The 112,621-nt window shown below is 73.5% G+C and carries 100 protein-coding genes (2 of these 100 cut by a window edge); 60 read left to right on the forward strand and 40 right to left on the reverse strand.

What is annotated here, in order from left to right; all coding sequences use genetic code 11:
- Positions 1 to 173, reverse strand: the 5' end (the start) of a protein-coding gene (locus ACGFI8_RS13990; protein ID WP_392804205.1) for a tetratricopeptide repeat protein. It extends 1,138 nt beyond the left edge of the window; 173 of the gene's 1,311 nt are visible here — the first part of the coding sequence; the start codon lies at positions 171 to 173; its stop codon lies off the left edge, out of view.
- A 122-nt stretch (positions 174 to 295) separates the two neighbouring features.
- On the opposite strand from ACGFI8_RS13990, the gene ACGFI8_RS13995 reads away from it, so the two are divergent.
- Entirely contained in the window at positions 296 to 985 is a 690-nt protein-coding gene (locus tag ACGFI8_RS13995; RefSeq protein ID WP_392804207.1) for a TetR/AcrR family transcriptional regulator, read from the forward strand.
- 150 nt (positions 986 to 1,135) lie between these two features.
- On the opposite strand, the gene ACGFI8_RS14000 is transcribed toward ACGFI8_RS13995, so the two are convergent.
- On the reverse strand, positions 1,136 to 2,005 hold the full coding sequence (locus ACGFI8_RS14000; RefSeq protein WP_392804209.1) for a helix-turn-helix domain-containing protein: 870 nt from the start codon (positions 2,003 to 2,005) through the stop codon (positions 1,136 to 1,138).
- A gap of 62 nt (positions 2,006 to 2,067) precedes the next feature.
- Entirely contained in the window at positions 2,068 to 2,523 is a 456-nt protein-coding gene (locus ACGFI8_RS14005; RefSeq protein WP_392804211.1) for a hemerythrin domain-containing protein, read from the reverse strand.
- A gap of 651 nt (positions 2,524 to 3,174) precedes the next feature.
- Between ACGFI8_RS14005 and ACGFI8_RS14010 the strand changes: the two genes are divergently transcribed.
- From ACGFI8_RS14010 to ACGFI8_RS14055, 10 genes are all read left to right on the forward strand, one after another.
- A complete protein-coding gene (locus ACGFI8_RS14010) occupies positions 3,175 to 5,877 on the forward strand; it encodes a nitrate- and nitrite sensing domain-containing protein (protein WP_392804213.1) in 2,703 nt (900 codons plus the stop codon).
- Positions 5,878 to 5,934: 57 nt separating this feature from the next.
- Positions 5,935 to 6,327, forward strand: coding sequence for a roadblock/LC7 domain-containing protein (locus ACGFI8_RS14015; protein WP_392804215.1), 393 nt, complete (start codon positions 5,935 to 5,937; stop codon positions 6,325 to 6,327).
- Positions 6,324 to 6,902, forward strand: a complete 579-nt coding sequence (locus ACGFI8_RS14020) for an ATP/GTP-binding protein (RefSeq protein ID WP_392804216.1) — start codon at positions 6,324 to 6,326, stop codon at positions 6,900 to 6,902. Before ACGFI8_RS14015 ends, ACGFI8_RS14020 begins: the two co-directional genes overlap by 4 nt.
- A gap of 19 nt (positions 6,903 to 6,921) precedes the next feature.
- Positions 6,922 to 8,109, forward strand: a complete 1,188-nt coding sequence (locus ACGFI8_RS14025; RefSeq protein ID WP_392804217.1) for an ABC transporter substrate-binding protein — start codon at positions 6,922 to 6,924, stop codon at positions 8,107 to 8,109.
- Between the two features lie 4 nt (positions 8,110 to 8,113).
- On the forward strand, positions 8,114 to 8,980 hold the full coding sequence (locus ACGFI8_RS14030) for a branched-chain amino acid ABC transporter permease (protein ID WP_392804219.1): 867 nt from the start codon (positions 8,114 to 8,116) through the stop codon (positions 8,978 to 8,980).
- On the forward strand, positions 8,977 to 10,032 hold the full coding sequence (locus tag ACGFI8_RS14035) for a branched-chain amino acid ABC transporter permease (protein WP_392804221.1): 1,056 nt from the start codon (positions 8,977 to 8,979) through the stop codon (positions 10,030 to 10,032). Before ACGFI8_RS14030 ends, ACGFI8_RS14035 begins: the two co-directional genes overlap by 4 nt.
- A complete protein-coding gene (locus tag ACGFI8_RS14040; RefSeq protein ID WP_392804223.1) occupies positions 10,029 to 10,730 on the forward strand; it encodes an ABC transporter ATP-binding protein in 702 nt (233 codons plus the stop codon). The genes ACGFI8_RS14035 and ACGFI8_RS14040 overlap by 4 nt, the downstream gene beginning before the upstream one ends.
- Positions 10,727 to 11,428, forward strand: a complete 702-nt coding sequence (locus ACGFI8_RS14045) for an ABC transporter ATP-binding protein (RefSeq protein ID WP_392804224.1) — start codon at positions 10,727 to 10,729, stop codon at positions 11,426 to 11,428. The genes ACGFI8_RS14040 and ACGFI8_RS14045 overlap by 4 nt, the downstream gene beginning before the upstream one ends.
- A 62-nt stretch (positions 11,429 to 11,490) precedes the next feature.
- Positions 11,491 to 12,360: a helix-turn-helix domain-containing protein gene (locus ACGFI8_RS14050; protein ID WP_392804226.1), complete on the forward strand. Its 870-nt coding sequence runs from the start codon at positions 11,491 to 11,493 to the stop codon at positions 12,358 to 12,360.
- Positions 12,357 to 13,259 (forward strand): DMT family transporter, encoded by a 903-nt coding sequence (locus ACGFI8_RS14055; RefSeq protein WP_392804228.1) that lies wholly within the window; start codon positions 12,357 to 12,359, stop codon positions 13,257 to 13,259. The genes ACGFI8_RS14050 and ACGFI8_RS14055 overlap by 4 nt, the downstream gene beginning before the upstream one ends.
- A gap of 72 nt (positions 13,260 to 13,331) precedes the next feature.
- Here ACGFI8_RS14055 and ACGFI8_RS14060 read toward each other — a convergent pair whose 3' ends face one another.
- A complete protein-coding gene (locus tag ACGFI8_RS14060; protein WP_392804230.1) occupies positions 13,332 to 13,976 on the reverse strand; it encodes a hypothetical protein in 645 nt (214 codons plus the stop codon).
- A gap of 164 nt (positions 13,977 to 14,140) precedes the next feature.
- Between ACGFI8_RS14060 and ACGFI8_RS14065 the strand changes: the two genes are divergently transcribed.
- Entirely contained in the window at positions 14,141 to 14,494 is a 354-nt protein-coding gene (locus ACGFI8_RS14065; RefSeq protein WP_392804232.1) for a DUF2795 domain-containing protein, read from the forward strand.
- A gap of 159 nt (positions 14,495 to 14,653) precedes the next feature.
- Here the strand turns inward: ACGFI8_RS14065 and ACGFI8_RS14070 are convergent, their stop codons facing one another.
- Together ACGFI8_RS14070 and ACGFI8_RS14075 are read right to left on the reverse strand one after the other, a co-directional pair.
- Positions 14,654 to 15,220 (reverse strand): PadR family transcriptional regulator, encoded by a 567-nt coding sequence (locus tag ACGFI8_RS14070; protein ID WP_392804233.1) that lies wholly within the window; start codon positions 15,218 to 15,220, stop codon positions 14,654 to 14,656.
- A 96-nt stretch (positions 15,221 to 15,316) separates the two neighbouring features.
- The gene (locus ACGFI8_RS14075; RefSeq protein WP_392804235.1) at positions 15,317 to 16,405 is read right to left on the reverse strand and encodes an S-(hydroxymethyl)mycothiol dehydrogenase; all 1,089 of its coding nucleotides are present in this window, start codon (positions 16,403 to 16,405) and stop codon (positions 15,317 to 15,319) included.
- Positions 16,406 to 16,473: 68 nt separating this feature from the next.
- Here ACGFI8_RS14075 and ACGFI8_RS14080 point away from each other — a divergent pair, with 68 nt between their 5' ends.
- From ACGFI8_RS14080 to ACGFI8_RS14095, 4 genes are all read left to right on the forward strand, one after another.
- Positions 16,474 to 18,105, forward strand: coding sequence for a RecQ family ATP-dependent DNA helicase (locus tag ACGFI8_RS14080; protein ID WP_392804237.1), 1,632 nt, complete (start codon positions 16,474 to 16,476; stop codon positions 18,103 to 18,105).
- Positions 18,106 to 18,452: 347 nt separating this feature from the next.
- The gene (locus ACGFI8_RS14085) at positions 18,453 to 19,454 is read left to right on the forward strand and encodes a glycosyltransferase family 4 protein (protein WP_392804239.1); all 1,002 of its coding nucleotides are present in this window, start codon (positions 18,453 to 18,455) and stop codon (positions 19,452 to 19,454) included.
- 201 nt (positions 19,455 to 19,655) lie between these two features.
- Positions 19,656 to 20,969: a hypothetical protein gene (locus tag ACGFI8_RS14090; protein WP_392804241.1), complete on the forward strand. Its 1,314-nt coding sequence runs from the start codon at positions 19,656 to 19,658 to the stop codon at positions 20,967 to 20,969.
- A gap of 82 nt (positions 20,970 to 21,051) precedes the next feature.
- Positions 21,052 to 21,618 (forward strand): GtrA family protein, encoded by a 567-nt coding sequence (locus ACGFI8_RS14095; RefSeq protein ID WP_392804242.1) that lies wholly within the window; start codon positions 21,052 to 21,054, stop codon positions 21,616 to 21,618.
- Positions 21,619 to 21,870: 252 nt separating this feature from the next.
- Here ACGFI8_RS14095 and ACGFI8_RS14100 read toward each other — a convergent pair whose 3' ends face one another.
- Both ACGFI8_RS14100 and ACGFI8_RS14105 read right to left on the reverse strand, forming a co-directional pair.
- Positions 21,871 to 22,215, reverse strand: a complete 345-nt coding sequence (locus tag ACGFI8_RS14100; protein ID WP_392804244.1) for an STAS domain-containing protein — start codon at positions 22,213 to 22,215, stop codon at positions 21,871 to 21,873.
- Between the two features lie 126 nt (positions 22,216 to 22,341).
- The gene (locus tag ACGFI8_RS14105) at positions 22,342 to 22,947 is read right to left on the reverse strand and encodes a hypothetical protein (RefSeq protein WP_392804246.1); all 606 of its coding nucleotides are present in this window, start codon (positions 22,945 to 22,947) and stop codon (positions 22,342 to 22,344) included.
- Between the two features lie 187 nt (positions 22,948 to 23,134).
- On the opposite strand from ACGFI8_RS14105, the gene ACGFI8_RS14110 reads away from it, so the two are divergent.
- Positions 23,135 to 23,605, forward strand: coding sequence for an SSI family serine proteinase inhibitor (locus ACGFI8_RS14110; RefSeq protein WP_392804248.1), 471 nt, complete (start codon positions 23,135 to 23,137; stop codon positions 23,603 to 23,605).
- On the opposite strand, the gene ACGFI8_RS14115 is transcribed toward ACGFI8_RS14110, so the two are convergent.
- Entirely contained in the window at positions 23,595 to 24,989 is a 1,395-nt protein-coding gene (locus ACGFI8_RS14115; protein ID WP_392804250.1) for a DUF1501 domain-containing protein, read from the reverse strand. The two genes, ACGFI8_RS14110 and ACGFI8_RS14115, sit on opposite strands and share 11 nt — an antisense overlap.
- A 5-nt stretch (positions 24,990 to 24,994) precedes the next feature.
- The gene (locus tag ACGFI8_RS14120) at positions 24,995 to 26,923 is read right to left on the reverse strand and encodes a DUF1800 domain-containing protein (protein ID WP_392804252.1); all 1,929 of its coding nucleotides are present in this window, start codon (positions 26,921 to 26,923) and stop codon (positions 24,995 to 24,997) included.
- Positions 26,924 to 27,145: 222 nt separating this feature from the next.
- Between ACGFI8_RS14120 and ACGFI8_RS14125 the strand changes: the two genes are divergently transcribed.
- Together ACGFI8_RS14125 and ACGFI8_RS14130 are read left to right on the forward strand one after the other, a co-directional pair.
- The gene (locus ACGFI8_RS14125; protein WP_392804254.1) at positions 27,146 to 29,095 is read left to right on the forward strand and encodes a nitrate- and nitrite sensing domain-containing protein; all 1,950 of its coding nucleotides are present in this window, start codon (positions 27,146 to 27,148) and stop codon (positions 29,093 to 29,095) included.
- A complete protein-coding gene (locus ACGFI8_RS14130) occupies positions 29,092 to 29,484 on the forward strand; it encodes a roadblock/LC7 domain-containing protein (RefSeq protein WP_392804256.1) in 393 nt (130 codons plus the stop codon). Before ACGFI8_RS14125 ends, ACGFI8_RS14130 begins: the two co-directional genes overlap by 4 nt.
- A gap of 171 nt (positions 29,485 to 29,655) precedes the next feature.
- Here ACGFI8_RS14130 and ACGFI8_RS14135 read toward each other — a convergent pair whose 3' ends face one another.
- Both ACGFI8_RS14135 and ACGFI8_RS14140 read right to left on the reverse strand, forming a co-directional pair.
- A complete protein-coding gene (locus tag ACGFI8_RS14135) occupies positions 29,656 to 30,663 on the reverse strand; it encodes a YihY/virulence factor BrkB family protein (RefSeq protein WP_392804257.1) in 1,008 nt (335 codons plus the stop codon).
- 60 nt (positions 30,664 to 30,723) lie between these two features.
- Positions 30,724 to 31,119: a response regulator gene (locus ACGFI8_RS14140; protein WP_392804259.1), complete on the reverse strand. Its 396-nt coding sequence runs from the start codon at positions 31,117 to 31,119 to the stop codon at positions 30,724 to 30,726.
- A 43-nt stretch (positions 31,120 to 31,162) separates the two neighbouring features.
- On the opposite strand from ACGFI8_RS14140, the gene ACGFI8_RS14145 reads away from it, so the two are divergent.
- From ACGFI8_RS14145 to ACGFI8_RS14155, 3 genes are all read left to right on the forward strand, one after another.
- Positions 31,163 to 33,022 (forward strand): aldo/keto reductase, encoded by a 1,860-nt coding sequence (locus ACGFI8_RS14145; protein WP_392804261.1) that lies wholly within the window; start codon positions 31,163 to 31,165, stop codon positions 33,020 to 33,022.
- Between the two features lie 218 nt (positions 33,023 to 33,240).
- Positions 33,241 to 35,103 (forward strand): anthranilate synthase family protein, encoded by a 1,863-nt coding sequence (locus tag ACGFI8_RS14150; protein ID WP_392804263.1) that lies wholly within the window; start codon positions 33,241 to 33,243, stop codon positions 35,101 to 35,103.
- Between the two features lie 122 nt (positions 35,104 to 35,225).
- A complete protein-coding gene (locus tag ACGFI8_RS14155; RefSeq protein WP_392804265.1) occupies positions 35,226 to 36,437 on the forward strand; it encodes an MFS transporter in 1,212 nt (403 codons plus the stop codon).
- 94 nt (positions 36,438 to 36,531) lie between these two features.
- On the opposite strand, the gene ACGFI8_RS14160 is transcribed toward ACGFI8_RS14155, so the two are convergent.
- Both ACGFI8_RS14160 and ACGFI8_RS14165 read right to left on the reverse strand, forming a co-directional pair.
- On the reverse strand, positions 36,532 to 38,076 hold the full coding sequence (locus ACGFI8_RS14160) for an MFS transporter (protein ID WP_392804266.1): 1,545 nt from the start codon (positions 38,074 to 38,076) through the stop codon (positions 36,532 to 36,534).
- A gap of 102 nt (positions 38,077 to 38,178) precedes the next feature.
- Complete coding sequence (locus ACGFI8_RS14165) at positions 38,179 to 38,748, reverse strand: TetR/AcrR family transcriptional regulator (RefSeq protein WP_392804268.1); 570 nt, start codon at positions 38,746 to 38,748, stop codon at positions 38,179 to 38,181.
- Between the two features lie 229 nt (positions 38,749 to 38,977).
- On the opposite strand from ACGFI8_RS14165, the gene ACGFI8_RS14170 reads away from it, so the two are divergent.
- Entirely contained in the window at positions 38,978 to 39,817 is an 840-nt protein-coding gene (locus tag ACGFI8_RS14170; protein WP_392805359.1) for a hypothetical protein, read from the forward strand.
- On the opposite strand, the gene ACGFI8_RS14175 is transcribed toward ACGFI8_RS14170, so the two are convergent.
- The 9 genes from ACGFI8_RS14175 to ACGFI8_RS14215 all read right to left on the reverse strand — a co-directional run bounded on the left by ACGFI8_RS14175 (position 39,792) and on the right by ACGFI8_RS14215 (position 48,935).
- The gene (locus ACGFI8_RS14175) at positions 39,792 to 40,076 is read right to left on the reverse strand and encodes a GNAT family N-acetyltransferase (protein ID WP_392804270.1); all 285 of its coding nucleotides are present in this window, start codon (positions 40,074 to 40,076) and stop codon (positions 39,792 to 39,794) included. The genes ACGFI8_RS14170 and ACGFI8_RS14175 overlap by 26 nt on opposite strands.
- Positions 40,077 to 41,057 carry a pirin family protein gene (locus ACGFI8_RS14180; RefSeq protein ID WP_392804272.1) on the reverse strand — a complete coding sequence of 327 codons (981 nt, stop codon included), beginning with the start codon at positions 41,055 to 41,057 and terminating at the stop codon, positions 40,077 to 40,079.
- 628 nt (positions 41,058 to 41,685) lie between these two features.
- Positions 41,686 to 42,732 carry a LacI family DNA-binding transcriptional regulator gene (locus ACGFI8_RS14185; RefSeq protein WP_392804273.1) on the reverse strand — a complete coding sequence of 349 codons (1,047 nt, stop codon included), beginning with the start codon at positions 42,730 to 42,732 and terminating at the stop codon, positions 41,686 to 41,688.
- 48 nt (positions 42,733 to 42,780) lie between these two features.
- Complete coding sequence (locus tag ACGFI8_RS14190; RefSeq protein ID WP_392804275.1) at positions 42,781 to 43,026, reverse strand: hypothetical protein; 246 nt, start codon at positions 43,024 to 43,026, stop codon at positions 42,781 to 42,783.
- Positions 43,027 to 43,119: 93 nt separating this feature from the next.
- The gene (locus tag ACGFI8_RS14195; RefSeq protein ID WP_392804277.1) at positions 43,120 to 43,698 is read right to left on the reverse strand and encodes a hypothetical protein; all 579 of its coding nucleotides are present in this window, start codon (positions 43,696 to 43,698) and stop codon (positions 43,120 to 43,122) included.
- The gene (locus ACGFI8_RS14200; RefSeq protein WP_392804279.1) at positions 43,695 to 45,689 is read right to left on the reverse strand and encodes an RICIN domain-containing protein; all 1,995 of its coding nucleotides are present in this window, start codon (positions 45,687 to 45,689) and stop codon (positions 43,695 to 43,697) included. The genes ACGFI8_RS14195 and ACGFI8_RS14200 overlap by 4 nt, the downstream gene beginning before the upstream one ends.
- 276 nt (positions 45,690 to 45,965) lie before the next feature.
- Entirely contained in the window at positions 45,966 to 47,360 is a 1,395-nt protein-coding gene (locus ACGFI8_RS14205) for a sensor histidine kinase (protein ID WP_392804281.1), read from the reverse strand.
- A gap of 38 nt (positions 47,361 to 47,398) precedes the next feature.
- Positions 47,399 to 48,085 (reverse strand): response regulator transcription factor, encoded by a 687-nt coding sequence (locus tag ACGFI8_RS14210; protein WP_344620299.1) that lies wholly within the window; start codon positions 48,083 to 48,085, stop codon positions 47,399 to 47,401.
- 346 nt (positions 48,086 to 48,431) lie between these two features.
- Positions 48,432 to 48,935: a helix-turn-helix domain-containing protein gene (locus tag ACGFI8_RS14215; RefSeq protein WP_392804283.1), complete on the reverse strand. Its 504-nt coding sequence runs from the start codon at positions 48,933 to 48,935 to the stop codon at positions 48,432 to 48,434.
- A 118-nt stretch (positions 48,936 to 49,053) separates the two neighbouring features.
- On the opposite strand from ACGFI8_RS14215, the gene ACGFI8_RS14220 reads away from it, so the two are divergent.
- Genes ACGFI8_RS14220 through ACGFI8_RS14235 form a run of 4 tightly spaced genes read left to right on the forward strand, consistent with a single transcriptional unit; the run spans position 49,054 to position 52,551 of the window.
- A complete protein-coding gene (locus ACGFI8_RS14220; RefSeq protein WP_392804285.1) occupies positions 49,054 to 49,818 on the forward strand; it encodes a crotonase/enoyl-CoA hydratase family protein in 765 nt (254 codons plus the stop codon).
- Positions 49,819 to 49,823: 5 nt separating this feature from the next.
- Positions 49,824 to 50,786 carry a threonine/serine dehydratase gene (locus ACGFI8_RS14225; RefSeq protein WP_392804287.1) on the forward strand — a complete coding sequence of 321 codons (963 nt, stop codon included), beginning with the start codon at positions 49,824 to 49,826 and terminating at the stop codon, positions 50,784 to 50,786.
- A 30-nt stretch (positions 50,787 to 50,816) separates the two neighbouring features.
- Positions 50,817 to 51,362 carry a QsdR family transcriptional regulator gene (locus ACGFI8_RS14230; protein ID WP_392804289.1) on the forward strand — a complete coding sequence of 182 codons (546 nt, stop codon included), beginning with the start codon at positions 50,817 to 50,819 and terminating at the stop codon, positions 51,360 to 51,362.
- 4 nt (positions 51,363 to 51,366) lie between these two features.
- Positions 51,367 to 52,551 carry an FAD-dependent oxidoreductase gene (locus tag ACGFI8_RS14235; RefSeq protein WP_392804291.1) on the forward strand — a complete coding sequence of 395 codons (1,185 nt, stop codon included), beginning with the start codon at positions 51,367 to 51,369 and terminating at the stop codon, positions 52,549 to 52,551.
- Between the two features lie 38 nt (positions 52,552 to 52,589).
- Here ACGFI8_RS14235 and ACGFI8_RS14240 read toward each other — a convergent pair whose 3' ends face one another.
- Both ACGFI8_RS14240 and ACGFI8_RS14245 read right to left on the reverse strand, forming a co-directional pair.
- Positions 52,590 to 52,790: a hypothetical protein gene (locus ACGFI8_RS14240; RefSeq protein ID WP_392804292.1), complete on the reverse strand. Its 201-nt coding sequence runs from the start codon at positions 52,788 to 52,790 to the stop codon at positions 52,590 to 52,592.
- A 58-nt stretch (positions 52,791 to 52,848) separates the two neighbouring features.
- The gene (locus tag ACGFI8_RS14245; protein ID WP_392804294.1) at positions 52,849 to 53,541 is read right to left on the reverse strand and encodes an ArsR/SmtB family transcription factor; all 693 of its coding nucleotides are present in this window, start codon (positions 53,539 to 53,541) and stop codon (positions 52,849 to 52,851) included.
- Between the two features lie 65 nt (positions 53,542 to 53,606).
- On the opposite strand from ACGFI8_RS14245, the gene ACGFI8_RS14250 reads away from it, so the two are divergent.
- Together ACGFI8_RS14250 and ACGFI8_RS14255 are read left to right on the forward strand one after the other, a co-directional pair.
- A complete protein-coding gene (locus ACGFI8_RS14250; RefSeq protein ID WP_392804296.1) occupies positions 53,607 to 54,230 on the forward strand; it encodes a hypothetical protein in 624 nt (207 codons plus the stop codon).
- Positions 54,227 to 54,949, forward strand: a complete 723-nt coding sequence (locus ACGFI8_RS14255; protein WP_392804298.1) for an isocitrate lyase/phosphoenolpyruvate mutase family protein — start codon at positions 54,227 to 54,229, stop codon at positions 54,947 to 54,949. Before ACGFI8_RS14250 ends, ACGFI8_RS14255 begins: the two co-directional genes overlap by 4 nt.
- On the opposite strand, the gene ACGFI8_RS14260 is transcribed toward ACGFI8_RS14255, so the two are convergent.
- On the reverse strand, positions 54,939 to 55,955 hold the full coding sequence (locus ACGFI8_RS14260; RefSeq protein ID WP_392804300.1) for a LacI family DNA-binding transcriptional regulator: 1,017 nt from the start codon (positions 55,953 to 55,955) through the stop codon (positions 54,939 to 54,941). The two genes, ACGFI8_RS14255 and ACGFI8_RS14260, sit on opposite strands and share 11 nt — an antisense overlap.
- A 79-nt stretch (positions 55,956 to 56,034) precedes the next feature.
- Here ACGFI8_RS14260 and ACGFI8_RS14265 point away from each other — a divergent pair, with 79 nt between their 5' ends.
- From ACGFI8_RS14265 to ACGFI8_RS14275, 3 genes are read left to right on the forward strand one after another with little or no spacing between them, the layout of a single operon-like run.
- The gene (locus ACGFI8_RS14265) at positions 56,035 to 56,733 is read left to right on the forward strand and encodes a cupin domain-containing protein (protein WP_392804302.1); all 699 of its coding nucleotides are present in this window, start codon (positions 56,035 to 56,037) and stop codon (positions 56,731 to 56,733) included.
- A gap of 8 nt (positions 56,734 to 56,741) precedes the next feature.
- The gene (locus ACGFI8_RS14270; protein ID WP_392804304.1) at positions 56,742 to 57,893 is read left to right on the forward strand and encodes a Gfo/Idh/MocA family protein; all 1,152 of its coding nucleotides are present in this window, start codon (positions 56,742 to 56,744) and stop codon (positions 57,891 to 57,893) included.
- Positions 57,894 to 57,919: 26 nt separating this feature from the next.
- A complete protein-coding gene (locus tag ACGFI8_RS14275; RefSeq protein WP_392805361.1) occupies positions 57,920 to 58,723 on the forward strand; it encodes a sugar phosphate isomerase/epimerase family protein in 804 nt (267 codons plus the stop codon).
- Positions 58,724 to 58,726: 3 nt separating this feature from the next.
- Here ACGFI8_RS14275 and ACGFI8_RS14280 read toward each other — a convergent pair whose 3' ends face one another.
- From ACGFI8_RS14280 to ACGFI8_RS14290, 3 genes are all read right to left on the reverse strand, one after another.
- Entirely contained in the window at positions 58,727 to 60,136 is a 1,410-nt protein-coding gene (locus tag ACGFI8_RS14280) for a serine/threonine-protein kinase (protein WP_392804306.1), read from the reverse strand.
- Between the two features lie 317 nt (positions 60,137 to 60,453).
- Positions 60,454 to 60,918, reverse strand: a complete 465-nt coding sequence (locus ACGFI8_RS14285; RefSeq protein WP_392804308.1) for a MarR family winged helix-turn-helix transcriptional regulator — start codon at positions 60,916 to 60,918, stop codon at positions 60,454 to 60,456.
- Between the two features lie 666 nt (positions 60,919 to 61,584).
- Positions 61,585 to 62,352, reverse strand: coding sequence for a DUF72 domain-containing protein (locus ACGFI8_RS14290; RefSeq protein WP_392804309.1), 768 nt, complete (start codon positions 62,350 to 62,352; stop codon positions 61,585 to 61,587).
- 195 nt (positions 62,353 to 62,547) lie between these two features.
- Here ACGFI8_RS14290 and ACGFI8_RS14295 point away from each other — a divergent pair, with 195 nt between their 5' ends.
- From ACGFI8_RS14295 to ACGFI8_RS14375, 17 genes are all read left to right on the forward strand, one after another.
- Entirely contained in the window at positions 62,548 to 62,673 is a 126-nt protein-coding gene (locus ACGFI8_RS14295; protein WP_392804311.1) for a hypothetical protein, read from the forward strand.
- Positions 62,674 to 63,102: 429 nt separating this feature from the next.
- Positions 63,103 to 65,871 (forward strand): ATP-binding protein, encoded by a 2,769-nt coding sequence (locus tag ACGFI8_RS14300; protein WP_392804313.1) that lies wholly within the window; start codon positions 63,103 to 63,105, stop codon positions 65,869 to 65,871.
- A 581-nt stretch (positions 65,872 to 66,452) separates the two neighbouring features.
- Complete coding sequence (locus ACGFI8_RS14305; protein WP_392804315.1) at positions 66,453 to 66,707, forward strand: DUF6412 domain-containing protein; 255 nt, start codon at positions 66,453 to 66,455, stop codon at positions 66,705 to 66,707.
- 696 nt (positions 66,708 to 67,403) lie between these two features.
- Positions 67,404 to 68,348: a membrane protein insertase YidC gene (gene yidC / locus ACGFI8_RS14310; protein WP_392804317.1), complete on the forward strand. Its 945-nt coding sequence runs from the start codon at positions 67,404 to 67,406 to the stop codon at positions 68,346 to 68,348.
- A gap of 172 nt (positions 68,349 to 68,520) precedes the next feature.
- Positions 68,521 to 69,654, forward strand: a complete 1,134-nt coding sequence (locus ACGFI8_RS14315) for an inositol-3-phosphate synthase (protein WP_392804319.1) — start codon at positions 68,521 to 68,523, stop codon at positions 69,652 to 69,654.
- Between the two features lie 125 nt (positions 69,655 to 69,779).
- Complete coding sequence (locus ACGFI8_RS14320; RefSeq protein ID WP_392804321.1) at positions 69,780 to 70,571, forward strand: SCO3242 family prenyltransferase; 792 nt, start codon at positions 69,780 to 69,782, stop codon at positions 70,569 to 70,571.
- A complete protein-coding gene (locus ACGFI8_RS14325; protein WP_392804323.1) occupies positions 70,568 to 71,434 on the forward strand; it encodes a sugar phosphate isomerase/epimerase family protein in 867 nt (288 codons plus the stop codon). Before ACGFI8_RS14320 ends, ACGFI8_RS14325 begins: the two co-directional genes overlap by 4 nt.
- Positions 71,431 to 72,051, forward strand: coding sequence for an EboA domain-containing protein (locus ACGFI8_RS14330; protein ID WP_392804325.1), 621 nt, complete (start codon positions 71,431 to 71,433; stop codon positions 72,049 to 72,051). Before ACGFI8_RS14325 ends, ACGFI8_RS14330 begins: the two co-directional genes overlap by 4 nt.
- The gene (locus tag ACGFI8_RS14335) at positions 72,051 to 72,902 is read left to right on the forward strand and encodes a TatD family hydrolase (protein WP_392804327.1); all 852 of its coding nucleotides are present in this window, start codon (positions 72,051 to 72,053) and stop codon (positions 72,900 to 72,902) included. Before ACGFI8_RS14330 ends, ACGFI8_RS14335 begins: the two co-directional genes overlap by 1 nt.
- Complete coding sequence (gene eboE / locus ACGFI8_RS14340; protein ID WP_392804329.1) at positions 72,902 to 74,056, forward strand: metabolite traffic protein EboE; 1,155 nt, start codon at positions 72,902 to 72,904, stop codon at positions 74,054 to 74,056. Before ACGFI8_RS14335 ends, eboE begins: the two co-directional genes overlap by 1 nt.
- 29 nt (positions 74,057 to 74,085) lie before the next feature.
- Entirely contained in the window at positions 74,086 to 75,462 is a 1,377-nt protein-coding gene (locus tag ACGFI8_RS14345; protein ID WP_392804331.1) for an alkaline phosphatase family protein, read from the forward strand.
- Positions 75,463 to 75,605: 143 nt separating this feature from the next.
- The gene (locus ACGFI8_RS14350) at positions 75,606 to 76,562 is read left to right on the forward strand and encodes an ABC transporter ATP-binding protein (protein ID WP_392804333.1); all 957 of its coding nucleotides are present in this window, start codon (positions 75,606 to 75,608) and stop codon (positions 76,560 to 76,562) included.
- Positions 76,546 to 77,403 carry an ABC transporter permease gene (locus tag ACGFI8_RS14355; RefSeq protein WP_392804335.1) on the forward strand — a complete coding sequence of 286 codons (858 nt, stop codon included), beginning with the start codon at positions 76,546 to 76,548 and terminating at the stop codon, positions 77,401 to 77,403. The genes ACGFI8_RS14350 and ACGFI8_RS14355 overlap by 17 nt, the downstream gene beginning before the upstream one ends.
- 1 nt (position 77,404) lies before the next feature.
- Complete coding sequence (locus ACGFI8_RS14360) at positions 77,405 to 78,319, forward strand: ABC transporter ATP-binding protein (protein ID WP_392804336.1); 915 nt, start codon at positions 77,405 to 77,407, stop codon at positions 78,317 to 78,319.
- Entirely contained in the window at positions 78,316 to 79,029 is a 714-nt protein-coding gene (locus tag ACGFI8_RS14365; protein ID WP_392804338.1) for an ABC transporter permease, read from the forward strand. Before ACGFI8_RS14360 ends, ACGFI8_RS14365 begins: the two co-directional genes overlap by 4 nt.
- Positions 79,030 to 79,184: 155 nt before the next feature.
- Complete coding sequence (locus ACGFI8_RS14370; RefSeq protein WP_392804340.1) at positions 79,185 to 82,040, forward strand: BTAD domain-containing putative transcriptional regulator; 2,856 nt, start codon at positions 79,185 to 79,187, stop codon at positions 82,038 to 82,040.
- A 68-nt stretch (positions 82,041 to 82,108) separates the two neighbouring features.
- Positions 82,109 to 83,542, forward strand: a complete 1,434-nt coding sequence (locus ACGFI8_RS14375; protein WP_392804342.1) for an MFS transporter — start codon at positions 82,109 to 82,111, stop codon at positions 83,540 to 83,542.
- Here ACGFI8_RS14375 and ACGFI8_RS14380 read toward each other — a convergent pair.
- The 3 genes from ACGFI8_RS14380 to ACGFI8_RS14390 all read right to left on the reverse strand — a co-directional run bounded on the left by ACGFI8_RS14380 (position 83,502) and on the right by ACGFI8_RS14390 (position 87,952).
- Positions 83,502 to 85,625: a transglycosylase domain-containing protein gene (locus ACGFI8_RS14380; RefSeq protein WP_392804344.1), complete on the reverse strand. Its 2,124-nt coding sequence runs from the start codon at positions 85,623 to 85,625 to the stop codon at positions 83,502 to 83,504. The genes ACGFI8_RS14375 and ACGFI8_RS14380 overlap by 41 nt on opposite strands.
- 246 nt (positions 85,626 to 85,871) lie before the next feature.
- On the reverse strand, positions 85,872 to 86,627 hold the full coding sequence (locus ACGFI8_RS14385; RefSeq protein ID WP_392804346.1) for a 3-ketoacyl-ACP reductase: 756 nt from the start codon (positions 86,625 to 86,627) through the stop codon (positions 85,872 to 85,874).
- Positions 86,624 to 87,952, reverse strand: a complete 1,329-nt coding sequence (locus ACGFI8_RS14390) for a hypothetical protein (RefSeq protein WP_392804348.1) — start codon at positions 87,950 to 87,952, stop codon at positions 86,624 to 86,626. Before ACGFI8_RS14390 ends, ACGFI8_RS14385 begins: the two co-directional genes overlap by 4 nt.
- Before the next feature lie 88 nt (positions 87,953 to 88,040).
- On the opposite strand from ACGFI8_RS14390, the gene ACGFI8_RS14395 reads away from it, so the two are divergent.
- Both ACGFI8_RS14395 and ACGFI8_RS14400 read left to right on the forward strand, forming a co-directional pair.
- Positions 88,041 to 88,406 (forward strand): hypothetical protein, encoded by a 366-nt coding sequence (locus ACGFI8_RS14395; protein WP_392804350.1) that lies wholly within the window; start codon positions 88,041 to 88,043, stop codon positions 88,404 to 88,406.
- A 106-nt stretch (positions 88,407 to 88,512) separates the two neighbouring features.
- Complete coding sequence (locus ACGFI8_RS14400; protein WP_392804352.1) at positions 88,513 to 89,454, forward strand: hypothetical protein; 942 nt, start codon at positions 88,513 to 88,515, stop codon at positions 89,452 to 89,454.
- Positions 89,455 to 89,476: 22 nt separating this feature from the next.
- Here the strand turns inward: ACGFI8_RS14400 and ACGFI8_RS14405 are convergent, their stop codons facing one another.
- The 4 genes from ACGFI8_RS14405 to ACGFI8_RS14420 are packed head-to-tail and all read right to left on the reverse strand — an operon-like array spanning position 89,477 to position 91,980.
- The gene (locus ACGFI8_RS14405; protein ID WP_392804354.1) at positions 89,477 to 90,406 is read right to left on the reverse strand and encodes a DUF2334 domain-containing protein; all 930 of its coding nucleotides are present in this window, start codon (positions 90,404 to 90,406) and stop codon (positions 89,477 to 89,479) included.
- Entirely contained in the window at positions 90,352 to 90,588 is a 237-nt protein-coding gene (locus ACGFI8_RS14410; protein ID WP_392804356.1) for a hypothetical protein, read from the reverse strand. Before ACGFI8_RS14410 ends, ACGFI8_RS14405 begins: the two co-directional genes overlap by 55 nt.
- Before the next feature lie 10 nt (positions 90,589 to 90,598).
- Complete coding sequence (locus ACGFI8_RS14415) at positions 90,599 to 91,243, reverse strand: UDP-N-acetylglucosamine 2-epimerase (protein ID WP_392804358.1); 645 nt, start codon at positions 91,241 to 91,243, stop codon at positions 90,599 to 90,601.
- Positions 91,162 to 91,980 (reverse strand): serine/threonine-protein kinase, encoded by an 819-nt coding sequence (locus ACGFI8_RS14420; protein ID WP_392804360.1) that lies wholly within the window; start codon positions 91,978 to 91,980, stop codon positions 91,162 to 91,164. The genes ACGFI8_RS14415 and ACGFI8_RS14420 overlap by 82 nt, the downstream gene beginning before the upstream one ends.
- Positions 91,981 to 92,151: 171 nt before the next feature.
- Between ACGFI8_RS14420 and ACGFI8_RS14425 the strand changes: the two genes are divergently transcribed.
- Together ACGFI8_RS14425 and ACGFI8_RS14430 are read left to right on the forward strand one after the other, a co-directional pair.
- Positions 92,152 to 93,156, forward strand: a complete 1,005-nt coding sequence (locus ACGFI8_RS14425) for a LacI family DNA-binding transcriptional regulator (RefSeq protein WP_392804362.1) — start codon at positions 92,152 to 92,154, stop codon at positions 93,154 to 93,156.
- A gap of 1 nt (position 93,157) precedes the next feature.
- On the forward strand, positions 93,158 to 94,534 hold the full coding sequence (locus ACGFI8_RS14430; RefSeq protein WP_392804364.1) for a protein kinase: 1,377 nt from the start codon (positions 93,158 to 93,160) through the stop codon (positions 94,532 to 94,534).
- Positions 94,535 to 94,551: 17 nt separating this feature from the next.
- On the opposite strand, the gene ACGFI8_RS14435 is transcribed toward ACGFI8_RS14430, so the two are convergent.
- Complete coding sequence (locus tag ACGFI8_RS14435; protein ID WP_392804366.1) at positions 94,552 to 97,656, reverse strand: LuxR C-terminal-related transcriptional regulator; 3,105 nt, start codon at positions 97,654 to 97,656, stop codon at positions 94,552 to 94,554.
- A 63-nt stretch (positions 97,657 to 97,719) separates the two neighbouring features.
- Here ACGFI8_RS14435 and ACGFI8_RS14440 point away from each other — a divergent pair, with 63 nt between their 5' ends.
- The gene (locus ACGFI8_RS14440; protein ID WP_392804367.1) at positions 97,720 to 98,565 is read left to right on the forward strand and encodes a PP2C family protein-serine/threonine phosphatase; all 846 of its coding nucleotides are present in this window, start codon (positions 97,720 to 97,722) and stop codon (positions 98,563 to 98,565) included.
- On the opposite strand, the gene ACGFI8_RS14445 is transcribed toward ACGFI8_RS14440, so the two are convergent.
- Positions 98,540 to 99,658: an FAD-dependent oxidoreductase gene (locus tag ACGFI8_RS14445; protein WP_392804369.1), complete on the reverse strand. Its 1,119-nt coding sequence runs from the start codon at positions 99,656 to 99,658 to the stop codon at positions 98,540 to 98,542. The genes ACGFI8_RS14440 and ACGFI8_RS14445 overlap by 26 nt on opposite strands.
- 64 nt (positions 99,659 to 99,722) lie before the next feature.
- Here ACGFI8_RS14445 and ACGFI8_RS14450 point away from each other — a divergent pair, with 64 nt between their 5' ends.
- Together ACGFI8_RS14450 and ACGFI8_RS14455 are read left to right on the forward strand one after the other, a co-directional pair.
- Complete coding sequence (locus tag ACGFI8_RS14450) at positions 99,723 to 100,232, forward strand: TetR/AcrR family transcriptional regulator (RefSeq protein ID WP_392804371.1); 510 nt, start codon at positions 99,723 to 99,725, stop codon at positions 100,230 to 100,232.
- A 71-nt stretch (positions 100,233 to 100,303) separates the two neighbouring features.
- The gene (locus tag ACGFI8_RS14455; protein WP_392804373.1) at positions 100,304 to 102,946 is read left to right on the forward strand and encodes a putative bifunctional diguanylate cyclase/phosphodiesterase; all 2,643 of its coding nucleotides are present in this window, start codon (positions 100,304 to 100,306) and stop codon (positions 102,944 to 102,946) included.
- Between the two features lie 4 nt (positions 102,947 to 102,950).
- On the opposite strand, the gene ACGFI8_RS14460 is transcribed toward ACGFI8_RS14455, so the two are convergent.
- Entirely contained in the window at positions 102,951 to 105,605 is a 2,655-nt protein-coding gene (locus ACGFI8_RS14460) for a glucosidase (RefSeq protein ID WP_392804375.1), read from the reverse strand.
- 154 nt (positions 105,606 to 105,759) lie between these two features.
- On the opposite strand from ACGFI8_RS14460, the gene ACGFI8_RS14465 reads away from it, so the two are divergent.
- From ACGFI8_RS14465 to ACGFI8_RS14480, 4 genes are all read left to right on the forward strand, one after another.
- Entirely contained in the window at positions 105,760 to 107,676 is a 1,917-nt protein-coding gene (locus tag ACGFI8_RS14465; protein ID WP_392804377.1) for an amylo-alpha-1,6-glucosidase, read from the forward strand.
- A gap of 217 nt (positions 107,677 to 107,893) precedes the next feature.
- Positions 107,894 to 109,153, forward strand: coding sequence for a glycosyltransferase family 4 protein (locus ACGFI8_RS14470; protein ID WP_392805363.1), 1,260 nt, complete (start codon positions 107,894 to 107,896; stop codon positions 109,151 to 109,153).
- A 157-nt stretch (positions 109,154 to 109,310) separates the two neighbouring features.
- A complete protein-coding gene (locus ACGFI8_RS14475; RefSeq protein ID WP_392804379.1) occupies positions 109,311 to 110,957 on the forward strand; it encodes a protein kinase in 1,647 nt (548 codons plus the stop codon).
- A 125-nt stretch (positions 110,958 to 111,082) separates the two neighbouring features.
- The gene (locus tag ACGFI8_RS14480) at positions 111,083 to 111,976 is read left to right on the forward strand and encodes a Gfo/Idh/MocA family protein (protein WP_392804381.1); all 894 of its coding nucleotides are present in this window, start codon (positions 111,083 to 111,085) and stop codon (positions 111,974 to 111,976) included.
- 63 nt (positions 111,977 to 112,039) lie between these two features.
- Here ACGFI8_RS14480 and ACGFI8_RS14485 read toward each other — a convergent pair whose 3' ends face one another.
- Positions 112,040 to 112,621 carry the 3' portion of an SCO7613 C-terminal domain-containing membrane protein gene (locus ACGFI8_RS14485; RefSeq protein ID WP_392804383.1) on the reverse strand. It continues 3,303 nt past the right edge of the window, so only the last 582 of its 3,885 coding nucleotides appear in the window; the start codon falls outside the window, past its right edge — the gene reads right to left on this strand; its stop codon occupies positions 112,040 to 112,042.

The raw sequence follows: 112,621 nt of genomic DNA on the forward strand, positions 1-112,621 counted from the left end.
TATCGCGCCAGCTGGCCCATCGCGGCCAGCACGTCAGGATCGTCCGGCCCGAGCGTCGAGGCCGCGGCGGCGAGCGCCCGGCCGAGCAGCGCCAGCGCTCCCCGTTTGTCCCCCTGGGCGGCGATTGCCCGGGCACCTTGCACGGCGTTGGCCAACCGGGGGGACGAGGACACGCGGATACTGTGCCCTGTCCACCTCCCGGGCGCCACCCGGTGACGGGCGGACATTCCGTGACCGGGCCGTGACCGCCGTGCTTCGCCAGGCCGGGTTCGGTCTCCCGATCGATAATTGGCGGATGGCGAAAGAATCGCTGAGCCCGCTGCCCGGCGCGCGGGAGGGCCGCGATCCGTCCCGGGCCATCAAGCGCGGCCCCAGCCGCGTGCCGCCCGAGGTCGTCGCGGCCAACCAGCGCGAGCGGCTCTTCGACGCGCTCGTGCACACGGTGGCCGAGAAGGGGTACGCCAACGCGACGGTCAGCGACATCTGCCGGGCCGCCGGCGTGACCCGCCCGGCCTTCTACGCCCTCTTCGCCGGCAAGGACGACGCGCTCATCGCGACCTACCGGCACGGCACCGACCTGCTGCTCAAGCTCATGGAGGACGCCTACCGCGCCGAGGCCCGTTGGCGCGACGGCGCCCGGGCCGCGCTCCGCGTGATGCTGCAGGTGCTGGCCGAGCTGCCGGCCTTCGCCACGATGGCGGTCGTGGAGATCGACGCCGCCGGCCCGCACGGGCGCGGGGAGCGGGCCCGGCTGCTGCGCCGGTTCGACCGCTTCTTCGCCGAGGCCCCGCGCGGTGCCGACCTGCCGATGCCGGAGGAGCTCGTGGAGACGATCATCGGCGGGATCTACGCGACGGTGTACCGCTACGTCGCCGCGGGCAAGGTCGACCGGCTCCCGGCGCTGTTGCCGACGCTGTCGTACTTCACGCTGGTGCCCTTCGTCGGGCCCGAGGAGGCGGCGCTGGAGCTGGGCACGCGCGGATAAATCCGGCCACTCCGCGGCCAGATTTATCCGATATTTCGTGTAAGTCAGTTTGGGCGGCATCTGTCGACGGATACGCCGCTGCCCGAATTTGTTCGCCATGCATGGAAAACCCAGCGCATCGCCGTAGCCCGCGCTTCCGCGGCAGCGAGGTCAGGCGGTGCGCGGGGTCAACCGGCCGGGCAGGGCCGAGCGCTGGTGCGGCACCCGCGGCGCGGGGGAGCGGTGCAGCGCGGCCCGGAACGTGCCGGGCGACTGGCCCGTCTCGCGGGCGAAGAAGCGGCCGAAGTTCGTCGGCTCCTCGAAGCCCAGCTGCCGCCCCACGTCGGCGGCCGGCAGCCCGCTCGTGGCCAGCAGGCGCTTGGCCTCCAGCGCCACCCGCTCGTCGATGAGCTGCTTGGCGCTGCGGCCGGTGACCGCGAGGCTGGCCCTGGTGAGCGTCCGCACGGAGCAGCGCAGCTGGTCGGCGTAGTCCTCGACGCGCCGATGCCGCACCTCGCGCTCCAGTTCGGCGCGCAGCAGGCCGATGAGCAGGTCGGCCGGCCCGCGCCGGGGTGCGGGCGCCAGCGCCGCGATGCGCATGAGCAGCACCGCCACCGAGTGGGCCAGCAGCGTCTCGCCGAACGGGGTGCCGCCGTAGCGGACCTGGTCGACGCCGATCTGCGCGATCTCGGCGACGATGGCATCCTCGTCCTCGCCCGCGGGCTGCCAGCACGCCGCCGCCAACGGGTCGGCGACGAGCTCCGGCAGCGGCAGCTCGGGCAGGATGGCCGGCGAGAACGTCAGCACGGTCGCGTCGAAGCCGGCCTGCCCGCCGAACTGGTGCACCTGGCCCGGGCGGCCCCACAGCAGGGTGCCGGGGCGGCAGGCGTACGTCACGAAGTCCAGCGCGTGCGTGCCCTGCCCGGCGCTGACCAGGATCACGACGTGGTCCACCGTCCGCACGGTGGAGCGCCCGACCGGCAGGTCGCTGAGTCGCGCCGCGCCGACGGGATCACCGGTAAGGCCGCCGAAACTGACCATGACCAGCTCGACTGTACCGAAGGCGGGCCAATCGGCAACCGCTGGAACGGCCGGCACCGGGCCTACACCCGGATGCCCGCCACCGCCAGCTCGGCGATGCGGACCTCCTCGAACGCGGCGCCCACCTGCGCGAGCCGCTCCTCGCTCAGCGCCTCGCGCAGCAGGGGCAGCAGCTCGTCCTCCTCGTGCTCCACGTGCCGCGCGACAGTCGCGATGAAGTCCTCGAGGCGGTCGTCGAAGCTCGGCCCCTGGGGCGAGATGCGCTGCAGGTCGTGCAGCAGCCGCTCGGCCTCGTGGTGCTCATCGGCGCTGGTGCGGACCTCCTCGCGGGCGTGCGCGTCGAGGCCGGCCAGCACGGGGTACACCTTCTGCTCCTCCGCGTGGCTGTGCGCGGTGAGGCGGGCGGCGCACTCGTCCAGCAGCAGCTGGCGGTCGCCGTGGCGGGAGCGCAGGCGCTCGAAGAGCTGCTCCATGATCCGGTGGTCGTTCATGATGAGTGTGACGGCGTCGGAAGCCATGGTTTCCTCCTAGGTGCGTCCCTTCCACGGTCCCGCGTCGCGGGGAGCGGCGCGGCCGAATGACGAAACGGATCGCCCGGGGTTCGCCGGGAGTGCGCTCGATGGTCGTGGTGGCCGGCGCCGCGGCCGGGATCGCCCCAACCCTTGCGGACGAATGCCCTGATCCGGACCAGTTTGCCGAGTCCACCGCGGTGCCGGCCCGGCTCGGCTTCGGCGGCCGCCCGTGCACCGGACCTCGGGTAGTTGGCGCGGGCGGCTGAGGTATTTGCCATAGCCTGAACATTGTCGGAAGGAGATATTTTTTCCGGACAATGGGTGACCGGTCGTAATCTTTACGCTCCATTCCGTGTTGTTACAGCAACGTAAAGTTCGCGTCGCGTCAAAGTTTCCAGCATCGGGAGATGTCAGTCGAAAATCCCGCGAGTACAGCCGTTTGGGTCCGTACGGGTTGGCTGACAACTGGGCGAACGGATGAGTGGGAAACAGGCGATCGTCGCTGGATCACGTACGTCGGTATTGACACGGATCGGCCGAGCTGTGATTGTGCACAACGTCGATGCGAGAGCCGGGACATTCGGTGTCAAGAGCACCTGCCGGCTCGGTCCGCGTCCGACGCGCATTGTCAATCTCGGATGCCTGCGGGGACTTTTCGTGACCCAAAGCCAGAGCTCGCTGCCCGTGCCCGCCCAACGGCAGGGTCGCGACCCGCGGCAGAGCCCCGAGCGCCGGCCTACTCGCCACACCGCCGCGCTCGCCCGTCGCGAGCAGCCGCCGCCCCCGCCGCGCCGCGGCGGACAGGAGCGGCGCGGGCAACGCGCCGGCCGGCGCATCGTCGACCAGCTCCGCCTCATCGTCGCCGTCCCGCTCGTCGCCGTCGTCGTCTTCGCCGGCGTCGCGTTCGTCTCCACCATCCAGGAGGTGAACCGGGCGCGCACCCTGCAGGACCTCGCCGCGCTCGCCACCAACGCCGGTGGCCTCGCCCACGCGCTGCAGCGCGAGCGGGCCGCCGCCGTCAACGTCGTGCTCAGGGACGACCCGACGCTGACGGACGCCTTCCAGCAGCAGGCGATGCTGACCGACGACGCGGCACACGTCTACCAGCAGCGCCGCCACAGCCTCTCCGGCGGCGGCGACTCGGAGACGCTCTCGCGCATCGACACCGGTGTCAACGCCCTCGCCGGGCTGCGCGAGCAGGTCCGCAACGACAAGCGGGCCTCGGTGTCCGCCATCGCGTTCAGCTACCGCATCGTCATCGCCGACCTGCTGGCCTACCGCGAGTCGGTGGCCCGCTCCGGCGCCCCGACCGACCTCGCCGACGAGATCCGCGCCGCGGCCGCGCTCTCCCGCGCCGCCGAGGCCGTCGGCCAGCAGCAGGCCGCCGTGCTGCGGGCGATCGCCGCCGGGGAGCTCACGCCCGCGCTGCAGCAGGAGATCACCGCGACCCGCACGAGCTTCATCGAGGCGACGGTCTCGTTCAACCTGCTCGCCCCGGCGGAGTGGCGCACCTGGTACGAGCAGGCGGGCATGGGCGACCAGGTCGTCGCCGCGCAGCGCCTGCAGGACCAGGTCGGGCGCACCGCGACCGGCTCGCCGATCGCGCTGGACTCGGCCGGCTGGATCAACGCGATGTCCGGCTGGGAGGGCCTGCTGTATCAGGTCGAGCAGCAGGTCGACGAGAGCGTCGAGCAGTCCGTCGCCGTGGTCCACGACGACCAGATGACCCAAGCCGCGCTGCAGACCGCCGGAGTGGCGGTCGTGCTGCTCGTCGCGATCGTGCTCACCGGTTTCGTCGCCCGGCGCCTCACCCGGCGGCTGCGGTACCTGCAGGACGCCGCCCGGACCGTCGCCTACGAGCAGCTGCCCTCCGTCGTGGCGGAGCTGCGCGCCGCCGCGCCCGGCACGGTCGACCCCGACGAGGTCGCCGACCGGGCGTCCTCGACCCTGGTGGTCGCCGGTTCCGACGAGGTCGCGGACGTGGCCCAGGCCTTCCGGGCGGTTCACCGCGAGGCGGTCCGGATCGCCGGTGAGCAGGCCGTCATGCGCTCCAACGTCGCCGAGATCTTCGTCCACCTGTCCCGCCGCGAGCAGCGACTGGTCGACGCGGTCCTGGCCCAGGTCGACAAGGTCGAGCGGGACGAGACCGACCCCGACCGGCTGCAGGACCTGTACCAGCTGGACCACCTGGCCACCCGGATGGCCCGGATCAACCTGAGCCTGCTGGTGCTGGGCGGCTCCGGCGCCGCCCGCGTGCGGCGCGAGGACGCGCCGCTGGGCAAGGTCCTGCAGGCCGCCATCTCCCAGATCGAGCACTACGTGCGGGTCCGCTTCGGCAGCGTCGACGACGACGTGGCGGTCGTCGCCGAAGCGGTCGACGAGATCGTGCACCTGCTCGCCGAGCTGCTGGACAACGCGACCGGGTACTCGCCGCCGGAGTCGGAGGTCTGGGTCACCGGCCGGGCGCTGGGCGACCGGGTCATCGTGCAGATCGTGGACACCGGCGTCGGCCTGTCCGCGGCGCGGCGGGAACAGCTCAACGAGCTGCTGGCGCACCCGCCCGCGATCGACATCGCCGCCGTGCGCGCCATGGGTCTCACCGTGGTCGGGCACATCGCCGCGCGGTACCACATCGGGGTCCAGCTGCGCGCCGGCCAGCACACCGGGACGCTGGCCGAGATCGTCATCCCGAAGGACGTGTTCCGGCCGATCATGGCCTCGGAGCGAGGGCCGCAGCTGCCGGTGACGGTCACCGCCGAGCACGCCGGCAACGGCGCCCGCCCGGCCAACGACCTGTTCACGCCGCAGCGGCCCGCCGAGCCCAGCCTGTTCGAGGTGCCGGCGCAGCAGTGGCCGACGCAGGAGCTGTCGACGGTATCGCCGGGGCAGCCCGCCTATCAGGCCCAGGCGGCCTATCCGGCCCAGCCCGCCCACCAGGCGGCCCCGCCCGGGCCCGGCATGTGGCCGCCGCTGCCCGAGCCGGAGGTGCCGGCGATCCTGGCCGCGGCCGCCACCGACGACGCGATCGAACTGCCGATCTTCCAGTCGGTCAACGGCTGGTTCCGGACCGAGACGCCGCCCGGCCTCGAGACGAGCAACGAGGCGACGAACTGGGAGTCCGGCGCCGACGCCGGATGGCAGGCCGCTGCCGCGGCCGCCACGCCGGAGGTGAGTTCCACGACCTCCGTGGGCCTGCCGGTCCGCGCGGCAGGGCGCCACCTCGTGCCGGGCGCGGCCGAGCCGGCCACCCGGCCCGGCGTTCCTGTCCAGACGAGCGCGCCGAAGCGCGATCCCTCGCGGGTCGCCGCGGCCATGTCGGCGTACGCACGCGGCGTCGCGAACCGACGCCCGCAAGGCTGAGCCTGGCTTGGGGGGAACCGTTGGATGTACCTGCAACAGCTGGAGAGGACCACGTCTGTGACCGACCCGAGTAATCTCGGTTGGCTGCTGGATAGCTTCGCGAGCCGCACCCCCGATGTCAGCCATGCGCTGGCGATCTCGACCGACGGCCTCGTGCTGGCCCACACCCGGGCGTTGCCCCGGGACCGGGCCGACCAGCTCGCCGCCACCGGTAGTGGTCTCGTCGCGCTCCTCGCCGGCGCCGCCCGCTTCTTCGACGCCGGCCAGGTCATCTCCAACGTGACCCAGCTTGACGGCGGTTTCATGTTCTGCATGGCGTTCAGCGACGGCGCGTCGATGCTCGTGCTGGCCTCGCCCAACGCCGACGTCGGCAAGGTCTCGTACGAGATGACCGAGCTGGCCAACCGCATCGGTGACGCGCTGACCCCGGCCGTACGGGGCCCGGCGTGACCGATCCGTACCGGCGTGGGCGCCCGACCGCAGTCAAGATCATCATTGCGGGCGGCTTCGGTGCGGGCAAGACCACACTCGTCGGCGCGATCTCCGAGATCCCGCCGGTGACGACCGAGGCCGTGATGACCGCCGCCAGCCTCGAGCACGACGACGCCACCCTGGTGCCGAACAAGGGCAGCACCACGGTGGCGATGGACTTCGGCCGCATCACGCTCTACTCCGACCTCGTCCTGTACCTCTTCGGCACCCCGGGCCAGAAGCGGTTCTGGTTCATGTGGGACGAGTTGTGCCGGGGCGCGATCGGCGCGGTCGTCATCGCCGACACCCGGCGCCTGGCGGACTGCTTCGGCGCCATCGACTACTTCGAGAACCGCCGCCTGCCCTACGTCGTCGCCGTCAACAATTTCGAAGGCGCGGCGCGTTACCACATCGAGGACATCCGCGACGCGCTGGCCGTTCACCGCAGCGTCCCGATGCTCGACGCCGACGTTCGGTCGAGGGCGTCGGCCAAGGAGATCCTCGTCGCCGTGACCGAGCACGCCCTCGCGCAGCGCGCCGGCGCTCGCCGATAAAACCCCCTCAAGGAGAACAATGTCCCTGCAACGACGTTTGGTCAGCATCGCGCTGGCCACCGGCCTGGTGCTCGCGGGCGCCGGGTGCGCCAAGGACGACGCGAAGTCCGACAGCGCCGGTGCGGCGTCCACCCTCAAGATCGGTTTCCTCGGCTCGCTGAGCGGCACCTACCAGGCGGTCGGCACCGACCTGAAGAAGGGTCTCGACCTCTACCTCAAGTTGCACGACAACAAGCTCGGCGGGCACCCGATCGACCTCAAGGTCGGTGACGAGGGCGACGGCGCGCAGACCGCGGTCCCGGCCGCGACCAAGCTCATCAAGGACGAGGGCGTCGTCGCCGTGACCGGCATCGTCGGCGGTGGCTCCGTCGCCGCCGTGGCGCCGCTGCTGAGCGAGGCGAAGATCCCGCTGATCGGCTCCAACGGCCGCCCCGAGCTCAAGGACTTCAGCGGCGTGTGGACGACGAGCTTCATGTCCTCCGACCCGGGCCAGGGTATCGCCCAGTACATCAAGGACAAGGTCGACGGCCCGGTCTTCGCGATCGGCCCGGACTACCAGGGTGGCTACGACGAGGTCGGCGGCTTCACCAACGAGTTCACCAAGATCGGCGGCACGCTGGCCAACCCCAACGGCAAGACGCTGTGGACGCCGTTCCCGCAGACGGCCAACTTCCTGCCGTACTTCAGCCAGATCAAGTCCAGCGGCGCCAAGGCGGTCTACACGTTCTACGCCGGTAAGGCCGCGATCGACTTCGTGAAGCAGTACAAGCAGTCCGACGTGAAGGACCTCCCGCTGTACGGCGCGTTCATCACCGAGGGCTCGGTGCTGCAGGCCGAGGGCGACGCCGCCAAGGACGTCTTCACCGTCTGCAACTACTCGCCCGACCTCGACAACGAGGAGAACCGCAAGTTCGTCGCCGCGTGGCGCCAGGCCTACCCGGACGCGACCCCGACCACGTACGCGATGGCGTCCTACGACGCCGCGGCCGTGCTCGACCGGGCCATCGGCGCGGCCGGGGCCAACCCGACCGCGCAGTCGATCAACGAGCAGATCGCCAAGCTGGGCCAGATCTCCAGCCCGCGCGGGCAGTGGCAGTTCGGCAAGAACCACGCGCCCATCCAGAAGTGGTACCTGCGTCAGGTCCGCAGCGACGGCCGCGCGCTGGCCAACGTGCTGGTGCAGGACCTCGCGACGGTCGGCGCCTAGTCCGTTGGACGACTACCTGATCCCGGCGGTCGACGGCGTGGCCTACGGCCTGTTGCTGTTCGTCGTCGCCGCCGGGCTCACCCTCGCCTTCGGCGTGGGTGACGTGCTCAACCTGGCGCACGGGACGCTGTACGCGTTCGGTGCGTATGCCGCCGCTGAGATCAGCGACGGCAGCTGGGGCTCGCTCGCGCTCGCGGCGCTCGTCGGCGCCGCGACCGCGGGGGCCGGCGGCGCGCTGCTGTCGGTCATGCTCGTGCCGCTCGGCGGCCGCGGGCACCTCGCGCAGGCGCTGCTCACGTTCGGCGTCGCGCTGGTGGCCGGCGACCGGCTCATCGCGCTGTTCGGCAAGGACGACCTCGGCGTGACCGTGCCGGCCGCGCTCGACCGGACCGTACACCTGGCCGGGCACAGCTACCCGGGGTACCGGCTGGCGCTGATCGGCGTCGCCGCGCTCATCGCCGCCGGGCTCGCGCTGCTGGTGGCCCGGACCCGGGTCGGCGGCCTGGTGCGCGCCACCGTCGACGACCGGGACATGGTCGCCATGCTCGGCGTCTCCCCGTTCGCGGTGCGCACCGGCGTCCTTGCCGGCGCGGGCGCCCTGGCCGGCCTCGCCGGCGCGCTCGGCGCCCCGATCATCGGCCCGGGCCCGCGCACCGCCGACACGGTACTGATGCTGTCGCTCGTCGTGGTGGTGCTCGGCGGCATGGGCTCGATCGTCGGCGCCCTCGTGGCGGCCATCGCGGTCGGCGAGATCCAGACCGTCGGCGTCGCCAACTTCCCGACCGTTGCCCCGTTCGCGCTCTTCGGCGCGATGGCGATCGCGCTCGCCGCGCGGGCCCGGGGCCTGCTGCCGTCGGGGCGATCCGCATGAAATGGATCCTGTACGTCGCGACGGCGGCCCTGCTGGCGCTGCTGGTCTCGTTCGCGTGGACGCTGAACGAGTACGCGAACCAGATGCTCGCCCGGATCCTCATCGTGGGCCTGCTCGCGGTGAGCGTCGCGCTCCTGACCGGCGTGGCCGGCCTGCCCACGCTGGGCCAGACCGCGCCGTATCTGGTCGGCGCGTACACCACCGCCATCCTCGTGCGCAACGACGTCGATCTCGGTATCGTGCAGCTGCTCTGCGCGGCCGCGGCCGGCGCGCTCTTCGCGCTGCTCACCGCGCCGCTCGTGGTGTACGCCCGCGGTGTCGTGGTCCTTATGATCACCCTCGCGCTCGGCGAGCTGACCATGACGGTCGCCGGGCGCTGGAAGTCCGTCACCCACGGCACCGACGGCATGCTCGCGCTCGGCAAGGTGGTACCGCTGCCGGGCCTGGCCGCCCTGGACACGGACGGCGCGGTGTACCTCTACACCCTCGCCGTGGTGACCGTCATCGTCGTCGCGCTGCTGTTCGCGCTGCGCTCGCCCGCGGGCGCCCTGCTGCGGGCCACCCGCGACGACGCGCGCCGGATGCGGGCCAGCGGGCACCCGGTCGCCGGATACCTCACGGCCGCCTACGTCGTCGCGGGCGCCCTGGCCGGCGTGGCCGGCGCCCTGCTGGTGACCGTGCAGTCGTACATCTCCCCGAGCGACGGCGGCTTCGACGTGGCCGCGCTGATCCTCCTGGCGGTCGTCATCGGCGGCGCCACGTCCATGGTCGGCGCCCTGGTCGGCGCGGGCCTGGTGGTGGCCACCCGGGACTGGCTGGCGGGCGCCGGCCACGCGCCGCTGCTGCTGGGCTGCCTGTTCATCATCTGCGTGTACCTGCTGCCCAACGGCCTGCTCGGCGACCGCGCGGCGCTGTCGGCGCTGTCCCGGCTCCGCCCGCGCCGGCCCGCGCCGCCGCCCGCGGCACCTCCGCCCCGCGGCGCGCCCGACGACGCGGCCACCGTCTCCCGGCAGAGCTCCGAGCAGATCTCCGAGCAGGGGGCGGCGCGATGATCCTGCGAGTGGAGGGCCTCGGCCGCCGCTACGGCGACCTGGCCGCCCTCGACGGCGTCGGCCTGCAGCTCGCGCCCGGCGAGCGGCGGGCCCTGATCGGCCCGAACGGCGCCGGCAAGACGACGCTGCTCAGCCTCGTCGCCGGCGCGCTGCGCCCGACCGCCGGGCGGATCCATTTCGCCGGGCGCGACGTCACCCGACTGTCCCCGGCCCGCCGGGCGCGGCTGGGCATCGGCCGTACCCACCAGCACCCGGCCGTCTGGCCGACGCTGTCCGCCCTCGACAACGTGCTCGTCGCGGCCCGCCGGCCGTGGGGCCGGCTGCGCGCGGGCGCCCGCGACCGCCTCGCCGCGGTCGGTCTCGCCGACCTGGCTGGCGTGAAGGCCGGCGCGCTGTCGCACGGCCAGCGCCGGCAGCTGGAGCTCGCGATGGCGCTGGCCGGCGAGCCGTCGCTGCTGCTGCTCGACGAGCCGGCCGCGGGCCTCGCCCCGCCGGAGGTCGAACTGCTGGCCGGGCTGCTCGCCGAACTGCCGGACGGGGTCGCCGTGCTGCTGGTGGAGCACCACCTGGACCTGGTGTACGGGTTCGCCGACCACGTGACGGTGCTGCACTCCGGCCGCCACGTCCACACCGGCACGGTGGCCGAGACGCGGCGCTCGCCCGAGGTCGCCGCCGCCTACGCGGGGGTGAAGCCATGACGCTCACGGTGGAGGGGCTGCAGGCCGGCTACGGCGGCGGGACGGTGCTGCACGGCGTCGACCTCACGGTGCCGGCCGGCACGGCCCTGGCCGTGCTGGGGCGCAACGGGGCCGGCAAGACCACGCTCGTGCACACCGTCTGCGGGCTGCTCCGGCCCAAGGGCGGCAGCGTCCGCCTCGACGGCGAGGAGCTCGCGGGGCGGCCCGCGCACCGGGTGGCCCGCGCCGGGGTGGCGCTGGTGCCGCAGGGCCGGCGGGTGTTCCCGAGCCTGACCGTCGCCGAGCACCTGCGGCTGTCACGGCGACGGGGGGAGTGGACGGTACCGCGCGTCCTGGAGCTCCTGCCCCGCCTCGGCGAGCGCCGGCGCAACCGTGGCGACCAGCTCTCCGGCGGCGAGGCGCAGATGCTCGCCATCGCCCGGGCGTTGCTGACCCAGCCGCGGCTGCTGCTGCTCGACGAGCCGTGCGAGGGGCTGGCGGTCGGCCTGGCCGAGCGGGTCCGCGCGGTCGTCGCCGAGCTGGCCCGCGGCGGGCTCACCGTGCTGCTCGTGGAGCAGCAGCCGGAGCACGCCCTGGCCGTGGCGGACCGGGTCGCCCTGCTCGCCGACGGGGTCGTCGCCGCCACGCACACCGCGGACGAGCTGCGCGCCGACCCGTCGCTGACCGACCACGTGCTGCGGGTCGCCGCCCACGCCTGATGCGCCGCCCGTGACCTGGTAGACGTTTTCGGCGAGGCTCCCGCCGGGCTAGGTTGGGGCACATGGGCGAGTCGGCGGAGTGGACGCGGTTCGACGACGGCCGCCACGCTCTGGACCTGCTGACCGCGAGCTACCGGCGGCACCAGTTCACCCGGCACAGCCACGCCACCTACGCGATCGGCGTCGTCACCTGCGGCGAGGAGCAGTTCCACTACCGCGGCGAGCTGCGCCGGGCCGGCGTGGGCAGCCTCGCCATCCTCGAGCCGGGCGAGCCGCACGACGGCATGGCCGCGGGCCCCGAGGGCTGGGCCTACCGGGTGCTGTACCCCACCGAGGCCATGCTCTTCGACGGCCACACCGAGCGCGCCGGGTTTCACGAGCCGATCGTCGAGGACCCGCACACCGTGCACCTGATCCGCACCGCGCACGAGGAGCTCACCGCCGGCCTCGACCCGCTCGCCGCGCACTCCCGGCTCGTCTGGGCGTTCGAGGCCGTGATCCAGCGGCACGGCGCGCGCACGCGGTCACCGGGCGCCGCGAGCCTGCGGCCCGGCGCCCCGCGCGCCTCCGACGCCGCGGCCGCGCGCAAGGTTGCCGAGATCCGCGACCGGCTGCTGGCCGACCTGCGGTGCGCCCCGAGCCTGCGCGAGCTCGCCGCCGGCGTGGAGCTGTCCCCGTTTCACCTGCTGCGCGTGTTCCGCGAGGCGACTGGCTTCCCGCCGCACGCCTGGCTGGTGCTCGAGCGGGTCTGCCACGCCCGGCACCTGCTCGCCGCGGGCCGCACCCCGGCCGAGGTGGCCGGCGCCGTCGGCTTCGCCGACCAGGCCCACCTGACCCGCTGGTTCAAGCGGGTGACGGGCGTCACCCCGGCCGCATTCCGCAACAGCGTTCAAGACGCCGCCCGCCAGCCGGCCGTGAAATCGGGGGCATGAGTCGTCGTGGCTGGATCCTCTTCGGCGCCATGTGCGTGGTGTGGGGGATCCCCTATCTGCTGATCAAGGTCGCGGTTCGCGAGATCGGCCCCGCCGAGCTGGTCTTCCTGCGCACCGCCATGGGCGCCGTCCTGCTGCTGCCGATCGCCCTCGCCCGCCGCGAGCTACGCGCGTCGCTGCGCCCCTGGCTGCCGCTGCTCGTGTACACCGTCGTGGAGATCGGCCTGCCCTGGCTGCTGCTCTCCGACGCCGAACGGCACGTCGACAGCTCCTTCACCGGCCTGGTCATCGCCGGCGTACCGCTCGTCGCCGCCGTCCTGGCCCGGCTGACCAACCGCGACGAGCGGCTCACCGCCGGCCGCGTCGGCGGCCTGCTGATCGGCTTCGCCGGCGTCGCCGTGCTGCTGGGCTTCCACGCGGGCGCCGGCGGCCTCACTGCGATGCTCGAGCTCGGCGGGGTCGTCGTGTGCTACGCCATCGGCCCGCTCATCATCGAGCGCTGGCTGTCCGACGTGCCCCGCTACGGCGTCGCGGCCGCGTCCCTGGTGGTCGGCGCGCTGATGTTCGCCCCGGTCGCGGTGCCCGGCCTGCCGGACCTGGCCCGGCACGTGACCCTGCGCCCGGCGCTGGCCGCGCTCGCCCTGGCCGTCATCTGCACGGCGCTGGCGTTCGTGCTGTTCTTCGCGCTCATCGCCGAGGTCGGCGGGGTGCGCGCCACGGTCATCACGTTCGTCAACCCGGCGGTCGCGGTGCTGCTCGGCGCGCTCGTGCTCGGCGAGGACGTGACACCCCTGACCGGCGTGGCGTTCGCCCTGATCCTGGCGGGCTCGGTCCTCTCGACACGGCGCCGGGCCCCGGCCCCGGAGCCCGCCCCGGCGGAACCGGTGGCCGCGGGATGATGCGACGGATAAGTCCGGACACTTCGTGATCCGGACTTATCCGACTTATACCTTGTTTCGGTTATGTCGGCGTCACCAGTCCTTCATCCAGGGCAGCCGGGCGTCGAGCCAGTCCTTGAGGCGCGCGACCTGGTCGGTGTGGCTGTCGAGCCAGCTGACCTGCCCGGTCATCGCGAGGATGGCGAAGACGACGGCCGTACCGCTGAACAGCACGCCCAGCGTCCCCAGCCCGCGCCCGGCCACGTTGGGCCGCACGCCGGCGATGATGCCGCCGAACGAGAACAGCAGGCCGAGCGCGCCGACGGCGATCGCCCACGGCGCGAGCAGCCCGGTCAGCGCGACCGCGACGCCGGCGACGCCGAGCATTAGGCCGCACGTCGCGAGCAGGCTGACCCGGGCGGGCGCCTGGCGGACCGGCGCCGGCCGGGTGACCGCCTCGGCGTCCGGCTTCGTGACGGGCGGCGCGGGCGGGCTGATCGGCTCGCGGTCGATGGTGGGGCGCATGGCGGTCGCGCCGCGGTCACCGGCACCGTCGCGGTCGCGGGCAGCGATCCGCTCGGTTCGTTCGCCGCTCCCGTCGCGCTTGCGGTCGGCCGTCCGCTCGGTTCGTTTCCCGTCACGGTCACGGTTGCGGTCGGCCGTCCGCTCGGTCTTGTCGCCGTCGCCGTCGCGATCGGTCACGCCGCGACCGCCGAACAGCTGCCCGATGCGTGCCACTGTGTGCTCACCTCCTGCGAATCGCCCGGGCCGGCACGCCGGGGGGTTCGGAGTGCGGTGTATCGGGCTGATGGCCAACTGCCTACCCAGGCGCGTGGGTTCTCAATCGGAGGGTGAGCCGTTTGGGGGAGCTTTGGTCGGGTACCTCCGCTTTCATGGATGTCATGCAGCGAGGAAACACCAAGCACGGGGCGGTCCTTGACGACCGGCTGCGGCGCGAGGCGGAGCTGGAGGCCCGTCAGGTCGACCTGGGTGGCGAGGGCGCGCGCCCGGGCGGCGCGCCGCTCGGCATGACCGCCGACGAGGTGGACGCGCGCAGCAACCTGGGCCGGTACATCCCGAAGGCGAGCCTGCCGGGCGACCGCGACGACCTCATCGCCGGCGCGTCCGAGATGAACGCGCCGGACGAGGTGCTGGATGCCCTGGAGGCGCTCCCGGAGCGCGTGGTGTTCGAGACCGTCAACCAGGTCTGGGCGGCGCTGGGCGGCCGGAACGAGGATCCGGCGCGGCGGCCGTAGCCTGCCCCGGGCCGGCCTCGGTCCCGGGCGGCGCCGGCGGCGGCGCCGGGCGAATGGTCCACCAACGCATGGCGGGTTCCTTCTGCGCGGCCGGTCCCGGGGCCGCACGCCCCGGGACCGCGTCTGTGGATTTCGAGTCGCCGATCCTTTGCTCGGCCGTCAGTCGGCCAGGATGGCGTACAGCTTCCGGCGGGTCTCGCTCAGCACCTCGAGCGCCTGTGCGCGCTGCTCGCTCGTGCCGTTGAAACCGACCTGCCGCAGCGCGTCCATGATCCCGAACGCGGCGTCGCGGAACTCCTGCGCCTGCGAGACGTTCTCGTCGCCGTACTCCTGCCAGGGCGCGTTCTGCGCCGCGGCCTCGGCCTCGGGCCGTCCGGTCTCGGTGAGCACGAACCGCTTGCGCCCCCCGCTCTCCTCGGCGGCGATGAGCCCCTCGTCCTCGAGCATCTGCAGGGTCGGGTAAACCGACCCGGGGCTGGGCCGCCAGATGCCGCCCGTGCGCTGCTCGATCTCCTGGATCATCTCGTAGCCGTGCATGGGCCGCTCGTGCAGCAGCGCGAGAACGGCCTGGCGCACGTTCGGCCGGCCGCCGCGGGAGCGCCCCCGGCCGGGCCCGTGCCCGTGATGACCCCAGCCGCGCCCGCCCCCGGGCGGAAACGGCGGGATGAAGCTGCCGAACCCGCGTTGCCACGCCCCGGCGTCGAAGAACCCCTGTCGCGACCTCATGATCGCATCCCCCATTCGTCGAACCATCGTTTGATAGTTCGACGATATATCGGGAACCTATCGCCGACAAGCCCTTCCGATAGTCGGCGCGTGCTGTCAGCTCAGGACGATGACCGAGCGGAGCACCTCGCCGCGCTCCATCTTGTGGAATGCCTCCTCCACGTCGCCGAGGTCGCCGGTCTCCGTCACGAACTTCTCCAGTGGCAGGCGGCCCTGCAGGTACAGGTCGATGAGCGTGGGGAAGTCGCGGCTGGGCAGGCAGTCGCCGTACCAGCTGGACTTGAGCGCGCCGCCGCGGCCGAAGACCTCCAGGAACGGCAGCGTCAGCCGCATCTCCGGGCGGGGCACGCCGACGAGCACGAGCGTGCCGGCCAGGTCGCGGGCGTAGAACGCCTGCTCGTACACCTGCGGAAGGCCCACCGCCTCGATGACCACGTCGGCGCCGAAGCCGCCGGTCAGGGCGCGGATCGCCTCGACCGGGTCGGTCTCGCGGGAGTTGACCACGTGGGTGGCGCCGAAGTCGCTGGCCCAGGCCAGCTTGCGCACGTCTACGTCGACGCCGATGATCGTGGTCGCGCCGGCCAGGTGCGCGCCGGCGATGGCCGCGTTGCCGACGCCGCCGCAGCCGAAGACGGCCACGGAGTCGCCGCGGGTGACGTTGCCGGTGTTCACGGCGGCGCCGATGCCGGCCATCACGCCGCAGCCGAGCAGGCCGGCGACCGTGGCGGGGGCCTGCGGGTCGACCTTGGTGCACTGGCCGGCGGCGACCAGCGTGTGCCTGAGGAACGCGCCGATGCCCAGGGCGGGGGAGAGCGGGGTCCCGTCGCCGAGCGTCATCTTCTGCTTCGCGTTGTGGGTGTTGAAGCAGTACCACGGGCGCCCGCGCAGGCACGCCCGGCACTGGCCGCACACGGCGCGCCAGTTGAGGATCACGAAGTCGCCGGGGGCCACCTCCGTGACGCCCGGGCCGACGGACTCCACGATGCCCGCCGCCTCGTGGCCGAGCAGGAACGGGAAGTCGTCGCTGATACCGCCCTCGCGGTAGTGCAGGTCGGTGTGGCAGACGCCGCACGCCTGGACCTCGACCCGGGCCTCGCCGGGGCCGGGCTCGGGTACGACAACGGTCTCGAGGCTGACTGGGCGGCCCTTGCCCAGTGCGACCACGCCTTGCGTCTCGATAGGCATACCTGCCGTACTACCAGACGATGGGCCGATGCGGGCCCGGCGCGGCTGAGGATGATAGGAAGGCGCGCATGACGACGGACGATCTGCGCCGAATCGCGCTCGAACGCTTCGGCTGGGAGCGGCTGCGCGACGAGCAGCTGCGCGCGATGGAGGCGCTCATGGCCGGGCGCGACGCGCTGGCCGTGCTGCCCACCGGGGCCGGCAAGTCCGCGATCTACCAGGTGCCGGCGCCCCTGCTGCCCGGGCCGACCATCGTCGTGTCGCCGCTGCTGGCGCTGCAGCAGGACCAGATCGCCTCGCTGACCGCCCGCCACCACGAGTCGCTGGTCGCGGTGCGGCTGTCCTCCGCGGAGGGCCGCGGCGAGCGCGAGGAGGCGCTGGAGGCGCTGCGGGCCGGCGACGCCGAGTTCGTCTTCCTGACCCCCGAGCAGTTCGCCGACCCGGCTCGGGTGGCGCAGATCAAGGCGCTCAGGCCGAGCCTGGTCGCGGTCGACGAGGCGCACTGCGTCTCGGCGTGGGGCCACGACTTCCGCCCCGACTACCTGCAGCTGGGGCAGTTCATCCGCGAGCTGGGCCGCCCGCCGATCGTCGCGCTGACCGCGACCGCCTCGCCGCCGGTGCGCGAGGACATCATCGAGCGGCTCGGGATGCGCGACCCAGAGGTCGTGGTGACCGGCCTGGACCGGCCCAACCTGTACCTCGAGTCGGTGCACTGCCCGGACGAGGAGACCCGCTGGCGGCGCCTCGTCGCCCGGCTGCGCGAGTCGACGCCGCCCGGGATCGTGTACGCCCCGACCCGCCGCGCCACCGAGGAGCTCACCGAGCGCCTGGAGCGGGAGGGCTTCGACGCCGTCGCGTACCACGGCGGCATGAGCACCGGCGAGCGCGAGCGCGCCCACGAGGCGTTCCTCGCCGACGAGGTACCGATCATGGTGGCCACCACGGCATTCGGCATGGGCATCGACAAGCCGAACATCCGCTGGGTCAACCACGTGTCCCTGCCCGACTCGCCCGACTCCTACCTGCAGGAGATCGGCCGCGCGGGCCGCGACGGCAAGCCGGCGACCGTGCTGCTGCTGCACCGCACCGAGGACAGCGGCCTGCGCAAGTTCTTCACCAACGTCTCCGTCGACCGCGAGGAGGTCGCGTCCCTGGCCGCGCTGCTGCGCGCCGCGGACAAGCCGCTGACCCGCGACGAGCTCGAGGAGCGCACGGGGCTGGGCAACCGCCGGCTGGGCCAGCTGCTGACGCTGCTGGAGGAGGTCGGCGGCGCGCGCATGCTCACCGGCGGGCGGGTGAAGGCGCCGCACTGGGCCCCGACCCCGGCGCGGGCGGCCGAGCTCGCCGACGCGCAGGCCGAGCGGCAGCAGACCGTGTCCCGCTCGCGGCTGGACATGATGCGCAACTTCGCCGAGACCGAGCAGTGCCGCGGCCGGACGCTGCTGGCGTACTTCGGCGAGCACCTCGAGGGCACCTGCGGCCACTGCGACAACTGCTCCGACGGCAGCGCCGCCGCCGGCCTGGCCGCTGCCGCGGACGCGCCCTTCCCGGTGCACAGCGAGGTCCGCCACGGCGAGTGGGGCAAGGGCGTCGTGCTGTCCTACGCCGGGGAGCAGATGACGGTGCTGTTCGAGCAGGTGGGGTACAAGACCCTGTCCGTGCCGGTGGTCAGGCAGCACCGGCTGCTGCGGAAGGCGTAGCCCCGCGCAGCACGCCGCCGGAGGCGGTCAGCACCTCGTCCAGGTCCGCCGCGGGCAGCGGCCGGGAGAAGTGGTACCCCTGCGCCTGGGGCAGTCCAGCTGCCGCAGCCGCTCCGCCTGCTCCGGCGTCTCCCAGGTGCCCGGCCCGGTCCACGCGGGCCGCGGTCGCACGGTGCCGAGCCCGAGGGCCGCGTACCAGCGCCATGCGGCCATCGAACTCCCCGGGAAGTCGCTGAATCGGCTGACTCCTTATCGGCAGCCCGGCCGCGGAATTGAGCCCGGCACCGTGATGGGAGGGGACATGATGGGAGGGGATTCGCGCGATGGCGCGCGGGTAGGGGGCTCAGATGAAGGTCGCACTGCTCGGCCCGATCGCCTGGCGCACGCCGCCGCGGGCGTACGGGCCGTGGGAACAGGTCGTGTCCCTGCTCGCCGAGGGGCTCGTGGCCCGCGGCGTGGACGTCACCCTCTTCGCCAGCCTCGACTCGATCACCTCCGCCCGCCTCGACGGCGTCGTGGCGCGCCCGTACAACGAGGACGCGAGCTACGACGGCCGGGTCTGGGAGGCCATCCACATCGCGCACTGCTACTCCCGCAGCGGCGAGTACGACCTGGTGCACAACAACCTCGACTGGCTGCCGCTGGCGATGAGCGAGTTCTGCCGCACCCGGCTGCTCACCACCGTGCACGGCTTCTGCTCGCCGGCGATCCTGCCGGCCTACCAGCGGGCCCGCTCGGCCTACGTGTCCATCTCCGACGCCGACCGCGGCCCGGGTCTCGACTACGCGGCGACCATCTACCACGGCATCGACGCGCGGCAGTTCCCGTTCCGCGCCGAGCCGGGGGAGTCGCTGGTCGCATTCGGCCGCATCCACCCCGACAAGGGCACCGCGGAGGCGATCCGGATCGCCCGCGCGGCCGGTCGGCGGCTGCTCATCTGCGGGCCGGTGCACGACGAGCGGTACCACGCCGAGGAGGTCATGCCGCACGTCGACGGCGAGCAGATCGTCTACGCCGGCAACATCGGCCCCGCGCGGCGCGCCGAGGTCCTCGGCGGCGCGGCCGCGCTGCTGCACCCGATCGGGTTCGCCGAGCCGTTCGGGCTGTCCGTGGTGGAGGCGATGGCCTGCGGTACGCCCGTGCTCGCCTATCCCCTGGGCTCGATGCCCGAGGTCGTCGATCAGGGCGTCACCGGCTACCTCGTGGCGAACGCCGCGGAGGCGGCCGGCGCGCTCGACGACGCGCTCAAGCTCGACCGCGCCCGGGTGCGCGCCCGCGCGCTCGAACGCTTCTCCGCCGAGCGCATGGTGGACGACTATCTGCGGCTGTACCGGCGAATCGTCGGCTGAATCCCTCAAGGCCCCTGGCGGGCGGCCGAACCTTCACAGTGTGCGGCGCCCGCGGCTTCTGACGCGGCAACGCGAACGGCTCGGCTCCGGCAGCGACGTGGCAGGCTGCCGGAGCCGAGGCCACGCGTTCCGTTTCCTTGCGTGATCGAAGGCTGGCGTTGCGTCATCGACATCCCTAAGCTCGCAGGGCGGAGGGATACTGTGAGTGCTGTCGATGTCACTGACCGGCTGGACGAAGTCGGGCGCCGCATCGTGGAGTGGGACTTCCCGGGCGCCCGCGCCGCGGTCCAGCAGCTGCTGGACGAGCCCGGCCTCGCCGACGACGATCGGCTCACCGCCCGGCGCCTGCTCGCCGAGGTGCTGCGCGAGCTGGGCGAGCTCGACGCGGCGTACGACCTGGCCGACGCCGTCGCCGTGCAGGCGGAGCGGCGCTACGGCCCGGCGCACCGCGCGACCGTGCACGCCGTCGCGGTGCTGGCCGCGGTGCGGCACGACTACGACGAGTGGGACGAGGCCGAGCGGCTCTACCACCGGGTGCTGGACAGCGGCATCGACGAGGAGGGCGCCGAGCCGGTGTGCCGCGCGGTGCGCCTGGCCCGGGTCAACCTGGCGCTGCTGCAGCGCGACCGCGGCGAGACGGCGCTCGCGCTGAGCATGCTCAACGCCGCGTATGTCGTACACCGCCGCGAGTACGGCGCGGAGGACCTCGACACCATCCGGATCGCGGCGGAGCTGGCCGCGCTGCAGCACGCCGGGGGCGACGTCGCCGCGGCCCGGCGCCTGTTCACGCTGGCGCACGCCGCGGCGCGGGCGCGCCTGGGCACGCGGCACCCGCTCACCAAGGCCGTCGAGTGGGAGCTGGCGGCCGTCGAGCCGCCGATGCCCTCCGCACCGGTGTCGTCACCACCCGTCAGGGATCCGGCGCCGGCGGTCGCCGGTCCGGTCGCCGATCCGGCCGTTCCCGAGCCGTCCGAACCTCCGCAGCCCCCGCAGCCTCCGCCGCCCGATTCGCAGCCTCCGCGGCGGCTGCGGTCCGCGTGGCCGCTGCTGTCCGTGGTGGTCGTCGTCCTGGGTGCGGCGGTACTCGCCGGGCTTCTCCTGTGGCACCGGCCCGCCCGGGCGCCGTCGCCGCAGGCCGCGACCTCCCCGGCGGCCGTCGGCGCCGCGCTGTCCGCGCCGGCGGCGACCCTGTCGGCGGCGGTCGCCTCGCCGCCGTCGTCCTCCGCAGCCGGCGCCCCGCCGGCGTCAGCGGCCGCCGCCGTGGTGCGCGATCTGCGGCTGCGGGACGGCCGCACGGAACTCATCGTCACCTGGGCGGCGCTGCCGGTGACCGTGGTCGTCGCGCTGTCCCGCGCCGAGGCGCCCACCGCGGTGGTCACCACCGTGCCGCCGGGCACCGCGCGGTATGTGATCCGCGACGTGGACCCGGGCGTGCCGTACTGCGTCGTCGTGGGCCCCGTCGACGAGGCGGTCGCGGTCACGCCCGCTACGTCGGTGTGCACGGGTGATCGCTGAGCGTTCCGTCCGACCGCCACCCGCCGGTTTTCCGCGACAGGGGTGGGCATATCGCAAGGTTCGCCGGGTATAGTCCGGCCCGATGCGTCTTACAGACCGGACCCTCAACTGGCTGCCCAATCCCCTGGCAGCGCTATTGCGCAAGCATCGCGAGACGGTGAAGTTCGTCATCGTCGGCGGCCTCTGCTACGTGGTCAGCCTGGTCTTCAACTACGCGCTGCGCCTGACGGTGCTCGGGGCGAAGCCGGTCACCGCGCTGACGATCGCCAATATCATCGCGACGGTGGTGTCCTATTTCCTCAACCGCGAGTGGTCCTTCCGCACCCGCGGCGGCCGGCGTCGCCACCACGAGATGCTGCTGTACACCGTGGTGAACGGCATCGGCGTGGCCGTGAACTCGGCGCCGCTGTGGATCGCGCAATACACCTTCGGCCTGCACTACCCGAACGTGAGCCACGCGGTCGAGGAGATCTCCGACTTCGTCTTCGGCATGATCATCGGCGTGGCCCTCGCGATGGTCTTCCGCCTGTGGGCCTACCGGGTGTGGGTCTTCCCGCACGACGACGTGCGCCCCGCCCCGAAGCGCTACGAGGTCCCGACCCAGGCCGCGGTCCCGGCCCCGGTGGCGACCGACTCGACCAGCGCCTGACCCGTCCGCGCCCGCGCACCCTCGGCGCGCCGTGAAACTTTCCCGAGGACCCCCGCTCTCAAGCCCTACGGCAACCGGTCCGAACCTCCAACTGGTCCGCCCTCCGATCCGGCGCTACGCGCCGGATCTTTCGCCTGTGGGGCGAAATTTCGGGTATGTCGGCTTTGGGGGAATGCCGCTCGCTGGGCGCATCGGGGCCCAGGCCCGGGGGTAGTTGGTTCGGATCTTTGCTGCGGCAGTGCGACAGAACACTCAGAACACGGTGTGGTTGGTGTCGTGCTCGGCCGGGGTGCCGAGCATCTCGTGGACGCCGGCGATGCGCAGCTGGCGGTGGACGAAGGGGCTGGCCCGCGAGACCACCATGCGCACGCCCTCGGTGCCGCACTCGCGCTGCGCGCCTACCAGGGCTCCGACCGCGGCCGAGTCCAGGAACGTGATCAGGCCGAGGTCCACTCGCAGCACCCCCGGGCGACGCTCGGTGGCGGCGGAGACGATCTCCTGACGCAGCGTGGCCGCGTTGCCGTGATCGACCTCGCCCCGCACGGTGAGCACCGTCGATCCGTCCATCATGACGTTGGTCGTCACCGACATGGTCATGGTGTTTCCCAGCTCGTCACGCGAACAGCATAAGAGCACTTCGGGCGGGGCGCAGCGGGCAGTGTGTCCAGGTTCACCGGTGGGTGCACGCAGTGTGCGTGCGCGTCCGCCCGTGCGCGGGGAGGGCTATGCCGCGCCCGGTGGCGGGCCGCCGGGGATGTGGTCGGGGCAGTGCAGGCGCAGCTCGCGGTAGCCGAACGGGGCGTCGACGAACCAGCAGTGGTGCGGGGTGTCCGTGCCCGGGTGGCGGTATCCGTCGAAGAAGCGGCATGACAGGCACATCCGGGTGACCGGGATGCTGCCCTGCTGCTGCATCAGGCCGATCTTCGCGGTGACCATGCGCAGCAGGCGCGCCTGCTGGTTGTCGGTCAGGGTTTCCACCTCGGACAGCAGCTCGTCGGCCCAGTTGGCCGGGGCCGGCGTGGTGGACAGGCCGCGGTCGGTGGCGGCGACGCGCATGTCGCGTGCGGCGTACGACGGGGCGGGGCGCATCTCGACCAGGCCCTCCGCGATCAGCGGGGAGAGCAGCGCCATCGCCACGGCGACCGAGGAGCCCAGGTCGCCGGCCAGGTCGGAGAGGCGGTATTCGCGGTCGCGGCGGCCCAGTAGCAGCATCACCTGGCGGTGGGCCGGGGGGAGGCCGTGGTCGGGCTCCGGGCCGTCGGTGGGGGCCATCACGGCCACCCTGAGCAGCCCGGCGACGAGCTTCTGGGCCCGCACATCCTGCGTCACGGGGCACCTCCCAACAAGGAGTGTCGTGTATGCACCCTAATCCCGCACATCGATCAACGGGGTGCGCGGCGCGACAGAATTCGACGCACGGTGTACCGGGTAAAGTGCATTTATCAGAAAAATCCGGCAAATCGCGGCAAAGTGGCGTAGGCTCTGCGAGCCAGGAGAGGTGCGACGGGGGTTACGGATGGGTGCGACACGGTTGGCCGCGGCGGCGACGGTGCTGCTGGCGGCGGTCGGTGCGGTGGAGGTGGCGGCCCCGGGCGCCGCGCTGGCGGCCGACGTGCGCGCGACGCGACCACCGATGACCGCCACCACCGACGCCGCAATGGCACGAGACGGATCGGCGACGGGGACGCAGCTCGTGCTCACCGTTGCCAAGGGCGACTCGAGCCGGCCCGCGCAGCGCCGTGCCGTGCTGACCTGCCAGCCCGCCGGCGGCAGCCACCGTCAGGCCTACGACGCGTGCACGGAGCTGGCCAAGGCGGGCGGCAAGTTCGACCGCCTGCAGCTCAACGGCGGGGTCTGCACGTTGCAGTGGGACCCGGTGACGGTGACCGCGACCGGGCGGTGGAAGGGGCGCAAGGTCGCGTACCGCCACACGTTCGGCAACGCGTGCACGCTGTCGACGACGACGGGAGCCGTGTTCAGCCTTTGAAGACGCCCAGCGTCTTGAAGTCGTGGTTGGGGAAGATGGCCGTGGGGTCGCCGACGTCGAACCGCTTCTTGAGCATCTCGGCCAGAATGTCGCGGTAGTCGTTGGCGCCCGCCACGTCGCCCTGGTCGAGGGCTGACGGGGCCAGGCCCGGCCAGTTGCCGTGCACCTTGCCGCCGTTGAGGCCGCCGCCGAAGAGCAGCATCGCGTTGCCGTGGCCGTGGTCGACGCCGACGTTGCCGTTCTCCTGCACGCGGCGGCCGAACTCGCTCATCGTGATGACGGTCGTGCTCTCCAGCAGCGGGCCGATGTCGGTGCAGAACGCGCCGATCGCGTCGGAGAGGTTGGTCAGCGAGTTCTTCATGTCGCCGCCGTCGACGCGGCCCAGGTTGGTGTGCATGTCCCAGCCGCCGACGTCGAGGGCGGCGACGCGCAGGCCGACGCCGGCCTTGAGCAGCTGGGCGATGTCCTTGAGCCGGTCGGCGAGGCCGCCGCCGGGGTACTGCACGCCCTCGGCCGGCCGGTACTGCGTCGTGGCGAGCTTCTGCGCCGTGCTGATGGCCTGCAGCGTGCTCCCCGCCGTGGCGGCGAGCGGGTGGTCCAGCCCGGTGTACAGCGTCTTGAGCGCGTCCATCGTCTGCGAGCGCATGCTGTCGTTGTCGATGCGGAAGTCCCGCATGCCGTTGAGCACGATCGCCTGCTCGCCGCCGACGAGCGAGCGGGGCAGCGCCGAGCCCTGCGCGATGGCGCGGAACGTCGTGCCGGGGCCCATCTGCGCGAGCACCCGGTCGAGCCAGCCGGTGCGCACCGCGACCGAGGCGGCGCCGCGCTCCAGCGCGTCCTGCGCCTGGAAGTGGCTGCGGCTGGCGTCGGGCGAGGCGACGGCGTGGACCGCGGCCATCTTGCCGGACTGCCAGAGCGGGTAGAGGGAGGTCATCGCCGGGTTGAGGCCGAAGCCGCGCCCTGCCGGCATCATCGCCGCCATCGGTACCGCGATGTTGGGCCGCATCTGCTTGTAGTTCGGGTCGTCACCGGGCGCGACGACGGACAGCCCGTCCATCCCGCCGCGCAGGAAGATGACGATGAGCGTGTTCTTGTTGTCCTCGGGGGCGGCGAACGAGACGCGGCTGGTCACCAGCTGCGTGCCGAGCGCGGCGACGCCGACGAAGCCCGCGCCCTGCACGAGCCGGCGGCGGGTGAAGCCCTTGCTCCACTTGTCGCGCTCGGCGGCGAGCTCGTCGGTGACCTGCTCCGCGTGCACGCGGATGGCGGCCTCGCACAGGTTGGGGCCGTGCCGGCGCAGCTCGTCGAGGTCGGCCGGCCGCCGCTCGCCGGGCGGCAGGCCCTCGGAGAGGCCCCCACCGGTACGGTCGGAAAAGTCGCTCATGTGGCTCACCGCAGCGCGTGGTAGACGGAGTCGAGGATCAGCGGCGCCAGCAGGGGCAGCTTGCCGCCGAGGTTGTTGTCGGTGACGCGGGTGTCGGCCTTGGCGCCCAGAAACTTGATGAGCGCGTCCTTTTCGGGCTGCTGCATCGGCTGGAAGACCAGCCGGTTGGCCAGCACGTCGAGATACGTGCCGAGCGTCGCGGCCGGCTGCGTGACCAGCGTGTCGGCCTTGGGGTTGTCCAGGCCCCTCCACTGCCCCTGGACGAATGCCCGGTGCGCGTTCCAGGTCTCCAGCATGCCGGCGGCCGAGCTCCACGCCGTGGCCACGTCGGGGTAGCCGTCCGGCGGCCCCCAGCCCAGCGGCGGCTGGCCGAGCTTGTTGGTGAAGTTGTAGAGGTCCTCGAGCGCCTTGGCGGTGTCGGAGCCGGGTTTGGTGCCGACCACCCGCGCCGTGGCCACGAAGTTCTCCAGCGGCCGGCGCGTTTTGAGGCCGGTGGCGATCCAGAACTCCAGCGACCGGAACAGCATCTTGAGTACCGGCACGATCGCCGAGCCGCTCTCCTGGTAGGTCTTGGCCAGCCGGTCCACGAGCCCCTGCGGCGGGGTGTCGCACACGAACCGCACGCAGAGCTTGCGGGCCACGTAGCGCGCGGTCGACGGGTGGGTGGCCAGGTACAGCAGGTAGGCGTCGCCGACGGCCAGGCCGTCCTTGGCGGACTTGTTGGCGTGCTGGAACCCCAGCACCTTCACCGCGCCCGTCCAGTGCTTGTTCTGGTCATACCGGAACGTGCCGTCGCGCGTCGCCGTGCGCCCGGTCATCAGGTAGGCCGAGTTGCGCACGTCCTTCTCGTTGTACCCGCCGTCGATGCCGACGGTGTGCAGCTCCAGCAGCTCGCGCCCGTAGTTCTCGTTGACGTTGCGCTTGTCGGAGGAGGTGTTGTCGAGGTACCGCATCATAGCCGGATCGCGCGCGGACGCGATGAGCATGTCGGAGAACTTGCCCAGCGCGTGCTGGCGGATGACGCCCACGTCGTACGGCCCGCGCACGTCCCAGCCGCCGTCGAACGGGCTGGTCACGTTGAGGTGGTTGTTCCAGAAGTCGACCATCACCTCGAACAGCTGCCGGCCGCTCCACATCTGCCGGGCGAGCACGGCGCGGGTCAGCTCGTACATCGGCTTGTTGTCGCCGTCCTTGACGGCGGCGCGGATGTCCGCGGTCGACATCGTCGCGGTCGGCACGGCCTTCAGCGCCGCGTCGGCCACCGGGTCCTCGATCTTGTCGGGCTCCAGCTGCTGGTCGATCCAGGCGTCGATGCCGACCTGCTTCACCAGCGCGACGTCGGCCGCGGTCGGCCCGAAGGTGGCGCGGCGCAGCAGGTGCAGCACCGGGTCGCGGTTGAGCGGCGTGGGGAAGCGCGGGGTGGCGCGCATTGCGGCGACGGCGGCGGCCGAGGGGGTGTCGGCGGTGCCGGAGGCGCCCAGGTCGTTGAGGTCGCCCTGGCCGCTGGTGTAGCTCGAGTCGCGGTTGGAGAACGAGCCCGCGTCGCGCGGCGAGACGTTGCCGCCGCCGCTGCCGGTCTTGACGAAGTCATCGGTTTCGGCCGCCGGCGCGCCGAGCACCGCCGCCGCGCCGGAGCCGAGCGCGCCGAGGGCGACGGCGCCGCCGCCGAGGGCCATGAGCGCCTGGCGGCGGTTGCGCGTCAGCTCGTGCAGGGCGGGCCGGCCGGTGCGCAGCCACGCGGGCGCCGGGCCGCCGGCCTTGCGGCGGGCGGCGGGCGCGCCCAGGGCGGGCCCCTCGCCGGTGTCGTCGGCGACGGCCCGCGGGGACTGCAGCACCCGGGGCATCGGGAACTCGCCGGTGTAGTCCGAGAAGAACGCGCCCTTCACCTTCTTGGGCGCGTCGCCCGGGTCATCCGAGAAGAGCCGTTCTGGCACGCATGGAAATCTAGTGAGCCGGTGATCGCCCCTCAAGCCGGGCGGTGCGAGGACCTTTCAACTTTGCCTTTCTTCTTGCTTAAGCCAGCGACCTTCTTCGCGAAACCGTGCAAAACCGGCGCGCTCGCCGCGATCGATGCCGGTTACCGGAAGTCATCTCTTCCGCACAGAGTGCTCAAGGTGTACGTATAAGTGACCGGCCGAGGGCAGGGGGTAACGATTGTGATCGATCCTGCGCTCGTCCGCCGGCGCCGCCTCGCCGATCGTTCCGTTGCCGCCAAGGTCGGCCTCGTGCTGCTCGTCCCGCTGCTCGGCCTGCTCGGGCTGGCCGGCATCGCCGCCTACGGGTACACCAGGCAGGACGAGCTGACCGTCGACCTGCGCGCCGCGGTCGCGGCCGGCGTTGCCGCCGACCGGGCCGCCGCCGAGCTGAGCGGGGAGCGGTACGCCGCCGCCGGGCTCCTGCTGTCCGGCACCGACCTGGACCACGACATGGCCCGCGCCGCGCTCGACGCCCGCGTCGCGGCGGCCGACCCGGCGGTGGGCGCGCTGCGCGCCGAGGCCGCGCGCGCCGGGCTGCTCACCCCGGCCCTCTCCGCCGACCTGGACGGGCTCGGGTCGCTGCGCGCCGGGGCGACCGCGGGCGCGCAGGAGGTCGCGGCGGGGGAGTACCTCATGCAGTACACCCAAATCGTGAGCGACCTCGTGCGGCTGCGGCAGGTCGTCGCCGGGTCCGCCGGCCCCGGGGCGGTGACCGACGCCGCCCGCGCGTCGGGCTGGCTCGCCGTGGCCCGCGAGGAGCTGGCCCAGGTGCAGCTGCTCGACCTGCGCGGGGCCGACACGCCGGCCCGGCGGGAGAGCCTCGCCGAGCATCGGGCCGCCCACCTCGAGGCGCTGCGCCGCTTCGCCGACGTGGCCCCGCAGGCGTGGCGGGACCGCCTGAGCCTGGTGCCCTCCGGCCTCGGCGGCGACGCCCAGCCCGCCCTCGACGCCCTCACCGCGCTCTCCGCCGACGCCGGCGCCGACGAGACCGCGCTGGCCGCCGCCGCCCGCGACGCGCAGCAGCGCACGATCGTCGCGGGCCTGGCCCTGCTGCTCGCCGTCGTGGCCGGCTCCGTCGCCCTGGCGGCGCGGGTCGTGCCGGACTCGTCGAGGCGGCGCTCCGCGGAGGTACCGCCGCAGACCGCCCCCGGCGGCACGACGGCCGCGCTCGCCGGCCTGCTCGCCGGCCGGGCCCGGCGCAACCAGCGCCTGGCCGACACCCTGCTGCAGCGCCTCGACGCCGCCGAGCGCGACGAGGCCGACCCCGACCGCCTGGCGCAGCTCTTCGCCTTCGACCACCTCGCGACCCAGATGCGCCACGACAACCAGAGCCTGCTCGTGCTCGCCGGCGCCGACACCGCCCCCGGCCGCCGCGAGCCGGTGACGCTGCTGGACCTGCTGCGCGCCGCGCAGTCGCGGATCGAGGACTACCGGCGCATCGAGTACGGCCGGATCGCCCCCGATGTGCGGATCGTCCCCGAGGCCGTCGACGACGTCGCGCACCTGCTCGCCGAGCTGTTCGACAACGCCGTCCGCAACGGCCCGCCCGACCGCCCGGTGCTCGTCGAGGGCCGCCGGGCCGGCGAGGTCGTCGTCGTGGAGGTCACCGACCGCGGCCCGGGCCTCGACCCGCCGAGCCTCTCGGAGCTCAACGCCCGGCTCGCCGGCCTCGACCCCTCGCGCGACGGTCTTGGTTCCGCGCGCGCGTCGGACGCTGTCGGCGCGCCCCGCACCGGCTTCATGGTCGTGGCCCGCCTCGCGGCCCGGCACGGCCTCGCGGTGACCCTGCAGGTCCCGCCGTCCGGCGAGGGCCTGTGCGCGGAGGTGCAGTTGCCCGCCGAGCTCCTCCTCGCCGACGCTCCCGGTGTCGAGGATCCCCCGGCGGTACGCCTCCTTGCCCCGCGACCGATCGAGCGCAGGCCCGCGCTGCCCGGTGCCGAGCCGGTCGACGTCCCGCACCCGCGCTCGACCCTCGCCCCGATCTTCCCGGGTCCCGCACGGACCCCGGACGGCCCTACGGTGGACGTCGAGCCCGAGGCCGTCCGGGATCTTCTGACCGGCTACCAGCACGCGCGCACCCAGCACCCGGTGAGCGCGGCCACCAATACGGAAGGACGTCCTTCGGCATGACATCGACCACGGGGCTGGACTGGCTGCTGAGCGGCTTCACGCAGCGGGTCGTCGGCGTACGGCACACGGTCGCCGTCTCGGGCGACGGCCTGCTCGTGGCCTCGTCGAACGAGCTGCCCCCGGAGCGGGCCGACCAACTCGCCGCGATGGTGGCCGGGGTGGTGTCGCTGGCGCAGGGCCTGTCGGCGTGCACCGAGGCCGGCCCGGTGCTGCGCACGATCGTGGAGATGGGCCGCAGCCTGCTGTTCGTGATGGCGCTCGGCGAGGGCGACACCCTGGCGTGCCTGGCCGCGATGGTGCAGCCCGGCTGCGACGTGGGCCAGGTGGCGTTCGAGATGTCCGGCCTGGTGGACCAGGTGGGCGCCGCGCTGACCCCGTCCACGCGCTGACGCCGGGCCCGGCTTCGCGGCCGCTCGGCCGCTGTTCCCGTCACGTCACGACGCCTGGCGGCCTGCGCACTGTTCGCCACGAGCCAGTTGGCGATCGCGGATTTTTCGCCTGTCAGGGTATAAATCCGAAAAGTCCGGACACGAAGTGTCTGGACTTTTCGTCGTGGCCGCTCAGGTCAGCCCTATGTCGTGCCCGTCCTTCACGTGGCTGTCGTCGCGCAGCGGGACGTACGGCTCCTCGGCCGGGCGCTGGCCGGCCGCGATCGCGCGGCCGCGCTCCAGTTCGGCGTCGAACTCCGCGCCCAGCAGGATCGCGATGTTGGAGATCCACAGCCAGACGAGGAAGGCGATGATGCCGCCCAGTGTGCCGTACGTCTTGTTGTAGGAACTGAAGTTCGACACGTAGATCGCGAAGCCGGCCGATGCGATCAGCCAGATGACCACCGCCAGGGCACCGCCGGGGGTGATCCAGCGGAAGCCGTGCTGGCGGGCGTTCGGCGACGCCCAGTACAGGATGGCCAGGATCAGCATCGCGACGAGCAGCAGCGCGGGCCACTTGACGATGTCGAAGACGTCCACCGCCTGTTTCGACAGGCCGATCCAGCCGCCCGCCTCCTCCGCGAACCGGCCCGTGAAGACGATGCTGAGCGCGGCGAAGGAGATGAGGGTGCCGACCGCGATCGTGATGCCCAGGCGGATCGGCAGCACCTTCCAGATGGGGCGGCCCTCCGGCACGTCGTAGATGGCGTTCGACGCGCGCATGAACGCCCCGACGTACCCCGACGCCGTCCACACCGCGCCGAGCAGGCCGACGACGGCGAGCAGGCCCGCCGAGTGCGAGCCCCTCTTGAGCTCGTCGACGGCGCCGCTGACCGGGCCCGCGATCGAGGCCGGGAACAGCTGCTGCGCGTTCTTGAGCACCGCGTCCTGCGTGGTGTCCGTGAGCAGCAACCCGGAGACCGACAGCAGCACCAGGATGCCCGGGAAGATGGACAGCACCCCGTAGTAGGTCAGCGCGGCGGCCCAGTCGGTGAGGTTGTCGTTGTTGAACTCCTTGACCGTCCGCTTGAGCACGTCGATCCAGGACCGCTTGCTCAGGTCGCGCGGGCGGTCGGGACCGCCGTGGACCGGGTCGTCGGGGGATGGGGCCGAGGAGTCCGGAGGGTCTGCTGAAGTCATCGCGCCACCTCGCGTCCGCCGGGTCGGTCTAGGGACCCTATGCCCCCGGACCGCTGCCGGTTAACGTTCCGGCGCGACCCTTCCGGCCCGGATCAGCGCCGTCTGCACGGTGTCGACCAGTTCGGTGGCCCGGAACGGCTTGGCGATGACGGAGGCATCCGGCCCGAGCTCGATAACGGCGGCGTCGAAGTACGGCAGCCCGGACATGTACATGATCATCGCGTCGGGGCTGCTGGCGCGCACCGCCTCGGCGACCTGCACGCCGGAGCCGTCGTTGAGCTTCAGGTCGGTGATCGCCAGGTCGATGCCGCCGGGGTACTCGGCGCAGCACCGCTGCGCCCCCGCGAGCCCGGACGCGGTCAGCACCTCGGCGCCGGCGCGGCTGAGCACCCTGCGAACGATCTCGCACAGATCCGGCTCGTCGTCGACGACCAGGATGCGCAGGTGCTCGAGCATGCCCCCACGATATGCCGCATATGGGGTGCTAGCGTGCCGTTCCATGAACGGCGGAGGGCGCTCGCTCGCGGACCTCGTGCGGCTGGAGCGCCCGCCGGCGCCGACCCCGGCCAGCCGCCGCCTGCGCCGGCTGGTGCTGGTGACCGCCCTGGCCACGGTGGCGGTCGACGTGATCAACCTGCGCTACTCGGCCGAGGCCGGCTTCGCCCTCGGGGTGCGCACGTTCTGGGCCGTCCTGCGCGCGATCGGCTTCCTGTTCCTCGTGCGCGAGGTCCGCTTCGGGCGGCTGACGGCGCGGCCGCTGGGCCTCATCCTCGCCGTGACGACGGTATTCGCCTCGGCCCGGCTGGTCCAGCCGAAGGCGGGCGCGCTGCTGCCCCCCGCGCCGGTCATCCTGGGGCTGCTCGTCGTCACCGCGCTGTGCGCGGCGGTGGCGTGGCAGCTGTTCCGCTCGCCCGGCGTCGACGAGCACCTGACCCGGCGCCGGCCGAAGCGGGTCGTGCCGCCGTGGGTGCTGACGGCCCGGGTGGCCGCGCTGTCGTACTCCGCGCTGATGTTCGTCCCGTGCCTGGTCGCGCTCGGCTCGCTGTTCGACGCGCCGCGCCTGCGGCCGGAGCTCTCCGTGCCGCTGGTGGTGTCGTGGTTCGTCCTCGCCGTCGCGATCGGGCTGGTGGCGGGCATCATCAGCTTCGTCGCGCTGTTCGGCCACGGCTGGGCCCGCCTGCTGCTGGGGATGATCTCCGCGTTCGTACTGCTGGTGCAGCCCACCCTGTGCTGGCTGCTGCTCGGCGCCGACGGCCTGATCCGCGACGGCGCGCCCATGGTGCTCACCGCGCTCGTCTGCCTCTACGGCCTTCGCCAGGTCGCGGGTTTCGCCCTCGGCGTAGGCCGGCGGTGGCCGTCGGTGCCGAGTTTCAAGGGGCACAGTGGAGGCATGCGAACGAGAAACCTCGGTGCACTGACCACATCCGCGCTCGGCCTCGGCTGCATGGGGATGAGCGAGTTCTACGGCCCCGGCGACGACGCCGAGTCCATCGCCACCATCCACCGCGCCCTCGACCTGGGGGTGACGCTGCTGGACACCGCCGACATGTACGGCCCCTTCACCAACGAGCGGCTCGTCGGCCGCGCGATCGCCGGTCGGCGCGACGAGGTGGTGCTCGCCACGAAGTTCGGCATCCAGCGCGAGGGCGGCACGCGGCGGATCAACGGCAGTCCGCAGTACGTCCGGCAGGCCCTCGACGCGTCGCTGGAACGGCTCGGCGTCGACCACATCGACCTGTACTACCAGCACCGCGTCGACCCGTCGGTGCCGATCGAGGAGACCTGGGGCGCGCTGTCCGAGGCCGTCGCCGCCGGCAAGGTGCGCCACCTCGGCATCTCCGAGGCGGCCCCGGCGACCGTGCGCCGCGCGCACGCCGTGCACCCGGTGACCGCCGGGCAGTACGAGTACTCGCTGTGGAGCCGCGACCCCGACGACGAGATCCTCCCGCTGTTCCGCGAGCTCGGCGTCGGCCTGGTCGCCTACAGCCCGCTCGGCCGCGGCTTCCTCAGCGGCGAGATCACCAGCCCCGACCAGTTCGCGCCCGACGACTTCCGGGCCAGCAACCCGCGCTTCCAGGGCGAGAACTTCCGCAAGAACCTTGACCTCGTCGCCGAGGTCGGGAAGCTGGCCGAGGCCAAGGGGGTCACCCCGGCGCAGCTCGCGCTCGCCTGGGTGCTCGCCCAGGGCGACGACGTGGTACCGATCCCGGGCACCAAGCGGCGCAGATACCTGGAGCAGAACGTCGCGGCGCTGGACGTCCAGCTCACCGCCGACGACCTCGCCACGATCGAGAAGCTCTCCATCGGCCGCGACGTCGCCGGCGCCCGCTACGCCGAGATGGGCTCATTGAACAAGTAATCGGAAATCCCCGTCGGCGTCTTGGCGCCGGCGGGGGATCCCACGTACGCTCTGCTGCGTGTCCACGCGAATGAACAGCATGTGGTGGCCCGCCTGACCAGGCGGCCCACTTCCGCGTGACACCAAAACCGCGGCCGCCCACGAGGCGGCCGTTCTGCTTTCCCGGGCACGACCGGGGCCGCCTCGCGAGCGCGGCACCCGAACCCGAAGGGGAAGCCATGCTGATCGACCCGAAGGCCCCGTTCGCCCTCCTGCGCCGCGAGGGTCGCGACGCCGTCGAGATGCTCACCGGCCCGGTGTCCACGGTGGACACCCTGGCCGCCGTCCCGGACAACTGCCTCGCGCTCGTGCCGTTCCGCCAGGTCCGCGAGCGCGGCTTCGACTGCGTCGACGACGGCACGCCGCTGTCCGTGCTGCGCATCGAGCGGCGCCGCGAGCTGGCCGTCGCCGACGTCCTCGCCGCGCTGCCCGAGACGCCGATCGCGCTGTCCGGCGCCGGCTTCGACGTGGACGACGAGGAGTACGCGTCCATCGTGGACACCGTGCTGCGCGAGGAGATCGGGCGCGGCGAGGGCTCGAACTTCGTCATCCACCGCACGTTCGAGGCCGACCTCGGCGGCGACCCGGTCGCGGCCGCGCTCACCGTATTCCGCCGGCTGCTCACCCGGGAGCGTGGCGCGTACTGGACGTTCGTCGTGCACACCGGCGAGCGCACCCTTGTCGGGGCCACGCCCGAGCGGCACGTCAGCGTCGACGACGGGCTCGTGATGATGAACCCGATCAGCGGCACGCTGCGCGGCACGCCGACGAAGGCGGGCGTGCTCGAGTTCCTCGCCGACCGCAAGGAGATCGACGAGTTGTCGATGGTGCTCGACGAGGAGCTCAAGATGATGGCCACCGTCGCCGACCTCGGCGGCCAGGTCATCGGCCCGTACCTCAAGGAGATGGCGCACCTCGTGCACACCGAGTACCTGTTGGCCGGCCGCGGCTCGCTGGACGTGCGCGACGTGCTGCGCGAGACCATGTTCGCGCCCACGGTTGTCGGCAGCCCGATTGAGAACGCCTGCCGGGTCGTCGCCCGGCACGAGCGGCGCGGCCGCGGCTACTACGGCGCGGTCCTCGCCCTCGTCGGCCGCGACGCGCAGGGGCGGCAGACGCTGGACGCGCCGATCCTCATCCGCACCGCCGACATCGACCACAATGGACGGTTGCGGGTGCCGGTGGGCGCCACGCTGGTGCGCCACTCCACGCCCGCCGGCGAGGTGCTCGAGACCCACACCAAAGCGGCCGCGGTACTGCGGGCGCTCGGCCTCGGCCCGCAGTCGCCCACGGCGGAGGCCGCCGCGGCGGGCACGCCCGACGTGCGGCTCGCCGCCGACCCCGAGGTGCAGGCCGCGCTCGTCGCGCGCAACGCGACGCTGGCGCCGTTCTGGCTGCAGCCGCGCGACGGGCTCACCGCCGACCCGGCACTCGCGGGCCGGCGCGCGCTCGTGGTGGACGCCGAGGACACCTTCACCGGCATGCTCGTCCATCAGCTGCGGGTGCTGGGGCTGTCGACAACGCTCGTGCGGTACGACGGCGACATCGAGACCGGCGGGTTCGATCTGGTCGTGCCGGGGCCCGGCCCGGGCGACCCGCGGCGGCTGGACGACCCGAAGATCGCGCGCATGCACGGCATCGTCGCGGGCCTGCTGGACTCGGGCACGCCGATGCTCGCCATCTGCCTGAGCCACCAGCTGCTCGCCGGGCTGCTGGGCCTGCCGCTGCGGCGCAGGGCGTCGCCGTACCAGGGCATGCAGCGCGACGTCGACCTCTTCGGCCGCCCGGCGAAGGTCGGTTTCTACTCGACGTTCACCGCGTCATATCACCGTGGGCACGGCGGCCCGGCGCTCGACACGCCGTATGGCCCGGTCGAGGTCGCCCGGGATCCGGCCAACGGCGACGTCCATGCGCTGCGCGGGCGGACCTTCGCCGGCCTGCAGTTCCACCCCGAGTCCGTGCTCAGCCAGGACGGCATCGGCGTGCTGCGCGAGCTGCTGACCGTACTGCTCGACGCCCCGGTGGGTACCGCATCGGAATGAACATCGCGCGCTCGCCGGGCCTGACGGGGCCCGGCGAGCGTCGTATGGTCCTCTTGCGTTCCGCCGCGCGCTCGACAATGCTTCCGAAACAAATTCACTTCTCTTCATCGAGGAGCCGGCCAGTGGATCAGCGTGACCGCCGGGCACGTGTCGCCGTCGCCGGCGCCTACTTCGTCCAGGGCTTCTGCTTCGCGGGCCTCCTCACGCAGGTCGCCACGCTGCAGAAGAAGTTCGGCTTCGACGACACCCAGCTCTCCCTGGTACTGCTGGCCGTGCCCGTCGTCGCCGGCATCGGCAGCGTGGTGGCGGGCCTGCTCAGCGCCCGGCTCGGCAGCTCACGGGTGCTCCGCGCGGGCGGCCCGGGCGTGTGCCTGGCGATCACCCTCACCGGCTTCGCCGCGCAGCGGTGGCAGCTCTACGTCGCGCTGGCCCTCGTCGGCTTCATGCTCGGCCTCGTCGACGCGACCATGAACATGCAGGGCGTCGGCGTCGAGCGCCGCTACCGCCGCCCGGTGCTCAACTCCTTCCACGCCGTGTGGAGCGCCGGCGCGATCCTCGGCGCCCTGGCGACCTCCGGCACCGCGCACCTCGGCTGGTCGGTCGGCGCGTCGCTGGGCACGGTCGCCGCCGCGGGCGTCGTGCTGGCCCTGCTCGCGGGCCCCGGCCAGCTGCGCCGCGCCGAGGAGGCCCTGGAGATGCCGGCCGCCACCCAGGCCGCCGCCGAGGCCCAGATCCCGTGGCGCCCGATCATCCTGGTCGGCGTCGCGATGATGCTCATGTTCATCGCCGACTCGGCCGTGTCGAACTGGAGCTCCGTCTTCATCGAGAAGGCCCTGCACGCGAGCACGAGCGTGGCCGCGCTGGGCCTGGCCGCGTATCAGACCACCATGCTCCTGGGCCGCACCGCCGGCGACCGCCTGGTGAGCCGCTTCAGCCCAACCGCCGCCGTCTCGGTCGGCGGCGTGGTCGGCGGCCTGGGCCTGGTCCTGGTGGCCGCCTCCGGGACCCCGGCGCTGAGCATCGCGGGCTTCGCGGTCGTGGGCCTGGGCCTGTCGCTGGTCGTACCGCAGTCGTTCTCGGCCGCCGGCCGCCTGGACCCGGCCGGCACGGGCATCGCGATCGCCCGCGTCAACCTCTTCAACTACGTGGGCTTCGTGGTGGGCGCCGGCCTGATCGGCGCGACGGCGGAGAGCCTGTCGCTGCGCTGGGCGTTCGTGGTCCCGGCCGTGCTGGTCGCGGGCATCGTGGTGCTGGCGCCGGCCTTCCGCACCCACGCCCCCGAGCCATCCGCCCCGTCCCCGGCGTCGTCGGCAGAGACCGCCCCGGCCGGCTGACAACCGCTGGGCCGTTTTGCGATGGTGGCAGAGGACCGCCCGGGCGGGTGCCCGGGCGGCCCTCTGTGGTGGGTTCGCCTTGTGGAGGGTGGCCTCAGCCGAAGTGGACCGGGGCGGCCTCGGACGGTGACGTGGCCGACGACGTGGTGCGGTCGGTCGTGGTGTTGCGGATCAGCGTGATGACCACGATCGTCGCCACGGCCAGCAGGACGGCGCTCGCCGTGAAGGCCACGTTGTATCCGTGGATCGCGGCGTGGGCCTGCAGGAGCTGGGCGCCGGCCGGGCCGCCCGAGGCGGCCTCGACCGCGTGGCCGGTCACGTAGCCGGTGACGGCCGTGGTGAAGATGGTGTTGAGCAGCGCCGTGCCCAGCGAGCCGCCGACCTGCTGGGTCGTGTTGACCATGGCGCTGGCCACGCCGGCGTCGTGATTGGCCACGCCGGACAGCGCCAGGCTGCTCAGCGGGACGAAGACCAGGCCCATGCCGAGGCTCATCGCGATGAACGACGGCAGGATGTCCGTCGCGTACGACGAGTCGAGGTCGAGCCGGGTCAGGTAGATCATCGACGCGGTGGCCAGGACGCCGCCGACGGCCATCAGCAGCTTCGGGCCGGTGCGCGGCAGCAGCCGGGAGGCGATGACCGCGGCCGCGACGATGCCGCCCGAGAAGGGCATGTAGGCCACGCCGCTCTTCATCGCCGACCAGCCCAGCGTCTGCTGCAGGTAGAACGTCATGAACAGGAACATGCCGAGCATGCCCGCGCCGAGCAGGATCGAGACCAGGTAGGACGCGCCGCGGTTACGGTCGAACAGCACGCGCAGCGGCAGTAGCGGGTGGGCGGTGCGCGACTCCCAGACTCCGAATGCGCCCAGCAGCACGACCGCCGAGGCCAGCCAGGTGATGGTGACGGCCGAGCTCCAGCCGTCGGTGGCCGCCTTGGTGAAGCCGTAGACCAGGGCCACCTGGCCCGCGGTCGCCAGAACCGCACCCGGGATGTCGTAGCGGGTGTCGCCCTGCGCCTTGCTCTCGCGCACCAGCGGGACGGCCGCGGCGAACGCGAGGATCGCGATCGGGATGTTGACCAGCAGGCACCACCGCCAGTCCGCGTATTCGGTCAGCACGCCGCCGGCCAGCAGACCGATGGCCGCACCGCCGCCGGAGATGCCGCCGAACACGCCGAACGCCTTCGCGCGCTCCCTTGCCTCGGTGAACGTCACCGTGATCAGGGAGAGTGCGGCCGGGGCGAGCAGGGCGCCGAAGAGGCCCTGCAGGCCGCGGGCGGCGAACAGGGTGCCTGCGTTGACCGCGGCGCCGCCCAGCGCCGAGGCGCCGGCGAAGCCCAGCAGGCCGATGAGGAAGGTGCGCTTGCGGCCGAAGTAGTCGGCGATGCGCCCGCCGAGCAGCAGCAGGCCGCCGAAGGTGAGCGTGTAGGCGGTGACGATCCACTGCCGGTCGGCGGTGGAGATGTCGAGCGCCTGCTGGGCCGAGGGCAGCGCGATGTTCACGATCGTGGCGTCGAGCACCACCATGAGCTGCGCGACCGCGATGACGGCGAGGGCGAGCCAGCGCCGGGGATCAGGGGGTGCGAAAGAAGATGATTTCAGCGATATGTCGGGTGCGACGACAGCGTCGTTCGCCATGTGCCAGCCTCCAGGGCAAGGGGAACCTCCCGTCCGCACACTACGGACGGGGTACGACACTTTTCTGACTCGCTCGGATGCCGCCGGGTGACAGGCGCGGCGTCAGCAGCCCTGTCGCAGGATCGGCAGTAGGACGCCGTCGACCAGCCGCGCGACGAAGGCGTCGTCGAACGGGCCGGTCTGCCACAGCCGCCGGCTCATCACCATGGCGTGCAGCACCTCGTGCAGCAGCTCGGCGCTGGCCCCCTCGGGCAGCTCGCCGCGCTCGACCGCACGTTTGATCATGGACTCGTACATGTCGTGCTTGGTCTCGTAGACGCAGCGGTACATGACCTCGGACAGCTCCGCGTTGTGCGTGGCCGCCGTCAGAAGCCCCGTGATGATCGCCCCGTCCGCCCCGTCGGCCACCTTGCACACGGTGGTCAGCTGGGCATACAGGTCGCCGCGCAGCGAGCCGGTGTCGGGCGGCTCGGCGCGCCCGCCGTAGCGGTGCTCGATCGCCTCCATCACCAGCTCGGGTTTGCTGGGCCAACCCCGGTAGATGGTCGCCTTGCTGGCGCGGGCCCGCGCCGCCACGGCGTCCATCGACATCCGGTCGTAGCCCACCTCGCTGAGCAGCTCGAAGACCGCTTCGCAGATCGCCTCGCGACGGTCCGGCTTGGTCGTCGCCATGGTGACCTCCTCCGCGGCAGGTGTACGGAACCGTTCCGTCTCGAAACTAGCGCGGCCTGCGACGCGAAACGAAACGGTTCCGTACACCTTCTCTGTGAGGGGCGCCACACCGTGAGGCGTACCCGGTGCTGTAAGAAGTTGCACTCCACGGAGCAGGATTCGGCGGTACTGCCCGGGCCCGCTCCGTCCTATGGTCAGGTTCATGAATGAGCTGTCGACCGAGCGGTACATGTGGTCGCTCTACGAGCCCGTGCACGCCATCACCTACTTCGCCCCGCAGGCACGGCAGGCGTTCGAGGCGGCGGGCCTGCGCGGGTTCTGGCGCGCGTACTTCGCCGGCCGCAGCGCACCGCTCGGCGCCGTCGGCGCCGCGCCGGTCATCGCCGCGTTCTACGGCTTCGCCCCCAGCATGGTCACCCGGGCCCTGCCCGACGTCTGGACCCTCGTCACCCCGCAGGCGGCGCTGGAGGCCCGCCGATCGGGCGCGCGCCAGGTGCTTGCCGGCGCCGCCGAGGGCCTGGAGGGCGTCGAGGAGGCCGCCGCCCTGCTCAAGCGGGCCGCTCAGGAGACCGAGTTGTACGGCCGGGTGCTCGGCGCCGCCAACGCCGCGCTCCCGTGGCCGGAGGACCCGCTCGACGTGCTGTGGCAGGCCGCCACCGTGCTGCGCGAGCACCGCGGCGACGGGCACGTCGCCGCGCTGCTGGTCGAGGGCATCGAGGGCTGCGAGTCGATGGTCTGGCGGATCGCGGTGAACGAGGGGCGCGGGCGCGAGATGGGGCAGACGGGCCGCGGCTGGAGCGACGAGGAGTGGGACGCCGCCCGCCGGCGGCTTCGCCAGCGGGGCTTCCTCGACGGCGAGGGCGGGGCGACGGAGAAGGCGATTTCGGCGTACCGCACGATCGAGGAAATCACCGATCAGCTGGCCGCCCGCCCGTGGCAGGCGCTCGGACCCGGCGCGACCGAGCGGTGCGCCCAGCTGCTCCGCCCGATCGCGGCCCGGGTCTTCGAGGTCCTGCCGTACTACCCGAACTGGATCGGGCTGCCTACGCCAGCTCGGGATGCTTCTTGAGATAGGCGGCGATGAACGGGCACTGCGCGACGATCCCCAGCTCCCGCTCCTTGGCCAGGGTCAGCGCCCCGCCGGCCAGCCGGCTGCCCACGCCCTTGCCCTCGAACTGCGGCTCGACCTCGGTGTGCGTGAAGACGATCCGCTCCGGCTCGCCGGCGTCGGCGGGGTGCAGGCGGTAATACGCCGCCCCCGCCGCCTCGCCGTCGACCCGGATCTCGAACCGGTGCCGATCGGCGTTGTCAACGACCTCGAAGTCCACTTAGGACGCCTCTCCCCGAACGTCCGCGTGCGCCGCGGGGATGCTGCCGAGCCGGCCGGCCTGGTAGTCCTCGAACGCCTGCATGACCTCGGCCTTGGTGTTCATGACGAACGGACCATACGCCACGACGGGCTCCCGGATCGGCTGTCCGCCCAGGAACAGGACGTCCATCGTCGGGTGGCGCGGGTCCTGCTTCGCGTCGGCGGTCACCGTGATGGTGTCGCCCTCGCCGAAGACGGCCAGCTGACCGAGCTCGACCGGGCGGCCCTTCACGCCGACGGTACCCCGGCCGGCCAGCGTGTACGCGAGCGCGTTGAAGTCCTTGCGCCACGGCAGCGTCAGCGAGGCGCCGGGGGAGACGGTGGCGTGGATCAGGGTGATCGGCGTGTAGGTGACGCCGGGCCCCGCGTGCCCGTCCAGCTCGCCGGCGATGACCCGCAGCAGCGACCCGCCGTCGGGAGACGTCAGCAGGGAGACCTGGCCGCCGCGGATGTCCTGGTATCGCGGTGCGGCGAACTTGTCCGCCCGGGGCAGGTTCACCCACAGCTGGAACCCGTGGAACAGGCCGCCGCTCACCACCAGGTGCTCGGGCGGGGTCTCGATGTGCAGGATCCCGCTGCCGGCCGTCATCCACTGGGTGTCACCGTTGGTGATGACGCCCCCGCCGCCGTTGGAGTCGTGGTGGACGAACTCGCCGTCGATGATGTACGTGACGGTTTCGAAGCCGCGGTGCGGGTGCCACGGAGTGCCCTTGGGCTCGCCCGGCGCGTACTCCACCTCGCCCATCTGGTCCATGTGGATGAACGGGTCGAGGGCGCGCAGGTCCACCCCGGCGAAGGCGCGCCGGACCGGGAAGCCCTCGCCCTCGTACCCCTTCGGCGCCGTGGTCACGGAGACCACGGGTCGGGGCCGCGCCACGACGGGGTCGGGCGTGGACACGCGCGGCAGCGCGAGAACGTTTTCGACGGTGATCGCGGGCATTGGACCCTCCAGCGGTGCGATGTCGGCTGAACTTGTCGCCTGCTGCAACGGTACTTGCCTCGCAAGTATTCCGCAAGTCAACAATCTCCCCGGTCGGCGAGGCGGCGGCGAAGCGCGCGAAAAATCCAGACGCTTCGCGTCCGGATTTTTCGGACTTATACCGCGCCAGGCGAAAAATCCGTTAAGTCGTGACGCCGCCAGGCGTCGTGACTTAACGGCACCGCGTCCACCAGTGCCGCACCGCGCTTACCGGCACCGTCGGGGCGGCGCGGCAGCGGAATGTCCCCGTGATCATGCGCAACGGCGATCGTGACGCGCAGGATTTCCGTGATCCACTGTTGCCTGCTGGGGACTGTGTAAATAGTGGCTGTGATAGCAGCCATCTTTTACACGTGATCAACGGAGCGAGCGTGCCGCCCTGCGTGCCGTTTCGCTCCGTGATCATTCCGCGCGGGGCGTGGCAGTCAGTCTCGCCGCAATCGCCCGGCAGGCGACAAATGCTGAAATGTCGGATAAATCTGGCGCGCCAGCGCCGGATTTATCCGGAACTCAGGCTGGAACTCGGGCCGGAAACTCCGGCCGGGATTCGGCGGGGAGTCAGCCGAGATCCGAGGTGGCGCGGAGCGGGTCAGGCGCGCGGAGGTGCGGTGCTCGCGCGGACGATCAGCTCTGCCGGCAGGCACAGGTGCTCCGCCGGGCCCGGCGTCCCCGCCTTCGCCGCCTCGATGGCCTGGGTCAGCGCCGCCGCGGCGGCGTGGCCCTTCGCGTGGATGTCCTGGCGCACGGTCGTGAGCGGCGGGCGCATCCGGGCCGCCGCCGGGCTGTCGTCGAAGCCGACCACCGACAGGTCCTCCGGCACGCTCAGGCCCGCGTCCACCGCCGCCGACACGACGCCCTGGGCCAGGGCGTCCGAGAAGCACAGGATCGCCGTCGGGGGCTCGGGGGCGGACAGCAGCAGGCGGGCCGCCTGGTAGCCGGCCTCGGGGTCGCCGTGCGGCTCGCGGGCGATCGCGGGAGAGACGCCGGCCGGGGTCAGCGCGTCCAGCCAGCCGGACAGGCGCTGCGAGCCGACGTAGCCGTCGATCATGTCGCCGGGGCTGACCATGCCGTGGCGGCCGCGGACGCCGGAGGTGACGATGCCGACGCGGCGGTGGCCGAGGTCGACGAGGTGCTGGGCGGCGGCGCGCGCGCCCGCGCGGTCGGCGACGTTGACGGCCGGCACGCCGTCGGCCGGGACCTGGTCGATGAAGACGAGCGGCATCTTGCGGCGCAGCAGCCAGTCCATGGCCGTGGATTCGGGGTCGCAGGAGTACACCAGCGCGCCGTCCATCGCCACGTCGCGCGCCGGGACGACGCCGCCCGCGGTGTTCGTGCTCAGCAGCGTCAGGCCCAGGCCGGTCGGGGCGAGCTCGTCGGCGATCGCGCCGAGGAAGGTGGTGGCGACCTCGTCGGCGAAGGCGCCGCTCAGCGACTCGGTGAGCAGGATGCCCACGGCGCCGGAGCTGCCCCGGGCCAGGGCCCTGGCGGCGGGGTCGGGCCCGACGTAGCCGAGCTCGTCCGCGACCGCCAGGATCCGGTCGCGCAGCGTGGGCGAGAGCTGGTCCGGGCGGGAGAACGCATTGGAGACCGTCATCCGGCTCACCCCGACCCGGTCGGCGATCGTCTGCAGGGTCACCCTCCCCACCGCAATGCCTCCCATGTCGTCGGTTCTCCCCTCGAGACCTTAACGCGCCAGCTCTGAGTGCAGCGCCGGGGCGGGGGCGACCGCCTCCGCCGCGCGGCGCAGGGTCGCGGCCAGGGCCGTTCGCGTGCGGTACCCCCGCGGCGGGCGCACCGGCGCGTCGTGGTCGACGACCGGGGCGTTCGGCAGGGCGCTCGCGTACTCGAACCTCTCGCCGTTCCAGCTGCCGCCGAACTCCTCCGACAGCGCCGACTGCGACACGACCATGGCGAACGGGAACGTGCTCATCGGGATCTCCTCCGTCTGTACCGGTATAGGGCCTATACCGGTACAGTAGGCCTAACCGCTGTACCGGTCAAGTCTATATCGGTAAAGAGACAGTTAACGACGGACGCGGGCCGGGCGGAAGAAGATCGCGAGGAGTGCGGCGGTGGCCAGGGCGGCGCCCACGACGTACCACACCCAGGTGAACGACGGCGGAGGATTCGACGCGGCGGCCGGGGCGGGCGGGACGGCGGCCGGCGGCGGCGCGCAGGTCGTCTCGTCCGGCGCCGGGCTCGCGCCGTCCGCCGCGACGCGCACGATCCCCTCGCAGCGGCCGATCGCCGGGGTACCCATGTCGGCCACGACCGTCCACTCGCCCGGTGCGAGGGTGCCGGAGTACGTCAGCGCGTCCCCGTTGCGCTTCAGCGGCGCCGGGCCGACCCGCTGGCCGGTGCTCGACGTCGCCAGCATCGTCATGCCGATCGGCTCGGTGACCGGGTGGCCGTCCTGCCAGACCGCGGTCAGCCAGACCGAGCCGCGGCCGTCGCCGTGCAGCGTGAGCACGACGCCGCCGTGCGCGCGGGCGTCCTCGGCGAAGCCGAAGACCGCCACCGCGACCGCGATCACCGTCACCGCCAGGCACGCCGCGGCCCGGCGCCACAAGGACACCGGGCCGAGGTACGTGGGAATCGTCATGCCTTCTGCGGGACCCAGCTCTGGTACTTCGCCCCGCTGGCCTTCTGCAGCACCAGCAGGCGGCTGCCGAAGTACTCGTTGTTGCTCACGCCCACGACGAGCCCGCCGGGGGAGGCGAGCGCGACGCCGTCCGCGGTCTGCTGCACCGTCCAGTGCATCGCGGTGGCACAGTCGGCCTGGACCAGCGTCGCGCCGGCGGCGTCCCGGTTACCCGTCGTGCTCAGGCACTGGTTCGTCGCCTTCGAGCGAACCAGGAACGCGTTGCCGGCCGCCTCGAGCTTCCACTGCTGGTTCGCGCCGCCGTGCCGGCCGTACAGGATGATCGGCGTGCCGGCCGCGCTGCGGGCGCCGAAGACGTCGGCCACCCCGCCGGTCAGGCTGTTGCCGAAGACCATCCAGGCGCCGGCGGCCGGGCTCGCCGCGGCTGCGGTGTGCACCGTGAGCGTGCCGGTCCAGGGGGTCAGGGTGCCGTTCTGCGAGAGCGAAATCGCGATCCGGTAGTCGGTGTCGGGGCGCAGGCCGACGATCCGGACGCCGGTGGAGCCGACCCGGCCGATGGATCGGCCGTTGAGCACGACGGCGTAGCGGCTGCCGGCCGCGGCCGCGTCCCAGGACAGACGAACGGAGGTCGCGTCGAGCGCACTGGTCCGCAACTCCTTCAGGCCGCCCGTGGAGGTCTTCGTCGGCGTGGGCGTCGGCGTGGTTGTCGGCGTAGGCGTCGCGCTCGAGCGGGACGGGGACGGCTGCGGCGACGCGGTGGTCCGCGACGGCGTGGGCGAGGCGGTGGTTCTCGCCGGCGTGGGCGAGGCCGTCGGCGACGGCGGCGGGGGCGTCGAGCCGTCGCTGCCGGCGATCAGGAACTGGTTGTTGGCCACGTTCCAGTTGGTCGCGAGGTAGCTGCCCGGGCTCGGGTTGGTGTTGTAGTAGTCGTCGTGGTTGCAGTCCAGGCGCTCGTCGTGGGCCCGGTCGGCGCACTTCACGCTGGTCTTGAGCCCGCCCGAGTCGTTGTAGCACATGATGTCGTACTCATCGAGGCAGTGCCCGGCCTTGCTCGAGTTCGGTGCGTTGTTGTTCACGGCGCCGAGGTTGTGGCCCAGTTCGTGCGCGGCGACGCTCGCCGCCCAGCAGCCGGAGTCGCTGCGGCCGTAGCCGGGGCCGCCGTTGCTGCGGTTGCCCGCGCCCGGCTGGGTGTCCCCGGCGAAGGTGCCGATCCCGCAGTACACCTTCGACTCCCCGAAGATCATGTACTTGCGGTCGGTGCGGTTGTACCCGAGCGCCTTGAGGCCGCTGATCGTCGCGTCGAACGTGTCCAGCCCGCCGGCCGGCAGCTCGACCTCGCGCACGTCGACCTTGCAGTCCGCGGTGGTCACGAACCGCACATGCCGCTCGCCGCCGGTCTCCTGGGCACTGGCGTTGTAGATCGTGTCGACGCCGGCCGACCAGGTGCGGAAGGACTCGAGGTACTGGCTGAAGCGGCTGGCGGTGCCGGCGTCGCGCACGTAGAGCACCTGGACGCGCTTGCCGGTGACGCCGTCGCCGTCGCAGGCCACACCGCTTGAGCCGATGGTGACCGCGGCGGTACCGGCGGCGGCCGCGTCCGGCACCACGGCGTACCCGCCGTCGGCGCCCTCGGCCACGCCGTCGTCGGCGAGGACCGTCTGCTCCTGCGGCGCCGCGGCGGCGTCGGTGTCCGGCACCGACTGCTGCGTCGCGGCGGCGACCGGCCGCACGTCGGCGTGCACGCTCAGCCCGGGCGGCGGCACGTCCGGGCCGTGACTGCACTGGTCGCGCTCCGTCAGCACGTATCCGCCGACGCAGGGCTCGCCCTTCTTCGCCGGCGTCAGGCCCTGGTACACCAGGCCGAGCTCGGGATTGTCGGCCGGGACACGGCTGATCGCCGTGGGCCCGCGCTCCTTGAACAGGGACTGGACTGCGCCAGGGCCGGCGATCGCCGCGCCCGCGCCGAGCAGGACGACGGCGGCGGTCGTCATGACACGGCGCATCAGGCGGGACTTTTCGGGTCGCGCTTGCACGCTCGGTTCCTCCGGGAGGGGAAGGGCGCGCGGCGAGGGCCGGCACAGGGCAGAGGTACCGCCCTCGCCGCGCGCGGGACGCCGGCCTCTGAGGGTGGCAAGGCGGGTGATGCCGGGCGTCCACGTGGGAACGCGTTGACCATAGCCATCTGCCGGGTGTCCGTTCCAGCCGGAACGGCCCAGTTAAGCCACATCTAATCGAGACTTGTTGCGGCGCTATGCGCGCCCGTCCGCCTAGGCCTTCCCGCGCCGCGAACGGCGTTCGTTGGGCTCCCGCGACAGCCGCCCGACAAGCCACCGGCTCGGCGGCGGCGCCTCCTTCGGGGCGGGGTCGGCGTCGGCCATGACGATCACCACGCTGGCCCCGCCGAGGGCGCCGGTGCCGATGTTGACGGTGCCGTTGCCCGCGACCGCGACGCGGCGCACGATGTCCAGCCCGAGGCCGGTCGAGCCCTGGTCGCTCTCGCCGCGCTGCAGGGCCCGCTCCGGGTCGGGGATGCCGGGGCCGCCGTCCTCGACGCGCAGCACCACGTAGCCGTCCTCGCGCCGGGTCACCGCCACCTCGAACGGCACGCCCTGCGGTGTGTACCGGATGACGTTGCCGATCAGCGCGTCCAGCGCCGCGGCCAGCTCGCTCTTGGGCACCGTGACCGGGGCCGGCTGGTCGACGCCGACCGCCTTGCACTCGCGCTCCTGGTCGCCGGCGACCGCCGACCAGAACATCATCCGGTCCCGCACGACCTCGGCCACGTCGCAGCCCTCCTCGCCGGTCGAGGCGGCGGCGCCGTCGGCCCGCTCGCCGCGGTCCGGGGTGGGGGAGTGCGCGTCGATCGGCTCGCGCATCGCCCGGATCAGCTTGTCGATCTCGACCTCGAGCGCGGCGATCGCGTCGCGGATGCGCTCGGCGTCCTGGGAGTCGTCGAGCGTCTCCGCGTCCAGCCGCAGCGCGGTCAGCGGGGTGCGCAGCCGGTGCGACAGGTCGGCGACCAGCTCGCGCTCGTTGGACAGCAGTGCCATGATCCGGTCGGCCATGACGTTGAGCGCGAAGCTCGCCTCGGACAGCTCCCGGGGGCCCTGCGGATCGATGCGTACGTCGAGGTATCCCTCGCTGAGCGCGCCCGCCGCCCCGGCCAGCTGCCGCGCCGACAGGATGATTCTGGCCGCCAGCCGGTCGGCGACCCAGACGGAGGCGATGATCAGTCCGACCGCGACCGCGGCGAGCGCCCACCAGGCGCCGTCGACCCCGTTCTCCAGCTCGGAGTCCGGGATGAACACCTCGACCACGGCGGTGCGCCCGGAGCCGAGGTCGACCGGCTCCAGGTACGACTGGCCGCCGGGCACGTCGGCGATGACCGGCGCGGCCTGGTCGGCGGCGTGGCTGAGGTCGCCGGGCGCGGCGTGGCCGGTGCCGATCTCGGTGCCGTCGTCGCCGAGGTTGTGCACGGCCACGCGCGTGACCGCGGGGCCGCCGGTGCTGGCGATCGCCCGCTCGATGCTCAGGGGGTCGGTGGTCACGGTGAGTACCGCCACGACCACGGCGGTCTGGCGTTCGGCGTCGGCGAGCGCGCGCTCGCGGGCGAGCTGCTGGACGACGAGACCCAGCGGGATCAGGAAGGCGAGCGCCACCATCGTGGTGACCGCCGCGGAGACGTAGGCGAGGGTGCGCCTCAGTCCGGCGCTGCGAACCTGAAGCCCACGCCCCGCACGGTGTGCAGGTATCTGGGCGCTGACGCGCTCTCGCCAAGTTTCCGGCGTAGCCAGTACAGATGCACGTCGATCGTCTGGTCCTCGCCCACTGAGGGTTGCCGCCATACCTCCTCCAACAGCTCACGGCGTGAGACCACCCGGCCGGGACGGGCGGCGAGGTACGCCAGCAGGTCGAACTCCTTGCGGGTGAGGGTCAGCGGCTCGCCGTGCAGGTATGCCTGGCGCTGGCCGATGTCCACCCGCAAGCCTCCCACCTCGATGGCGGTGGGCTCCTCGCGGCTCGCCCGTCCGGTGCGGCGCAGCACGGAGGTCATCCGGGCGTCCAGGTGGGCCGAGGTGAACGGCTTGATCATGTAGTCGTCGGCGCCCGCCTTGAGCAGCCGGACGATCTCCGCCTCGTCGTCGCGGGCGGTGGCGATGATGATGGGCGTGTCCGCGATGCCGCGCAGCATGCGCAGCGCGTCGGCGCCGTCCAGGTCGGGCAGCCCGAGGTCGAGCACGACCAGGTCGGGGGTCTCGGCGGCGAAGCGGCGCAGCGCCTCCAGGGCCGTGCCGACCGCGTGCACCGTGTGACCCCGGTCGGTCAGGGAGCGCAGCAGGGCGCCCCGCACGACGTGGTCGTCCTCAACCAGCAGCACCGTGGCCATGCGAAGAAGGTACTGCCTGTGGCAAGCCGGAGCCCCGCCGGTCGATGGACGAATCCGACATATCCGTTCTTTCGCCAATCTTTCGCCAACGATCATCGCCCGTTCGCCGCAACTTCCAGGCGACCGGGTACTGATCGGTACCAGGTCGGCGTGGCCATGGTTGCTCATCGCCGGCGCCGCCGTCGCGGCCGACGCCCATGTCCGGGTTGCTGACGATCTTCCACTGCGCGGAGAAGCGGCGCGCGCCTCGAATGACACCGCCGACCCGGCGGGTGTCAGAGATACGTGCCGATCCAGGCGTGCAATCGCGACCGCAACGCCGGCGGGACGTCCAGCTGCCGGCGTTTCATGCCGCCCGCTCCGCTCTCCACCAGGCGCCGAAGGCCGCGAGCACGGCGTGCCGTTCCGTCTCCGGCAGGGCGCCGGCGAACGGCGAGTTCTGCCGGAGCTCCACCGCTTCCGGGGTTAGGGCGGTGAGCGTTTCCAGCACTGGCTCCAGTCCCCTACGGAAGAGCTCGCGCCAGCGGTCCAGCCACGTGGCGGTCATCCCGTCGGGGTGGACGGTCCGCAGCTTCTGTAGGTTGGCCAGCGCCTTCGCCATGACCTCCTCAGGATGCGCGACGAGGCGCCCGGCTACGGCGCGGTGCAACCACAGCGCCTTCAGCTGGTCCCGCGTCATGGACGGCTGCAATATCGCGTCGATGTCGGCGCGGCGGATCCGCCGATGCGTGCCGACCCTGAGGAACGGCAGCCGGCCCTGCTCGCAGAGGTCGACCACGTGCTGGCGCGACGACCGGAGCAACAACGCCGCCTCACCGGTCGTCAGCAGATCGTCACGCTGGCCCGCCACCGTTCAAGCGTGACGTACAACCACCAAAAACACAACACCCGCGCCACCTGGGCCCTCGCCGCGGGCCGAGGTCTCCCTCCCGAACTGTGCCGTCGCCGTGCGGACGACACTGGTCGGCATGACCGTTCGAGTTGAGCGTCGCGACGCGGTGTGGACCGTCGTGCTGGACCGGCCCGAGACCCGCAACGCCGTTGACCGGCCGACGGCCGAGGCCCTCGCGGCGGCGTTCCGGGCCTTCGACGCCGACCCCGCCGCGGCCGTCGCCGTGCTCTGGGGTGCCGGGGGCACCTTCTGCTCCGGCGCCGACCTCAAGGCGGTCGCCGACGGGCGCGGCAACCGCGTCGAGCCCGACGGCGACGGGCCGCTCGGGCCGACCCGGATGCGGCTGGGCAAGCCGGTGATCGCGGCCGTGTCCGGGCACGCCGTCGCCGGTGGCCTGGAGCTGGCGATCTGGTGCGACCTGCGGGTCGTGGAGGAGGACGCGGTCTTCGGCGTGTACTGCCGGCGCTGGGGCGTCCCGCTCGTCGACGGCGGCACGGTACGGCTGCCCCGGCTGATCGGCGCCGGCCGGGCCCTCGACCTCATCCTCACCGGCCGGCCCGTCGATGCCGCCGAGGCGCACCACATCGGCCTCGCCGACCGTGTCGTGCCCGTCGGCACCGCGCGCGCCGCGGCCGAGGAACTCGCCGCGGGGCTGGCCGCCCTGCCCCAGGCCTGCCTGCGCAACGACCGCCTGTCGGTGTACGACTCCCTCGGCCGCGGCGTCGAGGAGGGCCTCGCGATCGAGTACGGCTACGGCGCGGACTCCCTGGCCCGCGGCGCGCGCGAGGGCGCGGCCCGGTTCGCGGCCGGCGAGGGGCGCCACGGCGCCGGACTAGGGTGATCGGCGTGGTGAACAGGACTGACATCGAGGCGGCCGCGGCGCGCATCGGCGGCTACATCCGGCACACCCCGGCGTATGAGGTGCGCCCGGGCCTGTGGTTCAAGCTGGAATTGCTACAGCACAGCGGGTCGTTCAAGGCCCGCGGCGCGTTCAACCGGATCCTCGCCGCGGCCGAGGCGGGCGCGCTGCCCGAGGCCGGGGTCGTGGTCGCGTCCGGCGGCAACGCCGGGCTCGGCGTCGCCTATGCGGCCGCCCGGCTCGGGGTCCGAGCCGAGGTCTTCGTGCCGCTGACCGCCCCCGCGACAAAGGTGGCGAAACTGCGCGAGTACGGGGCCGAGGTGCACCAGCACGGCCGGGAGTACGCCGAGGCCAACGCCGCGTCGGCGATCCGGGTCGCCGAGACCGGCGCGCTGTTCGTGCACGCCTACGACCAGCCCGAGATCGTCGCCGGGCAGGGCACCCTCGGGCTGGAGCTGCCGGCCGCCGACACGGTGATCGTCGCGGTGGGCGGCGGCGGGCTCGTCGGGGGGATCGCGGCCGCGGCCGGCGACCGGGCGCGGATCGTGGCCGTCGAGCCGGCCGGCGCCCCCACCCTGCACGCCGCGCTCGCCGCCGGCCGGCCGGTGGACGTGCCGGTCGACAGCGTCGCCGCGGACTCTCTCGGTGCCCGCCGGATCGGCACGATCGCGTTCGATATCGCCGTACACCACCGGGTGGAAAGCCTGCTCGTGCCCGACGAGGCGATCGTCGAGGCCCGCCGCCGGCTGTGGCACGAGCACCGCCTGGCCGTTGAGCACGGCGCCGCGGTGGCCTTCGCCGGGCTCGACCTCGTCGAGGACCCCGGCACGGCCGTGGTCGTGCTGTGCGGTGCGAACACCGACCCCGCGACCCTGTACGCCGAGCGGGCTCATGCCGTCACCTCCGCTGCGCTCCGGCAGCGGCACGAGCTGAACCTGCGCTCCCAATGAGCGGCCCCTCCGCTCCGCTCCGGACCGCTCATGCCGCCGGATGAGGTCTTCGACGCGGCGCTGCGGCGGTTCCTCGCCCAGCAGCGCGTCGACATGCGCCTCCTCGCCGCCGAGCTGGGTATCGGGCGGGCCACGCTGTACCGCCGGGCGGGCGCGCGCGACCAGGTGCTCGGCCACGTGCTGTGGTACCTCACGGAACGCAATCTTGAGCGTGCGGTCCGTCACGCCGACGGGCTGCGCGGGCCCGACCGGATCGTCGCCGTCATCGGCCACTTCCTCAACGCGGTGAAGGACCAGCCGAGCCTGCGCCACTTCCTGGCCGCCGAGCCCGAGGCGGCGCTGCGCATTCTCACCTCGAAGCGGGGCGTGGTGCAGGGCCGCGTGGTAGACCATCTGGAGGGGCTGCTCACCGAGGAGATCGAGGCCGGCGCGTTCGCTCCGCGGCTGGACGCGCGCACGCTCGCGTTTGTCCTCGTGCGGATCGGGGAGAGCTTCCTGTACGCGGACGCGATCGCCGACGGTGAGCCCGACGTCGAGCAGGCCCTGCAGGTGATCGGAAGGCTGTTGGAGGGCTGAACCGATGATCGTCAAGGCCGACGTGTGCATCGTGGGCGGCGGGCCGGCCGGGCTGGTCCTGGCGCTGCTGCTGGGTCGCCGGGGCGTGGACGCCGTGGTGCTGGAGAAGCACGAGACGTTTCTGCGCGACTTCCGCGGCGACACCGTGCACCCCTCGACGCTGCAGCTCATGGACGAGCTCGGCCTCGGCGAGGAGCTGGAGCGCCTGCCGCACCGGATCCTGCGCCAGATCCAGATCACGTACGACGGCGGGACGTTCCGGCCGGTCGACTTCGCGCGGCTGCGGGCGCCGTATCCGTACGTCATGATGCTGCCCCAGTCGGACTTCCTGGAGCTGCTGGCCGAGCACGGCAACTTCGCGCTCTACCGCGGCGCCGACGTCGTCGGGGTGCGCCGCCGGGACCGCCGGGTGGTCGGGGTGACCGCCCGGACCGCGGAGGGCCCGGTCGAGGTGGACGCCCCGCTGACCGTCGCCTGCGACGGGAGGCATTCGACGGTACGCCGGGAGCTCGGCCTCAAGTCGAAGGTCTTCGGCGCGCCGATGGACGTGCTGTGGTTCCGGCTGCCCCGCGAGCCCGGCGACCCCGAGGGCCTGGCCGGCCGGGTCGACGAGGGGCGCCTGTTCATCGGCATCGACCGCGGCGACTACTGGCAGATGGGCTTCGTCGTGCCCAAGGGCGGCGACGAGCAGGTCCGCGCGGCCGGCCTGCCCGCCTTCCGGGCCGCGATCGCGGACAGCGTGCCCTACCTGGCCGGCCGCGTCGCCGAAATCCAGGACTGGGACCGGGTGCGGACGCTGACCGTACGGATGGACCGGCTCTTCCGCTGGCACGTGCCCGGCGCCCTGCTGATCGGCGATGCGGCGCACGCGATGTCGCCGGTCGGCGGCGTGGGCATCAACCTGGCGATCCAGGACGCGGTCGCCGCGGCCCGTGTCATCGGCGCGGCGTTCGAGCAGGGCCGCCCGCCGACGGAGCGGGAGCTGGCGACGGTACAGCGGCGCCGGTCGCTGCCGACGGCCGGCACCCAGCTGGTCCAGCGCGCCCTGCAGCGGGCCATGCTGACCCGGGCGCTGACCGGGCACCCGACGACCCCGCCGCTGCCGGTGCGCCTGCTGGACCGCTACCCGGCGCTGGGCGCGATCCCGGCCCGGGTCATCGGCGTCGGTCTTCGCCCCGAGCACGTCTGAGCGGGTCCCCGGGCGCCAGGGCGGTCAGCGGCGGGCGGTCAGCGGCGGGCGTAGCGGCGTCGGCGGTACGAGCCGAAGCGGCCGGCCGTCCAGGTGCCGGCGCCGGCCAGGTGCAGGGCGATGCACAGGAAGCCGGCCAGGCTCAGCGTTCCGGCGTCGAGGATCGGGCCGGTGCCGGCGCCGAGCAGGTCGATCAGCAGGGCGACCGCGAACAGGATCGCGGCGATCACAGCGAACACGTCAGCCTCCGGGGGAGCAGCGATGCGTTGAGCGCTGTCTACCCAACGGCGCCAAAAGCTAATCGATGCCCAGCAGGTCGTGGAGGCCGGCGAGGCCCGCCGGGGTGACCTTCACGGCCCGGCCGGTGCCGATGCGCACCACCCAGCGCTGCGCCATGAACCGCTCGCACAGCCGGGCGCCGGCCACGCCCGCGAGGTGGGGGCGGCGCTCGGTCCAGTCCAGGCAGCCGCGGGCGAGCGGGCGGCGCTGGCGCCGCAGCCCCGCCGGGTCGATGCCGGCCTCGGCGGTCAGCCAGGCCAGGCCCCGGTCGGTCAGCGCGAAGCCGGCGCGCTGGTCGAGCAGGCCGCGCGCGGTCATCGCGTCGGTCACCGCGACGCCGAGCTCACCGGCGAGGTGGTCGTAGCAGGTCCGGGCGCGCTTCATGGCCGCGGCCGCGGTCGCCTGGCGCAGCCCGTGGGCCGGCGTGCGGGCCGGCGTGAGGTGCGCGGAGAGGTCCTCGATGAGGTGCGCGGCGGAGGCGTCGGCGAGCCTGACGTACCGGTGGCGGCCCTGACGCTCCTCGGCGAGCAGCCCGCCGCCGATCAGCTGGTGCAGGTGCTCGGTCGCGGTGGAGCGCGCGACGCCGGCGTGCGCGGCCAGCTCGCCCGCGGTCCACGCGCGCCCGTCGAGCAGCGCCAGGCACATCGCGGCCCGCGTCTCGTCGGCGAGCAGGTTCGCCAGCGAGGCCAGGCCGGCGGCGTCCGTGGTCATGCCTCCATCGTTCCCCCTAGACGGTTCGGCCTCCACCGAACGGTCGCGGCCGTAGTGTCGGCGGTATGCGAACCGTCACCGCCGAGGTGCTGTCCGACCTCGCCTACCGCGTGCCCGAGGCCGTGCCCGCCGGGCCCGCCGCCACCGGCATCGGCTGGCTGCGCGGCGCCGTGAGCCGGTTCTGCAACGGCGGCGAGCACGAGCGCCGCCGCGCGCTCGTCGCCGGCCTGCTCGCCGGGCTCGACGCCGAGGCGCTGCGCGCCCCGTACGACGGGCATCCGGTGGCGCGCCTGGCCCGCGAGCTCGGCGTCGCGGAGGCGGTCCTGGGGCCGGTGACCGACGACGTGCGGATCGCGGCGTCGGCGTACCAGACGGGAGACGCTTGCGCCGACCCCGCTGTCGACCGGCTCGTCGCCGCGTTCGGCGGCGCCTACGACGAGCGCACCGCCGCACACATCGCGCTGCTGGTGCAGGCCTGCGACGCGACCGCGGCGCTGATCTCGCGGTCCCGCACCCGGCCGATCGCCGACGTGCTGCGCGACGACCCGCCGGTGCCGTCGACGCGGCGGGTGGCCCCCGACGGCGAGGTCGTGCTCGTCTCGCTGGCCGGCGCCCCGTTCGGGGCCGGGCCGCGCGCCTGCCCCGGCCGGGAGCATGCCCTGGCGCTCGTGGAAGGAGCCTCGCGATGACGCCGTTCGCCGCCCTGCACCGGCCGGGCGATCCGCTGCTGCTGCCGAACGTGTGGGACGTGGCCGGCGCCCGGGCGCTCGCCGCGGCCGGGTTCGCCGCGGTCGGCACCACCAGCCTCGGCGTGGCCGCGAGCCACGGCCTGCCCGACGGCGAGGACGCCGCCGTACCGGAGACCCTGCGGCTGGTGGCGCGCCTGGCGCCGCTGGGGCTGCACGTCTCGGCCGACATCGAGCGCGGCTCGGTCGCCGCCGCCGTGACGGCCGCCGAGGCCGGGGCCGTGGGCGTCAACGTCGAGGACGCGATGTGCGATCCGGAGGTACACGCGGCGCTGATCCGGGGCGTCAAGCGGGAGGCGCCGGAGCTGTTCGTGAACGCGCGCACGGACACGCACTGGCTGCGCCCCGGCGACCTGCCGGAGGCGCTGCGCCGCGCGCGGCGCTACCAGGACGCCGGCGCGGACGGCATCTTCGTGCCGGGTGTGTCCGATGCATCGGAAATATCGGCTCTTGTCGAGGCGCTGGACGTGCCGCTGAATGTGCTGGCGCAGGCCGGCGGTCCGGTGCTGCCCGAACTCGCGGGGCTGGGCGTGGCGCGGGTCAGCATGGGCTCGCTGCTGTTCCGCGCCGCGCTCGCCGCCGCCGTCGAGACCGCCGAGGCGGTACGCCGGGCAGAGCCCGTCCGCGCCGGCCTGCCCTCGTACCAGGACGTCAACGGCTGATCGCCGGCCGGCTGCTGGCCCGGCGCACCAGCACGGCCGGGACCGGCTCGGTGCGCGAGGCCTCGCCCATGTCGAGGGCGAGGGACATCGCGCGGGCGCCCATCTCGGCCAGCGGCAGCCGCACGGTGCTCAGCGCCGGCGTGACGTCGCGGGCGATCGGCATGTCGTCGAACCCGATCAGCGAGATCCGCTCCGGTACCGCGATCCCGCGCTCCCGCAGCGTGCTCAGCGCGCCGACCGCCATCGAGTCGTTGAGCGCCACGATCGCGGTCAGGTCGGGGGAGGCGTCCAGCAGCGCGGCGGTGGCCTCGGCGCCGCCGTCGCGGTCGAACCCGGCGTACGCGATGCGCCGCGCCGGCACCGTCCGGCCGAACTCGCGGGCCGCGCGGCGCAGCCCGGCGAGGCGGTCCGTGGTCGTGGTCAGCACCTGTGGGCCGGCGATCACCCCGACCTTGCGGTGCCCGCCGCCGAACAGCTCGGCGCCGGCGAGGTACCCGCCCTCCTCGTTGGCCGGCATGACCGCGTCGCCGGGCAACTCGTGCCGGCCGATGACGCTGACCCGGCCGCCGGTGCGGGTGTACGCGGCGAGCTTGCCCTTGAGCGCCTTGGTGAACGCCGCGTCGTGGTAGCCCGAGCCGGCCAGCACGATCGCGGCGACCTGCTGGGCGCGCAGCAGCTCCACGTACTCCAGCTCGCGCGCCGGGTCGCGGTAGCTGTTGCAGATGATCACGAGTCGGCCGTGCGCGGTCGCCACCTGCTGCAGCCCGCGGGTGATCTCGGCGAAGTACGGGTCGGAGACGTCGTGCACGATCACGCCCACCGCGGTGCGCTGCGCCCGCGCCAGCAGCTGGGCGTGCGCGTTCGGCACGTACTGCAGCTCGTCGACGGCCCGCAGCACCCGCGCGCGGAGCTCGTCGGTGACCAGCTTCGTGCTGCCGCTGATGATCCGGGATGCGGTGGCCGGTGACACGCCCGCACGGCGGGCGACGTCGGCGAGCGTCGCCATCGTGCACTCCTCTCCATTGACCCGCGCTCAGCGTACCGGCTAGCCTCAGGAAAGCGGTTTCCTGAATCCGGGGGTTGCCATGAAGTCCCATCTGCCCGGCGCTGTCGGCGTGTCGCGGCTGTCGGTGTACGACACCACCGCGCCCGACGGGCTGCACGGGGGCACGCCGCACATGCACCTGACGTGCTCGGAGGGCTACGTCGTGCTGGCCGGCTCGGGGCACGTCCAGACGCTGTCGGGGGAGGGGTACCGCGAGACCTCGCTGACACCGGGGACGGTCGCCTGGTTCCGGCCGGGCACCATCCACCGGCTCGTCAACGACGGCGGCCTGCAGCTGGTCGTGCTGATGCAGAACAGCGGCCTGCCCGAGGCCGGCGACGCGGTGCTGACCTTCCCGGCCGACATCCTCGGCGACCCGGAGGTGTACCGCACGGCGGCCACGCTGCCCGGCGGGCCGGACCCGGCGCCCGCCTACCGCCGCCGCGACCTGGCCGTCACCGGGTTCCTGGCGATGCGCGCGGCCGGACCCGGGGCGTTCGAGGACTTCTGCCGTGCCGCCGCCGCGCTCGTCGCACCCCGGCTGGCGGACTGGCGGCGGCGCTGGGAGGCCGGCGCGCTCGACGCCGCGCTGGAGACCGGGCGGCAGCTGGACGCCCTGGAGAAATCGGAGATCTCGTACCTGGCGCACGGCGGCGTGTCCGTGCTGACCGAGCCCACCGAGCGGGGCAAGCACGGCATGTGCGGCCTGCTCGAGACCTACGTCCCGGCTTCGGCCTGAGGAGACCCGTGAACCGCCTTCCGATCGGCATCGTGCTCAACGGCGTGACCGGCCGCATGGGATACCGCCAGCATCTGGTCCGCTCGCTGCTGGCCATCCGTTCCGACGGTGGCCTGCCCGCCGCCGACGGCCGGCGGATCTGGCCCGAACCGGTACTGGTCGGGCGCAATGCCGCCAAGCTGCAGGAGATCGCCGAGCGGCACGGCCTCACCGACTGGACGACCGACCTCGACGCCGCGCTCGCCCGCGACGACGTGCGGATCTACTTCGACGCGCAGGTGACCCAGCAGCGCGAGAAGGCGATCCGCGCCGCGATCGAGGCCGGCAAGCACATCTACACCGAGAAGCCCCTCGCCGACGACACCGCCGCCGCCGTCGACCTGTGCCGGACCGCGCGCGCCGCCGGCGTCAAGCACGGCGTGGTACAGGACAAGCTCTTCCTGCCCGGCCTGCGCAAGCTGCGGCGCCTCATCGAGGGCGGTTTCTTCGGCCGCATTCTGTCGGTGCGCGGCGAGTTCGGCTACTGGGTCTTCGAGGGCGACTGGCAGGCCGCGCAGCGCCCGTCGTGGAACTACCGGGCCGCCGACGGCGGCGGGATCGTCGTCGACATGTTCCCGCACTGGCAGTACGTGCTGGAGCGCCTCTTCGGCCCGATCCGCTCGGTGCAGGCGACGGTGGCCACCCACATCCCGTCGCGCGTGGACGAGAACGGCGTCGTCTACGACGCGACCGCCGACGACGCCGCGTACGGCACGTTCGAGCTCGAGGGCGGCATCATCGCGCAGATCAACTCGAGCTGGGCCGTCCGCGTGCACCGCGACGAGCTCGTGGAGTTTCAGGTCGACGGCACGCACGGCAGCGCGGTGGCGGGCCTGCGCGAGTGCCGCATCCAGCACCGCGGCGCCACCCCGAAGCCGGTCTGGAACCCGGACCTGCCGGCGACCGAGCGCTTCCGCGAGCAGTGGCAGCTCGTGCCCGACAACGAGACGTTCGACAACGGCTTCAAGGTCCAGTGGGAGCGGTACCTCCACCACGTCGTCGACGGCACCGCGTTCCCGTGGGACTTCGCGGCCGGCGCGCGGGGCGTGCAGCTGGCCGAGCTCGGCCTGGAGTCGGCCCGCACCGGCCGGCGCATCGCGATCCCGGCCCTCGATCTGTGAATCGGCCGGGAGGCCCTGTGAGCGACCTGTCGCGGTTCTCGCTGAACCAGGCGACCACCAAGCGATGGCCGATGGAGGACACGGTCAAGGGCTGCGTCGCGGCCGGCGTGCCCGGCGTCGGGCTGTGGCGCGACCAGGTCGCCGCGTACGGCGTTGAGCGCACCGCCGGCCTCGTCCGCGCCGCCGGGCTCGACGTCACCACGCTGTGCCGGGGCGGCTTCTTCACCGCCGAGGACTGGCGCGACGACAACCTGCGCGCCATCGACGAGGCCGTCGCGCTCGGCGCGCCGGTGCTCGTGCTGGTCAGCGGCGGCCTGCCGGAGGGCAGCCGGGACGTCGACGGGGCGCGGCGGCGCATCGCCGACGCGATCGGCGAGCTCGTGCCGCACGCCCGCGCGGCCGGGGTACGACTGGCGATCGAACCTCTGCATCCGATGTTCGCGTCGGACCGTTGCGTGATCGCCACGCTCGGCAACGCCCTCGACATCGCCGAGCCCTACCCGGCGCAGACCGTCGGCGTCGCCGTCGACACCTACCACCTGTGGTGGGACGACCAGGTCTGGGCGCAGCTGGCCCGGGCCGGTGCGGCCGGGCGGATCGCGTGCTTCCAGGTCGCCGACTGGATCACCCCGCTGCCGGCGGGGGTGCTGCTCGGCCGCGGGCTGCCGGGCACCGGCTGCGTGGAGCTGCGCCGGTTCCGCGAGGCCGTCGACGCGGCCGGCTACGCCGGGCCGATCGAGGTCGAGGTGTTCCACGAGGACGTCTGGTCACGTCCCGGTGAGGAAGTGCTCCAGGAGACCATTCGCCGGTACCTGGAGCACGTCGCCTGACCGCTACTGGCTGATCGGCAGCGCGTCCACGCCCGCGGCCGGCGGGGCGATGGTCTCCGTCGTCGGCGGCGTGGTCGTCGGCGGCGCGGTGGTCTCCGTCGGCGGCGGGTCCGCCGTCGTCGTGGCCGGAGTGGTGATCGGCGTGCTCGGCAGCATCGTCGGCGTCACCACGGTGCCGTAGGTCGTCTGGGTGGGGGCCGGCGTCTGCGCCGCGTTGGTCGGGTTGCCGATCAGCGTCTGCGTCGGGCCGCCGCCCGGCCGGCCGCCGCCGCCCACGGTCGCTTGCGGGCCGGGCTGCGGGGACAGGTTGGTGGTGACCTGGTCGCCGCCCGTGGTGCCGTGGTGGTTGTCGGTGCCGGGGCTGCCACCCCTCAGGTCCGCGGTCGTCTCGGCGGCCGCGAAGACCAGGGCCAGCGCCATCGGTACCGCGATCGCCATCGACGTCACGCGCCGGCGCGACATCTGCGACGCGCCGCGCAGCCAGCGGCGCTGCACCGGGACCGTGACGGCCTCGAGGTCGTCGATCGCGAGGCCGAGCAGCAGCTGGCGGGCGTCGGGGCGGTCGGCCGGGTCGCGGCTCAGCGCGGCGGCGACGAGGTCGCGCACCGGGTCGGGCACGCCGCTGAGGTCGGGGTCGCCCTCGAGGATCTTCCAGGCGCGGGCGGCCGCCTCCTCCCCGCCATACGGGTGGCGGCCGGTGGCAGCGAACGCGACCAGGCAGCCCCAGCCGAAGATGTCCATCGCCGCCGTGGGCTCCTCGGCGCGCAGCTGCTCGGGGGAGGCCCAGCCGAGGCTGCCGACGATGTTGCCGGTGCCGGTGATGTCGCTGGCGGCGTCGAGCGCCCGGGCGATGCCGAAGTCGATGATCCGGACGCCGCCGAGCGTGACCATGAGGTTGCTGGGCTTCAGATCCCGATGTACGAGACCGACGTTGTGAATCGCGGCGAGCGAGGCCGCGACGCCGAGCGCCACGCTGTGCAGCATCGCCGGGTCGAGCGGGCCGTCGTCGGCGACGAGCCGGGACAGCGGGATGCCCTCCAGGTATTCGGTGACGAGGTAGGGACGCTCCTCGTACACGCCGGAGTCGAGCACCCGCGCCGTGCAGAACCCCGGCACCCGCTGCGCGGCGCGCACCTCGCCGGCGAAGCGCACCCGGAAGCGGGGGTCGCGGGCCAGGTGGGCGTGGACCAGCTTGACCGCCACCCGGGTGCCCTCCGGGGACTGCGCCAGATAGACCGTGCCCATGCCGCCGACGCCGAGCTGGCCGAGCAGCCGGTAGTCGTCGATGCGGACCGGGTCGTTCGGGGTGAGGTCGCCCACGATGGCGCGCCTGGCGGGCGCGGCCGAGCGCAGCGGCGGCAGGTCCGGCGTGCCGGACTCGCCGGCGTCGTCGCGCTTGCCTGCCTCGGTCATCGGGGTCCTTCCACGGTCTTTCGTCGCTGCCAGGGGTGTGCGGTGCGTCCGGAGCGGCCCGGGGTGCTGTTCACGTGCAGTCTGGCCCTTTCACCCCGAGATGAAAAGACCGCGCTGGATGCAACCCTCGTGCCCGTTCGGACACCATTGTGCGCCGCAGCACGCCCTCGTCGCTGCCCCGACAGTAGTCCAGGAAACGCCGTTCGTCCGCGCCGGAGGTCACACCTGTTATGGCACTGTTCTGGTCTTCTACCAACGACCGGGGTGCCGAGAAATGACGCTTCTCCCCTTAACGGGGCCATTTGGACAATGCGCGGCTAGCGTGATCGCTCCAGGTGATCGACGAGTCCACGCAACGCAGCCGTGACCAGGGCGAGCTGGGCCGGCTCCAGGTAGGACAGCGCGAACGCCTCGGCGGTCTGTGACTCCGGCAGCAGCTCGCGGATCAGCCGGTGCCCCTTCCGCGTGAGCTGCAGCAGCACCAGGCGTCCGTCGTCGGGGTGGTTGGTGCGCCGCATCAGGCCGCGCCCGGACAGCGTGTCGACCACGCCCGTGAGCGTCGCCTTCGAGATGCCGGCCTGCTCGGCGACGTGCCGGGTCTCGATCCGCCGCGCCGCCCAGACCGTGCGGAGCACCACGAAGCCGGTCCAGGTGAGCTGCCGCGGCCGGAGCACCTCCTGCTCGACGTGCTGCCGCACGGCGTTGGCGGCGCGGTGCAGGTGCAGCACGGCCTCGGTCGCCCCGGTGAACGCGCCGCCGTCCCGGCCCACGGTTGCGGTCACCGTGTCGTGCGCCGTCGTGCGCGAGCCGACACAACCCCGTGCTTGCCCATATGGGCGGCCCCCCTCCGGTCCCACATCGAACACACAGAATATCGGGAACGTGCCGGTTCCGTTGTCCCTTGATCACGCTGAGCGATCTCCCGGCGACCCTCCGGGTGCATGCTTTGTGGCATTCACCGCCTTTGTCCGGCGGTTCTGCCGGATATCCGATGAATTGGAACTTCTTATGGTCTTGGGAGACCGGTCGGCGTGCGTCCGAGGTTCCGGTCGCACCTCCACTGCAGGAGAGTCGGGGTCCGGCCCGCCTGATACATCGGTCCCGCCCGGCACGGCGTGGGTCGCGTTGCCCGACGCGCCGTCGGGCGCGCGGAGGTCGCGGCCGCCGTCAGCGGCACCGTCGCCACGGTCGAGAATTTGGACACCCGCACCCACGCCTGGTCGGCGGGGCGCCTCCGCCGGTTCTGCCGGTGGTTCTGCCGCCGTTCCTGCCGGTTCGCGGTAGCGCTCCGTAGCGGGCATCCCCTCGGCGCGCGGGCGTCGCGGTGGCGGTCAGCGTGACCGGTCGTCGGGGCCGCGGCTGAGCAGGCGGCGGCGTTGCCACACCAGGAACGTGAGGAACGCGGCGATCAGGAAGACCACGCAGCAGAACTTGGCCACGGTCGAAGACTACGACCACTGCGGCAGCCGGGCCGGGGCGCGGCCGACCGTGAGCCCTCGCCGCTCGGCCAGGTGGGCGAAGGCCACGGCGTCGGCGACGGCCGCGCAGCCTTGGTCGTTGTTGAAGTACACATAGGTGGAATGCTCTTGGAACGCCTCGGCGAGGCGGGCGGTCCAGGTGTCCAGTGCCGCGCGGCCGTATCGGGGCCAGGGGGTGCCGCGGCCCTCGTGCAGGCGCAGGTAGCCCCAGCCGGCGGTGCGCCACAGCGGGGACTGCGGGCGGCCCTTGCGGTCCGACCAGCACAGCGCGGCGTCGTGTGACTGCAGTACGTCACGAACCTCGCCGTTCCACCAGGAGTCGTGGCGCGGCTCGACGGCCACGCGGACCTCGCGCGGGAAGGCGTCCAGGGTGGCGTCGAGCGCGGCCGGGTCGGCCGGCAGCGTCGGCGGCAGCTGCAGCAGGATCGGCCCGAGCTTGCGGCCCAGGCCGGCGGCCCGCTCGAGCAGGCGGGCGACCGGCTCCCGCGGCTCGTGCAGGCGCTTGATGTGGGTGAGGTACCGGCTTGCCTTGACCGTGACCACGAAGTCCGCGGTCGTGCGCGTGCGCCAGTCCTCGAACGTGGCGCGCTCGGGCAGCCGGTAGAACGCGTTGTTCACCTCGACGGTGTCGAACGCCGCCGCGTAGTGCTCCAGCCACAGACGGTGCGGCACATCGGGCGGGTAGAAGCGGCCGCGCCAGTCCTTGTACTGCCAGCCGGAGGTCCCGATGCGCATCATGTATCGACCCGTTCCCCGGCGAGGGCGGCCGTAACCTGCGGCGATGCGGGATGACTAGATGGGCCTAGGGATACGTAGACGCGTCGGGGTGGCCGACTACGTATGTCGGCCCGGCTGGATTACGTAAGCGATACCGATGGGACGCGGACCTTACTTCGACAGGATGGGTGCACAAGGTTGGAAGGGGATCTGGAGATGAACGTTCACGACGGTCTGCTCACCGAGCTCGTCCGCCAGCGCCGGCTGCACATGCTCGACGAGGCCAAGCACTGGTCAAGCCGCGTGAAGCTACGGCGCCGCAGCGACGGCGTAGCCACCTGACCGGCGAGACCCGCACGACCCGAGCCGCGGGGGAGTACAGCCTCGGTGCGCCGCGCGGACCACACCCCTCCTGGTGGTCCGCACGGCACGCCGGGGCTGTGCTGGTTTCCGGGGTCGTCGGCCGTCCGGGCATGACTAGTCAGCGGCGCGATGACTAGACCGGCCCGGGCGCCGAAGATACGTAACAGGTGCGGATGGCACGGGCTCCTTACCGCGACAGGATTGGGTCACAAGCACGGAATCACCAGGCCGAGGAGTCGAGATGATGCACCCCGTTTTCCTGCACAGCCAGCTCAAGCACCGTCAGCAGGGCCTGCTCGGCCTCGAGCTGCGCGACCGGGCCGCCGTTCGCGACGAGCGTCGTCCGTGGTGGCGCAGGTCGCGTCCGTCACAGCCGGTGCACCGGCCTCCCGCCGGTAGGCTGGTTGCGTGCGGGCCAGCCGTAGCGGAATGAGCCAGGTGATGGTCGGCCGCGACGACGAGCTGCGCCGGTTACGCCGCCTCGTCGACGGGTCCGAGCCTTCCATCGCCATGCTCGGCGGGGAGCCGGGCATCGGCAAGAGTCGTCTGGTCCAGGAACTGATCGCGGGGCTGCCCGAGACGGTTCCGGTGCTCGACGGGCAGGCCGATCCCGGCACCCTCAGCCGCCCCTTCGAGGTCCTGCTCGACGCGATCGACAGCTGTCGCCGCTCCGAGGGCCTCGAACCGGAGCCGCTGCGGATCGTCACCGACGCGTCCCGCTCGATGATCGACCGGATCCAGGCCGGCCTGGAGATCGTGCGGCGGCTGACGACGCCCGGTTCGTCGATCGTGGTGTTCGAGGACCTGCACTGGGCCGACTCGGAGAGCGTCGCGCTGTTCGAGCGGATCGCCGAGCTTCCCGGCAGCCGGCTGCTCATCGGCACCTACCGGCCCGACGAGGTCACCCGGCGGCACCCGCTCGCCGACCTGCTGACCCGGCTCGAGCGGCGATACACGGTGACCAACGTGCGGCTTGAGCGGCTCAGCCTCGCCGACACGTCGATGTTCATCAAGTCCGCCACCGGCCGCCCGCCCGCCTACCGCACCGCGCTGTCCCTGCACAACCGCACCGGCGGCAACCCGTTCTTCCTCGAGGAGCTGCTCAAGGCCAACGGCGACGGCGACCTCGACACCCTGTGCGACCGGCCGCTGCCGTGGAACGTGGCCGAGGCGCTGCGCCGGCAGCTCGACGACCTCGACGACGCCGAGAAGCGCATCGTCGAGGCCGCCGCCGTGCTCGGCCGCAAGGTCCCGTTCGACCTGCTCGCCGCCGTCACCGGCTTCGACGAGAACGAGCTCATCGACGGCCTGCGTGCCCTGGTGCGCCGCGGCCTGATGGTCGAGACCGGCGACGACGAGTTCAGCTTCCGGCACGCCCTGACCCGCGAGGCGCTCGTCGACGAGATGCTCGCCAGGCAGCGGCGCCGCCTGCACGAGCTCGCCCTGGAGACGCTGCTGTCCACCGGCAGCAGGGACTACGCGCTCGTCGCACACCACGCCCGGGGCGCCGGCCGCTATCTCGACATGGTCGAGGCCGCCCGCCGAGGGTTGCACGTCTACATGGCGATGGGCTCGCCGTACCAGGCGCTGCAGCTGGCCGAGATGGGCCTCGACGAGCTGCCCGACGACGTCGAGCTGCTGTCCTGCGGCGCGCGGGCCGCGTGGCTCGCCGGGCTGCTCGACGACGCGCAGGAGCTCGGCCGCCGGTGGCTCGACGCCGCCGCCACCCGCGAGGAGCGCGCCGACGCCCTGCGCCTGCTGGTGCGGCTCAGCTGGGAGATCGGCAGCAGCACCAGCATGCAGGAGCGCGCCGCGCAGCTGCGGGCCGAGATCGCGCATCTCGACGACGGGCCGGCGAAGGCGCATGCGTTCGCGGCGATCGCCCAGGCGTACATGCTGCACGACGACACCGAGCGGGCCGTCGCGTGGGCCGACATGGCGATCTCCCTCGGCGAGGAGCTCGGCCTGCCCGGGGTCTGGCTCGCCGGCAAGGTCGAGAAGGGCTCCGCCCTCGTCAACGTCGCGGCCGGCGTCGAGGACGGCATCAAGCTGCTCAACGAGGCCGCGAAGGAGGCCGAGGACGCCGGCGAGTGGCTGCTGGCCGCCCGGTCGCTCAACAACCTCTACAACCTGCTGCCCGGCGGGCCCGCCGACTGGGCCGCGGCGCTCGAGCGGATGCGCACGTTCGCGGAGCGGGCCGGGTTCGAGTCGCTGGCCGTCGCCGCATACTTCCAGGGCCGCGCCCGGCTCGCCGTCCAGGAGGGCAACCTCGGCGTCGCCATCGCCGAACTGGAGGCCGCCCGGCGCCGCGACCGGGGCCTGCTGCGCACCCGCAACGGCAGCGACTACCACGGCGTGCTCTTCGCCGGCCTGCTGCTGGAGGCCGGCGAGCTCGACAAGGCCGACATCGTCCTCCGCGGCCTCATCGAGCAGTCCAGCGACGCCTACACGATGCTCACCCAGACCTCGGTCCCCGGCCTGCAGTTCCACCTCGCCTGCCGCCTCGGCCGCGCCGACCAGGCCCGCGAGCTGCTGCGCACCGTCCTCGACGCGGTCCGCGTCACCGGCGTCACCGGCCGCGATTTCGCACACGACCTGATCTCCGCCGGCCTGTCCGCGAGCCTGACCGCCGACGAGCTGCGCCCGCTCGCGGCCGCCATCGACGACCCGCTGTTCGACGACGCGTACCGCTGGCTCGCCGACGCCCAGATCGCCGAGGCCGCCGGCGACACCGCCGACGCGCTGCGCCTCTACCGCGCCGCCGTCGCCGAGCCCACCATGCTGCTGCCCGCCCAGCGCGGCACCGGCCACCTCGGCGCCGCCCGCTGCCTGCTCGCCCTGGGCGACCCGGAGGCGGCCCGCGACCAGGTCCGCGCCGCCGAACCGCACCTGGCCCGCTGGGCCGGCTGGCGCGTGGCCGAGCTGACCGGCCTGCGCGGCCGCCTGGGCCTGGCCGCCCCGGCCACCGCGGGCTCCGGCGACCAGGCCCTCACCCCGCGCGAGCGCGAGGTCGCCGTCCTGCTGGCCGAGGGCCTCACCAACGCCGAGCTCGCCCGCCGCCTGTACATCTCACCCCGCACCGCCGCCGTCCACGTATCGAACATCCTCAACAAGCTCAACCTGGAGTCCCGCACCCAGATCGCCGCCTGGGTGAGGTCGCGCGCCACAACTTCCTGACCGCGCCCGCCGCAGCCGCCTCTCGAGCCCAGACCGCAGCCCGCGGCCTTGTGGCTTGGGGCCCGCGGCCGGGGGCTTGGGGCCGGGAGCCGATTGCAGCCCCGGCCTGGCCGAGAGCGGGTCCGTGGCCGGAGCCGGGCTGCGGCAGGGGCGGGTCGTGGCGGGAGGGAAGCCACGTCCGAGGCGCCGACGCGGCCGTCGACCTCGATCACCCGGTGGCAGGGGCGGGTCGTGGCGGGACAGGGAAGCCACTCCCGAGGCGCCGACGCGGCCGTCGACCTCGATCACCCGGTGGCAGGGGCGGGTCGTGGCGGGACAGGGAAGCCACGGGAGTCGTCGTGCGGCGGGGTTGGCTTGCGGCGGGCCTGGCTTGGTTGGCTTGCGGCGGCGTTGTCCTGCGGTGGCAGCTGGCTTGCGGTGGGAGTCGCTTGCAGCGGGGCTGCGGCGATCCGGGCGGCGACGGGTCGGGCGGCGGCTGGGCTGGCGATGGGGCCTGGGCTGCGACCGGGCAGGTGATTGTCGACGGCCCGGATGGATGCGGACGGCGCGGGGGGTTGCCCGGGCCGCGTAGCATCGGATGCATGTCGTGGTCACTGACCACCCTGTTCGCCGCGTGGGCCTCGGTCGTCACGCCGGCCGACGTCGTCGCCGTTGCGACGGCGGTGCTGGCCGCGCTCGCCGTCGTCCTCGCCGCGAGGCTTGTCGCCGGGGCGCCGGCCGCGCCCGCACGGCTGCGTGCCGTTCCGGCGCGCGCCCGTGCCGCCCGTGGCCACTCGATCCGCTCGGTCGACCCCGACGCGGCCGGTCGGCCGCGTCCTCGCGCCCCCGGAGTCTGACCCGCCGCGCGGTGGGGAACCGCGCCGTGCAGGTGCCGAACCGCGCCGCGCGGGTGTCGAACCGCGCCGCGCCGCGCGGGTGCCGAACCGCGCACCTGCCATGCCGCACCGCACCGCAACACGTGCCTTGCGATGCCGCAATGCCATGTGCGGGTTTCGCACCTTGACGTGCGGCTACTGCGATGGACGTGCGGGTTTCGCACCTTGACGTGCGGCGACCGCGATGGACGTGCGGGTTTCGCACCTTGACGTGCGGCGACCGCGATGGACGTGCGGGTTTCGCAGTGGACGTGCACGTGCTGCCGCGTGCGGGTTTCGCGACGGGCGTGATGGTGCCGCGGTGCCGCGTGTCCGGCGCGAGGTGACGTGCGGTGCGCGGCGTTGCCCCAACGCGCAAGAGATGCGTCTGTCCGGGAGCGGCCGCCAATTGGGCCGTTGGCATCGCGAGAAGCCAGGTCCGGGCGGCGCCGGCCGGGCCTGCGATCTGTGCCGACCGGCCGCCACGTTCTCCATGATCACGGAGCGGAAATGTACTAAGGAGCAGCACGTTCACTCCATGATCACGGAAAAGGCGAACTTCGTTGCCGGCTTCTTGACCGTGCGCTGATCCGTCCGCGCGCAGGTCGGGGTCGGGCTCATCAAACGCGCCGTCGGGGTGCGTCCGGTTGTTTCGTTGACCGAGAAGGGTCACGTTCCGTGGTTCATCATGTTCTCATCGTGCTGGCTGGGGTGCTCGGGTCTGTGCCGGCCGCCATTGTCGTTGCCACCCTCCTGTTGCGGGCCCTGTTGCTGCCGCTCAGTTTGCGTGCCTACCGTGCCGAGCGGGTTCGGGCCCGGCTTGCGCCGCGGATCGCCGAACTGCGCGAGCGGCACTCGCACGAGCCTGTCGTACTCGCCGAGAAGACCGCCGCGCTGATGCGAGGTGAAGGGTCCGGACCTTTTGCGGGGTTGCTGCCGTCGCTCGCCCAGGCGCCGTTCGTCTGGCTGTTGTACCGGGAGTTCACCGGGACCGCCATGCACGGGCACACGCTGCTCGGTGCCGAGCTCACCGCCCGGCTCGTCGGGCATCCGGCGCTCGTGGCCGGGTGGCTCGTCGTGGCCGCGCTCGCCGGGATCGCGCTGTGGAACGTGCGGCAGTTGCCCGAGGGGTCGCCCAGGTTCGTCCGGGCGCTGTCGTTCGGGACCGTCCTCTTCGCGCCGTTTGTGCCGCTCGCCGCCGGGCTCTACCTCGTCACCACCGGCGTCTGGACGGCTGCGGAGCGGTGGGTGCTCCGCCGGGCGCCGGCCGGGGAGCCGGGACGGCAAACCGACGGAGCCGGGCGGAAAGCCGACGGGCCGGGGCCGAACGCGGGCGGTCCGAGGCGAAAGGACGGCGGGAGTGGGCGGAGTGTTGCGGAGCCGGGGCGCAAGGGCGAGGAGAACGGGCGCGGTGTAGCGGCGCCGGGGCGCAAGGGCGAGGAGAGCGGGCGGGGTGTAGCGGAGCCGGGGCGGAAGGGTGGTGGGGAGAGCGGGCTGAGTGTCGCGGAGCCGGGGCGGCGGAAAGGCGGCGAGAACAGGCGGAAGAGGGGCGGGAGCGGGGGGAACGCCGCGGCGTTGGGGCGCGGAGGCGGGGACAGGGGGCGGGGAAGTCGGCGACGATGACCAGACTTTAGGAGTACTACGCCAAAGTTTTTTTGGTTTGGATAAAAGTTCGGTTGCCTATGGCGGAAGGCGGGGGAAGGGATCTAGGCTCGTAATCCAGCGACAATCGGCGATGTCGCCCCCACCATGAACTCCCTATCGTCACACGATTCCTCACCACTAGGAGGAGCCCGTGCGTACGGGTGTGTGGCTGGTTGGCGCGCGCGGATCCGTCGCCGTCACCAGCATCGTCGGCGCTGCGGCGCTGCGGGCCGGGCTGACCGAGCCGGTCGGATGCGTCACCGAGCATCCCGCCCTGTGTGGCGGGGCGTTACCCGGGTTTGCCGACCTCGTGTTCGGCGGCCATGACCTCGCCACGACCGGGCTGCTCAAGCGGGCCGAGGCGCTGGCCGCCGCCGGTGTCGTGCCGGCGCGGCTGGTCGCCGCGCTCCACGGTGAACTGGCCGCGGCGGACGAGGAGATCCGGCCGCTGCCGCACGCCGGGACCCAGAGCGGCGTCGCCGAGGCGATCGTGGCCGACCTGGCCGCGTTCCGCGAGCGGCACGGGCTGGAGCGCGTGGTCGTCGTCAACGTGGCGTCCACCGAGGCGGCCCCGGCCCCGCACCCGGCGCACGCCTCGCTGGAGGCGCTGCGCGAGGCGTTGCAGACCCCGGATGTCGTACTCCCACCGAGCTCCCTCGCCGCGTACGCCGCCCTGACCGCCGGCTGTGCGTACGTCGACTTCACCCCGTCGACGGGCGCCCGCCTGCCGGCGCTGCACGAGCTGGCGGAGCGGCAGCGCCTGCCGTACGCGGGCCACGACGGCAAGACCGGCGAGACCCTGCTCAAGTCGGCGCTCGCCCCGATGTTCGCGATGCGCCGGCTCAGCGTGCGATCCTGGTCGGGCATCAACCTGCTCGGCGGCGGCGACGGCGCCACGCTCTCCGAGCCGGCGGCCAACGCGGCCAAGTCGGCGAGCAAGCAGCGCGTGCTCGGCGAGACCCTCGGATACGTCCCGGACGGGCACACCCGCATCGAGTACGTGCCGGACATCGGCGACTTCAAGACCGCCTGGGACCTGGTCACGTTCGCCGGGTTCCTCGGCACGTCGATGCGCATGGAGTTCACCTGGCACGGCTGCGACTCCGCGCTCGCCGCCCCGCTGGTGCTCGACCTCGCCCGGCTGACGGCCGCCGCGCACCGCAGCGGCCGGGTGGGGCCGCTGCCCGAGCTGGCCTTCTTCTTCAAGGACCCGCTCGGCGACGTCGAGCACGGCCTGGCCGCCCAGTTCGAGGCCCTCGTCGCCTTCACGGCGAGCCTGCGATGAGCGGCGCCGCAGGCGGCATTCCGGAAATGTCCGGAAAATCAGATTTGGTCCGGACTCGTGCCGCGCGGTCGCATCCGAGCTGGCGGGACCTCGCGGAGCTGGTTCGGGCGCCCGCGGCGTTGTCGGTGCCCGGCGACGTCATCGCGGGGGCCGCGGCGGCGGGGCGACTCGGGCCGCGCACAGCCGGGCTCGCCGGGGCCGGCGTGCTGCTGTACTGGGCCGGCATGGCCGCCAACGACTGGGCCGACCGGGAGGTCGACGCCGTCGAGCGGCCCGAGCGGCCGATCCCGTCCGGGCGGATCCGGCCGGAGACCGCGCTCGGCCTGGCCGCTGGTCTCACCGCGGCCGGGGTCGCCGCCGCCGGACTCGCCGGCGGGCGGCGGGCGCTCGCCGTCGCGGTGCCGCTGGCCGGGGCGGTGTGGGCGTACGACCTGGGGCTCAAGGCCACCCCCGCGGGGCCGGCCGCGATGGCCGCCTGCCGGGCCCTCGACGTGCTGCTGGGCGCGGCCGGCGGGCGGCTGCGCCGGGCCGCGTGGCCCGCGGCGACGGTCTTCGCCCACACGTACACGGTGACCGCTCTGTCCCGGTCGGAGGTGGAGGGGGCCACGCCCGCGCTGCCGGCCGCCACGCTCGCCGGGACCGCGGCGGTCGCGGCCTCGGCGGCGATCGGCGCGCGGGCGCCGGTGCCGGCGGCGCTCGCCGCGCTGTACGCGCTGCGGTACGGGGCGCCGCAGGTCGCCGCCATCCGCAACCCCGACGCGGCCCGGGTGCGGGCGTCGGTGGGCGCCGGGATCCTCAACCTGCCCGCCCTGCAGGGCGCGCTGACCGCCAGGGCGGGACGGCCGCTGGCCGGGATCGCCGTCGCCGCAGCGGCCCCGCTGGCCCGCCTGCTCTCGCGGAGGGTGTCGCCGACATGAACAACGGTCTGCGGTTCGGGTACGGGACGAACGGCTTCAGCAACCACCGGCTCGACGACGCGCTCGACGTCATCGCCGGTCTCGGGTACGAGGGCGTCGCGCTCACCCTCGACCACCACCACCTGGACCCGTTCGACGCGCACCTGTCCCGGCACGTGCGCGCCGTGGCGAACCGGCTGGGCGAGCTCGGCCTCGGCGTGGTGATCGAGACCGGCGCGCGGTACCTGCTGGACAAGTGGCACAAGCACGCCCCGACGCTGCAGGACGACGAGCCGGGGCCGCGGCTGGAGTTCCTGCGCCGCGCCGTGCGCATCGGCGCCGACCTCGGCGCGGAGGCGGTCAGCTTCTGGGCCGGGGTGCGCCCGCCCGGGCTCGATCCGGACGAGGCCTGGCGCCGGCTGGTGGGCGGCTGCGCCGAGGTCCTCGCCGCGGCCGACGGCGCGGAGACGATGCTCGGCTTCGAGCCGGAGCCGGGCATGCTGGTCGAGTCGATCGCCGACTGGGAGCGGCTGCGGGCCGACCTCGGCGCGCCTGTGCAATTCGGGCTGACCCTCGACATCGGCCACTGCCGGTGCCTGGAGCCGGTGCCTGCCGACGAGTGCGTGCGCCGCGCGGCCGGCTCGCTGGTCAACGTGCAGATCGACGACATGCGCCGGGGCGTGCACGAGCACCTCGAGTTCGGCGCGGGCGAGGTCGACTTCCCGCCCGTGCTGCGCGCGCTGGCCGACATCGACTACGGCGGCCTCGTCGCCGTCGAGCTGCCCCGCCACAGCCACGCCGCGCCGAGCGTGGCCCGCGACTCGCTGGCGTTCCTGCGCGCCGCCGAGCAGCGGTCGCTGGAACGCTTCCAGGAGGTGTCATGAGGACCGAGGACCTGCACGCGGACCTGATCGCCGAGCTCGCCGACACCGTCTGGCTGGACACCGCGCTGGAGACCGTGGCGCGGCAGCCGGCGGCGATCGCGCGGCTGTTCCCCGCGGCCGGGCGCCGGTGCGGCCGCTGGATGCTGCGCGACCACGGCCGGACCCCGCCCGGCTGGAGCGTCGACGACGCCGCCCGCGTACTGCTGCTGGCCCGGCTGCCGCGCGAGTCGGCCGCCACCGAGGCGGAGCCGCTGTACCGCTACGGCGACGCCGCCGAGAAGCGCGCCGTGCTGCGCGCCCTGCCGCTGCTGGACCTGCCCCCGGCCGTCGTGCGACCGCTGCTGCTGGACGCGCTGCGCACCAACGACACCCGGCTCGTCGCCGCCGCGCTCGGCCCGGCCGCCCGGCACCTGGACGCCGCCGCCTGGCGTCAGGGCGTGCTCAAGGCCGTCTTCATGCAGCTGCCGCTGTGCGATGTCGCCGACCTCGACGAGCGCGCGGACGCCGAGCTCGCCACCATGCTCGGCGGCCTGGCGCAGGAGCGTGCGGCCGCCGGGCGAACCATGGCCGCGGACGCGACCGAGCTGCTGCACCGACTTCAGGAGAGGGTCTCGTGATGCGCATCTTCGACCCCCACATCCACATGACGTCCCGGACCACCGACGACTACGAGCGGATGGCCGCCGCCGGGGTGCGCGCGCTGGTCGAGCCCGCGTTCTGGCTGGGCCAGCCGCGCACCAGCGTCGGCTCGTTCACCGACTACTTCGACTCGCTCGTCGGCTGGGAGCCGTTCCGGGCCGGCCAGTTCGGCATCCGTCACCACGCCACGATCGCGCTCAACCCGAAGGAGGCCAACGACCCGCGCTGCCGCGAGGTGCTCGGCGTGCTGCCGCGATACCTGGAGAAGGACGGCGTGGTCGCGGTCGGCGAGATCGGGTACGACTCGATGACCCCGGAGGAGGACGAGGTGTTCGCCGCGCAGCTCGCCCTCGCCGTCGAGCATGAGCTGCCCGCGCTGGTGCACACCCCGCACCGGGACAAGGCCCGCGGCACCGAGCGCACCCTCGCCGTCGTGCGCGAGTCCGGCATCGACCCGGGCCTGGTCGCCGTGGACCACCTCAACGAGGTCACCGTCGGCGCGGTCGCCGGCAGCGGCTGCTGGATGGGCTTCTCCATCTACCCCGACACGAAGATGACCGCCGCCCGGATGGTGCACATCCTGCGCGAGTACGGCCTGGAGCGGATGCTGGTGAACTCCGCCGCCGACTGGGGGCGCTCGGATCCGTTGCTGACCCGGCGTACCGGCGAGGAGATGCTGGCGGCCGGGTTCTCCGACGACGACGTGGACCGGGTGCTGTGGCGCAACCCGGTGGAGTTCTACGGCCAGTCCAAGCGCCTCGACCTGGAACATCAGGCGCAGGCCGAGGCCACGTTCGAGGGCAACTCGATCAAACGCGGGGGCTCCTGATGCGGCTGCGGCACCCCGACGGGCAGGTGGTGCACCTGGCGTACGGGACCAACGTCCACCCGGCTGAGGACCTGCGCGGGATCGTCGCTCAGCTCGACACGTACGCGACGCCGATGCGCGAGCGGCTCGGCACGGACGTGCTCGGCCTCGGGCTGTGGCTCGGCGCCGGGGTGGCCGCCGAGCTCGCCGCCGATCCGGCCCTGCGCCGCCGGCTGCGCCGCGAGCTCGACGCCCGCGGCCTGGAGGTGGTGACCCTCAACGGCTTCCCGTACCGCGAGTTCCACGCCCCGGTCGTCAAGCGCGCCGTGTACCTGCCGGACTGGGCCGACCCGGCCCGGCTGCGCTACACCCTCGACCTGGCGCGGATCCTGGTCGACCTGCTGCCCGCCGACGCGGCGCGCGGCTCGATCTCCACGCTGCCGCTGGGCTGGCGCGAGCCCTGGGACGGCCGGCAGGTCGCCCGGGTCTGGCGCGCGCTGGACGCCCTGGCCCAGGGGCTCGCGGCGCTGGAGGTGCTCACCGGCCGTACCGTCCGCGTCGCCTTCGAACCGGAGCCCGGCTGCGTCATCGAGAACACGCTGCAGGCCACCGTGCACCTGTCCCGGGTGGACCGGCAGTGGGTGGGCGTCTGCGTCGACCTGGCGCACCTGGCGTGCGCGTGGGAGGACCCGGTCGCCGCGGTGCAGCGCCTCGCCCGCGCCGGGCTGCCGGTGGTGAAGATCCAGGTCTCGGCCGCGCTGGAGGTCACCGACCCGGACGGCGCCCGCGACGTCGTCGAGCGCTACGCCGAGCCGAAGTTCCTGCACCAGACCCGCACCGCCGGCTGCCGGCACGCGTTCGACGACCTCGACGAGGCGCTCGAGGCGCGGGCCGACGGGCCGTGGCGGGTCCACTACCACGTGCCGCTGCACGCCGCGCCCGAGCCGCCGCTGCGTTCGACCACCGGCGTGCTGCGAGCCGGCCTCGGCGCGCTCGTGGGCGGTCCGGTCGCCTCCTGCGACCACCTCGAGGTGGAGACGTACACCTGGAACGTCCTGCCCCCGGCGCAGCGCCCGGCCGGCCCCCAGGCCCTCGCCGACGGCATGGCCGCCGAGCTCGCCTACGCCCGGGACACCCTGCAGGACCTCGGCCTCAAGACCCTGGAGCGCAAATGAGCGGTACGGAGCGAAGCGGAGGTGTCGGCATGAGCAAGCCGCTGGTGGTACTGGACGTCGTCGGGCTGACCCCGCGGCTGCTGCCGCACATGCCCAACCTGTCGCGGCTGGGCGCCGCCGTGCCGCTCGAACCCGTGCTGCCCGCCGTCACCTGCTCGGTGCAGTCGACGTTCCTGACCGGCGAGACGCCGGCCGGGCACGGCATCGTCGGCAACGGCTGGTACTTCCGCGACCTCGGCGAGGTGCTGCTGTGGCGGCAGCACAACGCGCTCGTCGGCGGCGACAAGCTGTGGCACGCCGCCCGCCGCGCCGAGCCCGGCTACACGGTGGCGAACGTCTGCTGGTGGTACGCGATGGGCGCCGACGTCGACTGGACCGTCACCCCGCGGCCGATCTACTACGCCGACGGTCGCAAGGAGCCCGACTGCTACACCTACCCGCCGGCGCTGCATGACGAGCTCACCGCCCGGCTCGGCCCGTTCCCGCTGTTCACGTACTGGGGGCCGAACGCCGGCCTCGCGTCCTCGGCGTGGATCGCGCGGGCCGCGCAGCAGATCATGGCCGACAAGAACCCCGACCTGACCCTGGTGTACCTGCCGCACCTGGACTACGACCTGCAGCGCTACGGCCCGTCGGACCCCCGCGCGGCGGCCGCCGCGGCCGAGCTCGACGCGGTCCTGGGACCGCTGCTCGACGCGGCGCGGGCGCGCGGGGCGACGACGGTGGTGCTGTCGGAGTACGGCATCACGGAGGCGAGCCGGCCCGTCGACGTCAACCGGCTGCTGCGCGCCGAGGGGCTGCTCAACGTCCACACCCAGGACGGGATGGAGTACCTCGACCCGTGGACGTCGCGCGCGTTCGCCGTCGCCGACCACCAGATCGCGCACGTCTACGTGCGCGATGCGCAAGACGTCGCCGTGGTGCGCAAGCTGTGTGCCGCGCTGCCCGGCGTCGGCGAGGTGCTGGACGAGGCCGGCAAGGCCCGCCACGGCCTGGACCACGAGCGCTCCGGCGAGCTCGTGCTGCTCGCCGAGCCCGACGCCTGGTTCACGTACTACTACTGGCTCGACGACGCCCGGCGCCCCGACTTCGCCAACCTCGTGGAGATCCACCGCAAGCCCGGCTACGACCCCGCCGAGCTGTTCTTCGACCCGGCCGGGCCGGGGGCGGCGAAGGGTCGCGCCGGCCTCGCGCTGCTGCGCAAGAAGATCGGCATGCGGTACCTCATGAGCGTCGTCGGCCTGGACGCCGGTGCGCGGGCCGTGCGCGGGTCGCACGGGCTGTTGCCGGCGGCGGACGAGGACGGGCCGGTGTGGCTGTGCGACGACCCCGCGGTCGCGCCCGAGCGGGTCCGGGCCACCGAGGTCAGGTCGCTGCTGCTGGGGCTGGCCGGGCTGGCGGGGTGACGGCGGGGGTGAGGCCGGGGGTGACGCGCCGGGGTCGACCCGGAGCCGAAACCTGAGAAAAATCACAGGTAGAACCCCTAAGGAACCGCTCTCAGGTGCGTTCCGGATGGCCCAGGGGGTGCACGGTCCGTAGTCTCGGCGTCGTGACACTCATCGAGACGCGTGCGCTGACGAAGCGCTACGGGGGTGGCGTCACCGCCCTGTCGGATCTGACCCTGGCCGTACAGCCGGGGGTCATCGGGCTCGTCGGGGCCAACGGCGCCGGAAAGTCAACCTTCATCAAGATCATGCTCGGCCTGCTGGCGCCGACCTCCGGCGAGCTGCGGGTTCTCGGGCTCGACCCGACGGTCCGCGCGGAGGAGGTGCGCGCCCGCGTCGGGTACATGCCGGAGCATGACTGCCTGCCGACCGAGGTGTCCGCCGCGGAGTTCGTGACGCACCTGGCGCGCATGAGCGGCCTGCCCGCCACCGCGGCCCGCGAGCGCGCCTCCGAGGCGCTGCGCCATGTCGGGCTCTACGAGGAGCGGTACCGTCAGATCGGCGGCTACTCGACCGGCATGAAGCAGCGGGTCAAGCTGGCCCAGGCCCTCGCGCACGACCCCGACCTGCTGCTGCTCGACGAGCCGACCAACGGCCTCGACCCGGCCGGCCGCGACGCGATGCTGGAGCTGGTGCACCGCATCGGCACCGAGTTCGGCATCTCGATCGTCGTGTGCTCCCACCTGCTCGGCGAGGTCGAGCGCATCTGCGACTCGATCATCGCCATCGACGGCGGGCGGCTGCTGCGCTCCGCGACGGTCGAGGACATGACCACCAGCCGCGACGTGCTCACCGTCGAGGTCAGCGAGGGCGTCGAGCAGCTCACCGCGCGCCTGGCGGAGCTGGGCATCCCGGCCACCCGCGACGGCGCCGCGCTCAGCGTGCCGCTGGACGGCGAGGACGTGTACGACCGGATCCTGATCGCGGTCGCCGAGCTCGACCTGCCGCTGCACCGGCTCGACCAGCGCCGCCACCGGGTCGCCGAGCTCTTCCAGCCCCCGACCGTCACCGCACCCGCGCTCAGCGTTGTTCAGGAGGCCGGCCGTGGCGCCGCAGACTAGTGTCATCCACGACATCGGCTACCAGCGGTACACGGGGCCGCGCCTGGGCCGGTGGTATGCCAACCGCTCCCTCTACGAGCACAGCGTGCGCAGCGCGTTCGGCATCGGCCGGGGCGCCAAGGCGAAGTTCTTTCCCTGGATGATCATCGGCATCGTGCTGCTCGTCGCCGTGGTCGTCATCTCGATCCGGTCGCTCAGCGACCAGACGCTGATGAGCTACCGGCAGTACGCCGACAATCTGAGCTACCCGGTGATGCTGTTCCTGGCGATCGTCGCGCCCGAGCTGGTCTCCCGCGACCTGCGCGACCGCACGCTGCCGCTGTATTTCTCCCGGCCGCTGGCCCGCACCGACTACGCGCTGTCGAAGTACGCGGCGCTCGCCACCGCCGTGTTCCTGCTGCTGGCCGTGCCCCAGCTGCTCATCTACCTCGGCGCCGTGTTCACCCGCACCGACGGCTTCCACGGCGCCTGGGACGAGCTCGGCGACCTCGGCCCGGGCCTCGGCGCCGCGCTCGTGCGCGCCCTGGTCCTCGCCTCGCTCTCGCTGCTGATCGCCTCGCTGACCGGCAAGCGCGCGTTCGCCGCGGCGTTCATCGTCGGCGCCTTCATCCTGACCGCGCCGATCGTCGTCATCCTCGGCGTGCTGGGCGTCGGGAGCCTGGCGTTCCTGGCCAACCCGATGTCCCTCCTGCTCGGCCTGGAGCAGTGGATGTTCGGCGCGGCGAGCGGCAATGCGCTGCCGATCGGCGACTTCGGCCCGGTGTACGGCCTCGGCGCGCTGATCCTGCTCGGCGGCTCCGTCGGGCTCCTGCTGCTGCGTTACCGGAAGGTGGCCGCCTGAGATGAGCACCGTCGACCTGCAGCACGTTTCGCGGTGGTACGGCAACGTGGTGGCCGTCAACGACGTCACCATGACCCTCGGGCCGGGCGTCACCGGCCTGCTGGGCCCGAACGGGGCCGGCAAGACCACCCTGCTGCACATGATGTCCGGGTTCCTCGCCCCGTCGCGGGGCACGCTCACCGTCGACGGCGCGCCGACGTGGCGCAACCCCGACGTGTATCGCACCCTCGGCCTGGTCAGCGAGCGCGAGTCCGTGCACGGGTTCCTCACCGGCAAGGAGTTCGTGCTCGCCAGCGCCAAGCTGTTCCGCCTGGCCAACCCCGAGGAGGCCGCCCGCCGGGCGCTCGCCCTCGTGGAGATGGAGCCGGCCCAGGACCGGCGGATCGACACGTACAGCAAGGGCATGCGCCAGCGCATCCGGGTCGCCGCCGCCCTGGTCCACGAGCCGAGCGTGCTGCTGCTCGACGAGCCCTTCAACGGCATGGACCCGCGGCAGCGCTTCCACATGATGGACCTGCTGCACAAGATGGGCGACGACGGGCGGACCGTCCTGTTCTCCTCGCACATCCTGGAGGAGGTCGAGCAGGTCTCCGGCACCGTCCAGGTCATGGTCGCCGGCCGGCTCGCCGCCTCCGGCGAGTTCCGCACCATCCGGCGGCTGATGACCAACCGCCCGCACGTGTTCACCATCCGTTCCAGCGACGACCGGCGCCTCGCGGTCGCGCTCATGGCCCAGGACTCGGTCGCCGGCGTCGACATCGACGCGACCGGCCTGCAGGTCCGCGCGTCCGACTACGGCACGTTCACCCGGGTCCTGCCGCGCATCGCGCTCAAGGAGGGCGTGCGGGTGCGCCGCCTGCTGCCGGCCGACGAGTCCTTGGAAAGCGTCTTCTCCTACCTGGTGGGTGCCCGATGAACGCCACAGTCGCGATGATCACGGCCCGCGGCCTGCTCGGCCGGCGCCGGATCTGGCTGCTCGTACCGCTGCCGCTGATCCTCATCGGCCTGGCGCTGGTCGCCCGCGCGTTCGGCCCCGCCCCGGCCGAGTGGGGCGAGGCCATCATCGGCGGCCTGGGCTTCACGGCGGTGCTGCCGGTGATCGCCCTCATCATCGGCACCGGCGTGCTGGGCTCCGAGATCGACGACGGCACGATCACCCACATCCTGTCCAAGCCCCTGCCGCGGTCGGAGATCATCTTCACCAAGCTCGGCGTCGCCACCGGCATCACCTCCCTCTTCGCCGGCGTGCCGCTCTTCATCGTCGGCCTCATCGCCGGCGAGCCGCCGCTGGCCTTCGCCCTGATCGTGGGCGCGGTGATCGGCGCGCTGGCGTACTGCTCGGTGTTCCTGCTCATGAGCGTGCTGACCCGCCGCCCGGTGCTCGTCGGCCTCGCCTACGTCGTGCTCTGGGAGGGTGTGCTGGGCAACATCCTCTCCGGCACGCAGAAGCTGTCGATCCAGCAGTACGTCCAGGCGATCGTCGACTGGCTGGCCCCGACCGACCTGCTGCACGGCAACGTGTCGGTCCCGGTGAGCTGCGTGATGGCGGGTGTCTTCGCGGTGGCGTCGACGGCGTACGCGGTGCACCGCCTGCGCACCCTCTCGGTCGCCGGCGAGACCGGCTGAGCCTTGCGGCCGGGGCCTGCACCTGGCGCCGCGGCGGTGGGATCGCCGGCGGCGCCTCCCCGTAGGTACGGGCCCCGGCACCCAGGTCGGAGGGCATCCAGGACTCTACGAACCGAGTCGATAAAAACTCGATACGTGCTGTACAAATGCTTTCGATGGAGCTCGACGTCCGGTTGCTGGGCCCGCTCGAGGTGCGCCGCGACGACGTTGCGCTCGACCTGGGCACCCCGAAGCAGCGCACCGTCCTGGCACTGCTGCTGTTGCACGCTAACCATCCGGTGACCGCCGGCCGGGTGGTCGAGGAGCTGTGGCCCGGCGAGGCGCCCAGCTCCGCGGTGGCGAACGTGACGACCTACCTGTCCCGCCTGCGCCGCGCGGTCGCCGGGGACGGCTGCGCGCTGGAGCGCCGCGACGGCGGGTACACGCTGCGGGTGCGGTCCGACGCGATCGACGTGCACCGCTTCACCGGGCACGCCGGGCGCGGCGACGCCGCCTGGGCCGCCGGCGACCCGGGCGCCGCCGAGGGGCACTGGCAGCAGGCCCTGGCCATCTGGCGGGGCGCCCCGTTCGACGGCCTGCCGACCGGGCCGGAGCTCGACGCGGCCCGCGCCGAGTGGGGCGAGCGGCGCCTGAGCGTCACCGAACGGCATGCCCGGGCCCGGTTGCGGCTGGGCCGCCCCGGCGACGTCGTGGCCGAGATGCGCCGGCACACCATCGCCGAGCCGCTGCGCGAGACCGGCTGGCTGCTGCTCGTCGCCGCCCTCTGGGACTGGGGGCACGGCGCCGAGGCCCTGGAGGCGTACGAGCGGGCCCGCGCGGTGCTCGGCGAGCAGCTCGGCGTCGACCCCGGACCCCGGCTGCGCGGCCTGCACCAGGCAATCCTCGCCGACGACCACGGCGCCACCCGGCGCCTGCTGGACGACACCGCGTGGCGGCCCACCGAGGAGGCCGGGTCAGCCCCGGTGAGCCCGGCCCCGATGCGCCCGGCCGTGGCGGCGCCGGCCGGGCCCGCGCAGCTGCCGCTCGACGTGCGCGGCTTCACCGGCCGCGCCGAGGAGGTCGCCCGGCTCGACGCGGTCCTCGACCGGGCCGGGACACAGCCGACCTCGGTCGTCATCTCCGCCGTGTCCGGCATGGCCGGCGTCGGCAAGACCGCCCTCGCACTGCACTGGGCGCACCGGCGGCGGGCGCACTTCCCGGACGGGCAGCTCTACGTCAACCTGCGCGGCTTCGACCCGGCGGGCGCGGCGACCAGCCCGGCCGAGGCGGTGCGCGGGTTCCTCGACGCGCTCGGCGTGCCGGCGCAGCGCATCCCGGCCGACTTCGACGCGCAGGCCGCGTTGTACCGCAGCCTCGTCGCCGGCCGCCGCATGCTGATCGTGCTCGACAACGCCCGCGACTCCGAGCAGGCGCGGGCGCTGCTGCCCGGCGCACCCGGCTGCCTCGTGCTGGTCACCAGCCGCAGCCGGCTCACCGGCCTCGTCGCCCTCGACGGCGCCCAGCCGCTGCTGCTCGACGTCCTCGGCCGCGACGAGGCGCGCCGCCTGCTCGCCCACCGCCTCGGCGAGGACCGGGTCGCGGCCGAGCCCGGCGCCCTCGACGAGATCATCGCCGGGTGCGCCGGCCTGCCCCTGGCGCTGGCGATCGTCGCCGCGCGGGCGGCCATCAACCCGCGGTACACCCTGGGGCTCCTGGCGGGGCAGCTGCGCGCGGAAGGCGGCGGCCTGGACGCGCTCGCGGAGGAGGGCCTGACCTTCGACGTGCGTGCCGTGTTCTCCTGGTCCTACCACCGGCTGAGCCCCGCCGCCGCGCGGCTGTTCCGGATGCTGGGCCGCCTGCCCACCCGCGACACGTCGGCGCCGGCCGCCGCGAGCCTTGCCGGCGCGCCGCCCGAGGAGGTCCATGCGCTGCTCGCCGAGCTGGCCGGGGCCAACCTCGTCACCGAGCACGTCGTCGGCCGCTTCACCCAGCACGACCTGCTGCGCGCCTACGCCGCGGAGCTCGCCGCGACCTCCGCCACCGCCGACGACGGCCGGGCGGCGTTGCGGCGGCTGCTGGACCACTACACGCGCACCGCGTGCGCGGCGGCGGCGCTGCTCAACGCCCATCGCGACCAGGTCGCCCTCGGCCCGCCCGAGCCTGGCGCGTCCGCCCAGCCGGTCGCGACCGCCGAGCAGGCCCTCGCCTGGTTCGCCGCCGAGCGGGCGGCGCTGGTCGCCGCCGTGCGCTTCGCCGCCGCGAACGGCTTCGACCGCCAGGCTTGGGAGCTGGCGTGGGCCGCCACCGTGTACTTCGCCCGGCAGGGCCACGGCGCCGAGTGGGCCGACACCCAGCACGCCGCGCTGCGCGCTGCTATCGCGACCGGCGACCGGCGCCGCCAGGCCGAGGCCCATCGGGCCCTGCTGCGCGCGTACGGCCGGATGGGCCGCGACGCCGAGTCCGACGAGCACGGCGAGCGCGCCCTGGCCCTCTTCGCCGAGCTCGGCGACGCGCGCGGCGCCGCCAACACCCACCTGAACTTCGCCTACGCCCTCACCCGCCGTGGCCGCCACCGCGACGCCCTGCACCACGACGAGCAGGCGCTGGGGCTGTACCGCGAGCTGGGCGACGTCCTGCGCCAGGCCGAGGCGCTGCAGTCGGTCGGGTGGCAGTACGGCCTGCTCGGCGACCACCGGCAGAACCTCGAGCACAGCCGCCGCGCCCTGGCGATGCTGCGCGACCTCGGCGCGTTCTCCCAGGCGGCGAACACCCTGGACAGCATGGGTCACGCCCACCACCACCTCGGCAACCTCGACGAGGCCGTGGCCTGCTTCGAGGAGGCGCTCGCCCTGGCCCGCGACTCCGGCGACCGGTACGACGAGGCCGAGTTCCTGACCCACCTCGGCGACACCCTCCACTCGGCCGGCCGCGCCGGCGAGGCGCGCGAACGCTGGCGGCGGGCCCTGGCCATCCACGAGGCGATCGGCCATCCCGACGCCGCGACCGTCCGCGCCCGGCTCGGCGGCCGATGACCGGCGGACGCCCCCTTGGGCGTCCAGCTGGAGATCAGGTGGCCAAGAGCGGCCCGCGATGGTTGGGTATGAGCGTGCATCGGGTCTACAGCGTGGTCGTGTTCATCATTCTGGCCTCGCTCGACAATGTGGCCATCGGGCTGGTGCCGCCGCTGTACTCGCCGATCAGCCGCGCCCTCGGGGTCGGGGAAGGGGCGCTCGGCGTCGTCACGGCCATCAGCTACCTCGTGACCGCGGTGGCCGCCGTCGCGTGGGCATACGTGGGTGACCGTACCGACCGCAAGCCCGTGCTGATGATCGGCACGCTGATCTGGGCCGTCGGCACCGGTGCCACCGCGTGGGCCGGCGGGTACTGGGGGTTCCTCGCCGCGCAGCTGTTCGCCGCCGTCGGCCTCGGCGCCGTCGGGTCCGTCGGATTCTCCGTGGTCAGTGACCTCATCTCGCCCCGGCGGCGCGGGCTGGTGATGAGCCTGTGGGGGCTGTCGCAGGGGGTGGGGACGCTGGCCGGCGTCCTCGTCGCCAGCCAGCTCGGCGGCGCCGACTGGCGGACCCCGTTCTACGTGCTGACCGTGCTCGGGGTCGTGGCCGGCATCGCGTACTTCACCACCGCCGACATCCGGCGCGGGCAGAGCGAGCCCGACCTTGCCGCGGTGTTCGCGGCGGGCGAGGAGTACGAGCACCGTATCTCCCGCGCCGACCTGCCGCGCATCGTCGCCCGGCGGACCAACGTCTGGCTGATCATGCAGGGGCTGACGGCCCAGGCGGCGTTCGGCTCGCTGGTCTGGCTGCCGCGGCTGTTCCAGGCCCGGGCGGAGGCCCAGGGGTACGACGAGCAGACCGCGATCGAGATCGGCGGGCTGCTGACGACGCTGTTCCAGCTCGGCGGCGTGCTGTCGATCGTCGGCGGGCTCCTCGGCGACCGGCTGCAGCGGCGCGACCCGGGCGGGCGGGCCAAGGTAGCGGCGATCGGCATCCTGGCCGGCGTCCCGCTGTACGTGCTGCTGTTCTTCGCCCCGCTGCGGCTGCCGGCCCCCGGGACCACGACCGGGCCGGCCGCGGCGCTGGTGCTCGGCTCGCTGTTCACCTCGCCGAGCCTGCTCGGCGCGTTCCTGCTGGCGCTGCTCGCGCTGGCGCTGACCTCGGCGAACTCGCCGAACTGGTTCGCGCTCATCGCCGACGTCAACCCGCCGGAGCACCGCGGCACGGTGTACTCCCTGGGCAACCTCGTCAACGGCGTCGGCCGCGCGGCCGGCAACGGCCTGGTCGGGGCGGTCTTTGCGGCGCTGGCGCGCAGCTTCCCGCCGCCGGCGAACCTGGCCATCGGCCTGGCCGCGTTCCAGGTGTTCTTCGTGCCGACCGGGTTCATGTACTGGCGGGCGGCGCGCACCGCGCCCCGGGACATCGAGGACGTGCACGCCCTGCTGCGGGCGCGCGCCGCCACGGAGTCGCCTTCGGGCCCGATCAGTCCGAGCCGAACGCCCGGAGGCGGCTCGGCGGGGTGAAGTCCACGACCGGCTGGCCCTGCAGGGCCGCCTTCAGCGTGTAGGCGACCGCGTTGTTGACGACCGGGTGCGACATCGTCCGGTCGGTCTGCGGGTTGTCCGGGTCGGTGAGGATCCCGGCGACCGCGAGCTGCTTGGTCATCGCCACGAACGTCGCGCTCTTGCCGCTGTCGGTGGTGCCGGTCTTGCCGGCGACCGGGCGGCCGACGTCGTCGCGCACGCCGGTCGCCGTGCCGCCGTTGGGGCAGGCGCCGAATGCGGACTGGTCGCCGACCGGGCACCGGGCCATGTCCACCGCGGCGCGGGCGATGTCGGGCTCGACCACCGCGTGGCACTGCGGGTCGCCAGCGTTGATCTTGTTGCCGTTGAGGTCCTTGATCTCCACCACCGGGGTCGGGGCGCAGTAGACGCCGTCGGCGGCGAGGGTCGCGTAGGCGTTGGCCAGGTCCAGCGGCGTCGTGTCCGACACGCCGAGGGTGAACGCGCCCCACTGCTTGGCGTCCTTGGCGAACGCCGCGTCGCTCGGCGAGCGGAACTGGATGCCCAGCCGCTTCGCCACGTCGACCACCTTGTCGGCGCCGACGCGCTGCTCCAGCGGTACGAAATAGGTGTTGAGCGACAGGCCGAAGCCCTGCCACATGTCGAACGTGCCGGTGGGGTCGCCGGTGGAGTTCCTCGGGCAGTAGTGCGGCCCGTTGCACGCCGCGGGGCTGCTGGCCGAGATCGGGTAGTCCGAGACGAACTGGTCCTGCACGTCCTCGGTGTGGCTCAGGGGCAGCCCCGCCTCCAGCGCCGCCACCGCCGTGAAGATCTTGAACGAGGAGCCGGCCTGGTAGCCGGGCACGCCCGGCCCGCCGGTGATGAACGGCACCGTCGTGTTGGGGTAGTTGCCCTTCTGCCCCTTCCTCGACGGGTTGGTGCTGGGCCCGTTGGCGCTCTGGTCGTTGCTGAAGTTGCGGTTGGTCGCGAGGGCCTGCACCCGCCCGGTGCCCGGCTCGACCGCGGCGACCATGACGGCCTCCGGGTTGCCCATGCCGACCTTCGCGCCGCCGACGTTCGGCTGGTCCTTGGCGTACTTGAACGCCGCCGCCTGCGTCTGGAGGTTCAGCGAGCTGACGATCGTGTATCCGCCGGCGCGCAGCCGGTTCTCCCGCTCGAACGAGTCCGCGCCGAACGCGGGCTGGTCGAGCCACCACCGGCGCAGGTAGTCGCACAGGAACCCGGCGCCGAGGTCGGGCCGCTGCACCGACTCGCACCCCTCCGGCGTGCGCTGCCCGACGATGGTGAGCTTCGTGGCCTTCGCCTCGGTGCGCTGCTGCGCCGTGATGTAGTGCATCGCCACCATCTGGTCCAGCACGTACCCCTCGCGGGCGACCGCCCTCGGCAGCCCGTCGGCGGTCGCCGGGTCGTTCGTGGACGGCGCCTTCACCAGGCCCGCGATCAGCGCCGACTCGGGCAGCGTCAGGTCCTTGGGGTCCTTGCCGAAGTAGACGTGCGCGGCGGCGTAGATGCCGTAGGCGCCGTGGCCGAACGAGGAAATGTTGAGGTACCGCTCGAGGATCTGCTGCTTGGTGAGCTTCTTCTCCAGCGCCATGGCGAGCTTCATCTCGCGCAGCTTGCGGCCCGGCGTCTTCGCGGTCGCGTCGACGACCTCCTGCGGCGTCTTGGCCGAGTACGCGGTCACCTGCCGCACGTACTGCATCGTCAGCGTCGAGGCGCCCTGCTGGTCCCCGCCGTTCTCGTTGTTCACGAACGCGCGGGCCACGCCCTTGAGGTCGACGCCGCGGTGCTCGTAGAAGCGCGTGTCCTCGGCCGACACGATGGCCTGCGCCATGTACGGCGACACGTCGGCGATCGGCACGTCGCGCCGGTTCTCGTCGTACATCATCGCGAGCAGCGTCTTGCCGTCGCTGGCGTAGATGTAGGAGATCTGCGGCGACGGCAGCACGTCGAGCGAGGTCGGCAGGTCCTCGAACGTGTCGGCCCCGCCCTTGGCCATGAGCCCCGAGACGGCGAGCCCCGGGAAGATCGCCGCGGCGACCACCACCCCCGCGAACAGCCCGCACAGCAGCAGGGACGCCAAGCCCCTCAGGGCAACGTGTCGACGCAGACGCACCCTGCAAGCCATACCCGACCGCGGCGCCGGCGACACGTGAAAAATGACACCGGGACCGTTGACAACCCAAGGCCGGCTTCGCCGCAAAGCCTCAAGAACAAGCCACATGGCTCCGGTCCGTGCAACTTGCGCGCCGTTGCTCCCGTCAGCCACCGGTCGGGCCTGGCGGCCCTCCCTGCGATGTCCGCGGTGCCAAGAACAAAGCGCCGGGCGTCAGAGCATGCGCAGGTGGAAGCCCCCGTCGACGTCGATCACCTGGCCGGTCGAGAAGGGCAGCAGGCCGGTGGCGATCGCGACCACCGCGCGGCCCACGTCGTCCGGGGTGCCCCAGCGGCGGATCGGCGTGACGCCCTCGATGTGGATCAGCCGGTCGTACTTCTCCCGCACGCCGCCCGTCATCTCGGTCGCGATGATGCCCGGGCGCACCTCGTAGACGTTGATGCCGTGCTCGGCCAGGCGGGCGGCGTAGAGCTTGGTCAGCATCGACAGGCCGGCCTTCGTGATGCAGTAGTCGCCGCGGTTCACGCTCGCGGTGTAGGCGCTCATCGAGGAGATGTTCACGATCTGCCCGGCCGTGCCCGCCGCGATCATGCGGTTGGCGACCAGCTGGGTCAGGAAGTACGGGCCCTTGAGGTTGATGCCGACGAGTCGGTCGAACGACTCCTCGCCGGCCTCGAGGATGTCCGCGCGCACGGCCGGCGCGACGCCCGCGTTGTTGACGAGCAGCCCGATGTCCCCGAACGCCTCGTACGCCGCCTCCACGAGCCGGGCGCGGTCGGCGGACAGCGCGACATCAGCGCGTACAACCGCGGCTTTTGCCCCTGTTTTTTCGACCTCGGCGGCGACCTCCTCCGCGGCCGAGGCGTTGCTCGCGTAGTTCACCACGACGTCCAGCCCGGCCCTCGCCAGGGCGAGCGCGATGCCCCGGCCGATGCCGCGGGACGCCCCGGTGACGAGCGCCGCGGTCATGCGGTCACCTCCGCTTCGCTGCGGACCGCTCGTGCGACACCGCCGAAGAACGTGTAGTACGGCCCCTCGTCGAGGCGCATGAGGTACAGGCCGAGCTCGCGGAGGTGGTAGTCGCCCCACATGCTGGACTCGCCGTTGGGCACCCGCTGCCCCTCGTGGACCTGGTCCCAGCCGTTCGGCCGGTGGTAGACGGAGTGCAGCAGCAGCCCCTGGTGGCCCGGGTCCGCCGACAGGTACGGCTCGGCGAGCAGCGTCCGCGCGACCGTCAGCCCGGCCTGCGTGTACCGCGCGTCGCCGAGGTGCCGCCCCAGCCGCAGCAGCCCCTGCGCCGCGATCGCCGCCGCGCTGGAGTCGACCGGCTCGAAGTCGTTGTACGGGTCGGCCGGCGCGTCGAGGTCGAGGTGCGCCACGCCCGGCGCGCCGGTGTCCCAGTACGGCACCCCGTCGGCGGCGGCGTGCCCGATGTAGAAGTCGCAGGTCGCGCGGGCCGCCTCGGCGAACGTGGCGTCCTCGTGGAACTCGAGCAGCTCCGCGAAGCCGAGCATCGCCCAGGACAGCCCGCGCGTCCAGGTGGAGAAGGGGGAGTACCCCTGCTGCGTGCTCGGCGCCCGGAACCGCCCGTCGTTGACGTTGAACAGCGCCTCGTGCGCGGTGCGGCCCCGCACGTCGTAGGCGTCGCGCCCGGTGCCGAAGTAGACGTTGTACCGCGCGGTGTTGTGCCCGTGCTGCCGCAGCCGCTCCAGCAGGTCGATGCGCTCGTCGTGTTCGCCCATGAGCACGTGGCCGAGCGCGTGCGCCACCGCGAGCGAGCGGCACGAGCGGATCGTGTCGACGAACAACGACTGGGGCCCGTTGAACGAGTAGATGTAGCCCGTGCCGTCCTCGATGCGCTGCCAGCGGGCCGCCTGCACCGCGCCGCTGACCTTCAGCGCCAGCTCCGCCGCGGGCCGCTCCCGCTCGTCGACGCGCCCCTCGCGGGCCAGCCGCAGCAGCGCGCCGTACGTGCTGACGTTGTTGAACCCGTGGTCGTGCACGCCCACGTGGCTGACGTGCGGGGCCATCAGCCGCTCGGTCTGCGCGCGGCCGAGGTCGAGGAAGCGCCGCTCGTCCGTGGCGTCGAACTGCAGCAGCGCCGAGCCGACCTGGAAGCCCTGCGTCCACTCAGTCCAGCCGCGGGCCGTGTACCGCCCGTCGACCGTGAACACCGGCGACCCGTCGCGTCCGTCCGGGTCCAGCGCCAGGATCTTGCCGGCGGACAGCTGCCACATCCGCTCCACGGCGGGCCGCAACGCCTTGGCCGTGAGGTCCTCGTCGATCCGCAACATGCCCCGGATGCTACCGAGGAAAGCCCTTTCCTGAAACCCCGACCCGGGCGCGCGGCGGGCTGCCGGGGGCATGCGAGGATATGCGGCGATGGACATCGCGGTGGAGGACGTCGCCGACCGGTGGGTCGCGGCCTGGACCACGGGGCGCACGCCGGACCTGTTCCGGTTGCTCGCGGCCGCCCCGGCGATCGAGTCCAACCTCGACCCGGACGGCGACTTCATCGAGCTGCTCACGGCGTATGCCGCGGCCCTGGACTCGATCGCGGTCTTCTCCCGGACGGTGATCGAGCGCCGCGCCGCCCTGATCTACGACTGCACCCTGTCCGGCGAGACGTTCCGCCTGGCCGAGTTCCTGACGGTGAACGAGTCCGGCCTGATCACCGAGATCCGCCGGGTGTACGACCTCGACGCCGTGGAGCGCCTGATGCCCGACCTGCTGCTGGGGACTGTGTAAAAAATGGCTGTGATAGCAGCCGTCTTTTACACGTGATCAAGGAGCGTCTGTCCACAGGCGCCGGCTCAGGGTTCCGCCGGCCGCTCGGGGGCGGAAGGCTTGGCGGGTGGAGAGCAAACGGATGGTGCACGTCCGGCTGTCGCAGCGTGGCCTGATCGCCCACCGGCAGCTGGCCGAGGCCGGCATCACCCGCGGCCGGCTGCGCTGGATGCTGACCAGCGGCCGGTGGCAGCGGGTGCTACCCAGGGTCTACGCGATGTTCACCGGCGGGCTGGACCGGCGGCAACGGCTGCTCGCCGCCCAGCTCTACGGCGGCGACGACGCGCTGCTCACCGGAGCCGCGGCGCTGGAGGTCCACGGCTTCCGGCACGCGCCGCGCGACGAGTTCGTCCGGGTTCTGGTGCCACGGGGACGGCGGCTGCGACCGGCCGGCTTCGCGCGCGTGCACCCCACCGACCGTCCCGACCGGCACGCCAGGCCAAACGGTGTGCTGCGCCCGGCGTCCGCGGCCCGGGCGGTCGTCGACGCCGCGAACTTCTGCGCCGACGCCCGGCGCGTCCGGGCGATGGTCGCCGAGTCGGTCCAGGCCGGGCACTGCACCCCGGGCGAGCTCGTCCGCGAGCTCGCCGCGTCCCGCCGCGGCGGCACTCCCGCGCTGCGGGCCGCGGTCGAGGAGGTCGTCGCCGGGGTGCGGTCGATCGCCGAGGGTCAGGCCCGCGAACTGCTCGCCGGGTCGGCGGTGCTGCCCGCGGTGGCGTGGAATCCGCGGCTCACGGACCCGGACGGGACGCGCCTGCCCACGCCCGACGGCTGGATCGCCGAGGCCGACCTCGGCGTCGAGGTGGACTCGCGGGCCTACCACTTCTCGCCGGAGGACTGGGAGCGGACGCTGCGCCGCCACGCCCGGCTGTCGGCGGCCGGAGCGGTGGTGCTCCACTTCACCCCGCGACAGGTTCGCGACGACCCGCGCGGTGTGCTGACCGCGGTCGAGCGGGCCTATCTGAGCCGCATGGGCTCGGGCTACCGGTCGCGGATCAAGGCCTCGTGAGACGACGAGGGCCGGCGGCGCGTCAGGACGTCATCGCCGCGGCGGAGACGAACGTGTAGCCCAGGCCCTGGATGCCCTCGACCGTCTGCTGCAGGTACGAGGTGCCCAGGTACGGGTGGTAGAAGAAGCTCGCCACGCCGTCGCGGACCGCCAGGTTGGCCCTCGCGTTGGCGATCAGGTCGGCCGGCCGCACCGCCGGGTGCTGGTTGAACGGCTCGGGCTCGATGTTGCCGATGTTCTCCGGGATCACCGTCGAGCCGTAGACGTCGCGGACCGGGTACGGGAAGAACTGGCCCACCATGTGCTGGTGCGTGTACCCGTGCATGAGCAGCGTGCCGCCCTTGCTCTGCATGTACTTCAGGGCGCTGACCACCAGTGGCCGCTGCTGCAGCGTGTAGTCCTGGGCCTTGCCATTGTTGTTCACGCCCTTCGGATCGCGGTAGCGGCTGTAGACGGCGACGGTGAACGGGATGCGCTTGCCGTAGAGGTAGTCGGTGACCGCGCGCAGCTCGGCCGGGTCGGCGTCCGGGCCGACGTCCTCGATGCGCACCAGCGCCCGGTGCCGCGCCGCCGCCTTCGGGGCCAGCGCGTCGTAGAGCAGGTCGGCGAAGGCGAGATACCGGTCGTTGGCGGTGATGTACGAGAACGGGATCTCGCCGATGTAGGTGAGGTTGCCCGACCTGATGCCCCACGGGAATTTGGTGCCGTCGGCGCGCACCGCGTCGGCGACGCTGACCGCCTTGGTGGTGTCGTAGACGGCGTAGTCCATGATGCCGGCGGCGTTGCGCGTGTCGCGGGTCAGCGCGGTGCCCCGGTAGTCGACCTCGGCGACGCTTCCGACGTCGAAGCCCTTCCACATGTACCCGTACTTCGTGGCGAAGCCGGCCGAGCGCGCGGTCAGCTGCCAGATGTTGTCGTAGAGCCAGACCACCGGCTTGGTCGTGGCCAGCACGTCGTCGAGGAACGCGGCCGGGATCGGCTCGACAGGACCAGGGTCTTGGTGGCGGCGGCGGACCCGGGCGCGCCGGCGCCGGAGGCCGGCTTCGCCGCGGTCGCGGCCAGGGCGGCGACCGGCCCGGCGAGGCCGAGCACCGCGGCCAGCGCCAGGGCGAGCAGAGCTGACAGCTTACGCATGGAACACCAATCAGACGAGCGATGCGGACGTGGGCATGGGTGCGGGGATCTGCGCGAGGCCGAGCAGCGCGGCGACCGCCTGCTCGGTGCGCCGCGACGCGAGGCCGTCGCCGTACGGGTTGCCGCCGGCGGTCATCGACCGCCGCAGGACCGGGTCGTCGAGCAGCCGGGCCGCCTCGGACACGATCAGGTCCTCGTCGGTGCCGACCAGCTTGGCGCAGCCGGCCCGCAGCGACTCGACGCGCTCGGTGACCTCGCGCAGCACGAGCGCGGGGACGCCGAAGGTGGGCGCCTCCTCCTGGATGCCGCCCGAGTCGGTCAGCGCCAGGTAGGCATGCGAGAGCAGGCGGGCCAGGGCCGGGTACGGCAGCGGGTCGGTGATCGTCACCCGCGCCACGCCCGCCAGGCCGCGCTCGACCTGCGCACGCACGGCGGGGTTGGCGTGCGCCGGGAGCACGACGCGGACGTCGGGGTACGCCTCGCCATCGCGGCGATTACAACGGGTGATGGGCCTGCCCGAGGGAAGTCCGACCGAGCGCCCGACAGAGCGCTTACGCAAGCCAAACTTGGCCGTTACGCGCCGTGATGAGAGGGCGTGCCGTAGCTCTCGGTGAGGAGGCCGGGCTGTTGCCAGTCGGTTGCGAACTCGGCCCACAGCGACAGCGCGACCGCCCCGCTCTCCGGCCGCTCGTGCGGGCGCTTGGCCATGCACTGCCGGCACAGCTCCGCTACCGAGCGTGGCAGCCCGGGCGTGAGCACCACCGGCGTCGGCGCCGCCTGCAGCAGCCGGGCGCCCGGCGCGTGCGGGGACCGCCCGGTGAGCATGTGGTACAGCAGCACGCCCAGCGCGTACACGTCCCAGGCCGGCGCGTGCTCGATCCGGGCCGCCGCCGGGTGCGCGAACGGCACCGCCAGCCCGAAGTCGATGATCTTCACTCCGGCGGTGGTGAGCATGACGTTGTCGGCGGTCAGGTCGCGGTGCGCGATGCCCCGGCGGTGCGCGACCGCGAGCAGCTCCGCGATCGAGGCGCCGATCTCCACCGCGCGCTGCCAGGGCAGCGGCCCCTCGGCCAGGCGGGACGCCAGCGGAACCCCGTTGAGCAGCTCCATGGCGACCGCCGGCACGGACACCCCGTCGGCCTCGACCTCGCCGTACGCGAACACCTTCGGCACCGACGGGTGCCGCATCCGCTGCATGAGGTGAGGCTCGCGTCGCGCCGCGTGACAGGCGCGCGTGTTGCTGGCGAACGCCGGCGCCAGGACCTTCACCGCGGCCGGGCGGATCCGCTCGAGATCGAACGCCTCGTACACCAGCGACATCCCGCCCCGGGCGATCGGGCGGACCAGCAGGTAACGGTCGAGCACCCTGCGGCCAACCTCGATTCCGGACACAATCGTCGACTATTCCCTATTCGGTCGGGCTTGCGGTAGCCCCAGCGACACTCGACACAGCGCAGTTTAGGGTGAATTGCAGGGACCTTAAGGATGATCGAAACCGATAGTTGACATCGGCGTAACTCGTGGCTGACCCTGACCGCAGGAACAGCTCCCACAGGAGACTTGATGCCTGACGAGCACGCCGCAGAGCCGGCACCGCCAACCGTCACCGAGGTCGCCGCCGCCGCGGGGGTCTCTGCCGCCACCGTGTCCCGGGTCCTCACCGGCCGGGTCCGGGTCAGCACCTCCGCCAGGGTGCAGGTGCACGACGCCATCGCCCGGCTGGGGTATGTGCGCCACCGCGCGCCCCGCCGCACCGACCACCAGGCCGTCGACCTGCCCATGGCCGCCGTCGTGTTCGAGCCGGCCGTCCGGCTCTTCCGCGACGGCTTCTGCGCGCGCCTGCTGGCCGGCGCCGAGGAGGAGCTGTCGCGCCACGGCGTGCCGCTGCTGACCATGTCGGCGATCCGCGGCACCGTCTCCAGCGCCACCCGCTTCCTCACCGACGGCGGCGTCGGCGGCGTGCTGCTCGTCGGCGCGCCCGGCCGGCACCCCCTGGCCGTGTCGCTGGCCGCGTCGCTGGTCCCGCTGCGCGCCGCCGGCCGGCCGGAGCTGGCCATCCCGTACGTCGACGTCGACAACCGCGACGGCGCCCGCCAGGCCGTCGAGCACCTGCTGCTGCGCGGCCGCCGCACGATCGCCATGATCGCCGGGCCGCCCGACTCCCCGGCCGCCGCCGACCGCCTCGACGGCTACCGCCACGCCATGCTCGCCGCCGGCCGCCAGCCCCTGGCCGCCTACGGCGACTTCAGCACCCCGTCCGGCGGCCACGCCGCCGCGTGGCTGCTGGACCGCACCCCGCGCCTCGACGCGCTCTTCGTCGCCTCCGACGCGATGGCCGCCGGCGCCCTCCAGGCGCTGCGCAAGGCCGGCCGCCGGGTGCCCGAGGACGTCGCCGTGGTCGGCTTCGACGACGCACCGCTCGCCGCCTTCACCACCCCCGCCCTGACCACCGTCCGCCAGCCCGTCGAGGATCTCGGCGCGGTGACCGCCGCGCTGCTGCTCGCCCCCGACCCAGCCCCGGAGAACCCGATCCTGCCTACCGAACTCGTTGTGCGGGCATCCACGTAGGATGCGCGGCGGACATCTGCGGGAGGGCGACATCCTCGCCCGCCGCTACATCCTCAAACAGCCGGTCGGCGCGGGCGGCATGTCCGTCGTCTGGCGGGCCTGGGACTCCACGCTCGAACGCACCGTGGCCGTCAAGGTCCTCGACGGCCCGATCGCCTCCGACGGCGGCCAGCGCGACCGCATCCGCCGCGAGGCCCGTGCCGCGGCGCGCATCGAGCACCCCAACGCCATCGGCGTCTACGACTACGGCGAGACGGTGACCCCGCGCGGGCGCATCGCCGCGTACGTGGTCATGCAGCTGCTCGACGGCGCCTCCCTGGCCAGCCGGCTCGCCGAGGGCCCGCTGCCGTGGCCGGAGGCCGTCGCCGTCGCCGCGACCGTCGCCGACGTGCTGTACGCCGCACACCGCCGCGGCGTCGTGCACCGCGACGTCACCCCCGAGAACGTCATGCTCACCACCGACGGGGTGCGCCTGCTCGACTTCGGCATCGCCGCCGACATCGGCCAGCGTGAGGAGACGATGACGTTCGGCACCCCGCCGTACGTGGCCCCCGAACGGCTTGTCGGCGCCCCCGCCAGTGGCGCCACGGACGTCTACGCGCTCGGCGTGCTGCTGTTCGAGATGCTCACCGGCGCGCCACCCTACCCGGCCACCACCTGGGAGCAGCTCGAGCGGGCGCTCGCGTCCGAGCGGCGCCCGGCGCTGACCGTGCCCGGCCTGCCGGCCCGCGTCGCCTCCGCCTGCCTGCGCTGCCTGTCCACCGACCCGGTGCACCGCCCGACCGCCGCCGAGGTGGCCTCCATCCTCGGCGCCGGGCCCGGGGCGTCCGCGGTGCTCACCCGCCGCCGCGCGCTGCTGGCCGTCCCGGTCGTCGTGGCATTGGCGACGGTACTCACCGTGCTCCTCCTGCGCCACGACCCGCCCGGCCACCAGGCCGGCGATCCGGGCGTCCCCGGGCCGTCGGTCAGCATCTTCGTCTCGGTCATGCCCCCGCCGACCGACCAGCCGTCCGGCTCGGCCCCCGCCGCCACGCCGCACCCGCCGTCGTCCCGGCCCGGGTCCGGCGCCCCGTCCGCCGCCGGCTCGCCCACCGCGGTGGCGAGCCCGCTGACCCCGGAGGCGGCCGGAAAGGCGGTGCTCGACATCGTCGAGCGCCGCGCCCAGTCCGGGGAGATCCGCGACGACGTGGCCCTCGACATCCGTAACCAGGTCAACAACCTGCTGTACGACACCATCGACACCACCGAAGCCGCCCGCCGTATCGACGTCCTGCGCCACAACCTGAGCGACCGCAAGCGCGAGCACGCGGTGACCGACGCCGCCTATCAGGAACTGGACGCCGCCGTGGTGACGTTCGGCAAGACCTTCACCGCCTGACGCGCGCGGTGCCGCGCTCAGCGCTCCGGGGCCAGGCGGTGGCGCACCGCCCAGAGCGCGGCCTCCGTGCGCGACGCGGCCCCGGTCTTGCGCAGCAGGTTGGACACGTGGACGGTCACGGTCCGGATGGAGATGCCCAGCGAGCTCGCCACCTGCTGGTTGGTCATCCCCGCGGCCAGGCAGCCGAGCACCTCGAGCTCGCGGGCGGTCAGGTCGCCGCCGGCGCGCAGGCTGTGCAGCAGCGTCTCCGCCTCCGCGTGCCGCCACCCGGGCCAGTGGGCCAGCAGCGCCACCGCGCGCTCCGCGTGCCGCCGGGCCTCGCCGGCCCGGCCCAGCCGGGAGAGGGCGTGCGCCACCGCGGTGTGGACCGCGGCGTCCTCGGCGCGGCCGCCTGACTCGCTGCCGCCGCCGGCGGCCGGCCCGGCGTCGGCCTTGCCCCCGTCGCCGGCCCGCCGCCGGGCCGCGCGCGAGCCGCCGTGGCGGCCGGCGGACCCGTCCGCGGTGCCGCCGAACCCGTCCGCGGTGCCGCCGTGGCGGGCCGCCGGGTCGGGCGCGGCGTCGATCGTGCTGGGGCCGAGCGCGACCGGCAGGAGGGCCACGGCCTCCGCGTCGCGGCCGGCGGCGACCGCCAGCAGCAGCCGCAGCCGTGGCGGGCGCTCGGCGACGTGCTCCTCGACGGTGGCGGCGGGCACGCCGCCGTGCAGGGCCCAGCGCGCCGCCTCGGCCAGCCGCGCCGGGCTGCACCGGCCCACGCAGTCGTGCAGCGCCGCGGCGGGATCCACGGGGTGTACACCCCGCGCCGCCACGGCCACGCGCAGCACCCGGACCAGACCGGAGTCGCGGCCCTCCGCATCGGCGCGGGCCAGCATCCGCACCGCGAGCGGGTCGTCGCCGCGCTCCAGGGCGAGCAGCCCGGCGCGGGCGGTGAAGCGCACCCGCTCGACCGGGTCGCCCTCGATCGGCAGGCGCGACCACACCAGCGCCTCGGCCCGGGCCAGGTCCCCGGCGCGCACCGCGTGGGCGACGCCGAGGCTCGTGGTACGGCCGGCGCAGAACTCCAGCCCGTAGCGGGCGATCGTGGCCATCGCCTCGTCGAACAGCCGCCAGCCGGTCACCTCGCCCAGCCGCGGCAGGCTGACCGCGACCAGGTTGTGCACCGCGCGCCCGATCGTGACCGGGTCCCGCTCCCGCGTGGCCAGCTGCCGGGCCGCCCGCAGCATCGCCACGCCGCGCTCGAAGGCGCCGGTCAGCGCCAGCGCGGTGCCCAGCGTCACCGAAGCCGACCCGATCCCGGCCCCGGCGCGCTCCGCCGCGGCGAGAGCGGCCTCGGCCAGCGGCAGGGCCGTCGCGGCGTCCTCGAGGCGCAGCGCGCTCTCGGCCTCCGCGGCCCGCTGCCGCGCGAGCGACGCCGCCGAGCCGCCGACCGCCGCGGCCCGGTCGAGCGAGCGCCGGTGCCCGGTCGGGTCCCCGAGGCACCACCGTACGGCGGCGAGCTGCCGGTGCGCGTCGGCCGTCTCGTCGGCGTCGTCGCGCTGCTGAACCTCGTTCAGCCAGTCGGCGGCGTAGTCCGCCGCGAGCCCGAACCGCCCGCCGACGAACCCGGTCGCCGCCCCGACCGCGGCGAGGGCCCGGCGCTGGCCGGGCGCGTCCTCCGGCGCCGGCGCGGGCCGGGAGGGGAGGCTCAGGCCGAGTGCGACCAGGTCCAGCGCGGCCTCCGGCAGGCCGTCGGCAAGGCTCGCGGCCGCGCCCCGGGCCGCGGCGGCGCGCGCCTCGGCGGTGCGCCCGAGCGCGGCGGCGTGGCGGGCGAGTGCCGCGTCGTCGCCGAGCTCGACGGCGAGCCCGCGGGCCAGGGTGTGCACCTGGGTGCGCTCGCGTGGCATGGCTCCGGCGGCGAGGGCCTCGCGCAGCAGCGGGTGGCGGAAGCGCAGCGAGCCGGCCGGGGCCAGGTCGGGGGCGATGAGCAGCATGCCCAGGTCGAGCAGGCGGCGCAGGGCGGGCTCGACGTCCTCGCCGCACACGTGGAACAGCACGTCGTTCTCGACCGGGTCGCCGAGCAGGGCGGCGGCCCGGGCCACCCGCCCGACGAGCGCCGGTTCGTCCGCCAGCGGCTCGACGAGCAGGCCGACGACGTGGGCGGGGAGCGGGGCGGCGGTCAGGTCCTCGGCGGTGCCGTACGCGGCGAGCAGCTCGGTCAGCCAGAACGGGTTGCCGCCGGTGCGCCGCAGCGCGCCGCGGACGGCCTCGGGGGCGGGGGCGCTGCCGTACGCGGCCTCGATGAGCTCGGCGGTCTCCCGCGCGGTGAACGGGGCCACGTGCAGGCGCAGCACGGACGGCCCGCCGCCGAGGCGGCGCAGCGTGCGCGCGGCGGCAGGGGCGAACGCGGCCTCCTGCGGCGGCCGGCTCGTCACCAGCAGCAGTGCCGGGAGGGTCTCCGCGACGGCGGCGAGCTCGGCGACGAGCGCCAGGCTGGCCGGGTCGAGGTCGTGCAGGTCCTCCACGACGATGATGCCCAGCGGGCCGGCCCAGCCTCGGGCGGGACCGGCCGCGCCGTCCGGGCCGTCCGGCTCGTCGATGTGGAATCGCGTGAAATGCCGGACCGGCCGGGGCGCCGGGCGTCCCGGCTCGTCGTCCGCCGCTTCGTCGGCGGGGCCACCGTCCGGCGTCGGGGTCGGGGTCGGGGTCGCCGCGTTGTCGCCGGCGGTCGCCGGGGCCGCCCGGAGCAGGGTGCGGACCACGTCGACCGCGGCGCGCAGGGTCGTGGCCGGGGCCAGGCGCGGCCCGGCGGCGTCCGGGGTGCCGTCGGTGGAGCGCTGGGCCAGGCGGTTCAGCAGCGACTCCTCGACCGGTAGGTCGACCGCCGGGCGGCCGCTGAGTACCGAGGCCAGCCAGTCGTGCGGTGCCGCGCCCAGCGAGCGCGCCGCGCCGCGCAGGACGGTGGCCGAGGCTCGTTCGGTGGCTCGGCCGGGGGCCAGGTCGAGCCGGCCCAGAGCCTCCGCGACGAGGCGGCTCTTGCCGCTGCCGGCCTCGCCGGTGATCAGTATGATGCCTGGCCGGCGGGCCGCCCACACCTCCGCGATCTCGGCGAGCTGCGCGGCTCGGCCGATGAAGGGGGCGGTTGGCATGCGGCCACGATACGCACAAGTGCGTAGAGACGCCTGCCGACCTGATACGGCACGCTGTTCGGCATGGCAGAGGGTGTCGCAGAGGGCGTGGTCGACGGGGGACATCAACCGCTCGCACTGCATTGGGCGGCGCGCACCGACGTGGGTCTGGTGCGCAGCACCAACCAGGACTCGGTGTTCGCGGGCGACCGGCTGCTCGCCGTCGCCGACGGGATGGGCGGCATGGCGGCCGGCGACGTCGCCAGCCGGCTCGCCATCGAGGCGATGGGCCCGCTGGACGAGGAGTTCGCCGGCAACGACCTGCTGACCGCGCTGCGCACGGCGGTGTCCGACGCCAACCGGCGCATCCGCGACGAGGTCGAGGCCGACCCGGAGAAGCTCGGCATGGGCACGACGCTCACCGCGGTGCTGTTCTCCGGCGACCGCATCGGGATGGTCCACATCGGAGACTCCCGGGCCTATCTGCTGCGCGGCGAGGAGTTCAGCCAGATCACGCGCGACGACACCTATGTACAGCTGCTCGTCGACGAGGGCCGCATCACGCTCGAGGAGGCGGCGACCCATCCGCAGCGCTCCCTGGTCAGCCGGGTGCTGCAGGGGCAGCCGACCGATCCGGTGTACTCCGTGACCGCCGCCCGCGCCGGTGACCGCTATCTGCTGTGCAGCGACGGCCTGTCGAGCGTGCTGCGGGCGGAGACCATTGAGGAGGTCCTGCGCGAGTACGGCGATGTCGACGAGTGCGTCGAGCGCCTCGTCGACCTGGCGCTGCGCGCGGGCGGCCCGGACAACATCACCGCCGTGGTCGCGGACATCGTCGGCGACGACGTCCCCGAGCGCAAGGGCCTGCGTGGCCGGCTGCGCTCCTGGCTGGGCCGCGACGAGATCAGCGGCGCCCGTCTGCCCGCGTGAGCGCCGGCGTCGCCGTCGGGGGCTCCCAGGCGGCGACGCGCTCGGCGCCGCGGGCGGTGGCGCTCGCCGGGGTCAGCCGGGCCAGGGCCCGCACCATCGCGCTCGTCACGGCGCCCCGCGCGCCCGCGACCCGGCCCACCTGCCACGACCGGCGCGCCACCATTGCCACCCGGGGGCGGCGCATTCCGTCGTACTCCCGCAGCGCCTCCTCCACGCTCCCGCCGCCGCGGCCGCCGGGCACCAGGGCGGCGAGCGTCACCGCGTCCTCGAGGGCCTGGCAGGCGCCCTGCCCGAGGTTCGGGGTCATCGCGTGTGCCGCGTCGCCGACCAGGGCGACGCGCGCGCCGAACCGCATCGGCGCGACCGGGTGCAGGTCGAGCAGCGGGTGGTGCAGCAGCGCGCCGGGGTCGGTCGCGGCCAGCAGGCGGGGGATCGGCTCGTGCCAGTCCCCGAACGCGGCGCGCAGCTCGGCCAGCTGCTCGGCGGGCGCGGTGGTGCGCAGCGGGGCGGGCGCGGCGACATACCAGTAGACGCCCCGCGGGCCCATCGGCACGTATCCGAACCGCAGGCCGCCGGGGCCCATCGTCTCGCCGCCATCGCGGTCGTCGCCGAGGGCGCTGGCCGGGACGACCGAGCGCCACGAGACCTGGCCGCTGTCGCGGATGCGGATCTGCGGGGCATATGCCGCGCGCACCGCGCTGCCGATGCCGTCCGCGCCGACGATCAGGTCGGCGTCCAGCGAGCGCGCGTCGGTCACCGCCGCGCCCGTGCGCACGCTCAGGCCCTCGGCGAGGATCTCGTGCAGGTCGGCGCGGTGCACCGCGATGGGGCCCGCGACGGTGACGCGGGTCAGCCACGCGCCGGCCGCGGTGCGCAGGCCGCCGCCGGTGATCGGGGCGCCGGCCGCGCGGACGGGCCCGCCGACGCCGAGCCAGTCCAGGGCGCGCAGGGCGTTGGGCCACAGTGAGAGGCCGGCGCCCGCCGCCTCGAGGCTGGGCTGACGCTCCAGGACGGTTACCTCCCAGCCGCGCAGCCCCAGCCCGCGGGCCGTGGCCAGCCCGCCGATCCCGCCGCCGACGACGATCGCACGCATCGCTACTCCCTTACCGCTGACACTACAGATGTAGTAATGACGCTACACCTGTAGCATCGCTGCTGTGCAAGAGCGGGACGCGGATCGCAAGGGTCGGCTTGCCGACGCCGCCATCGACGTGCTCGGCAACGACGGGGTGCGGGCGCTCACCCACCGGGCCGTCGACGCGCGTGCCGGGCTGCCGCAGGGCACGTGCAGCTACCACTTCCCGACCCGCAACGCGCTGCTCACCGCCGCGCTCGAGCGCATCGCCGAGCTCGACCTGGCCGAGTCGGAGGGGCACGACCTCGCCGCGGTGCTGGAGCGGTGGGCGGGGTCGCCCCGCGCGCGGGCGCGGTTCATGCTGATGCTCGACCCGCAGGCGCGCCGCGAGCTGGGCGAGGCGGCGGCGCGGCTGGCGGACGGGTTCGTCGAGCGGGCCGAGCGGCTCACCGGCTCGCGGGCCAGGGGACGGTTCATGATCGGGCTGATCGACGGGCTGCTGCTGGACGAGCTGATCCGCGGTACCGTCACCGCCGAGGAGCGCCGCGAACGGCTCGCCGCGATCGGCCGGATCGTGGCAACCGGCGAATAACCCCGGGCGGCTCCGGTCGTTGAGCACGATGAGCACCTCCCCAGCGCTCCCCCTCGCGAAAGCGGCACCGAGTGGTCAGCAACCCGCGCACCTTCTGGATCGTTCTGCTCACCGCGGCGGCGGCACTCGGTGCCGCCGCCGTCCTCGGCCCGGTCCTGGGCCTCGTCGCCGTCGCCGCGGCCGCCGGCGCGGCCGCGCTGCTGCACGCCGGGGAGCTGATCCGGCTGGCGCTGCGCATCCACCACGGGCGGCGCAGCTTCGGGCCGTGCCGCGGCGCCGGGTTTCTCGGGATGGGCGCGCTGTTCACCGGCGCCGGGGTGACCGTCACCGGCCTGCCGTGGTTGGACCCGGGACCGGTCGCCGCCGCGACGACGCTGGCCGCCGCCCCCGCGTACCTGCTGGGCCTGCTGCTCCTGCCGGGCACCGCGCCGACCCTCGGCGCCCGGCTGCGCCGCCTGCTCGACGGCGCCGGCATCGGCGTCAGCCTGTTCTACTGCGCCTGGGTCCTGGCGCTGGGCCGCGCGACGCCGGCCGCCGAGCCGCTGCGCCTGGCGGTTTCGCTGACCGGGTGCGTCGCCGTCGCGGTCGCCGTCGTCACCGGGCTGCGCGCGGTGCGCCACCGCCCGGCGGCCCTGGGCTGCAGCGGCGGCGCGGCCCTGTCGATCGTCGGCGTCGACGTGTACGCCCTGCTGCTGCTCGACCACCACCGCGCCTGGCCGGCGGCGCCGGGCACGGTCACCGCCGGGCTGGTCGCGGCGGGGCTGGCGATGGTCGCCGGCCCGTTCCTCATCGCGGCCGGCGCCCGCCGCGCCGACGACGAGCCGACGAGGCCGCACGCCGCCGACGAGGGCGGGTCGTTCGCCGGCTACCCGCTGCTCATCGGCCCGGCCCTGCTCGCCGTCGCGGTGTCGGCGTTCCACCTGCTCACCGGCGGCCGCTTCGACGGCACGTCGGTGGCCCTGGGGCTCGCCGCCTTCGCCGCGCTCGCGGTGCGGGAGGTCCTCGCCGCGCGGGACATCCGGCGGTACGCGCACGCCCTCGCCGACCGCGAGGCGCGCTTCCGCACCCTCGTCTCCGGATCGACGGACGTGACGATCGTGCTGGACGCCGACCTCGTCGTGCGCTGGCAGTCGCCGGCCGCCGCCCGCCAGTTCGGCCTGTCCGACCAGGACACGCTCGGCCGGCCGCTGACCGACCTGCTGCACCCCGCCGACGCCGCACCCGCCACCGCGGCCCTGCGGGCGGTGCTCGACGGCGACCAGGACGCGCTGGTCCAGGCCCGGCTGCGCGACGGCTTCGGCCGCTGGCGGGACACCGAGTCAACGGTCAGCGACCAGCGCGCCGCGCGGGAGGTGGGCGGGCTCGTGGTACACGTGCGGGACATCGGCGAGCGCGCCCAGCTGCAGCGCACCCTGGACGAGGTCACCTGGACCGACGAGCAGACCGGCCTGGCCAACCGGCGCAGGTTCGTCGCCGCCGCGAGCGAGGCCTGCGCCGGCAAGCGGGACGGCTCGCTGCTCGTGCTGGAGCTGGAGCGCTTCGAGAGCCTCGCCGGCCTGCACGGCCAGGCGGTCGCGGGCGCGGTGCTCATCGAGGCCGCCCGCCGGCTGCGCGCCGCGGCCGCCCGCGACGACCTGCCGGCCCGGCTCGGCACGGCCGGGTTCGCGGTGCTCACCGAGGCGCCGCTGGTGCACGCCTTCGCTCTCGCCACCCGGCTGGCCACAGCCCTGGCCGAGCCGTTTCACCTGCCCGGCCACACCGTGCACCTGGCCGCCTCCGTCGGCGTCGCCGACCTGCTCGGGGCCGGCAGCGCGGAGGAGGCGCTGCGCCACGCCGACGTGGCCCGCCGCCGGGCCCAGCAGCTCGCCCGGGGCCGCGGCGGCGGCCGGGTCGAGTGCTACGACAAGTCGTTCGAGACCGCGCTGGTGCGCCGCACCGAGATCGAGCAGCAGCTGCCCGGCGTGATCGGCCGCGGCGAGCTGGACCTGGTCTTCCAGCCCGTCGCCGACCTCGCCACCCGCCAGCCGGTCGGCGCCGAGGCGCTGCTGCGCTGGCGGCACCCGCGGCTGGGCCCGATCCCGCCGGCCGAGTTCCTGCCGATCGCCGAGGAGCTCGGCGGCGGCATCGCCGACGAGATCGGGGAGTGGGTGCTGCACAGCGCGTGCCGGCAGCTGTCCCGCTGGCGCCGCGACGGCCGCGAGCTGTGGATCTCGGTGAACGTCACGGCCCGCCAGCTCGCCGCCGACGGCTGGCTGGCCACGGTCGCCACCGCGGTGGACACCCACTGCGTGCCCGCCGAGGCGCTCGTCGTCGAGGTCGCCGAGGCGGCGCTGCCCGACGACGCGTTCGCGGTCGACGAGCTGGCCGGCCTGCGTGCCCTAGGGGTGCGGACCGCCCTTGACCACTTCGGCACCGGCCCGACCGCCCTGGCCCACCTGCGCCGCCTGCCGATCGACGTACTGAAGATCGACCAGGCCCTGTTCAGCGAGCCCGCCGGCCGCCGCGGCCCGGCCACGCCGATCGTGGACGTGGTCGTCGGGCTGGCGCGACGCCTGGGCATCGACGTGATCGCGTGCGGCCTGGAGACCGAGTCGCACGTCGACGTGGTACGCGCCGCCGGCTGCCCCCTCGGCCAGGGCTTCCTGATCAGCCCGCCGGACCACGCCGAGCACGTCGAGGCCTACCTGGAGCGCCACCGCACCCCGCTGCTGTAGCGGCTCAGGCTCGGACGTCGTCGGGCGGTGGCGTCCGCAGCGTCAGGATCAGGTCCAGCACGAGCGCCGTCCAGCCCGTCTGGTGCGCCGCGCCCAGCCCCGCCCCGGTGTCGCCGTGGAAGTACTCGTAGAAGAGCAGCAGATCGTGCCACGCCGGGTCGTCCTGGAAGAGTTCCACGTCGCCGAAGAACGGGCGGTGGCCGCGCTCGTCGTCGAGGAACAGCCGGACCAGGCGGCGGGACAGGTCGTCGGCCACCGCGCCGAGCGTCGCCATCCGGCCGCTGTTCGCCGGGTACTCCACCTGCAGGTCGTCGCCGAAGAACTCGGCGAAGCGCCGCACCGCCTCGATCAGGATGTAGTTGACCGGCATCCAGATCGGGCCCCGCCAGTTCGAGTTGCCGCCGAAGAGGCCGCTCGTGGACTCGCCGGGCTCGTAGCCGACGGTGTACGCGTGGTCGCCGAGGTACACCGTGAAGGGCTCGTCCTTGTGCGCCCGGGAGAGGGTGCGCAGCCCGTACGGCGAGAGGAACTCCTCCTCGTCCAGCATCCGCTGCAGGATGCGGATCAGCTGGTCCGGCCCGACCATCGACAGCAGCCGCAGCTGCTGGCCGCCGCGGCTCTTCTTCGCCCCGACCACGTCGCCGTACTCGGGCTTGTTGGTCAGGAACCAGCGCAGCCGGGCGGCCACGTCGGGCAGCCGGCGCAGGGTCGACGAGCTGATGATCGTGGTCGCGGTCAGCGGCAGGAGGCCGACGACGGAACGCACCTTGAGCGGGATCTGTTGCCCGTCGGCGGTGCGCAGCACGTCGTAGAAGAACGCCTCCTCCTCGTCCCACAGCCCGAACTCGTAGGCGGCGTCGGCGATGTAGGCGAAGTGCTCGAGGAACTTGGCGGCGATGTCCTCGTACACCCGGTCGTGCACGGCGAGGGTGAGCGACATGTCGAGCAGGTTGAGGGCGTACATCGCCATCCAGGCGGTGCCGTCGCTCTGCTCGAGCCGGCCGCCGACCGGCAGCGCGGCGGAGCGGTCGAACGGCCCGACGTTGTCAAGGCCGAGGAAGCCGCCCTCGAAGACGTTGTTGCCCTCCGCGTCCTTGCGGTTGACCCACCAGGTGAAGTTCAGCAGCAGCTTGTGCAGCACCCGGGCGAGGAAGTCGAAGTCGCGCGAGCCGTCCAGGACGAACACCCGCAGCGCGGCCCAGGCGTGCACGGGCGGGTTGACGTCGCTGAACGCCCACTCGTACGCCGGGATCTGCCCGTTGGGGTGCATGTACCACTCGCGCAGGAGCAGCAGCAACTGGTCCTTGGCGAAGCCGGGGTCCACGCGGGCGATCGCCACGCAGTGGAAGGCCAGGTCCCAGGCGGCGTACCAGGGGTACTCCCACGGATCGGGCATGGACAGCACGTCGCAGCTGTTCATGTGCCACCAGTGGCTGTTGCGCCCGTACCGGCGGCTGTCCGGCGGCGCCTCGGAGATCGGGTCGCCCTGCAGCCAGCGCGCCACGTCGAAGTGGAAGAACTGCTTGCCCCACATGAGCCCGGCGACCGCCTGCCGGACGATCATCTTCTCCTCGGCGCCGGCCGCGGCGGGCACCAGCGCGTCGAAGTACGCGTCGGCCTCGGCCTTCCGCCTCGACATCGTGGACTCGAAGTCGGCCTTCAGGTCGGCCGGGGCGAGGTCCTTGGCGCCGGGGGCGTTGAGGTTGAGCCGCAGCCGGATCTCGTGCACGCCGCCGGCGGGCACCGAGATCAGGTAGTGCAGCGCCGCCTTGGTGCCGACGCCGTCGGGGTTGACGCTGTCGGCGCCGTGGATGATGTGGTCGCCGATGCCGTCCTTGGGGTACTCCCGGCCGGGCTTGCCCCAGATCCGCGGCCCGTTGGTCTCGTTGTTGCAGAACAGCGGGCGCGGCGTCCCGTCGCCGGTGAGCGCGAGGCGGCCGAGCAGCCGGTGCTCGGCCAGCAGGCCGTTGTCCTTGGCGCGGATCTCCGGCATGTAGTCGCGCCCGGGCAGCCCCCACGCCCAGGTGTTGCGGAACCACAGCGTCGGCAGGACGTGCAGGGTGGCCGGGTCGGGCCCCATGTTCCGGACCAAGATCCGGACGCACATGTCGGTCGGGCCGGCCTTGGCGTAGTCGACCTCGACCGCCCAGTACCGGTCCTCGTTGAAGATCCCGGTGTCGACGAGCTCGTACTCCGGCTCGTTCCGCCCGCGCCGGCAGTTCTCGGCGACCAGGTCGTCGTAGGGGAAGGCGCCCTGCGGGTAGTGGTAGCGCCACTTCATCCAGGAGTGCGTCGGCGTGGAGTCCAGGTACCACCAGTAATCCTTGACGTCCTCGCCGTGGTTGCCGAGGTCGCCGCCGAGGCCGAACATCCGCTCCTTGAGGATCGTGTCCTTGCCGTTCCACAGCGCGAGGGCGAAGCAGAACGTCTGCCGGTCGTCGCAGATGCCGGCCATGCCGTCTTCGTTCCACCGGTACACCCGGGACCGGGCCTGATCATGGGGGAAGTGCTCCCAGGCCGTGCCGTGCGCGCTGTAGTCCTCGCGGACGGTCCCCCAGGCACGCTCGGACAGGTAGGGCCCCCAGCCCCGCCATGGGCGCTCCCCGCTGTCGGCTTCGGCCAGCCGGCGGCGCTCGGCATTCCCATCGTCCTCGATCACGCGGCTATTCTCCGTTGTTCATGTTTCGGTCAAGTAGAGACCCGACCCTTCACCCCTTACGTGGCATTTGTTAGTACACCAACCTGCCCCGTGATCCATAATCTTGTGGCGAACCGCTCGCCGGTCGCCACCCCCAGCCACCAAGATTGTGCGCATGGTGGTGTTCGGCGCGCAGGTATGTGGTGATTTGTCGTTCGGAGCGACGCGTGAGTGGCTTGTCCCGGATGGGGCCGGCGGCTACGCGATGGGCACCGTGCCGGGGCTGCGCACGCGCCGGTACCACGGGCTGCTCGTGGTCGCCGAGCCCGGGCAGCCCGCCCGGCGCCACCTCGGCCTGGCCGCGCTCGACCCGGTGCTCACCCTGCCCTCCGGCGCCACCGTCGAGCTCGCGGTGCACGAGTGGGCCGGCGGCGCGATCAGCCCCGCCGGGCACACCCTGCTGGAGCGCTTCGACCTCGTCGACGGGCTGCCCCGCTGGCGCTGGCGGATCGGCCCGGTGGTGATCGAGCGCGAGCTGGCTATGGTGCACGGCCGGGCGCACCTCGGCGTCGTGCACCGGCTCGTCAGCGCGCCGGGCCCGGTCACGCTCGCCCTCAAGGCGCTGGTCACCTGGCGCGACGTGCACGGCGAGCGCACCGCCGGCGGCCCCGCCCCGCACGTCGAGGCGCACGACGCCGGGGCGGTGATCGAGCGCTCCTTCAGCATCGCCGGCCCCGGGTTCACCAGGATCGGGCAGTGGTACCGCGGGGCGCACGCCCGCCTGGAGCAGGAGCGCGGCCTGGCGGCGCAGGAGGACCTGTGGTGCGCCGGGCAGTTCACCGCGCGGCTGGAGCCGGGGGAGAGCGTCGAGGTCGAGGCGTGGGCCGGGACGGACACGGCGCTCGGCGCGCAGGGCATCGTCGAGCGGGCCCGGCGGCGCGCCCGGGCGCTGACCCACGACGCGACCGACGGGGTGGACCGCGCCCTGGTGCTCGCCGCCGACGCGTTCGTGGTCGCCGGCGCCGCCGGCGCGCCCGACGTCGTCGCCGGCTATCCGTGGTTCGGCACCTGGTCGCGCGACACGATGACGTCCTACGAGGGCCTCTTCCTGTCCACCCGGTGGTACGACGAGGGCCGCGCGCTGCTGCGCGCCTACGCCGCCACGCTCGACGACGGCATGCTCGCCAACACCGCCGACACCGGCCGCACCGAGCACAACACCGTCGACGCCACCCTGTGGTTCCTGCACGCCGTCGAGCGGCACGTGGCCGCTGCCGGCGACGACGACCTGGCCGCGGAGATCCTCCCGGCGCTCGACGAGGTGGTCGCCGCCCACCTGCGGGGCACCCGCTACGGCATCCGGGCCGACGCCGACGGGCTGATCACGCAGGGCGCCCCGGGCGTCGCGCTCACCTGGATGGACGCCCGGGTCGACGGGGTCCCGATCACGCCGCGGGCCGGCAAGCCGGTCGAGGTGAACGCGTTGTGGATCAACGGGCTCGGCGCGATCGCGGCGCTGCGGGAGCGCCTCGGCCTCGACGCCGGCGACACCCTCGCGCTGCTGCGCCGGGCGCGGGAGAGCTTCGAGCGGCGCTTCCCGCTGGAGCGGGGCGCGCGGCTGCACGACGTGGTCGACGGCCCGGCGGGCGACGACCCCTCGCTGCGCCCCAACCAGCTGCTGGCGTGGAGCCTGCCCCGCGGCCCGATGCGCGGCCGGCCCGCGCCCGGGGCGGCATCCGCCCTGCTCACGCCGCTCGGGCCGCGCAGCCTCGCGCCCTCGGACCCGGCCTACGTGGGTGTGCACGCGGGCGGCCCGGCGCAGCGTGACGCCGCCTACCACCAGGGTACGGTGTGGCCCTGGATGATCGGCCCGTACGCGGATGCCCACCCGGCCCCGTCGGCGCAGCAGCACGGCGAGCTCCTGCAGGGCCTCGAGGCGCATCTGTGGGAGTGGGGGATCGGTTCGGTCAGCGAGACGGCCGACGGGGACCCGCCGCACCGGGCCACGGGCTGCCCGTTCCAGGCCTGGTCGGTCGCGGAGACCCTGCGGGTGCGCAGGAACGCCGAGCCCGTACGACGGAATGTCGGCTGACCGTTACACCGAAGAAATGAGATTTGCCGCCGCGGTAACCCTCGGCAGGCAGGATGAATCTCAAACCCACCCAACAGCTCACACGCGAGGGCGAAAGCGCGTGTGTACCCGCTGTCATGCGTGGGTATCTGGGCGAGCGTTTTGATCAACGATCTGTGGGGGCGGCCACGTGAGCGAGACCATCGGGACCGGGAATCGACAACCGTTGCGCATTCTGATGCTCTCGTGGGAGTACCCACCGGTGGTCGTGGGCGGCCTGGGCCGCCATGTCCACGCCCTGGCGACGTCGCTGGTGACGGCGGGACACGAGGTGACGGTCGTGACGCGGCACGCGCCGGGCGCGCCGCTGGAGGAGTACGCGGAGGGCGTGCGAATCGTGCGGGCCGCCGAGGACCCGCCGCTGTTCCCGCTGACCACCTCGACGCTGCTGGCCTGGACCATGGCGTTCAACCACACGCTGACGCGGGCCGCACTGCGCGCCGCGGCCACCGGCGAGTACGACCTGATCCACGCCCACGACTGGCTGGTCACGCACACCGCGGTGACCCTCAAGGAGTGCCTCGACCTGCCGCTGGTGGCGACCATCCACGCCACCGAGGCCGGGCGGCACCAGGGCTGGCTGCCCGACGAGATGAACAAGTGCATCCACTCCGTGGAGTGGTGGCTCGGGCACGAAGCGTGCCGCGTCGTGGTCTGCTCCGAGTACATGCGCTGGGAGGTCACGCGGCTGCTCGACCTCGCGCCGGCGCGGGTGTCGGTGGTGGCCAACGGCGTGGACGCGAGCGTCTGGCGGGCGCCGTCCCGGGCGGTCAACGCGGCCCGGGCGCGGTTCGCCGCCGACGGGCCCCTGCTGGGGTACGCCGGGCGGCTGGTCTACGAGAAGGGCGTGCAGGACCTCATCGCCGCGCTGCCGGAGCTGCGCGCCCGGCACAACGGCCTGCGGGTCGTCATCGCCGGCGACGGGCCGCACCGCGCCGAGCTGCAGGAGGAGGTGCGCCGGCTGCGGCTGCAGCAAGCGGTCAGCTTCGCCGGCTTCATGGGCGAGGGCGAGCTGCCCGCGCTCATGGCCGCCACCGACGCCCTCGTCGTGCCGAGCATCTACGAGCCGTTCGGCATGGTCGCCCTGGAGGGTGCCTCCGCGGGCGCGCCGCTCGCCGTCGCGGCCACCGGCGGGCTCGCCGAGATCGTCGAGCCCGGCGTCACCGGCGTGACGTTCCCGGCCAAGAGCCCCGACGCGCTGGCCGTGTCCGTCGGCACCCTGCTGGAGGACGAGCCGTTCGCGCGCCGGGTCGCCAAGCGGGCGCGCTGGATGGTCAGCGAGCGCTACGGCTGGTCCACGATCGCGAACAGCACCGCCGACGTGTACGCCACCGCGATCACCGAGGCGCCCGGCTTCGCGGCGAAGCAGGCCGCCGCGTTCCTCGAGCACGGCCGGCCGCAGGTCGTCGTACCGGAGGGTAATCTCCTGACGCTGTGACCGAGCGGCGGACGGACCGGATTGATACATCGGATTTCTGACGACCCCGGCGATGTGATTTGCCGGGGTCGGTCACATTTCGGGGCTCGCCACGGCGTTGCTTCCCCGGTACGGTTCCCAGGTACAGCGAACGGAGTCGATCAGGACGGCAACGGGGTTGAGCGGCAGCGCCGACGAGGTACTCAGCAACAGGTACCGGCTGGTCGCACCCGTCGGCACCGGCGGCATGGCCGTGGTGTGGCGAGCCCGCGATCTCGTCCTTGACCGTGACGTCGCCGTCAAGCTGCTCGCCGGGGAGCTGGCGAGCAAGGCCGGCAACCGCGAGCGGATCCGCGCAGAGGCCCAGGTGGTAGCCCGGCTGCAGCACCCCAACATCACCGCCGTGCACGACTACGGCGAGGCCGGCGACCTCACCGCCGGCCGCAATGGCCGCCGCCCGTACGTGGTCATGGAGCTGCTGGAGGGGGAGCTGCTCTCCGAGCGGCTGCGCGCCGGGCCGATGTCGTGGCGCCGCGCCACCCAGATCTGCGCCCAGGTCGCCGCCGGGCTCGCCGCCGCGCACGACCGCGGGGTCGTGCACCGCGACATCAAGCCCAGCAACGTCATGCTCACCCCCGCCGGCGCGAAGATCCTCGACTTCGGCGTCGCCGGGCTCACCGGCTCCTTCGACCCCGACGACGAGATCGAGGGCACCGTCTTCGGCACACCCGCGTATCTCGCCCCGGAGCGGCTGCTCGGCGGCAGCGTCATCCCGGCCACCGACGTGTACACCGTCGGGCTGCTGGCCTACCGCTGCCTGACCGACCGGCTGCCCTGGCACGCGGACACGCCGACGCAGATGATCGCCAACCACGTGTACGAGCCGCCGCACCCGCTGCCGGAGATCCCCGGCCTGCCGGCCGAGGTGGCCCGCCTGGTCGGCCGCTGCCTGGCCAAGGACCCCAACGTCCGGCCGCCCGCGGTCGAAGTGGCCCGGGTGCTGGCCGCGGCGACCGGGATCCACGTCGTGCTGCCCGGCGAGGACGGCTCCTCCACGCAGGAGGTGTACGTGCCCCCGGTCGACCCCGAGTCCTGGCGGGCGCTGCCCGCGCCGCGCCGGTCGCGCCGCGCCCGCCGCAACGCCCAGCGCACCTGGGCGGCCGTCACGGCGCTCGTGGCCGCGGCCGGCGCCACCACCGGCATGATCATGTGGAAGCCGTGGGCGCCCAAGCCCGGCTGCAACGTCGACTTCTACATCCACCCGCAGTTCGTTCCCAACGTCGACAAGCCGTTCGAGGCCCGGGTCACCGTCGCCAACGTCGGCAACCGCACCGTCGACCCTTGGACGCTGCGCTTCGTCTTCCGCGGCGGCCAGACGGTCGACCGTATCGAGGGCGTCGGCCAGTACCAGCCCGGCACCGGCGGCCAGGTGGTCACCGGGCAGTCGCCCCTGCCGCCCGGCAAGGCGGTCACCTTCGGCGTGTGGGGCCACGGCGGCACCCCGCGCCCGCCGAGCGACTTCATGCTCAACGACACCGCCTGCGACCAGCGCACCTCCCAGCGCGCACCGGAGGACTCGCTCCCGGCGATCACCGAGAACGTCGACGCGCCGGGGGAGAAGTCCCGCCCGCCGGCCAACCAGCCGGGCCCGCCGCCGGGCGGGGACCCGAACTACCCCGGCCCACCGCCGGGCGGCGACCCGAACTACCCCGGCCCACCGCCCGGCGGCGACCCGAACGGCCCCGGCGGCGACCCGGGCCGCCGCACCGGCCAGCCGGGCCCGCCGCCCGGCTATGTCGCGACCACCCCGCCGGCCCGTGTCTGACTGACCACGGCCGGCGGCGGGCGCGGCAGCGAGGGCGAGGCCCGGGACGATCCGTCCGGCCGGGCCGCCGGAGATCGCCGCGGGTTGGTGATCGGCGGCGCTGCGGCGTGGGGAACAATGGTCCGATGCGATTCGGCGTTTTGGGCACGGGACACTGGGCGGCGGTCACGCAGGCGGCCGCGCTCTCGACACACCCCTCGGCGACGCTCGCCGGCGTCTGGGGCCGCAGCCCGGACAAGACGGCCGACCTGGCGTCGCGCTACGGGGTGCCCGCCTACGACGACGTCGATGCGCTGTTCCGCGACGTCGACGCCGTCGCGATCGCGCTGCCGCCGGACGTGCAGGCGCCGCTCGCCGTGCGTGCCGCCGAGGCCGGCAAGCACCTGCTGCTCGACAAGCCGCTCGCCCTCGACCCGGCCGCGGCCGACCGGGTCGTCGCTGCCGCCGCGGAGGCCGGGGTCGCCTCCGTCGTGTTCTTCACCAACCGGTTCGTGCCGTCGGTCGACGCGTTCCTGCGCGACAACGCGGCCGTCGGCGGCTGGTACGCGGCCCACGGCACGATGTACGCCTCGATCTTCCAGCCCGGGAACCCCTACGCCGGGTCGGTCTGGCGCAAGCAGCACGGCGGCCTGTGGGACCTCGGCCCGCACGCGCTGTCCGTGGTACTGCCGCTGCTCGGCCCGGTGCTCGACCTCTCCGCCGCCGAGGGTCCGCGCGACACGGTCCACCTGCTGCTGCGCCACGAGGGCGGGGCGGCGAGCACGCTCTCCCTCACCCTCGACGCCGCGCCGGACGCCACCAGTTTCGGCTTCTCGTACTTCGGCGAGCACGGCGCCACGACCCTGCCCGAGTGGGACATCACCCCGGTCGAGGCGTTCGGCGCCGCGGTGTCGGCCCTGCTCGACTCGGCCACGACCGGCGCGCCGCACGCGTGCGACGCCGCCTTCGGCGCGCAGGTGGTCCACATCCTCGCCGCCGCGGAGAAGGCGCGGAGCACGTCGACGATCGTCGCGGTCTGAACGCGGGGGTGTCCATGATCACGGAGTGAACGCGCTGCTCCACTCCGTGATCATGCAGCCGTGTCAGCGCATCCGGCCCAGCGTGGCGCGGAGGCGGGCCAGGTCGCGCAGGCGGCGCTCGTACGTCACCGCGAACCCGACCAGCAGCGCACCACCGATCGCGAGCGGTGCCCACCGGGGCAGGTAGTCCCAGTGCACCCGGATCTCGTGGCCGACCAGCACCACGAGCACGGCCCCGCCGACCGCGATCGGCGCCTTCAGCCGCAGCCGCGCCCCGGCCAGCACCACGCCGATCGCGGCCACCCCGAGCAGCAGCCGCCGCCCCGGATCGCCCGGCGTGACGAGCACCAGGGCCAGGCTGGGCGCAAACCCGGCGAGCAGCCCCGGCCCGAACGCCGACCAGCTGGTCAGCGCCGGATTGCGCCGCGCGGCGAACCACCCGGCGGCCACCGCGACCGCCCCCACCGGCACCGTGTACGCCTCGGCCAGGGACACGTCCCCGGCGACGAGCACCAGCTCGTACGCGAGCAGCTCGCCCACGATCGCCGCCGCCGTGTAGGCGGTCCGCGCCCCGCCGGCGAGCGCCCGCAGCCCGAGCGCCACACCCCAGAGCCCGGCGACCCCCGCCGCCGCGCCCGCGTCGCC

The sequence above is a fragment of the Dactylosporangium sp. NPDC048998 genome (assembly GCF_043197855.1).
Classification (GTDB): Bacteria; Actinomycetota; Actinomycetes; order Mycobacteriales; family Micromonosporaceae; genus Dactylosporangium.

What these genes read in the sequence shown, in the direction of transcription:
- ACGFI8_RS13995 (WP_392804207.1), top strand. Translation starts at nt 296, where the DNA reads ATGGCGAAAGAATCGCTGAGCCCGCTGCCCGGCGCGCGGGAGGGCCGC.
- ACGFI8_RS14000 (WP_392804209.1), bottom strand. Translation starts at nt 2,005, where the DNA reads ATGGTCAGTTTCGGCGGCCTTACCGGTGATCCCGTCGGCGCGGCGCGA.
- ACGFI8_RS14005 (WP_392804211.1), bottom strand. Translation starts at nt 2,523, where the DNA reads ATGGCTTCCGACGCCGTCACACTCATCATGAACGACCACCGGATCATG.
- ACGFI8_RS14025 (WP_392804217.1), top strand. Translation starts at nt 6,922, where the DNA reads ATGTCCCTGCAACGACGTTTGGTCAGCATCGCGCTGGCCACCGGCCTG.
- ACGFI8_RS14035 (WP_392804221.1), top strand. Translation starts at nt 8,977, where the DNA reads ATGAAATGGATCCTGTACGTCGCGACGGCGGCCCTGCTGGCGCTGCTG.
- ACGFI8_RS14040 (WP_392804223.1), top strand. Translation starts at nt 10,029, where the DNA reads ATGATCCTGCGAGTGGAGGGCCTCGGCCGCCGCTACGGCGACCTGGCC.
- ACGFI8_RS14045 (WP_392804224.1), top strand. Translation starts at nt 10,727, where the DNA reads ATGACGCTCACGGTGGAGGGGCTGCAGGCCGGCTACGGCGGCGGGACG.
- ACGFI8_RS14050 (WP_392804226.1), top strand. Translation starts at nt 11,491, where the DNA reads ATGGGCGAGTCGGCGGAGTGGACGCGGTTCGACGACGGCCGCCACGCT.
- ACGFI8_RS14055 (WP_392804228.1), top strand. Translation starts at nt 12,357, where the DNA reads ATGAGTCGTCGTGGCTGGATCCTCTTCGGCGCCATGTGCGTGGTGTGG.
- ACGFI8_RS14065 (WP_392804232.1), top strand. Translation starts at nt 14,141, where the DNA reads ATGCAGCGAGGAAACACCAAGCACGGGGCGGTCCTTGACGACCGGCTG.
- ACGFI8_RS14070 (WP_392804233.1), bottom strand. Translation starts at nt 15,220, where the DNA reads ATGAGGTCGCGACAGGGGTTCTTCGACGCCGGGGCGTGGCAACGCGGG.
- ACGFI8_RS14075 (WP_392804235.1), bottom strand. Translation starts at nt 16,405, where the DNA reads ATGCCTATCGAGACGCAAGGCGTGGTCGCACTGGGCAAGGGCCGCCCA.
- ACGFI8_RS14080 (WP_392804237.1), top strand. Translation starts at nt 16,474, where the DNA reads ATGACGACGGACGATCTGCGCCGAATCGCGCTCGAACGCTTCGGCTGG.
- ACGFI8_RS14085 (WP_392804239.1), top strand. Translation starts at nt 18,453, where the DNA reads ATGAAGGTCGCACTGCTCGGCCCGATCGCCTGGCGCACGCCGCCGCGG.
- ACGFI8_RS14095 (WP_392804242.1), top strand. Translation starts at nt 21,052, where the DNA reads ATGCGTCTTACAGACCGGACCCTCAACTGGCTGCCCAATCCCCTGGCA.
- ACGFI8_RS14100 (WP_392804244.1), bottom strand. Translation starts at nt 22,215, where the DNA reads ATGACCATGTCGGTGACGACCAACGTCATGATGGACGGATCGACGGTG.
- ACGFI8_RS14110 (WP_392804248.1), top strand. Translation starts at nt 23,135, where the DNA reads ATGGGTGCGACACGGTTGGCCGCGGCGGCGACGGTGCTGCTGGCGGCG.
- ACGFI8_RS14115 (WP_392804250.1), bottom strand. Translation starts at nt 24,989, where the DNA reads ATGAGCGACTTTTCCGACCGTACCGGTGGGGGCCTCTCCGAGGGCCTG.
- ACGFI8_RS14130 (WP_392804256.1), top strand. Translation starts at nt 29,092, where the DNA reads ATGACATCGACCACGGGGCTGGACTGGCTGCTGAGCGGCTTCACGCAG.
- ACGFI8_RS14135 (WP_392804257.1), bottom strand. Translation starts at nt 30,663, where the DNA reads ATGACTTCAGCAGACCCTCCGGACTCCTCGGCCCCATCCCCCGACGAC.
- ACGFI8_RS14140 (WP_392804259.1), bottom strand. Translation starts at nt 31,119, where the DNA reads ATGCTCGAGCACCTGCGCATCCTGGTCGTCGACGACGAGCCGGATCTG.
- ACGFI8_RS14145 (WP_392804261.1), top strand. Translation starts at nt 31,163, where the DNA reads ATGAACGGCGGAGGGCGCTCGCTCGCGGACCTCGTGCGGCTGGAGCGC.
- ACGFI8_RS14150 (WP_392804263.1), top strand. Translation starts at nt 33,241, where the DNA reads ATGCTGATCGACCCGAAGGCCCCGTTCGCCCTCCTGCGCCGCGAGGGT.
- ACGFI8_RS14160 (WP_392804266.1), bottom strand. Translation starts at nt 38,076, where the DNA reads ATGGCGAACGACGCTGTCGTCGCACCCGACATATCGCTGAAATCATCT.
- ACGFI8_RS14165 (WP_392804268.1), bottom strand. Translation starts at nt 38,748, where the DNA reads ATGGCGACGACCAAGCCGGACCGTCGCGAGGCGATCTGCGAAGCGGTC.
- ACGFI8_RS14170 (WP_392805359.1), top strand. Translation starts at nt 38,978, where the DNA reads ATGTGGTCGCTCTACGAGCCCGTGCACGCCATCACCTACTTCGCCCCG.
- ACGFI8_RS14180 (WP_392804272.1), bottom strand. Translation starts at nt 41,057, where the DNA reads ATGCCCGCGATCACCGTCGAAAACGTTCTCGCGCTGCCGCGCGTGTCC.
- ACGFI8_RS14190 (WP_392804275.1), bottom strand. Translation starts at nt 43,026, where the DNA reads ATGAGCACGTTCCCGTTCGCCATGGTCGTGTCGCAGTCGGCGCTGTCG.
- ACGFI8_RS14195 (WP_392804277.1), bottom strand. Translation starts at nt 43,698, where the DNA reads ATGACGATTCCCACGTACCTCGGCCCGGTGTCCTTGTGGCGCCGGGCC.
- ACGFI8_RS14200 (WP_392804279.1), bottom strand. Translation starts at nt 45,689, where the DNA reads ATGACGACCGCCGCCGTCGTCCTGCTCGGCGCGGGCGCGGCGATCGCC.
- ACGFI8_RS14205 (WP_392804281.1), bottom strand. Translation starts at nt 47,360, where the DNA reads ATGGTGGCGCTCGCCTTCCTGATCCCGCTGGGTCTCGTCGTCCAGCAG.
- ACGFI8_RS14210 (WP_344620299.1), bottom strand. Translation starts at nt 48,085, where the DNA reads ATGGCCACGGTGCTGCTGGTTGAGGACGACCACGTCGTGCGGGGCGCC.
- ACGFI8_RS14220 (WP_392804285.1), top strand. Translation starts at nt 49,054, where the DNA reads ATGACCGTTCGAGTTGAGCGTCGCGACGCGGTGTGGACCGTCGTGCTG.
- ACGFI8_RS14230 (WP_392804289.1), top strand. Translation starts at nt 50,817, where the DNA reads ATGCCGCCGGATGAGGTCTTCGACGCGGCGCTGCGGCGGTTCCTCGCC.
- ACGFI8_RS14235 (WP_392804291.1), top strand. Translation starts at nt 51,367, where the DNA reads ATGATCGTCAAGGCCGACGTGTGCATCGTGGGCGGCGGGCCGGCCGGG.
- ACGFI8_RS14245 (WP_392804294.1), bottom strand. Translation starts at nt 53,541, where the DNA reads ATGACCACGGACGCCGCCGGCCTGGCCTCGCTGGCGAACCTGCTCGCC.
- ACGFI8_RS14250 (WP_392804296.1), top strand. Translation starts at nt 53,607, where the DNA reads ATGCGAACCGTCACCGCCGAGGTGCTGTCCGACCTCGCCTACCGCGTG.
- ACGFI8_RS14255 (WP_392804298.1), top strand. Translation starts at nt 54,227, where the DNA reads ATGACGCCGTTCGCCGCCCTGCACCGGCCGGGCGATCCGCTGCTGCTG.
- ACGFI8_RS14260 (WP_392804300.1), bottom strand. Translation starts at nt 55,955, where the DNA reads ATGGCGACGCTCGCCGACGTCGCCCGCCGTGCGGGCGTGTCACCGGCC.
- ACGFI8_RS14265 (WP_392804302.1), top strand. Translation starts at nt 56,035, where the DNA reads ATGAAGTCCCATCTGCCCGGCGCTGTCGGCGTGTCGCGGCTGTCGGTG.
- ACGFI8_RS14280 (WP_392804306.1), bottom strand. Translation starts at nt 60,136, where the DNA reads ATGACCGAGGCAGGCAAGCGCGACGACGCCGGCGAGTCCGGCACGCCG.
- ACGFI8_RS14290 (WP_392804309.1), bottom strand. Translation starts at nt 62,352, where the DNA reads ATGATGCGCATCGGGACCTCCGGCTGGCAGTACAAGGACTGGCGCGGC.
- ACGFI8_RS14295 (WP_392804311.1), top strand. Translation starts at nt 62,548, where the DNA reads ATGAACGTTCACGACGGTCTGCTCACCGAGCTCGTCCGCCAGCGCCGG.
- ACGFI8_RS14305 (WP_392804315.1), top strand. Translation starts at nt 66,453, where the DNA reads ATGTCGTGGTCACTGACCACCCTGTTCGCCGCGTGGGCCTCGGTCGTC.
- ACGFI8_RS14325 (WP_392804323.1), top strand. Translation starts at nt 70,568, where the DNA reads ATGAACAACGGTCTGCGGTTCGGGTACGGGACGAACGGCTTCAGCAAC.
- ACGFI8_RS14330 (WP_392804325.1), top strand. Translation starts at nt 71,431, where the DNA reads ATGAGGACCGAGGACCTGCACGCGGACCTGATCGCCGAGCTCGCCGAC.
- ACGFI8_RS14335 (WP_392804327.1), top strand. Translation starts at nt 72,051, where the DNA reads ATGCGCATCTTCGACCCCCACATCCACATGACGTCCCGGACCACCGAC.
- eboE (WP_392804329.1), top strand. Translation starts at nt 72,902, where the DNA reads ATGCGGCTGCGGCACCCCGACGGGCAGGTGGTGCACCTGGCGTACGGG.
- ACGFI8_RS14345 (WP_392804331.1), top strand. Translation starts at nt 74,086, where the DNA reads ATGAGCAAGCCGCTGGTGGTACTGGACGTCGTCGGGCTGACCCCGCGG.
- ACGFI8_RS14360 (WP_392804336.1), top strand. Translation starts at nt 77,405, where the DNA reads ATGAGCACCGTCGACCTGCAGCACGTTTCGCGGTGGTACGGCAACGTG.
- ACGFI8_RS14365 (WP_392804338.1), top strand. Translation starts at nt 78,316, where the DNA reads ATGAACGCCACAGTCGCGATGATCACGGCCCGCGGCCTGCTCGGCCGG.
- ACGFI8_RS14370 (WP_392804340.1), top strand. Translation starts at nt 79,185, where the DNA reads ATGGAGCTCGACGTCCGGTTGCTGGGCCCGCTCGAGGTGCGCCGCGAC.
- ACGFI8_RS14375 (WP_392804342.1), top strand. Translation starts at nt 82,109, where the DNA reads ATGAGCGTGCATCGGGTCTACAGCGTGGTCGTGTTCATCATTCTGGCC.
- ACGFI8_RS14385 (WP_392804346.1), bottom strand. Translation starts at nt 86,627, where the DNA reads ATGACCGCGGCGCTCGTCACCGGGGCGTCCCGCGGCATCGGCCGGGGC.
- ACGFI8_RS14390 (WP_392804348.1), bottom strand. Translation starts at nt 87,952, where the DNA reads ATGTTGCGGATCGACGAGGACCTCACGGCCAAGGCGTTGCGGCCCGCC.
- ACGFI8_RS14395 (WP_392804350.1), top strand. Translation starts at nt 88,041, where the DNA reads ATGGACATCGCGGTGGAGGACGTCGCCGACCGGTGGGTCGCGGCCTGG.
- ACGFI8_RS14410 (WP_392804356.1), bottom strand. Translation starts at nt 90,588, where the DNA reads ATGCGTAAGCTGTCAGCTCTGCTCGCCCTGGCGCTGGCCGCGGTGCTC.
- ACGFI8_RS14425 (WP_392804362.1), top strand. Translation starts at nt 92,152, where the DNA reads ATGCCTGACGAGCACGCCGCAGAGCCGGCACCGCCAACCGTCACCGAG.
- ACGFI8_RS14430 (WP_392804364.1), top strand. Translation starts at nt 93,158, where the DNA reads ATGCGCGGCGGACATCTGCGGGAGGGCGACATCCTCGCCCGCCGCTAC.
- ACGFI8_RS14435 (WP_392804366.1), bottom strand. Translation starts at nt 97,656, where the DNA reads ATGCCAACCGCCCCCTTCATCGGCCGAGCCGCGCAGCTCGCCGAGATC.
- ACGFI8_RS14440 (WP_392804367.1), top strand. Translation starts at nt 97,720, where the DNA reads ATGGCAGAGGGTGTCGCAGAGGGCGTGGTCGACGGGGGACATCAACCG.
- ACGFI8_RS14445 (WP_392804369.1), bottom strand. Translation starts at nt 99,658, where the DNA reads ATGCGTGCGATCGTCGTCGGCGGCGGGATCGGCGGGCTGGCCACGGCC.
- ACGFI8_RS14465 (WP_392804377.1), top strand. Translation starts at nt 105,760, where the DNA reads ATGGTGGTGTTCGGCGCGCAGGTATGTGGTGATTTGTCGTTCGGAGCG.
- ACGFI8_RS14470 (WP_392805363.1), top strand. Translation starts at nt 107,894, where the DNA reads ATGCTCTCGTGGGAGTACCCACCGGTGGTCGTGGGCGGCCTGGGCCGC.
- ACGFI8_RS14480 (WP_392804381.1), top strand. Translation starts at nt 111,083, where the DNA reads ATGCGATTCGGCGTTTTGGGCACGGGACACTGGGCGGCGGTCACGCAG.